The following is a 115,343-nucleotide window of genomic DNA, read 5'->3' as shown; positions in this document are numbered from 1 at the left end:
CGGGCAGCGCGAGGCGAATTTGCCCCGGTTTTAGCGTCTCTCGGTCGATCAGGACGGTGAGGCCATAGCCCAGCGATTCCGCGTGCCGCACCCATGTTTCGGCATCGAAGATACCCTCCGGCTCTTGGCGCGCCTGCATTGCCGTCTTTAGCCTGACCGATATTTGTTCAGCGTGACCCCCAAGATATTCGGCCTCCGGCGGCGGCGCAATCGGAACCGTGATTTCTTGGGCAGATTTCCTCTGCCACGGTCTACTCGTGACGGAAGGGCCAGCGACCTGGTGCCGGTAGTTGGCGAATTTATGTTGGATTGGGCATCCCAGGCAGGGCCATCAGTCAGCCGGCGTGACCCGCAATATACGGCCATCGCCCGAATCCGTGAGCAGGTAGATATACCCATCGGGGCCCTGTCGGACGTCGCGTATTCGTTCCTGCAATCCGCCGAGGATGCGCTCCTCCGCGACCACGGTATCGCCATCGAGGACTAGCCGGGAAACGAGACGGAACTTCAATGCACCGATGAACAGATTTCCCTTCCAGGCCGGGAACTTATCGCCAGTGTAGAACATCATGCCCGACGGCGCGATCGAAGGGTCCCAGTAGTGAACCGGTTGCTCCATGCCGTCCTTGTGGGTGCCGACGCCGATCTTCTGGCCGGAATAATGGCGGCCGTAGGAGATGACCGGCCAGCCATAGTTTCGACCGGCCTCGGGTATGTTTATCTCATCGCCGCCCTGGGCGCCGTGCTCGACCTCCCAGAACTCGCCGGTGTCCGGATGGAGCGCCGCGCCCTGCGGATTACGGTGACCGTAGGACCACACCTCGGGCCGATAGCCTTCCCTGCCGACGAAGGGGTTGTCTTCGGGGATGGAGCCGTCACGGTTGATGCGGATCACTTGGCCGCGGTTGATGGTGAAATCCTGCGCCCGATCCCGCTCGCCCCGTTCGCCGATTGTGATGAACAACTTGCCGGCGCGGTCGAAGACGAGCCGCGATCCAAAATGGATCCCGGTATTGGTCTTGGGTGCTTGGCGGAAGATGACCTCGACGTCGGATATACGATTCCCTTCGCGGTCGAGAACCGCGCGCGCAACCGCCGTTCCGGCCCCACCTGGACCCGGCTCGGCGTAGGACAAATAGATAACCGCGTTCTGCTCGACTTCGGGATCGAGAATGACGTCGAGCAAGCCGCCTTGACCCGATGCGAAAATCGGGGGCAAGCCATCCAACGGCGGTGACAGCCGGCCATCATCCTCGACGATGCGGAGCCGTCCCGGGCGCTCGCTCACCAGCATTCTGCCATCTGGGAGAAACGCGAGCCCCCATGGATTGGTCAGGCCCTCGGCGACAGTCTCGACCTTCAGGTCATAGTCCTCGCTCTGGTAGGTTTCGGCATCGCTATTGCAGGACGCCAGGATCAAGATCAACCCACCGTAAAGGGCGGCGGTGACTCGAGTGGACGGTCCCCTCAAGACAGGTAACATCGACATCTGGTTCTCCGCGGTGCGATCGCCATTTAACGGTTCTGACGAAGATTTAGGCTGTCCAACGCGCCCTGAAGGATATAGGCCGCGGCGAGCTTGTCGACGACTTTACCGCGGCGCTTCCGCGAGATGTCGGCGTCGAGCATGGTCCGCGTTACCGCCACCGTCGACAGCCTCTCGTCCCAGAATGTCGCCGGCATGTCGCGGCGTTCGATCAGGTTTGCGACGAATTGCCGGACGGACTGACATCGCGGCCCCTCGCTGCCGTTCATATTGACCGGAAGCCCGATGACAAGGCCGCCGACATTGCGATCGACAACCGTCTCAAACAACCTTTCCGCATCGGCGCGGAATTTAGTCCTGCGCAGGATCTCAACCGGTGTCGCGATCCTAAAATCGCTATCGGATACGGCGATTCCGACAGTCTTGCTGCCAACATCGAGGCCCATCAGGCGTTGGCCCGATTCCAGGAGTGCGGGGAGGTTTTCGAGGTCGACGACGGGCATGCGCCGATTGAATACAGGGCGCGGCACCCCTGCACAAGCGGCGACGGGCCGTCCCGTCGCCTTGCGACAGCTTGGACCCGGTGATAAGGTCCGCGCCGTTTTCTGTACCACCAAAATTTCCCGCCTATTCGAGGAGCGGAGCATCATGGCGCTAGACAAGGCCACGGTTGCGCGTATCGCACACTTGGCTCGTATTCGAGTTCCGGACCGAGAACTCGCGGCCTTGACCGGCGAACTCACCAACATTCTGAGTTGGGTGGAGCAGCTCGACGAGATCGACACGTCCGATGTGCCTCCGCTGACCAGCGTGACCAGCCAGGAACTGCCGCGCCGTCCCGATGCGGTCACCGACGGTGGCTATCCGGACCAGGTGTTGGCAAATGCGCCGGCACCGACCAAAGGATTCTTCACCGTGCCCAAGGTGGTTGAGTGATGGCGGTGTTGACTGACCTGACCCTGGCGCAGGCCCGAGCCGGATTGGATTCGGGTGAATTCACCGCGGCGGAACTGACCGAGGCTCATGTCCGCGCCGTCGAGGCGGTGCGTCCCTTGAATGCCTTCATCACCGAGACGCCGGAGCAGGCGCTGGCGGAGGCCGCCTTGTCCGACCAAAGGCGGCGGTCCGGCGAGACGGGGGCCATGGACGGCATACCGATTGCCATCAAGGACTTGTTCTGCACCGAGGGGGTGCTGACAACGGCGGGTTCGCACATCCTCGACGGATTTCGGCCGACTTACGAATCGACGGTGACCGTCAATCTCAAGGCCGCCGGTGCCGTCTTTCTTGGCAAGGCCAACCTCGACGAGTTCGCCATGGGCTCGTCCAATGTCACCAGCTACTACGGCCCGGTCGAGAACCCATGGCGGCGCGAGGGCGACAACCGGCCGCTCGTGCCGGGGGGGTCCTCCGGGGGCTCGGCGTCGGCGGTCGCGGCGCGCGCCGCCATCGCCGCCACCGGCACCGACACCGGGGGCTCGATCCGCCAACCGGCCTCGTTCTGTGGCATTGTCGGCATGAAGCCGACCTATGGCCGATGCTCGCGATGGGGGATCGTCGCCTTCGCCTCGTCGCTGGATCAGGCCGGGCCTTTGGCCCGGACTGTGCACGACGCCGCCATCATGCTTGGCGCGATGGCCGGTCACGACGCGAAGGATTCCACATCGGCGCCGTTGCCGGTACCCGATTTCGAGGCCGCGCTCAGCGGCGACGTCCACGGCCTGAAAATCGGAATTCCGGCCGAGTATCGCATGGACGGCATACCCGCAGACATCGACAAGCTTTGGCGCCGGGGCATCGACTGGCTGACCGCGGCCGGCGCCGAAATGGTCGATATTTCCCTGCCCCATACCAAATATGCCCTGCCGACTTACTACATCATTGGCCCTGCCGAGGCGTCGTCGAATCTCGCCCGTTACGACGGGGTCCGCTATGGGCTTCGGGTCAACGCCGACGCGCTGGTCGACATGTATGAGGAGACCCGGGGCGCCGGTTTTGGCGCCGAGGTCCGGCGACGCGTGCTGATAGGCACCTATGTCCTGTCCGCCGGCTACTATGACGCCTATTACCTCAAGGCACAGCGCGTGCGGGCGCTAATCGTCCGGGATTTTGCCGAAGCCTTCGAGAAAGTCGATGCCATCCTGACACCGACCGCGCCGAGCGCGGCATTCGCGATCGGTGAAAAGAACGACGACCCAATCGCCATGTATCTCAATGACGTCTTTACCGTGCCGTCGAGCTTAGCCGGGCTTCCGGCGATCTCCGTGCCGGCGGGACTGTCCAGCGACGGGCTTCCGCTTGGGCTACAGCTGATCGGGCGCGCGTTCGACGAGGCGACGGTATTGCGCGTGGGCGGCGTGCTTGAGGAGGCTGCCGACTTCTCGGCGCGGCCGGCCTTCGATGCCGGAGCGGCCTGATGGACAGGGCCGCCTCGGTTCGCCGTGCTACCCTTGGCGACCATGCGGGGATGACGCCGTTGTTCGAGCGATTCTATCGCGAAGAAGGATTCAACGATGCCGTTGACGGCGTCGCGGCGAATTTGCGGAGCCTGCTGCAGCGCCCTGATACCGCGGCGTTCCTCGCCGAAGCGAGGGGAGGAAACGTTGGTGTTGCTGCGATGAGCACGTCGTTTGGGCTCGAGGTCGGCCTCTATGCCGAACTCGAGGACCTCTATGTGGTTCCCGAATGGCGCGGCAACGGTGTCGCGACGCAATTGATCGAGGCGGCGATGGAGTGGGCGCGGAAAGAGGGTTGCCACGACGTCGAGATCGTCCTGACACCGCATGCGCAGACCACGACCAAGCTCAGGGATTGGTATGCCGCCCGCGGCTTTGTCGACACCGGGCGGTGCACCCTCGAACGGCGGGTGGATTGAAGCGATGGCGGAAATGATCAAGGGCGAGGGTGGCGATTGGGAAATGGTGATCGGGCTCGAAATTCATGCCCAAGTCGTCTCCCAGGCCAAGCTCTTTTCGGGTGCCGCGACCGACTTTGGTGCGGACCCGAATACACAGGTATCGCTGGTTGATGCCGCCATGCCCGGTATGCTGCCGGTGATCAACGAGCATTGCGTCGTCCAGGCGGTGCGAACGGGTCTCGGGCTCAAGGCCGAGATCAATCGCTATTCGGTGTTTGATCGTAAGAACTATTTCTATCCCGACCTGCCGCCGGGCTATCAGATCTCGCAATATTTACAACCGGTTGTCGGCCGCGGCGAGGTCCATGTTGACCTGCCGGGGGGCGAGACGCGGGTGGTCGGTATTACCCGCCTGCATCTCGAGCAGGACGCCGGTAAGAGTCTCCACGACCAGGATCGGACCAAGACCTTCGTCGACCTCAACCGGGCCGGCGTGGCATTGATGGAAATCGTTTCCGAGCCCGACCTCCGAGGCGGCGACGAAGCGGCGGCATACCTCACCAAGGTACGCTCCATCCTGCGTTATCTCGGTACCTGCGACGGCAATATGGAAGAGGGCTCGATGCGGGCCGATGTCAACGTGTCGGTGCGCCGGGCCGGGTCGACCGAACTCGGCACCCGGTGCGAGATCAAGAACGTCAATTCGATTCGCTTCGTGCGCGAGGCAATCGACTATGAGGCACGCCGCCAGATCGAAATCCTCGAGGACGGTGGGACGATCGACCAGGAGACGCGGTTGTTCGATTCCGGAGAAGGCGTCACCCGTTCGATGCGAAGCAAGGAAGAGGCCCACGATTATCGTTATTTCCCCGACCCCGATCTTCTGCCATTGGAGCTCGACGAGGAATGGATCGACGAGATCCGCCGCACGCTGCCGGAGCTGCCCGACGAGAAGCGGTCGCGGTTGATCGAAACCTACGGCGTTAGCGCGGAAGACGCCGGAATTCTCGTCCAGGAGCGGTCGCGTGCCGACTATTTCGAAACCGTCGCCGCCGGCCGGGATGGCAAGGTCGCCGCCAATTGGGTAATTCACGAATTGCTCGGCCGGCTCAACAAGGCCGGCCATGATATCGACGAATCACCGGTCGCCGCGACAAACCTTGGCGGATTGATCGACCTTTTGGCGGCTAAAACGATCTCGGGTCGTATCGCCAAGGACGTGTTCGACGAGATGTACAAGACCGGCGGCAACGCGGCGGACATCGTCGCGACGCGGGGTCTCGAGCAGATTACCGACCGCGGCGAGATCGAGGCAGAGGTCGATCGGATCATCGCGGACAATCCGGGCCAGGCCGACCAATTCCGCGCCGGCAACGATAAAGTTCTCGGCTGGTTCGTCGGTCAGGTGATGAAGGCGACCAAGGGCAAAGCCAATCCCGCCTTGGTCAACCAGTTGCTGCGGGAGAAGCTCAGCGGGTAGGGATGGCGTTCCCGACCGGTGTGGTTGCTATTTTACCCGCGCGCGTATCTGCGCCGCTTCGTCGGGCCGGCCCACGCGGTCGAGCAATAGCGCGTACATGTTGATGGTCTTGATGGTGTCGGGATGGGTCGGTCCGAGGGTCCGCTCGCGTATGTCGAGCGCTTTCCGATAGAGGGCTTCGGCAGAATCATACTGCGATTGTCCGTGCCGGAGTTGGCCAAGGTTGAAGGCCACCGTCGCGACGGTCGCATCGCCGGCCCCCAATCTTTGCTCGTAAATCGCCAATGCCCGTTCCCACAGCCGGTCCGCCTCGGCGATCTGACCGCTGTCCCAAAGGATCAAGGCCATGTTGGAATAGGCGTAAGCGGTTTCGACCTCGTTCGGTCCGAGGCGGGTTTCACCGATCTGGATGGCCTCGCGGTAATAGTCCGCGGCGCGCGTGGTTTCACCGCGCTGGCGGGCCAAATCGCCGAGCTTGACCAGGCTGCGCACCTTTTGGGCGTCGCTGACGCCGAGCGAATTCTGACGAGTCGCCAGCGCTTTCTTATAGAAGGCCTCGGCGTCGTCCGGCTGCTCGTAGGTGTCGAACAACCCGGCAATTTTTTCCATCGTCGTTGCCACCCGTTCCGAGCTGGGGCCGAGGGCGACAAGCATCTTGTCGGTGCCGTTGTCGAACGTGCCGCGAGCGTCCGCGCCGAGGCCGCGGTCGAGTTGGGAGGTGCCGAGCGCGAGCATGGTCTGCTCGAAATAGGGATGGTCGACGGCATAGTGGCGTTCGTAAAGGTTCATCGCCTGGCGCATCACCCGGACGGCGTCGTCGGTGAGCCCCATTCTTTGGTAGCGTTCGGCGACGGAGCGCAGGTCGGGCAGATGTTCGCGAACCACGCGATCGTCCTGAATTCCGAGGATCGATAGCGACCGCAACAACGATTTGTCGGCGGATTCGATTCGGCCCTGCTCCATTTCGTTCAGCGCCAGCCCGTAATAGGCGTCGGCGAGCAAGACATCGGTTGGGCCTAAGGCAGACGTGATCGCATCGATTGAATCGCGATAGAGGCGTTCGGCCTGATCGTAGTCGCCGCGTTGGCGCATGAGATCGGCAAAGCGCAGCGCCGCACGGCCGAGATCGGGGTGATTCGACGGCTGAGTCGCCCTTCGGATGGCGAGTGCCTCGTTCATCATATGCTGGGCACGGGCCATATCGTCCAGTTTTGCCTGAACTTCGGCCATCGCCTCGTAACTTTCGGCGAGCGCGAGGTTGTTGGCCGGTGCCGGCCCGAGGTTCTTGGCCTCGTGTATGGCTTGGCGGACGAAATTCTCGGCGACGACGAGATTGCCGCTGTCCAGCGCCGAGCGGCCGGTCTCGAGGGTGCGGCGCCAATGCGCCTCGGCATCGGTACCCTCGGCCAAGGCGGCGGGGGGCATCGACCAGGTACCGGCTGCCACGGCCATGACAAGTAGGACTTGCCGCAGGGCCGACGGGAATCGGATACGAAGGTGTGCAATCGTCGTGATCAATTCCCCGCCTTTCCGGTGAAAAAATTCATCGCCCTTGCCGAACAGGCCCGCTCAATCTAATTCAAGGGGCCGGCTACAGCATGTCACGCCGACTTACAACCTATGAAGGGCAAAAAAATGATCGATGTCTACACTTGGGCGACGCCCAATGGGCACAAGGTTCATATCATGCTCGAAGAAATCGGCGTGCCCTACACCGTCCACCCAATCGACATCGGCGCCGGGGACCAGTTCAAACCCGAGTTCCTCGCCATCAGCCCGAACAATCGCATCCCGGCGATCGTCGATTCGGAGGGGCCGGACGGCCAGCCGATTTCTCTATTCGAAAGTGGCGCAATCCTGATCTATCTCGCGGAGAAAAGCGGAAAATTCCTACCGGACCACGAGCGCAGCCGCTACGAAGTGTTGCAGTGGCTGATGTTTCAGATGGGCGGCGTCGGTCCGATGCTGGGTCAGGCGCACCACTTTCGCAATTACGCACCGGATCCGATCACTTACGCCATCGATCGTTACACGAGTGAGGCCGCCCGTCTCTACCGCGTGATCGACAAGCGACTCGCCGACCGCGATTATCTGGCCGGCGATTATTCGATCGCGGATATCGCGACATTTCCCTGGCTGCGAAACCCCGACCGGCAGGGCCAGACGCTCGCCGACTATCCCAATCTCGAGCGCTGGCACCGGGCTATCGCGGCACGCCCGGCGGTGGAGCGCGGCGTCGCCGTTTTGTCCGACAAACGCAGGGAGGGGTTTTCGGACGAGGAGAAGGAAGTGCTGTTCGGCGCAACACAGTTCGCGCGCCGATAGCCGCCATTATCGCGTAAGGGGATACCATGATCGATCTTTACACGTGGTCTACGCCCAACGGGCGTAAAGCCTCCATCATGTTGGAGGAAATCGAGGCACCCTACCGAGTCCATCCGATCGATATTACGAAGGGCGATCAGTATGAGCCGGATTTCCTTCGGATCAGCCCCAACAATAAGATCCCGGCGATTGTCGATCCCGAGGGTCCGGATGGCGCGCCGATCGCCCTTTTCGAATCCGCGGCGATCGTAATCTATCTGGCGGAAAAGTCGGGCCGGCTGCTGCCGGCCGAACCGCGTGCCCGGTACGAGGTTATGGAGTGGCTCATGTTCCAGATGGGCGGAGTCGGGCCGATGTTCGGTCAGGCCCATCATTTCCGGCGCTTCGCCAACGAGGAGATTCCCTACGCCATCGATCGCTATACCAATGAGACCAGGCGGCTTTACGGTGTGCTGGACAAGCGGCTGAGCGATCATGAGCACCTCGCCGATGACTACTCGATCGCCGACATCGTCACCTATCCGTGGTGTGCGCGGCACGAATGGCAGGGTATCGATTTGGCTGAATTTCCCGATGTCAAACGCTGGTACGATTCGGTGAGCGCGCGCCCGGCCGTCGCGCGGGGTATGGCGGTGCCTTAATTTGGCCGGTCCCGGAATTGCCGAATATGCCAGCCAATGATTCAGCTTTGTCGCGGCGATTATGGGCGGAGCAATTATTGGCCAATTGTTCCAATTTTCTGACCCCTCGGCGCGCGCCGTATCTGCCCTGAACTCGGTCGAGTGGGAGAATGCCGTTGTGTCGGCGACGCACCGTTATTGACCGATCGTTCCAAAACGGGTAGTCAGGTGTCAGCAAGACTGTGAGGACTACATGCCACGGGAGCGGCAATTCGACGTCGATTCGGCATTGGGTCGCGCCATGGATGCCTTTTGGTGTCAGGGCTATACCAACACGTCGGCGCAAGATTTGATCGACTGTATGGGTATCAACAGGGGCAGCCTGTACAATACATTCGGCAGCAAACACGCGCTCTTCGTTGCCGCCCTCAAGCGCTATCAAGCGGAATACCAGAATCCTCGGATCGAAAGCGTGGCCCGTGGCCGGACGCCGCGCGAGGCAATCGACCGGTTGTTCGATACGTTGATCGAGGATGCCAGATCCGATAGGGGCGGGGACGGATGTTTTCTCGTCAACACCGCCTTGGAACTGGCGCCCCACGATACGGAAATCGGGGTAATCGTGGCCGACGGCCTGCGCAAGATCGAGACCTTCTTCAAGACGTCGATCGAAGCGGCCCAAGAGAGCGGGGAGGTCGGCCACGAGATTGATCCGGTCGCGGTGGCGCGCGCGCTGCTGGGGTTGGTGCTCGGCATTCGCGTTCTGGCGCGAAGCCGGCCCGAGCGGCGGTTGCTGCAATCCATCGCGGATCAAGCGAAGTCACTGTTGGGGTAAATTTTTTTGGTTCAATTGGAACGATCGGTACAAAAGGAGGAAAACAATGTCGGTGTCATACGTCGAACGGGAGCAGGCGAGTGCGGAGACCCTCGCCTTTTACGACAAGGCCGAGGCGCGCTTCGAAATGCTCCTCAATATATTCAAGGTGTTCGGCCATACGCCGGAACTTGGCACCGTGTTCACCGAAATGATCATGGCGATCCTGAAGGACGGCGAGCTCGACTGGGTGACCAAGGAGCTGATTATCCTCAAGGCGACCCATCGCAACGATTGCCAGTATTGCGTGGTCCAGCATGAGACTCTTTCCAAACGACTCGGCATTTCGGAGGACAAGATCGCGGATATCGGCGGCGATCGATACACGGACAGCCCGCATTTCACGGATGCGGAAAAGGCGCTGATGGACCTAACCGTGCGGATTGGCATCGATGCCAACCATGTCTCAAGTGAGTTGTGGGAAAGATTGCACCGGCATTTCAGCGAGCCACAGATTGTCGAGGCGGTGTTTACGATCACCATATATATCGCGGTGAGCAAGTTCGGCGACGCGCTGGGCGTGGAACTCGAACCGGTGTTTTCGGGTATCGAGCCGGTGCTCCACGTCAAGCACTGAGTCGATCGCCACGTCCTTTCCGTTCTTGGATTGGTGATCGCGATAGAGTGGTTCGCGTCGCCGCCAACATTGAGTATGACGGCTACCGACGCCCAGCCATGTGGTTTGCGGGCGCCGTTGTTCAGGACTTGCCGTGGAGCCGTTTAATACCGGCGACGAACCGCGACAGGGTATTCGACATTTCGCCGCGCTGAAGCATTGCTTCGATCAGGTAAAAGCCATCTGTCGCGTGGGCCGCGCGATCGAGAGCAGCGGCCAATTCCCGGCGCGTTCGAACCCGTTCGCCATGACCGCCGAGCAGTGGCGCCAACTCGGCGAAGCGCCAATCGTCGAGGTCATTGAAGGTGGATTCCGGCTGAAACACGCGCAGCATTTCCCAGCTTGCGTTATTGAAAACGATGACAATCGGGTTCCATCCATAACGCCGGCAATTGCCGAGTTCCCATCCGGTCATTTGGAAGGCACCATCGCCAACCAGGATCAGCGGACGCTCGCCCGTGGTCGCCTGGATGCCGAGGCCGGCGGGAACACCGTAGCCCATGCCGGCATAGTAGCCCGGCGCCGTCAGCCGTGTGTGGGCGATGTCCATGGCCGTAAACAAGCAATCGCCCATGTCGGCCGCGATCGGCATCGCTCCGTGACGGTCCATCATGTCGTTGACCGCACAGGCGATGTCGGTCGGTGAAATCGGCGTTTCATCGGCGGCGAGGCCGCGCGGATAGGCGGCTTGAATGTCGGGCAGCGGCCGCGCTCGGGACGTACCGGCGCGGTCGAGGAGGGCGTCGACCAAGGCGTCGAGAGGAATATCGGAATAGGTGTGGAAACCGAGCGAGACCTGGCGGTCGAGGGCTTGAATCGTCCGGCGCAGGTCGATCTGCTGCCGGGAGACACCGAGGTTGGTGTCCGAAAGGATGACGCCGAGTAGTAGCAATCCGTCGGAGTCCTCGACCAGCGACGTGATCTCGGGATCACCGGCGACGCCGAGATAGGTGCCGACCACGGGGACGTCGAAATTGACCAGCAATCCGCGGCCCATGAAACTGGTCACCACCGGCAGGCCCAGTTTGCGGGCCAGTTCGGCAACCTCTCTTTCGATGCCATGGCGGCGGATCTCGACGCCGACCATCAACACCGGCGCCTCGGCGGCGGCGATCCGCTCGAGGATCTCATCGGCGCAGGCTGCCAGCGCGTCGGGGTCGGCCGGTTCGGGCACGGGATCGGCAACCGGCGCGCATTCGGCGTTGACCATATCGCGCGGAATTTCGAGATAGACCGGCTCGGTATGCGCGCGGCAACTGGCCAGGACGCGCGCGATGATCGCCGGAGCCTCGTGGGCATTGTCGAGCAAAGCCTGATCGCAGGTCACTTCCTGGAACACCCGGTACTGAGATTCGATGGTCTTGGCCTGATGGTGGAGCAACAGACCGCGTTGCCGCTCGCCGGCGCCGGGACCGCCGGAAATCACAACCAGCGGCGATTTTTCCGCGAATGCCGCCGCGGTCGCGTTGACCATGTTGAAAGCGCCCGCGCCGTAGGTGATCGCAGCGACGCCGAGCCCGCGGTTGAAGCGGCCTGCGGCATCGGCGGCGAAACCGACACCCGGCTCGTGGCTCAGGGTGTAGCAGGGCAAGATGCCGGAGTCCTCGACCACCTTGAAGAACGGCAGTGCGAAGTCGCCCGGAATGCCGAAAATCTCGCGCGCGCCGCGGACCTTCAGCGCATGCAGCAACGACTCGGCTAGGTTCATCCAGCTGTTCCCGGGGTCGTGGTGGCCAAGCCACCACCATATATCACCCGGGGCGCCCCGTCAGCGGGCGTATCGTTCCAAACTCGGTATCGGGATGGTCCGTAGGCGGTGCCGAGGTCAGCAGGCGACGGCGCTGACCCGCTTGCCGCTATCCATGGACAAGACTTCGCCGCCGCGCCCTGAGATGGCGAGCAATTCCTGGCGGGCGGTTTGAAGCAGCGCGACCTCGCGCTTGTCTTCTCGGTCGTAAATTTCGATACAGCTGAGCTTGACCTCGACCAGATCCAGCAACGTTTCGGCACAGCGTCTTGACATAGTCATTTCTGAAACCCTCATCTCGTCAACATGTTCACCACTGTGTCAATTTTGGGGCGTTAACATTAACGAGGCGTAAAGTGCGCGGTGGTCGAATTAAGGAATTCGTTAACCATATTGGATATCCGGATTTCGGTCTCGATGCCGCTCTGGGACGATCGGGTCCGAACCGCCGGACGCCGATCCAACGGCGACGGTCCATGGCTGTGCCACCCCTGCGTTTTGCACTCGCGTTGACAGCGCGCGGGTGCGTTTGTAGAACGCGTGTCTCTTTCGGCCGTGGACGTCCTGCGGAGGGTTGGCAGAGTGGTCGAATGCAGCGGATTGCTAATCCGTCTACCCGAAAGGGTAGCGTGGGTTCGAATCCCACACCCTCCGCCACTTTTATGTCTGTGCTTCAACTAGATTTCCTGGTGGCATTGGTCTGACAACGCCCGCCCGTGTCTATGAGATAATGCCCATCGGATGAAACTCGCCGGAGAGGGAATTGATGGCCAAAACTCATGACTTGAAGTTCTACGCGATGACGCTTCCAAACGTCCCTTGGGATGAGCTTCTGGCGCGTTACAAGAGCTTCGAGGACCTCGGTTTTGATATTGCCGGGGTCGCGGATCATTTTGTTGATTGGAGCAATCCGCCGTCTCCCTGGTTCGAGGCCTGGACCCTCGCCGCCGCAATCGCGCGCGAAACAACGCACATCAGGATCTCGACCTGCGTCAGCCAATTCCCGCTCCGCCACCCGGCAATGCTGGCTTTTCAAGCGCTAACGGTTGACCACATCTCCAATGGTCGATTGGATTTGGGGCTGGGCATCGGGCTGACCAGCGATCCCTCGTACGAGATGATGGGGCTTCCCAACTGGGGCAACAAAGAGCGCGTCGCCCGCTTCAAGGAATATGTACCGATCGTCGATCAGCTGCTGTCCAACGAGGTCTCGACTTACAAGGGGCAGTTCTACGAGGTCAACGGCGCGGTGATGTGCCCACGGCCCGTGCAGAGCCCACGTCCGCCCATCATGATCGCTGCCATGGGCCCGGTAATGTTGAAGATTGCGGCACGCCACGCCGACATCTGGAACAGCCTCAGTTTCGCCGAGTCATTCGAATCCCAGATGGAGGAGATATCCGAGCGGGTCGCATTGATCGATCAGCACTGCGCGTCGCTAGCTCGAGACCCGGCGACGCTTCGCCGCTCCTACCACATGTTTGACGCCGACGCCCGCAAGAGCGGCGGCCTGATCAGCTACTACGAATCCGAGGACCTCTTTGTCGAGATGGTGGAGCGCGTGATAGCGCTGGGTTTCACCGAGATCGGCCTCTACTACCCGACGATCGAAAGCCAACTACCCAAGTTCGAGAAGATAGCGACCCAGACCATCCCCCAATTGCGGGCGAACTATGCGACATAGGCAGCGCAATGATCGCGACGGCGTGGACTATCGAGATGGGGGCTTAGGGGGTAGCCTGTGACAGGTCGACGGAAACTGGATTCCCCTCAGGCGGTAGCCGAAGCGGCCGCGCACTGGATCGTTGAGCAGCTGGCACAGCGCGACGGCCGACTCTCGGTTTGCCTGTCCGGCGGTACCACACCGCGCCGGGCCTACAAAGTACTTCGGTCACCCGAGCTGCAGGACCGTGTGTCCTGGGACCGCATACACTGGTTCTGGGGGGACGAGCGCGTAGTGCCATCTGACGATCCGCGAAGCAACGCCGGCACGGCGTGCCGGGATTTTCTCGACCACATACCGGCCCCGCCCGAAAACCTTCATGTCGTCCCTACACACCTGCCGAGCCGCGATGCCGTCGCTGCCGCCTACGAGGAAGACCTGAAGAATTTTCATGGCGGGGCGTCGCTCGAGGGCAAACCGCTGTTCGATCTCATTCTGCTCGGGGTCGGGACCGATGGCCATACAGCGTCCTTGTTCCCCGGCTCTGCGGTGCTCGATGAGCAGGAAAAATGGGTGGCGGCGACCGACGCGCCGGATGGGCAGTCGCGTGTTACCCTGACGGTTCCCGCCCTTAGGAGCCGCCGTGCCGCCGCGGTCCTCGCCACCGGACAGGAAAAGCGGGAGATATTGGCGAGAATCTTTGCCGGCGAAGAGCTGCCGGTGACGCAGGTTGCTGCCGGTGGCGAGGTGCAGTGGTTCATCGATGACGCGGCCTGGCCTGAGGATTGACCCGTCGGACGGGGTGCGTCACGAAATGCGATAGTTATCGTCGGCCAAGCATCCGGAGCCTTACCGCTCGACATGACCGCCAAACGCGGCGCGCATGGCCGAGAGCAGCTTGTTGCCGAAGTGCTCCCGACGCCGCGACTCGATCCGTGCATAGAGCGCCGCGGTTAGGGCGCTGGCAGGCACATTGCGCTCTATGGCGGTGGCGACGGTCCAGCGGCCCTCGCCGGAATCCTGGACGTGGCCCTGATAGTCCGCCAATTGCGGATCGGCCGCGAGCGCCTCCGCGGTCAGGTCGAGGAGCCAAGACGAGACCACGCTGCCGTGGCGCCAAAGCTCTGCGATGGCGGCGAGATCGAAACCAAAACGCTCCTCTTCGGGCACATTCTCTTCGGCGGCGTTGGCCAGAATGTCGAAACCTTCGGCATAGGCCTGCATCATGCCGTATTCGATCCCGTTGTGGATCATCTTGACGAAGTGGCCCGCCCCCACCGGCCCGCAATGGAGATAGCCTGGCGGCCGGCCATCTTGCTTCGTCGCCACTGGCGGCGCGTGCTCGCCACTAAAAGCCAAGGCGCGAAAGGCTGGATCGAGGCGCGCGACCTCTTCCTTGTCGCCGCCGATCATCAGGCAATAGCCGCGTTGTTCGCCCCAGATGCCGCCGCTGGTGCCGACATCGACGAAACCCACGCCAGCCTCGGCGAGCCTGCGACCGCGCGCGACGGTATCCTTGAAGAAGCTGTTGCCGCCGTCGATGACCGCGTCGCCCTCGTCGAGCCTTGCCGTGAGAGCCGTTATGACTTGCTCGGTTGGGGCACCCGCCGGGACCATGACCCAAACGACGCGTGGCGGCGTGAGATGGGCGACCAGGTCGTCGAGACTGGATGCCACGGTGATGCCCGTTCCTTCGAGCGCGTCCCCGGCGTTGGTTATTGGATCAAAGGCAACCGACGAGATGCCGTGTTGGAGTAGGCGCCGCGTGATGCCGCTCCCCATTCGGCCGAGACCAACAATTCCGATGTTCATAATCCCCACTCATATCCGTGCTGGGTTTCCACCCCATGGTGGGTGAGGGCGGGGCCAGAGTATGGGCTATACTCCGCGCCTTAGGCAAAAGATAGAGTGGCCACGGTTGCGTCGGCAAAACGTGGATGCCGTCGATGCGCGGAGCCGCCGGAGCTATCGTGACAACGTTGGGCTTCGTGTCATAAAGCCCCTTACGGCACGGTCGTCATGGCGATAGAAATGCAACCGCGATTTTGGGAGCACGGACATGGAACTCGGCTTGAACGGAAAGATCGCGATCGTTGCCGGTGGCAGCAAGGGGCTGGGTGCAGCGTCGGCGAACGGCCTGGCCGCGGAAGGGGCGAAGCTGTTCCTGACCTCAAGGAATGAAGACCAGCTCGCCGAGACCGCCCGACGGCTCAAGAACGATCACGGTGCCGATGCAGAAATCTTTCCCGCCGACCTGATCGACCCTGCCGCCGCAAACGCCATCGCCGAGGCGGCCATTGAGCGGTTCGGAAGAATCGATATCCTGATCAATTCGGCCGGTGCCTCGCAGGGCGGCGTATTTTGGGAGATTTCCGACGAAGTATGGGAGGAGAGTTTCGCACTCAAGGTGATGGGTACGATCCGCCTGATGCGGGCAGTCGTTCCGAAGATGCGCGAGCGGAAATATGGACGTATCGTCACCATCGCCGGCAGCTCGGGACATCAGCCGTCGCCTCGGATACTCCCCGCCGCCGCGGCGAATGCCGCGCTGCTCGCGGTCACGACCGGTCTCGCCCACGAGCTTGCCGCCGATGGAATCGTCATCGTGGCGGTCAATCCGGGCCCGACGCGAACTGGGCGATGGAATACGCTCATGAAGAATCTAGCCGATCAGGGAGGAGTCTCGGTCGAAGAGGTCGAAGCGGGATTTATCGACCAGGTCCCGATGGCCCGCCTCGCGGCGCCCGAGGAGATCGCGCGGATCGTGACTTTCCTGGCCTCCGACGCGGCCGCCAATATGACGGGCACATCGGTGACTGCCGATGGTGGCTGGACGAGGGCGCTGGCGTAATTCGGGAGGCCATAATGAGCAATCCGCGTATACCCTATGAACTGGCGCATAAGCGTCCGGCGCTGACCGGACCACACGGCAAGACGCTCATTGTGCATCTGGTCGTCAACGTCGAGAGCTGGCAGTTCGACCAGGCCATGCCGCGCAAAATCATTACGGCGCCTCATGGTGCCGAGCAGATTCCGGACATCCCCAATTTCTCCTGGGCCGAATACGGCATGCGGGTCGGGATGTCTCGCATGCTCCGTCTGTTCGACGAACGCGGCCTTCCAGCGAGCACCAGCATCAACGCCGGCGTGATCGACAACTATCCCGCCTGTGCCACGGCCATGCTCGAGGCCGGCTGGGAATTCATCGGCCATGGAATTCACCAGCGCAGCATGCAATCGGAAAGCGACGAGGCCGGACTGATCCAGGCCGCGCTCGACAAGCTCGAACGGTTCACCGGCATGAAGACCCGCGGGTGGTTGAGCCCGGGCCTCAAGGAGAGCTACGACACGCCGGATATTCTGAAGGCGGCGGGAATCGACTACGTCTGCGACTGGGTACTCGACGATCTGCCGACATGGATGGATACCAAGCACGGCCGCATGATCGCGATGCCCTACAACGTCGAGGTCAACGACAGCATCATCTTTGCCGTCGAGAAGCACGGCTCGCGCGAGATGTTCACGCGTCTCCGAGACACGATCGCATGCTTCGAGGAGGAGATGGGCGAGGGCGCGCCGCGGGTGCTCGCGCTCGGGCTCCATCCCCACCTTATTGGCGTACCTCATCGAATTGGCTACCTTAAGAAAATGCTCGACCTGCTGGTTGACCGCGGCGACACGGTCTTCATGACCGGGAGCCAGATAGCCGATTGGTTCGTTGCGGCATCGAGAGGAGACTAGCGAAATGGAACCGCCGATTCTGGAGAGCCTCGAAGAGCGCCTCGATCCGGCGCACACCGCGCTCATCATTATTGATATGCAGAAGGACTTCTGTGTCGACGGCTTCGCCACGAGCAAGGCGGGGCGGCCCCTAGAGGCCGCGCGGTCGATCATTCCGGCATTGCAGGACCTGCTGGCGGCGGCGCGCGAATGCGGCGTAGTGGTCTGCCATATCGGGTTCTGGACGTTGCCCGACCATATGAGCGATTCGGCGCCATGGCTCGCCCAACGGCGGCGCTCAACCTATGCGTCGGACAAAATTGCGATCGCGGGCAGCGAAGGCGCGGAGTTCATCGATGAGCTCAAGCCCGCCGCCGGCGAGATCAAGGTCCTCAAACACCGGTACAATGCCTTCAACGGCACGGATCTCGATATGATGCTGCGCGCACGTAATATCCGCACTGTCGTGCCGACCGGCGTCTCGACCAACGTCTGTGTCGAAAGCACGCTGCGCGAGGCGTTCGAGCACACCTACTATATCTGCGTGCCGGAAGACGGCTGCGCGTCCTGGGATATGTCGCTCCATGACGCGACATTGAAGAATGTGAAAGCTCGATTCGGAATGGTCACGCGGGTCGACGAAGTGATCTCGATATGGCGGTCGAAGGCCCGCCGAACAGCCGCTGCCGAATAGCGGCCGGAAGGGAGCCCTCATGACCGACCGCGGCCTGACGTGCGAGGCATCGGAATTCGCGACGTACCTCGAATATGGAGATATTCCGGACGCAGCCCTGCATATCGCCCGGCGGTGTATCGTCGACGGGCTCGGCGTCATGCTGGCGGGGACCGAGCAACCGGCGATTGAGGTCGCCGACCGCTATCTCCGCCTCAACGGCGGTAGTCAGCATTCCCGTGTCGTCGGCGACACATCGCTTCGCGTGCCCGCCCATCTGGCGGCTTTCTGGAACGGCCTGGCCGGCCATGCAATGGACTGGGACGATAGCCAGCTGGCAGAAGGACCGGCTCGACCGTATGGGTTGCTGACGCACCCGACGATCCCACCGCTTTCGGCGGCCCTTGCCATCTCGGATATGTTGGGCGGCGTCGACGGCCGCATCTTCATGACTGCCTTCGTCGCCGGATTCGAGGTCGAATGCAAGATCGCCGAAGCGATCAATCCGGATCACTACAATCTCGGATTTCATACCAGCGGTACGATCGGTACCTTCGGTTCGGCGGTGACGGCCGCCAAGCTGCTTGGCCTGGATGCGCGTGCGATGGCGCAGGCGATCGGCGGTGCGGCGTCAATGGCGGCGGGTATCCGCGCGAATTTCGGAACCATGGGTAAGCCCATGCATGTCGCCCGCTCGTCGGAAAACGGCGTGACCAGCGCGCTGCTGGTGAGGGAAGGGTTCACGTTCAACGAGGAGGCGCTCGACGGGAAATGGGGTTACTTGTCGGTCGCCGGCCGCGGCGGCGATCCGACCTTGGTGCTCGGCCGGTTCGGCAATCCTTTCTCTATCGTCAGTCCGGGCGTCAGCATCAAGCCCTATCCTTGCGGCGTGCTGACGCATCCGTCGATGGATGCCATGAAGCTCCTCATGGAAGAGAACGAGCTTGCCGCTGATGAGATAGAGAATGTCACTCTTTTTGCCGCCAACAACATCCTCGGTCCGATCCGATTCCGCGTCGCAAGATCGGAGCTCGAAGGAAAATTCTGCATGGCTTTCCTGCTATCGGCGATGATCCTCCGCGGCAAAGCGGGGAAGGCCGAGTTCAGCGATGAATTCGTACTCTCGGAATCGGTTCAACAGATGCAGCAGCGTGTCGAAACGCGTTTCGACCCCGAAATCGATGCGATGGGACACGACCGCATTCGTTCGCGCATCGAAGTTGTGACCAAAGACGGCCACAAATTAGGGCACTGGGCGGACGAGAACTATCGCGGCGGACCGCATAATCCGATGTCGGACAAGGAGGTCGAAGGAAAATTCCGCGATTGCGCGGCAGGCCTGCTCGATGAGGATCGCACATGCGCGTTCTTCGATGTGGCGTGGGGGCTGGATGGGCAAAGTGATGCCACCATCCTCTACGATCTGCTCGACTGGCGCTCCAAGCGCATTGAAGCCGCACAATAAGCCGTCGGCCGGGCGCACCTGATGGGTCCCCCGCGGGGCGTCATTCCTGTGTGCGGTCGTCGAACCGTTGCCGCAGCCGTGGCAACACCTCGTTCGCATAAAGGTGAAGAAAACGTGCCTGGTCGGGACCCGGCGCGTGAAACACCAGGTGGGTGAAGCCGAGCTCCACATAGGGCGCGATGCGGTCGATATGCTCGTCCGGGTCCGTCGAGGCAATCCAGCGGCTGGCTGCACGGTCGGTCGGCAATGCATCGGCAAGCCGTTCTAACTCGACCGGATCTTCGACACCGGTCTTTTCCTTCGAGGTCAACGCAAGGGCGGCCCAATGACGCGTATCCTCGCTGGCCCGGTCGAGGTCGGTGTCGAACGATACCTTCATTTCGATGAGTCGCTCGACGGCCTCCGCGGGGCGCCCCGCCTCGGCAAGACCCTCGTCGACCTTGGGCAGGAGTGTCTCGCGGTAAAGCTCGGGCGTCTTACCGCTGGTGCAAATGAATCCGTCTGCGACCTGTCCGGCGAGTTTGGCTGCGCTCGGCCCGGACGCGGCGACGTAAATGGGAACCGGCTCCGTTGGCCGATCGTAGATGGTCGCATTCGTGGTCCGGTAGTACTGCCCTTCAAATGTGACGCGCTCCTCCCTCCATAGCCTTCGTATCAAGTCGATGGATTCGCTCAAGCGTTCAAAGCGTTCCTTGAACTTCGGCCAAGGCCGTCCCGTCGCCGGCACTTCGTTCATCGATTCCCCCGTGCCCACGCCCAGCATGACGCGCCCCGGGTACAGCATTCCCAAGGTGCCGAACGCCTGGGCGATGATCGACGGATGATAGCGAAACGTCGGCGTCAATACGCTGGTACCAATGGTCACGGTCGATGTGCGTTCTCCGAGCGAGCCCAGCCAAGTGAGGGAATAGGGTGCGTGCCCGCCATGGTGTCGCCATGGCTGGAAGTGGTCGCTCACGAAAACGGAGTCGAATCCAAGCTCTTCGGCAAGCACCGCGAAATCCAGCAGCTCACGAGGTCCGAATTGCTCTGCGGACGCTTTGTATCCAACTTTCAACATGGTTCTCCCTTCGTGCCGTGTCCTGGCACGCTGCGGCCTCGATGCTACACCGCCGTCCCCTGATAGCGGGCCACCGCTTCCCTGAACGAGTCCGGCACCCGCGCCGGGCGGTCCGCTTCCGAATCGATGATGACCGCCGCGATGTGCCCGGTCGCCATCAGTTCGCCGTCGCTCGGGCGGACGATGGTCGCCTCGGCGCGCAGGCTCGAGTTCCCGATGCGCGCAATCTCGCAATGGGCGTCGAGCTCGTCCTCGAAACGTGCCTGAGCGAGAAGCTGACAGCCGACATCGACGTAGTACATGCGAAGCCCCATCTCCTCGAGCCGGTCCCAGCGGTGGTCGATCTCATGCAGGTAGGCCATGAACGACTCGTCCATGTAAACGAGGTAGTTGGCAAAGAAGACATGCCCGTTGAGGTCGGTGTCGGCAAAACGGACCCGGACGGGAAAACGAAACCTGGCGAGCGCTCTCTGTTCCGACGCTTGCGTCATACGCCGGCTCGCCGGCGGACTGTCGTCTGCGGAGTCAGGCATCGCGGTCCGATCCCGGCGGCCGCCCCGACACTGATTCCGATGTTGATTCACCGGAACCAGCGAGCGCGGCATACTCCTCGGCATAGAGGTCCGGCCGCGCATCCAGCGTTGAAGGATAGCGGGCGCGATATTCCCGGACCTGATCGAGATCGAGTTGCGCGACGATCACTTCTTCGCGCGATCCGGCCTCGGCCATGACCCGGCCCTGCGGGTGCACCACCAGGCTCATGCCGCCCATGCCGACGTCTCCTTCCTTGCCGCAGCGATTCGCCGAGGCAATGAAGCACCCGCTGGTGATCGCCTCGGCCTGCATGACGGTCCGCCATTGCTCGATGCGGAAGAAATCTGTCGCCCTCGGCGCGCACACAAGCTCGGCGCCCTTCAGCCCGAGGAGGCGAACGCCATCCGGGACCATGAGGTCGGAACAGATCTGCAGGCCGATCCGTCCGCACCCGACGTCGAAGACCGGAAAACCGAGCTGACTCGGGCCGTAATAGTGGCTTTCGTAAAATCCCTGTACATCGGGGATGTGGTTCTTCCGATAGGTTCCACGGACGGTGCCGTCTGAATCGACGAGAAGCGCTGTGTTGAAATAATTGTCGCCCGCCCGCTCGAAGAGCGAGACGACCAGCACCAAGTCGAGGCGCTTGGCAACCCGACGCATGCACTGCGCGGTCGGGCCATCGATGTCTTCGGCGTGCGCCCGTCCCGAATCCGACTTCTCCCATGGGAACCACGGCGACGAGAACAGCTCGGGAAAACACACGATGTTGGCGCCCTTTCGCTGTGCCTCTTCCGCCATCCGGGTGGCCTTGTCGAGGTTCTCCTCGCGAGTTCCGGCTCCGTTCATCTGCACCAGTCCGATGGATACGGCCCGGCTCGACATACCGGCTCCGGCGGCGTCCGCGCGACTTTCGTTCACCCCAGCCTCGTTCATCGTCCGGTGAACCTGGCTTCGCGTTTTTCCAGAAACGCGCGGACGCCCTCCTGGAAGTCTTCGCTCAGAATGCAAGCCACCGCCAATTCGTCGCCCCTCTCCATGTCGCTCAGCGAGGGATCGGCCATGCACGCTTCCACCGTGCGCTTTGCGCCCTGGACCGAAAGTGGCGCGTTAACGGCGATCGTCCGCGCCAGATCGTAGGTGTAGGCCTCAACCTTTTCGACCGGCATAACGTGATTCACGAGGCCCCATTGGAGCGCATCCTGCGCATTCATGCGCCGACCCGAATAGAGCACCTCCTTGGTTTTCGCGGGTCCGATCAGCCGAATTGTGCGGAGCGTATCCGGGTAGCTGATGGTGATGCCGATCCGCGCCGACGGGATCGCGAAGACGGCATCCTCCGCCGCGATCCGCAGGTCGCACGCGGTGATCAGGATCCAGGCCCCGCCCATGGCATAGCCGCGGATCATCGCGATGACCACCCTTGGTGATTGCTCGATCGACTCGAGCGCGCCCTGGATTATCGGGTACTCGCCGACGGCATCTTCCGGGGACTGCGCAAGCTCGAGGAACTCTGTGATGTCCCCACCGGCGGAAAACGCCTTGTCGCCGGCACCCCGGATAACGATTACCTTGACGTTCGGATCCTCGTTTAGCGTCCTCATCACCGACGGAATACTCCGCCACATACCGAGCGTCAGAGCGTTGCGCTGATCGGGCCGGTTGATGACGATCGTCCCGATTCCGTCTTCGATCCGGGTCACCAAATCGTCGTTTGTCGTCGCACTATCGCTGTCCATCGCCCTCAACCCTATCTCCTTACATCCGGTACCCGTTGGTCGGTCCTCAATCTCCGTGACGGTCCTTTCCGCCGTGCCGATGCCCACCAAATAGCGGGCACCGGTTTAGCGAAACGCGGGAATGATATGCTCGCCGAAGCTTCGAACGATCTGGTGCCGGTCCGGCCCCATGGTGAAAATTTCCAGTCGCCGCACGCCCTTCTCACCGATTCGGTGAACAAGGTCCTTGGCCTCGTCTGGTGTCCCGGCGAGCACGAATTGCTGCGCGAGCTCATCCGGGACGTTGGACGCGGCCTCTTGGGCCTGGTTCAAATGTCCGCCCCGATAGGCTTCTCGAACCGCCTGCATCGTTTCCTCTGGGACGCCCACGACCTCCGCGATCTTCGGGGCAGTCTGCAGATACCAAGCGGTATCCAGCCGGGCCTCCCGAAGGGCCCGGTCCCGGTCGTCGTAGATGCAGCAGTTGACCAGGAATCCGATGTCCTTATCGTCCATCTCACCGCCGGCCTCTGCCACCCCGGCGGCGAGATGTTCCAACGCGAACACAACACCTTCCGGCGCCATCCCGACACGCACGATGGCGCCGTCCCCCATCGCGCCGGCCAGCTTCAGCATTCGCGGTCCGGACGCCGCGACCTGGATGGGAATGTCGCGGCGCAACGCATAGCGCACCGTCGCGTCCTTCGCCTGCCAGTGTTCGCCAGAATAGGAGACGGGTTCTCCGGAAATGAGATTGCGCAAGAGCGGTATCCACTCCTGCATCTCCGCGACGCGGGCCGGCCGAATTCCGAGCTCCTGCTGCGGGCGGTCTCCGGTTCCGACTCCCAGGATCGCGCGTCCTTCCGAGATCTCGTCGATTGTCGCGATCGCGTTAGCGTTGATGGCCGGATGGCGGGTAAAAGGATGGGTGACACTGACACCGATTTTCGCCTGTTTCGTGTGCTGGGCGCAGAGAGTCAGGTACGCGTAAACGTCGCGTCCGTGGAGCGACGAGTCGCAGACCCAGATGTATTCGAACCCCAGGTCCTCGGCGGTTTCGACCAGTCGGATGAAATCTTGGGGAGGGTCGTTCGCGACAATGGCCAGGCCGAAACGCCACCTCCCGTTGCCCCCCTCGATCATCTGTTCATCTCCATTCGGCTCGCCACAGGGTCAGGACTCCGGGCAGCCGATGGCACCCGCGGCAGCCAATCCCGCGATTTCGTCGTCGGTGCGATTGAGTACATCCCGTAGGATCGAGGCAGTGTGCTCGCCGAGGTCCGGCGACGCTTCGGACGGTCCAACATTGGCGTCGGAGAAGCGCAGCGGCGTATTGACGACGCGCAACTTTCCGGCCCGATGGTGACCGACCTCGACGACCACGTCGCGAGCCTGAATTTGGGGATCGTCGACCACCCGGTCGACCGTGTTGACCGGACCAGCCGGAACCTGTCGGCTCTCCAGAAGCGACACCCACTCATCCGTATGCCGCGTGCGTGTGATCTCTAGGAGAATGCCCTCCAGCTCATCCCGTCTTTTGGTGCGGTCTGGGTTCGTTCGGAAGCGGGGATCATCTGCTAATTCCGGCCGCTCCACGGCGTCGCAGAAGTCCTTCCACTGCTGGTCCGATCCGACGGCGAGGCACATGTACCCATCCTTCGTCTCTATTACCTGCATCGGCGTCGCGACCGGATGCCGCCCACCCTCCGGCATCGGGATCTCGCCGGTATTCAAGTAACGGCTGAATGCGTTCTCGAGCAGCGCGACTTGAGCATCGAGCATCCCGACTTCGACCCACCCGCCTTCGCCGCTCCGGTCGCGTTTGTGCAGGGCCGACAGAATGCCATTTGCCAGGAAGAGCGCGGCGCCGATGTCCCCGATCGAGAAGCCGACACGGACGGGGGCTCGACCGGGTTCTCCAGTAATACTGATCGTGCCTGCCATGCCCTGGATCAGCATGTCGAAGGCCGGTTTCGAGGCGTAGGGGCCGGTTTGGCCGAATCCGGAGCACGACGCATAGATGATCGAACCGTTTCGTTTGCGCATGTCCTCGTAACCGAGGCCGAGGCGCGCGGCCGTGCCGGGCAGAAAGTTTTCGACGACGATGTCGACCCGCTCGGCGAGGTCGAGGACCAGCGCGCGCCCGTCGTCGTGCTTGAGGTTGACCGCGACGCTCTTCTTGCCGCGGTTGACGCTGAGGAAATAGGTGCTGACGTCTTCGACATATGGGCCGACCTGACGAGAGAAATCGCCGCCGTCGGGGTTTTCGACCTTGATGATCTCGGCGCCGAGATCGCCGAGGACCATGGTCGTATAAGCCCCCGCCAGATACCTGGTGAGATCGAGGACCCGTACACCGTTCAACGGGCCGGCCATCGACACCCTCTCGCCGTTTTTTTGGCCGTAGGCCACGAACTGTATCGCATGGGGATCATATTGAGCCCCGAATCGCGCCGCGCGCAAGCATTTGAACGCTTGCCGTGCCCCATACGGCCGTTAACGGGAATCGGCCATGTGTTCGCACGATTTCCGTAGATTTATCATAGAGGTGCATGCGACGCTAGTTTGGGAAAATCGATTGATTGACAACAAGAACGGGTTCCAACTCGGGCGATAGGCGGCGAAATTGCACGGAATTGGCGGGCTGGGATTTGACCGCCGTAATCCTGCCGTCCACTGCGCCCCAAAAACGACGAAGCATTGGACAGGACATGCCCCACGCGACGACTTCCGACGGAGTGAATCTCTACTACGAGGAAACCGGATCGGGGACACCGATTCTTTTCGTTCATGAGTACTCGGGCGACTACCGGTCGTGGGAGCCGCAGATGCGTTACTTCTGCCGCCGCTATCGGTGCATTGCGTTCAATGCGCGCGGATATCCGCCATCGGACGTTCCTGATGACGTCGAAATGTACAGCCAGCAGCGTGCTGTTGAGGACGCGAAAGAGCTCCTGGACCACCTGGAGATCGACAAGGCCCATATCGTCGGTCTTTCCATGGGCGGTTACACGACGATGCAGTTCGGAGTTCTCTGTCCGGAACGGGCGCTGTCGATCATGATCGGCGGCGTTGGATTTGGAGCCGAGCCCGATCAAGCTGAAAAGTTCCGCTCGGAATTGGAGCAAGTGGCGCAGCGATGGGAACAAGAGGGCGCGAAGAAGTTCGCACCGGTCTGGGGAATGACACCCGGCCGCGAACAGCTCGAGGCCAAGGACCCTCGGGCCTACAAGCAGTTTATCGAGCAGCTTTCGGAGCACTCCGAACGCGGCGCCGCGAACACGCTGCGGGGCGTGCAGATGCTTCGCCCCTCGCCGTTAGAAATGGAAGCGGAGTTGAGCGCAATGACGGTACCGGCTCTGATCACGCATGGCGACGAGGATCGGCCGGCGCTGGCGACCGGCGCCTTCCTCAAGCGTACCATTCCATCCGCCGGATTGTTCGTCCTTCCAAAGACGGGGCATACCGTCAACATCGAGGAACCCGCGTTGTTCAATCAGGTGCTGCAGGAGTTTTTCTCGACTGTGGAGAACGGGCGCTGGCGGCTGAGGGACAAGCGAACCGAGACTCCGATCACGTTGCTCGGCCCGAGTCCGGAAGACTTGACAGACTCACCGGCCGACAAGACAATGACCACATAAATATAATCCACGCGCGGGCGAGGGATTGATGACATGAACTCCTGCGCGGGCGGGAGGACAAACCATGAATCAGCAACAATTTGGCCGACGGCTGTTTCTCCAGGGCCTGGGCGGTATAGCTGCGGCTGCGTCGCTCGGTAGAATCCCCGATGCGATGGCCGCCGAGGAGGAGTTGAAGTTCTGGGCGCCCGGCGTCGCCAAGGTGGGGGGTAAGGACTTCAGCGTGATGGGTGCGCAGGCCGGCATCTCCATCAATCATACGGCAAAGAGCGCCCGGGCCGACGAAGCGATCCAAAAGATGGTGGTTGGCGACGGTCAGAAGCTATTCGATGCGATGACCGACAACGGCGGTGGCATGGAGGACGCGCTGGCCGAAAACGGCGCTATCGTAGCCCTCGATACAGATCGTATCTCGAATTGGGGCAATATGCTCCCAGTCTATCAGGACGGCGGGGCAGCGGCCGACACGATTCGCTATGAGGGCAAGGTCTATGCCGTGCCTTACCTGTCGAACGCCGATTCGATGGCCTACAACTATGACGAGCTCGGATTTCATCCCGATTCTTGGGGGGTGATGTTCGACCCGCAGTTCAAGGGGTACGTAGCGCTTCAGAACGACCGCGGACCGACCCTCACAAACACGGCGATCTATCTGCAGCAGAGTGGCAAAGTCGATATCGTAAATCCATCCGACATGACCCCCGACGAGGTCAAGGCGGTATGCCAGTTCCTTATCGATCACAAGAAAAAGGGCCAGTTCCGCACCTTTTGGGATGGTTTCATGAACGGCGTCGACCTGTTCACCAGCCGCGAGGTCGTCATGGCCTCGTGCTGGGAACCGATCCAGCTAGTCGCGCAGAAGAAGGGTGTCAACATACTATACGGCACGATGAAGGAGGGGCATCAGACCTGGAACAACGTTGTGATGCTGACCAAGGGAGGAGTGGAGCGCGGCGCCGACGGAGCCTTTTACAAGCTCGCCGATCTCTATCTGTCGCCGTGGTTCGGCGCACGCACCTTGAACACCTATGGCTTCGCGCCGCAGATGGTGAGCGTGGAAGCCTATCTCGATGCCAACCCGGACGATTTCGATGCCGACACCCGTGAACGGCTCAAGGATATCCTGGCGCGCAAGGCGAACCGCTACGCGGTAAAGGGCAACGCATGGCAGAACGTCTTTCCCACCAACATCCGCGCCTATCAGGATTGGTGGAGTAGGGTGCAAGCTGCCTGACCACGATGCGCGAGGGCGATAATCTACCCTCGCGCGCCGAGGGTCGTCGTTGGCGGCTGTTCGGCGAAGACGGGCCGTCACGCTACGTCTTCTACTTGCCGGCCGCCTTCATGGTGGTGTTTCTGGCGATTCCCATCGCCCTGACCCTGGTGTGGAGCTTTTTCGAGCGCACCGACTTCTGGATGAAGCCGGGCTTCACTCTATTCGCTTACGAGTTGTTCTTCACCTCGGCGCGGGCGGAGAACTTCGCCTTCGCGATGTACCACTCCGCCATCGCCGTGGTGATCTCGTTCATCATCGGATTCCCGGTTGCGGTCTTCGTCCGCCGGCGTGTGCCCGAGGTCGTCCAGCATCGGGTGATCCTGCTTTTCATCCTGCCGTTCATGATCTCCGAGATCATCCGGATCTTTGCGCTCCGACCCGTCCTCGGCCGGTACGGTCTGGTCAACAGCTTCCTCATGGACATCGGCATCATCAGCGAGCCGATCTCCGCCATGCTGTTCACGCCAGTCGGTGTGATCATTGGCGAGGTGATGTCCTTCCTGCCGTTCATGGTCTTCTCAGGCTTCCTCGCGATGGAGGCCGTACAGCGTTACATCTTCGAGGTCTGCGACGATCTCGGCGCGGGCACGGCCCGTACCTTCCGGCACATCATCCTCCCCCTCGCGGCGCCCGGCATTTTCGCCGGCAGCGTGTTCATCTTCGTCAACGGGCTCGGGGTCGGCTTCATTCCGAACATCCTCGGCGGCCCCGGCGCCGTCAACGCGGGTTCCATCGTGTTCGAGGCGATCGCGACGATCGATTTTCCACTCGCCATGGCGGTCAGCGCGATCATGATCGTGACGTTGGTGGCGCTGCTCTACATTGGCCACCGGATCTTCGACCTGACCCGGCTTCTCCAGCCGATTAGCTGAGCCGGGCAATGTACGACTACCGTAACTCGTTGAACTACTGGTCCATGTGGATCTACGTGATCGCCACGGTATTCGCGCTGCTCCTGCCGGTCTTCTACATCATCTACATCTCGTTCAACGAGCACGGCTTCGGGTCTCCCCTCTACGAGTTCACCTGGGATTGGTATCGGGTGATGTTCGACAACACTCAGATCAACGATTCGCTCAAGTGGACGGCGGCGCTCGGCGTGACAGCGGTCGTCACCGCGGTACCGATGGGACTGCTCGCGGCGAAGCTCTACAAGCGTACCCGGCGCAAGGTGGCGCTGGTCATGCTGATGCTTTCGCCCCTGTTCGTGCCGTCCGACATCCTCGGCTCTGCCTTGCTCGTCTACTTCAAGAACCTAAACCGCGCATCAGAGAGCCTGGGTGAGGCGCTGGGGGTCGACTGGTTCAATGGCTGGTTCGAGCTCGGATTCACGACCGCCCTGATTGGGCAGATCCTGTGGACCGTGCCTTATGCGTTCATCGTAATCCTTATCACCATGTCGCGCTATCGCGACGTGCAGACGGAGGCGGCGCGAACCTGCGGGGCTACGGCCTGGAAGGCCTTCTGGCTGGTCGAGTTCCCGCAGATCCGGGTCGGCGTGTTCGCCGCATGCGCTTTCGTCTTCATCCTTGCCTTCAACGAGTACACTCGGACCGCCCTGCTCAAAGGGGGCTTCGACACCTTTACGACGGTGTTGGTCTCGCACATGCTCAACACCGGTATGTCGGAGGACTCCTACGCTATGGCCAGCCTGGTTAGCGCGCTTTCAATGGTCATAATCGGGGCCGTGCTCGTCTACAGCCTGACCCGTGTCGAACGGCTCGAGCGCGAGGCCCGCGCCACTGTCGCGCCCGCGGGAGCAATCGTCGGGTCCAGCGGATGAGACAACATCTCGACGTGTGGCGGTGATGGGCGACGAGGTGGAATTTGCGGTTGAGGCCGTCGGTCTCACCAAGCACTATGGCAACGTCACCGCCTTGCGCGACGTGACCATGCGCATCGAGGCCGGTCACTACTTCGTGCTGCTCGGTCCGAGCGGCGGCGGCAAGACCACGTTGCTGCGGCTCATCAGCGGCCTCATTCGGCCGAGCGCGGGGCGCGTCGCCCTTCACGGTGTCGACGTGACGTCGATTCCGGCGAACGAGCGGCCGACGACGATGGTTTTCCAAAGTTTTGCCCTGTTTCCCCATATGAGCGTGGCAAACAACGTGGGCTTCGGGCTCAAGCTGCGCAAGATGCCGCAATCGGCCGTGCAGGAACGGGTCAAGCGGATGCTCGAACTGGTTGGCCTTGCGGGGTACGAGAAGCGCATGCCCCATGAGCTTTCCGGTGGGCAGCAGCAGCGGGTTCAACTCGCCCGGTCGCTGGTTCTCGACCGTGACGTGCTGTTGCTCGACGAGCCTTTGGCGTCACTCGACGAAAAGCTGCGCAAGGACATGTGCCTGGAGCTCAAACGTATTCAAGAGCAAGTGGGAATCACCTTCATCCACGTGACCCACAACCAGCATGAGGCGATGGCGGTAGCCGATCGCATCGCCATCATCGCCGACGGCCGTCTGGTAGAGGAAGGGAGTCCGCGAGACATCTACGAGCGACCGATCAAGCGCTTCACCGCCGATTTCGTAGGCGACGCCCAGGTCTTTGACGGCCGGGTGACGGCGGTCGACGGGGCCAGAGTGCGCGTCGACATCGGACTCTCCGAAGTGGACGCCGCGACCTCCGGAGAGACCCCGAATGCCAACGATCCGGTGTCGATTTCCGTGCACTCGGACCTCCTTCAAATCCTGTCCTCGGACGAGCCCGTGCCCGACGACGTTCAGACAGTGCCGGGCAATTACGTCACCAAAATCTACCTCGGACTCACCAGCTCGCATGTCGTCGCCCTTGCCGACGGGTCGGAAGTCAGCGTGTGTCGCGTCTCGCACGGCGATCATGTGCGAACGTTCGATCCCGGCGCCGAAGTCCTGCTCGGCTGGCGCCTCGATCACGCGCGGCTGCATACGAGCTAGGCAAGGTGTTGATTATCCTCGATCTCGTGATAGAGATTGCGGTCGTGGAGGCATTGACGCCCTCGTTCATCCTAATTGATCAGGGCCGAAAAGGCCGTGACGCACGGATGCGATAAATGGAAGGGCCGGATGAACAAGGTTCGCGATAGATTCCGACGGTCAGCGCGAACGGCCCACACGGCGGGGTTTTTCGCGATCGTGGGAATTCCACCGGTCAAACGCGACGACGACATTGCCGCACTTATCGGCGATGCGTTGATCGCGCAAGGCGAGACCTTGGTCGACGGCGACATCGTCGTCATCGCCCAAAAGATCGTCTCCAAGGCCGAAGGTCGATGCATCGATCTGGCGACGGTGACGCCGTCCCTATCAGCCCTCGACCTTGCCGGTGAGATCGACAAGGACCCCCGGCTCGTCGAATTGATCCTCGCCGAGTCAGGTGAGGTCCTGCGGACCCGTCCAGGCCTGATCGTCGTCGCCCATCGTCTCGGCTTCGTCCTGGCCAATGCGGGCATCGATCAGTCCAACATCGGTCCCGATGACGGACGCGCATGGGCCCTCCTCTTGCCCATCGACCCCGACGCCTCGTGCCGGCGCATCGGCCGCCGGCTGGGCCGGCGCTTCGGATGCAGGGTCGGCGTCATCATCAACGATAGCCTCGGCCGTGCCTGGCGCAACGGTACGATCGGCACCGCAATCGGTGTCGACGGTGTCCAATCGGTCTTGGAACTACGCGGCCACCCCGACCTTTTCGGGCGCCCGTTGCAGACCACCGCGGTTGGGGTCGCCGATGAGATCGCAGCGGCGGCGTCACTTATCCAGGGCCAGACCGATGAGGGCCATCCCGTCGTTATTGCCAGGGGGTTGTCTCGCTATTGTGGGCGCGGCAGCGGCGCCGACCTGGTTCGGGAACGCGAGCAGGATCTGTTCCGATGAACAGCGATCGAGAACCGATTGCACCTCGGGTGGTCGCCCTTTCCGGAGGCATCGGCGGCGCCAAGCTCGCGCTCGGCCTGGCACGATTACTGGGCGAGGACGACCTTCTCGTCATCGCCAATACGGGCGACGATTTCCATCACCTCGGGTTCCACATCTCTCCCGATGTCGACACGTTGATCTATACGCTTGCCGGTCTCAGCGACCCGGAACAGGGTTGGGGCCGACGGGACGAAACCTGGAGTTTCATGGAAGCGCTCGACGCGCTCGGCGGTGAGACCTGGTTTCGCTTGGGGGACCGCGACCTTGCCCTTCATGTCGAGCGGTCCGGCCGCCTGGCCAGGGGCGAGACATTGACGACGGTGATGGAACTTATCGCCCATCGTTTCGGCGTTCGGCACCGCATCGTGCCGATGAGCGACGATCCGGTGCCGACAATCGTCCTGACCGATCACGGCGATCTGGCCTTTCAGCACTACTTCGTACGCGAGCGATGCCGGCCACGCGTGCGCGGCTTTCGCTACCGCGGCGCGGAAACGGCGCGGCCGCAATCCTTGGCCCTCGAGGCACTGCGTGGCTCCCGGCTCGAAGCGGTCGTCCTTTGTCCGTCTAACCCGTTCATCAGCATTGATCCGATCCTCGCCATACCCGGCCTGCGAGCGGCCATCGAGTCGAGTGCTGCCCCCGTCATCGCGGTTTCGCCAATCATCGCCGGCGCAGCGCTCAAGGGTCCGACCGCCAAGATAATGGCGGAACTCGACCTGGAGGTTTCGGCGCTCGGTATCGCGCGGCACTATCGCCAACTCCTCAATGGGATCGTCATCGACGAAAAGGACCGGCATATTCTCGGCGCCATCGTGGATACCGGAATCGCCGGTGTGAAGGCGGAAACGGTCATGGTCACCGAGTCCGACAAAGTTGCCGTTGCCGAACAGGTCGTCGATTTCGCGCGTCATCTCGCCGCCGTGCCGACGGCGGCCGCGGGTTGAGGGAGGAGGGGCAGTGCAGGCCTCAACCGGACACGTTTGGGCGGTCATCCCGGTGAAGCCCTTCGCCGATGCCAAGCAACGGCTATCCGAGCTCCTCACGTCACAGGAACGGCGCGAACTCGCGCGCGCGATGTTCGAGGATGTGATGGTACATGTAATGGCCGCGCGCGGCCTTGCCGGCGTCGTCGTCGTCACCCGCGATCGACTGGCTGCGGCACGGGCGCGCAGGGCCGGCGCGACCGTCCTGATCGAAGCGTCGGCCGAAGGTCAGAGCGCCGCCGTCCAACGCGCCGCCGAAATGCTGCTTCGGCATCCGCGAGCGGTTCTACTGACAGTGCCTGGCGATCTCCCCGCGATCTCCACCGCCGACATCGAGGCCTTGATGAACGCGCATGGCAAGCGGAGCGGAGTCACCCTGGTACCTGCACGCGACAATTGCGGGACGAACGCGCTGGTCGCGTCGCCGCCCACGGCATTGCCCTTCCGGTTCGGCGCGGACAGTTTTCGACGGCACCTGAGGGAGGCGCACCGCGCTGGTCTTGAGGCGCAAGTCACCAACCTCAGTGGGCTCGAGCTTGATATCGATACGCCGGCCGATCTTTGGGAATTGATTGCGCGCGGCGCCACCGGCCGCACGGCGGAGGTGCTGGCATCGATCCCGCTCGCCACGAGGCGGCTTGGCGGCGCGTCGGCCGTACGGTCGGTCGAGGCTGCGACATGACTGTGATTGCGAGGCCGGAGTTCCGCAGCCGGACGCGGTCGTGCAAGATCATCGAGCGCGCACGAGCCGGTCTGCGCCTTGGGCGCGAAGAGGCATCCGCCCTGGTCGAGGCGGGCGACCTCAATCGGTTGCTCGAAACCGCTTCCGCGCTACGCGATGTCGGACACGGTCCGGTCGTAAGTTATTCGCGAAAGGTGTTCATTCCCCTCACGCGACTCTGCCGGGACGTCTGCCACTATTGTACGTTCGCGCGGTCGCCGAAACGCGGCGAGCCGGCCTATCTCTCGCTCGATGAGGTCCTTGCGGTGGCCCGGGCCGGGGCCGCCGCCGGTTGCCGCGAGGCGTTGTTCACGCTCGGCGATAAACCGGAACTGCGCTATCGCGCGGCGCGCGACGCCCTGCGCGAGCTCGGCCATGAAACGACGTTGTCCTACCTTGCGGAGGCCGCCGCGCTCGTGCTGAGGGAGACCGGTCTGTTTCCCCATCTCAATCCCGGCGTTCTCGACGAGGCCGACATCGCGATGCTGCGTCCGGTATCGGTCTCGATGGGGTCGATGCTGGAAAGCGTCTCGGATCGCCTATACGAGCCCGGCGGGCCCCACCATGGATCGCCGGACAAAGATCCCGCCGTGCGTCTCGCCACGCTCGAGGCTGCCGGTCGGTGCGACGTCCCATTCACCACCGGTATCCTGATCGGCATTGGCGAAAGCCGCGCCGAGCGCATCGAGGCGCTGCTCGCCATTCGTGACCTGCATGACCGTTACGGCCACATTCAGGAAACGATCATCCAGAACTTCTGCCCGAAGCCGGGCACCCGCATGGCGGCAACGCCGGCGGCCGGCGAAACCGAGCTGCTGTGGACGATCGCCACCGCACGACTGATTCTCGGCGCAGAGGCGAACATTCAGGCGCCGCCGAACCTGAGCCCCCGGCGGCTCGGAAGTCTGATCGCCGCCGGTGTCAACGACTGGGGCGGGGTGTCGCCGGTGACGCCGGATCACGTCAATCCGGAACAGGCATGGCCGCATCTCAACGACCTTGCGGCGCAGACCGCGGGCGCCGGTAAAGTGCTCACCGAGCGGCTGGCGATTTATCCGAGCTATGCGCGCGATGCGTCGCGCTGGCTTGATTCCGCCCTCTGCACGGGGGTCGAACGGGCCACCGATGCGCAGGGCTATGCGCGTTCGGACATATGGCGCGCCGGGATCACGAAGTCCGCACCGCCAGGTTGGCGCCCGCCCGTGCCTGTCGCCGTGGATAGGGCGCTAGAAAGCGCCCTCGATCGCGCAGTACGAGGCGACCGCCTCGACGAGGCGGACATCGATCGACTGTTCAGGGCGCGCGGACCGGTGATGGCGGCGATCTGCGACACCGCCGACGAACTGCGAAGGTCTGTCAATGGGGACACCGTGACCTACGTCGTGAACCGCAATATCAACTACACCAACATTTGTCTCTTCCGCTGCCAGTTCTGTGCGTTCTCCAAGGGACGAACGGCTGAGGCGCTCCGCGGCAAGCCCTATGTGTTGGATCTCGACGAGATCGCCCGTCGTACCGCGGAAGCGTGGCAGCGCGGCGCGACGGAGGTCTGTCTGCAGGGCGGCATCCACCCGAGCTATACCGCCGAGACCTATATCGACATTTGTCGCGCGGTGAAGGCGGCCGCACCCGCGATCCACGTCCATGCCTTTTCGCCGCTCGAGATATGGCACGGCGCGCAAACCTCGCACCTGAGCGTCGAGACGCTGTTGGCGCGCCTCGTCGAGGCCGGGCTCGGCTCGCTTCCGGGGACCGCCGCCGAGATCCTCGATGACGAGGTCCGCCAGATCATATGCCCCGACAAGATCGACACCGCGACCTGGCTCGACGTCGTCGAAGCCGCCCATCGGCTCGGCCTCCATACCACCTCCACGATCATGTTCGGTCATGTCGAAGAGCCGCAGCATTGGGCGCGCCATCTATTGCGACTCCGCGATCTACAGGAGCGCACCCACGGTCTCACCGAGTTCGTCCCGCTGCCTTTCGTGGCGGCCGAAGCGCCGATTTACCTCAAAGGTCGGTCGCGCCCAGGACCGACCTTCCGCGAGGCCATCCTAATGCACGCGATAGCGCGGCTGGTCCTTTATCCGCTGGTTCCCAATATCCAGACATCGTGGGTCAAGATGGGTCCGCAAGGGGCGCTCGCGTGCTTGGCGGCGGGCGCCAACGATCTCGGCGGCACTCTGATGAACGAAAGTATTACCCGCGCCGCTGGGGCCTCGCACGGTCAGGAGCTGTCGCCGGCCGAAATGGAAGACCTGATGCGGGAGGCCGGCCGACATCCGAAGCAACGCACCACCCTATACGGCGACGTTGACGACGACCGCCGCCGCGCGGCCTTCGATGCGGAGACACTCCGACCCATTGCGATGGCGGCGCCGGTTTTCCGGAGCTCGGCATCGAGCGTAAGCGGCCGGCCCTGGCCATCAAGGAAGCGATCACCGTGATCCGCGGCCTGCTCGCCGGGGAAAGGGTCAATTTCCAGGGCGAGATTGTGCGTTTCGACGGCGGCCAGCTCATCGTCAGGGCGCGCGCTGACATCCCGATCATCGTCGGTAGTCGCGGCGACTTAGTGCTACAGGCGGCGGGCGAGGTGGCGGACGGTGTACTGATCGCCACCTACGCCGAACCGGTAGGTATTGGTCACGCCAAGGCGATGATCGCCGAAGGAGCGGCTAAGGCCGGGCGCAGTATGGACGATTTGACGCTGATTTCGCGTATCGACACCTGCATCAACGCCGACCGACGCATGGCCTACGAGGTCGTGAAGCCGAGTATCGGCATCATTCTGTGGGCTAGCTATCCCGATCGCAAGTTCGTCCATCGTGTCGGCCTCGAGGTGCCGGCGGCGCTCGAGGCGCTCATCGCCAAACGCGATTACAATTTGATGGAGGAGAATGCCCATCTCATCCCCGATGCTTTCGTTGACAAGTACTGCTGGGCGGGGACCGTCGAAGACGTCGCCCGTAAGATCGCCGCGGTCATGGGTGAAGGGGTCCGTGATCTCACCATCATGCCGCTGGCCGGACATGGCGATAGCCGAATTGATGTCGCCCGCGCCTTCGTCGAAGACGTCGTACCAATGGCCGGCGAAATAGCTGCCGGGCCGTAGATCGTCGGTTTGGGTGATGGACTCATAACTTCGCAACCAGACGCGTATTGATGCGAGGCACGGGTCTGCGTAGCATCGGCCGATGAAGAACCCCTACCGCTATTTCAACAGCTCGCCGGAGGTAATTCGCCTCACGGTGATGTTGTATATCCGCTATCCGCTGTGCCTGCGTCAGGTCGAGGACATCCTGTTCGAGCGCGGCATAGATATCTGTCACGAGACAGTACGGCTGTGGTGGAACCGGTTTGGTCCGATATTCGCGGCCGAGATCCGCAAACGCCGAGTAGAAAACGGTGCTATTCACCATGCCAATGGCACGTAAACGAGGATTTCGTCCGTATCAATGGCAAGATGCGTCACCTGTGGCGTGCTGTCGATAACGAAGGCGAGGTGCTTGAGGTTTTTGCCTCGGAGCGGCGGGATCGGGCGGCCGAGATTGCCATTCTGAAGCGAGCCATGAAGCGCTATGGCCGTCCGCAGGAAGTCGTGACGGATCGGCTTTGCTCATACCGGGCCGCAATGCTCGCGATCGGCAATGCCAGCGTGCAGACCTGCGGTCCATGGGCCAACAATAGAGCCGAAAATTCGCACCAACCGTTCCGACGATGCAAGGGCGCGACGGCCCGGTTCAGGGATATCAAAACCCTGCAGAAGTTTGCTTCGGCCCACGCATCGATCCACAACCACTTTAACCTCGAGCAACACCTTACGTCCCGCGACACCTTCAAAGAGAACCGGTCGGCCGCTTTGGCCGAGTGACGACAGCTGGCCGCCTAATGCTGCCCGGGGTCGCCAATATGGAGACTGGTTCGCATTAGACTGACACCACCATGTCATCGCCCAAACTGGCGGGCTTCGCCCCGTCAGGACACGTGTCTAGGGTGCCGATTCAGGTCCGTGGATTGATATTTTCCGGGTCATAGAGTGGCTCGTAACCAACTCCGGCGACCTCGACCGCGTAGGTGTCGCCGAAGTACTCCACCTGCAACCTCTTGCCCTTGACGGCGTACGCGTGAGGCAAATAGCCGAGAGCGATGTTCTTGCCGATTGTTGGGCCGTAGGCGATGGACGTGGTGAACGAATGTCGGCCCTCCAAATCGACCAGGGTCTTGCCTGTATCTGGGTCCATAATCGGCAAGATTCCGACGGGGTATCGTGACACTCCTGTCGAATCTCGATTGTCGATCATCACCATCGTGCAGAGCGTGGCCGGCTGGTGGTCCCGTGCACGGTGCTCGAGATAGGCGGCCTTACCGATAAAGTCCGCATCTTTGACCTTTGGGCGCGCGAGGTCGGCTTCCAAGAGATTGTATTCGGTCAAGAGGTCCGCGTTCTGGAGGCGCAAGCTCTTTTCCATCCTACGGGAGTTGGCATAGGTCTCGACACCGAACGGCATGACGTCCAGCGCGCGGATCGCATCCCAAACCGCAAGGCCATCATCGTATCTCATGTGCAATTCCCAGCCCTGCTCGCCCACATAGGAAATGCGGAAGGCGGTAACGTCCTTCCCCGCGATTCTGATCGGTTTGATCGAGGCGAAGGGGAATTTCTCCTGCGTGAGGCCCTCCGGGTCCTCCACCACCGCCTGGAGGGTGGTCCGGGCATTCGGCCCCCAAATTCCAATGGTGGTGAACTCGGTTGACACATCGGTGATCTCGACGTCGTAGCCCAAGTCCTCCGCCATACGCTTCATGTAGACGAAGTCGCGGTTTCCCGCGTCCGCCCCATCGACGAAGCGAAAGCGGCCCTCCATACGAAAGACCGTAAAGTCGGCCTTGACCATCCCAATCTCGTCAAGAAAGTGCGTGTAGATACCCGTGCCGACCTGATTGTCGCGGCCGACCTTGGCGACGCAGAGATACTCCATGAAATCAACATGGTCCGGACCGACAACATCGTACATGGCAAAGTGGGAAAGATTGACCATGCCGACGTTGGCGCTCATTTCGAGATGTTCGGCGTTCGAGACGCGCCAGAAATGGCGATTGTCCCATTCATTTTCCCGCACCGGGACCCGATTGCCGTACTTTTCCAACAAGTGCTCATTGCTCGCGTAGCCATGGGCGCGTTCCCATCCACCGAGTTCCATGAAGTAGCCGCCAAGCTCTGTCTCGCGCTCGTAGAACGGGCTGCGGCGCACATCTCTGCCGCCCGCAAACGGCTCCCGCGGATGTACCGCCGGGTTGTAGATTTTCATCGCGGTTTCGGTACAGCGGGCCTGGATGAAATCTTCGTCGGTTTGGAAGGGGTAGAAGCGCGAGTAGTCGATCGAGTGATGATCGATTTCCGTGCGCCCATCCGTGATCCAATCGGCAATCAGCTTGCCCATACCCGGGCCGTCCTTCACCCAGATCGCCTCGGCGTACCAAAGACCGCGCACCGTTTGACTTTCGCCGATCGAAGGTCCGCCATCCGTCGTGACCTGGAGAAGCCCGTTGAAGGAGCGTTTTTCGTCATAGCCCAGTTCCGAGAGAATTGGCGTCAATTCCATTGCCCGTTCCAACGGTTCCATGACCTGTTCGATTTCCAAGTCCCGCTGCGAAGGGGAGAGGCGCGCCTCCGTTTTCTCCACGATGTCCTTCGGATGGCAGAGGCGCGGATTCGATTCCTCGTAGTAACCCCATTCGATCATGCCGCCTTCGGCGGTTTTGGGGTCACCCGTGTCGCGCATGTAGGCGGAGTTACCCTGGTCGCGGAGAAGCGGCCAGCCGATGTCCTTGCCGGTGCCGGCAAAATTCTCGTATGGGCCAAACCAAAGAAGCGGATGGTCGACCGGCATGATGGGCAGGTCTTCGCCGGCCATCCCGGCGACAAGACGCCCCCAAAGTCCTGCGCAGACAATGACATGATCTGCCAAGATCTTGCCACGCGGCGTTTCGACACCCCTTATGTGTCCGTCCTCGATTATCAGGTCGGTAGCAGGCGTGTTGGCGAATGCCTTCAGCTTTCCGGTCTTCTCGGCATTGTCGACCAAAATGCCGGATACAACCTGTGAACGAGGAATGACGAGCCCCGCATCCGGATCCCACATGCCCCCCTGCACGAGGTCTTCGTCGATCAAGGGAAACTTTTCCTTGATCTCGCCGGGGGTCACGAGCCGCGCACCGGTACCAAACGCCTTTGCAGAAGCCACTTTGCGCTTGATCTCGTCCATGCGGGCATCGTCGCCGACCCGGGCTATCTCGAGCCCGCCGACTTTGGCGTAGTGCCCCATCCTTTCAAAGAAGTCGATCGAGTAAAGGGTCGTCCAACAGGACAGGAAATCATGGCTCGTGGCGTAGCAAAAATCGGAAGCATGAGAGGTCGAACCGATATCCGTCGGGATCGCCGATTTGTCGATGCCGACAATGTCGTCCCAGCCGCGCTCGATCAGGTGGTGGGCGACCGACGCGCCGACGATACCACCCAAGCCGATGATGACGACGTTCGCGCGTTCTGGAAATCCTGCCATTTTCACCTCCGTAAATTGGGTCAGTCAACGGCGCCCCAATTGGATCCTATCTCTTCTAGACGACGGTCCTAGTGCCAAAACGCCTGCATAGCAGACCGTTTACCCGCGAAAGGGTCCAGGTCCGTCTACCTATGGCCAGAATCAGCCTCGATCCTGTCCCGGACCTGATTACACAGGGCCAAAGCATGGTAGAGTGCGGGACCATGGATCGGCGAATACGGTCGTTACAGTTCAGGTACTCCAGCTCACGCTTGTCTTCAACATCCGGAATCGGGACGGCCTCGTGGAGAGTTTTCGTCATGCCGTCGATCTGGGCCTGGCAAATTTTTTGGGGGCCGGTCGTCGTGATGCTGTCGTTCCTCGTCTATGAAAGGGAGATGTCTGCGGAGCCGGCCGGGCAGATCATGCCATTGACCGATGAATTCACAGGTGGCGGAACATCCTCCAGGGAACCCAGAATCTCCGGGCTTGCCGAGCGCGACGGCGGTTGCTCGAGCCCAGATTTCACGCAATTCCGTCTATTTTCCCTGCCAAATAGGAAGGTCGGACCGGAGACGGGTTCGCACCAGACTGCAAGCACTGCCGCAATGCCTCCGTATCGAACGCGTCAGACAGCTCAGCCTAGACGTCGAAGCGAGCATCCCGCCAGGCGAGAGCGGCTCTGAGCCCGCCTTCGCGGAGTTTGGCGAGAAACTGGCGCTTGTCGTCGCTGCCCTTGCCTTCGAGGTCGACGTCGGCGGCCAGCGCCGCTTCGAGCGCCTGATCCATACCCATGATCCGCATCGTGTCGTTGATCGCCGCCTTGGTCCGGCGGACGACCGCGGGGTCGATCACCGCCATTTGGCGGGCGATGTGCAAGGCTGTCGGAAGCTCCTCGCCGACCGGGACGACGCGGTTGATCATACCGAGCGCCAGCGCCTCCTCGGCCGAGATATCGTCGAGACCGAGCAGCAGTACTTCCTTGGCTTTCTTCGGCCCGACCAGCCACGGCATCAACATGACCACGATGCCGGCGCCGAACTTCAGTTCCGGCTCGCCAAAGCGGGCATCGGCGGCGGCCACCGTGACGTCGCATGCCAGAGCCAGCTCACACCCGCCGGCCAGCGCCGGGCCCCGGACCGCCGCAATCGTCGGCTTGGCCAGGTGCCAGAAGCGCATCACCGCGTCGAAATCCTTTCGCAGCACCGGGCCCCATTGGTCTCGGCCCTGGGGCGGGTCGGCGGCTTGGTCTTGCAGATCGAAGCCGGCCGAAAATGCCTTGCCCTCCCCGGTCAGGACCAGGGCCCGCACCGCGTCGTCATCCTCGACCCTGTCGCAGGCTGCCAGCATTTCGCCAAGCATTTGCTTGTTCATGGCGTTCAGCCGCTCGGGCCGGCGCAGGGTCAGGACCGCGACGCCGCGGTCGACCTCCAGCGAAATCGTTTCGGACGTCATCTCGCTTCACCCGTCGAATTTTCAGTCGTCACCTTATGGTCGCGCCGACACACGGAGCAAGCGCCCTTTGATATTGCCGACCGCGGATCGCACGCCTAGCTTCTGCCAATGAACAATCTTGGTGACGCCCTGATCCGGGCATTCAAGGCACGGCCGACGGAGGTTGCGCTGGCAGACGAAGCTGGGGCCCTGACCGGCGCCGATCTGGTCGCGTGCGCCGAGGATGTCGCGCGATCGCTGGCGGCCGAGGGCGTACGAACCGACGAACCGGTCATTGTTGCCTGTTCCAATCGCGCGGCGGACGTTGCCGCCTTTGTCGGCGTGTGGGTGGCCGGCGCGGTCGCCGTGCCGGTTCACCGCCAGGCCCCGCGGACGATCGTCGACCGGACGTTGGCGCAGTGCGGCGCGCGCGTGATCGTCGACGACGCGACGGCCACGATGCCGACGGACAGGCTTACCATACGCCCGGTTGCCGTGCCGGTGCGGCCGCTATTGGACAGCGCCGCCACCATCGTCTTTACTTCGGGCTCGACCGGGGACCCCAAGGGCGTGGTCATTGCCCATGACCGTCTGATGGCGAAGATCGCCTCGATCGACGAAGAGCTAGAATTCGCTGCCGGTGGCCACACCTATACGAGTCTCCAGCTCATCTTCATTTTCGGCCAGTGGGTGACATTTCTGACTTTGTTGAAAGGCGGGCACGTCACCCTTGGCAATCGCTTTCCGGCGGCCGAGGCCGCGTCGATGTTCGCCGACCGTCGTATTGACTGTTTTGCCGCCGTACCAACCATGCTGCGCGCGATGGTGCCTCATCTCGCGGGCGCGCCGCCTTTTGCCGGACAGGTTATGTCGGGGGGAGAAATTCTTCCCGCCGGCCTGTCCGAACAGATTCGGGTAGCATGGCCGGAAGTGCGCCTGTGGGACCTCTATGGACTGACAGAGACCTGCGGCTGCGACTTCATTGTGCGGCCTGGGGAGCAAGACGCTGCCGACGGGACCATCGGAAATCCGTGGCCAGGGATCGATTGCCGAATTCATCCCGAAACGCACGAACTGCAGATCCGCACGCCCTATCGGATGCTCGGCTATCTCGATCGGCCGGACCTGGCGGCTGAAGCTTTCGACGGCGACTGGTTTCGCACCGGCGACATGGGCGCACGGCGCTCCGACGGGCGCATAACGCTGACCGGGCGGATCAAGGACTTGATCATTCGGGCCGGCAACAAGATCGCGCCGGTCGAAGTCGAACGCGCGGTCGAAAGCCACCCAGACGTCGCCGGTGCGCTCGCGGTTGGCCTCCCGGACGCGCGGACGGGCGAAGCGATCCATCTCTATGTCGTGCTCCGCCCGGGTGCGGTACTGACCGCCGAGGCGATCCGTGATTGGGCCGGCGAGCGGCTCGAGCGCTACAAGGTCCCCGACCAAATCCATTTCGGGGCCTCGCTTCCGGTCGGAGCGACCGGGAAGACCGATCGCCGCGCTCTTCGTAAGCTTTTGCAAGGCTGAGCTCGGCCGACCGTGGCGGTTGATGGGTTCGACGCGGTTCAGGCTCCGTTTGCTACGGAGGCCAGGTCGACGACCTGGTTACGAAGCACGCCTATCTTGTCGATCTCGCTTTCGATTACGTCTCCCGGCAAACAATATCGCGTGGCCGGGGTGAGCCCAGGCAGGCCCTGCCAGGACCCTCCTAGTTCGGCATCCGTTGACCAAGCGGTGCCGGCGGGTGTTCCGGTGATGATGACCATCCCGGGCTTTAGAGTGAAACTGACGGAGAAGAAATGAACGAGTTCGGCACAGGTCCAAATCATATTGGCGGTCGTACTCGATTGTCGTAGCTCGCCGTTTATGCGGGTTCGCAATTGGAGCGACTGAGGATCGCCGATCTCGTCGGCGGTAACGATCGCCGGGCCCAGTGGGGCGCTGCTGTCAAACGCTTTGCCACGCCCGGTTTCATACCAAGTCAGTGATCCCTTTGTCCGCACTTGGAGGTCCCTGGCCGTAACATCGTTCACAATCGTATAGCCGAAGACGTGTCGAAGCGCTTCGTCGACCGGAATATGGCGCCCTGGCTTGCCTATGACGATGGCGAGTTCGGTCTCGCAGTCGAGCTTCTTGGTAAGAACGGGGTCGTGGATTATGGACTCGTCCGGGCCGACTACGCAGTCGGACGTTTTGACAAAAAATTCCGGTTCTTTCCCACTGATCGGGGTATTCGATTTCTCTGCGTTATGGTCGCTGTAGTTGCTGCCGCTGCACAAAATTGTCGTCGGGCGGATCGGCGCCGTCAGCTTGACATCCGCCAGCCGCATCTGGGTGCCGCGCGGCGGATCGGCGACAAGGCGCTCGGCCGCGGCGAGACCTTCCTCGCCGGCGCGAATGAACGCGATCGTATCGGAGAACCAGCCGGCGACGGAGCCGAGACCGGCCCCGACACTGGCGGACGGATCGATAACGGACTCACCCTGGAGAAAGCCAAGACGAGTCTTTCCCTCAACCAGCATATTCACGATTTTCATTAGCGCCCTCCATTAGCGGGGAGACGCCTATCGGGCGGCGTCACCTTAATGGAATCATTGTCAAACCATTCGACAAATGTTCATTCATTCATAGCACCAATTCATTGGCGCGGATGGGGGAAAACCGAGCTTGAGGCGCGATCTCAGGTGCCGTCGGTCTTATCCCTCGCCGGGGTCTCTCCGACTGTCGACCGCCTGATATTGTGCAAGGCTCCGGCGCATCTCGTCGATTGGCGGAAATTCGACACTGCGAACGCCGCTTGCCGAACGTGCCGAAGAAATAACCTATCCCAACCGTCAACCGCGGGTCGTGCCACAATACGTGATCGTACGAATCGTCCGGCCTCATCCCAGCTTCGCCACCGCGGCGACACCGTCGACCTCAACGAACATGCCGGGGTGGGGGAGGGCGCCGACCTGGAGGATGGTCCGCGCCGGCGGGTTGTCGGCGCCGAAATAGCGTTCCGAAATTTCGTTGAAGACGTATTGCTGAGATATGTCGGTGACGTAGATCGTCAGCTTCATAATGTCGGCGAACGTGGCGCCGGCGGCGTCGAGCACGAGCTTGATGTGCTCGAAAGTACGCTCGGTCTGTTCGCGAAAATCGCCGGCCAGCCATTGCGCCTCTTCTGCCGGATCGTGAGGGTGCTTGTGGTAGATCGGCACCGTGCAGCAGCCGGAGAAGAACACGATTCGGGCATCCTCGACCGCATAGGCGGCGCTGTAGGGGCTCTGGTATTCCGGCTTCATCGGCAGGTGGTGGATCGGCGTAATGCCCATTCTATTTCTCCTTGAGGCGGGTGGCCGCGGTCAGCGGCGGGTCAGGGGATGCAGGAAGGTCACCAATTCGGGAAACAGGATCAGGATCGCCATCACGATCAGGTTGCAGACAAGGAACGGTATCGCGGCGACATAGATCTGCTTCATCGTCACATCGGGCGGCGTAATGCCCTTCATGATGAAAAGCAGCAATCCGAAGGGCGGCGTCATCAGAGCCATCTCCAGGTTGATCAGCATGAGGACGCCGAACCAGATGGTGTCGAGGTCGAGCGCCTTGACGATCGGTATGAAGATGGGAAGCGTGATCAACATGATCGCGATCTGCTCCATGAAGCTGCCGAGTACGAGGACGACAAGCTGCATGCCGACGACAAGCAGGATCGGCGTCACGTCGAGGCCGAGAACGGAATCGAGAAGGCCGCGGGTGGCGCCAGAATAGGCCAGCAGCTGGCTGAACCCGATCGCGGCCGCCATGATCGCGAACATCATCGCGGTGATGCGCAGGGACCCCAGGACCGATGCTCGGATCATGGCCCAGTTGAGGCGCCCGTAGGCGGCGGCCAGGGCGAACGAGCCGAGCGCACCGAGTGCCGCCGACTCGGTCGGCGTCGCGACACCGAGCACGATCAGCCCGGTAACCAGGAAGACGATGAAGCCGAGCGGCAGCAGGTGCTTGATGACGGCCTCGATGCGCTCTGGCCAGGTGACGCTGTCGACCGTGTAGCTCGGCGAATCATCGGGGTTGAGGGCGCAGCGAATGACGATATAGGCAAAGTAGAGGGCGGCCATCATCAGCCCCGGCACGATGGCCGAGATCAAAATCTTGGCGATCGAAAGCTGGCCGATGGCAGCGAGGATCACCGCCAGCGCGCTCGGCGGGATCATCATCGCCAGCCCTCCGCCGGCCATGATCGGGCCGATCGAAAGCGTACGGTGATAGCCGCGGCGTTCAAGGTCGGGATAGAGGAACGTGCCGAGCATGGCGGTGTTGGCCATGGTCGAGCCGCTGAGCGACGAGAACACGGTGCCGGCGGCGATGGTCAACACGCTGAGCCGGCCGGGCAGTCGGCCAAGGCATTTATCGAGCGCGTCGAGCGCGTCCTTGCCAAGCTGCGACCGCCACAGGATTTCGCCCATCAGCACGAAAAGCGGTACCGGCGTCAGGGTGAATGAGCTGACCGAGCTGTAGATGCTGAGGACGAATTGATGGAACGCCCCGCTGCCGCCCTGGAGAAATAGGATACCGAGCAGGTTGACGAGCAGGAATGCGAAGGCGACCGGCACGCCGAGGCCCATCACGAACAGCAGTCCGCCGACGATGATCATGAGCGTTTCCCACCACGGCATCTGCGGTCAGCCTTCGGCTGCGTCCGGTGCGTCGTCGGACGGTGCCCGCCGCCCGCCGGTCATCTCCTCGCGCGCGTTGATGACGAATGCGATGGCCGATAGCAGGAAGCCGATCGCGATGATTGCGAGGAAGGGGAATTTTTCCACCGGGTAGATCCCGACCGTGGTCACGCCGCGCACGAAATTGTCCCATGCGGCGAGGAACGCCCAGAACGACCCGACGGCGCAGGTGCCGGCGGCGACGATCGCGGCGAGTGCGCGCATCATCGGCCGGCGATGTTCGGGGGCGGCATTTTACGGCTTTTATTTACTTGGAAAATGTTGATATTTACTTCAGTGAATTAAAATAAAATATGAAATACTTACGGGTGTTTAAATTTGAATAAATAATATTCAAAAACACATTGAATACGCTATTGAAAAATATTTTCCCGATCACCATATATATTTTGGCGGCAAATAAATGCCGGCCAAATCAAGGGTATTTCGCATGTCATTTAAGGAATTTTCCTCGGCACAAGGTGCTCCGAGCAAAGGCAACCCCGACGACAAGGCCAAGGTGACGCCAACGCCCGATCAGCCGGCTGAAAAGACCGACAAATCACCAACCGAAGCTGTGCCTGCGGCCAAGTCGTAGTTTTCGGAACGCGGGCGCAAGCGTTTTTCTCGACACCTCTCGATATGGCGATAGGACTGCCGACAAGGTGGGCCTGATGACGGTGCGTACAAGCAAGAAAACGGCAGCGTTCGGGAAGCCTTTCGTCCTTGACGGTCTCGATGAGATACTAGCGGCCGGCGCCTTTGGCGTCGGAACCGATGAGGAACTTCTCGAAGGCATTTCTTTTCCCGCCGACCGGCGGATAATGACCCTGAATCATTTACACCCAAGGTCTGATCGTCCGGGTATTACTCATACGATGACAATAGATCCAATTGAACTCGAGGCGGCTTTGGAACGCGATCGGGTGCTTGCAGAGACTTCGGTGGGCGAGTGCTTGCAGTCCAGTGAGGCTGAAAGGCAGAACTGGGTCGCGACGGGAATAGGTCGACCGTCAATCCACAGTGGGAAGTGAAAACGGGGTGATGGTATTTCGGCCAACCGAGCATCCTCGGTCAGAACCGTCGAACACCGCTTTTCAAGGATTTGAAGTGTGACCGCTGATTGAGGCCGAGATGGAAATGGGTAGTTCGATCGGGACCAGAGCGGTCGCCACAGGAATGGACAGCCGGCTACCCAGACGCCAATGCGGTGTCCATGCAAAGGGCGCGCATTCACGATCGATGCGAGGCCCGCGTTTATGTTGATTATGGGACCGGTTCGTTTGCCTGGGTCAGAACTGTCGGCGGCAAATTCGGTGGCGTGCTTGGAACCGTTTAGAAGGATTGACCGATGCGTACGATGCGACGACCACGTTTGGTAGTCATTCACCCCCTAGTCTTTCTCGTGCTTCTGTCCGCGGCGCCCGGCGCCGTGTTCGCTCAGAGCGATTCCGTCGGGACGCCCGAGAATGCGAGCGCGAAGAGCTATGGGACCGTATGGGAGTGTGACCGGGACTATCGAGAGGACGACGGTGCCTGTGTTGCCGTCAAGGTGCCGGCATATGCATACCCAACAAATACATCCTACGGTCGCGGTTGGGAGTGTGCCCGCGGTTATCGAGCGGTCAAAGAGACCTGCACCGAAATCAAGGTGCCTCAGAATGCCTATCTCAATCCTTCAGGCGAGAGATGGGAGTGCGACCGAGGGTATCGGAAAGCCGACGAGGAGACCTGCGTTGCCATCAAAGTGCCTTCGAACGGGTACTTGGTGGACTCCTCATACGGGTCGGGTTGGGAGTGCGATCGCGGGTATCGCCCAATCGACGAGAATTGCGTCGCCATTGAGGTTCCAGCCAACGCATAATTCGTGGATTCATCCCACGGACTTGGATGGAATTGCGATCGCGGCTATCGCGCAGTCGACTGGGCTTGCACTGCCATGAAGATACCGGCGAATGCCCACCTCGATTATTCTGGAGATGACTGGGACTGAGATCGGCCATATCGAAAGCAAGAGGGTAGCTGTATTCTGCCTTGAGGTGATTTTGAATAGTGTGCAGCCATACGATAATACGAACACGCGAAGAAACATTCATGACCTCTACCCCGCGATCAAATGTGCCGACCGATCGGCCCGAAATGGACCAGCCGAAACTTCGCCTCTGCCATCGATGCCGAACCTCGTTCCGCAGCGACTGGGCCGGTGAGCGGATATGCGCCCGGTGCAAAAACACGGCCGCGTGGCGGACAGGCGCACCGTTGCGGTCCCAGGCCGTGAGCAGGCGTGGATAGTGGCCCGCTACGGGCCCAGATCATACCGGTCCGGGTCCAATCGCATTTCCAGACCTGCCGGACAGTGCCCCAAGGCGGGGCATATTCCGGGAACAAGCCGTTTCCATGGTTCCGTGTGCCGCGTCCGACAATCGAAATGCAAACATCAATCGAGGAGTCCTGATACATGCAGATATCCGCCCGTGGTTTGAAGCACATCTGCCCGGATTGTGCGACCAAGTACTATGACCTCAGAAAAAAGACCGCCACCTGTCCGAAATGTGGCGCCAAGCCGCCTGCGCCGAAGCCGCCGAGGGCCGCGCGGCCGCCGGTCAGGAAAACCGGCCGCACGAATTTCGGGAGGTACCCCTAACGGAACTAGGTGCAGCCCATCAGTTACCCGCAGGGGCGTGGATTGCAGTGACCAACTGCCGCGGGCCCGACTCGCAGGCTCACCTTGCGCCCAGCATTCGTGGCTGTGCGGTACAGAAACAGGTCGAGCGGCCGGATTGGCACTCGCCAGCTTCGGCGCTTCCCGCCCAAGCGCCGAAACGTCGATCACTTCATCGGTGGGAAATGATCAACCGGTCGCACGGCCACTGTGCCACAGCGATTGGGATAACCAGCTATGACACTGAACTTCCCGCATCGTAGCTGGAGCTACGATGCGAGCAGGAGCCTTATCCACTTTTGGGGGTATGACAGTACGTTAGAAATTTCGTTCTTTGTGGAAATTGGCGCTCTCCGCCGCTCAATGCTCGGTATTCTGCGACTGTTAAACACGAAGAATAGATATCGGCACCGCTCTGTCGGCGGTCGAGATCATTCCAAATTCCGTGGTGACCCGCACGCTGCCGGCGCCAAGATGAATACGGCGCCGCCGTCACCAGGCTGCACGCAAATCCGACAAGGTCGTTTGCACGGCGCGAACGGAAGAATGAGAGATGTCCGCAATCATGCTGGATAATGAAGATGCGCACCAGAAAGCCCGCGGCCAGCGGCATGAGAGCGAGCGCTATCCAATAGGATACGTCGATGACGACGTGCATCGCAGCGCAAGAGACGAATAACCGCCGAACGAGGTCGCAATCTGGGATCGGCTCTTGCGTCGTATTGGTGCCTGAAATTTGGCCACCCCGTGACGGAGGCGCGGCTGACCGGTCAGGGTCGCACTCTCGAGTTGAGGGCCGACCATTGATGCTCACTTTGAACTGGATTCAGATACCGGGTCGATATCCGGCGATGATCGAGTGGTCGCACTCGTTGCGACCGACAGGCCGCGATCGGTTGAGCCATGCGACGCCATTTATGGATATCGCAGCCATTATCCCCGAGGCTCGGAGGGCCGCTCGGCGCACGTTGCCCGCGACCCTCCGCCGAGATCCCACTGACACATTGCGCCGGGCCACATTTCGCGATCGTATCGCGGGAGACCAACCGCTGGAACTTCCTAGGCCGCTTTGAGGTTTGCAGCGGAAACGCGCCCTTTCTTCGGTTCGCGTTGCAGGTCGTAACTGAGCTTCTGGCCTTCGGTGGGATGCCCGATCCCGGCCTGGTCCACGGCACTGACATGGACAAAAATGTCCCGACCGCCGTCGTCAGGCCGGATGAATCCATAGCCCTTCGCAGGGTTGAACCATTTCACCGTCCCAGTCGGCGTCTCGGGTGCTCTTTTCGATCGGCCATTGTGCTTGCCGGTCTGGCCGTTCGACGGAACACCAATCGGCCGACGCCCCGGCGCATGGCGTGGACCCTTATCAGTCGGTGTACGCCGCGCGTCGGCGGCGGAACTGCCGCGTCTCCGTTGCGGCCGCGCGTCGGACTGTTCTTGAACGTCCGGACTCGGACCCGCCAAGAATTGCCGGCCGTCGATGACCGAAAGGCGGCGGCGGATCAGTTTTTCGATCCGGCGAAGGTCTTCGGCTTCACTCGCATCGCAGAATGAGATTGCAATTCCGCCTGCACCGGCGCGTGCCGTGCGCCCGATGCGATGCACATAGCTCTCAGGCACATTGGGGATGTCGAGATTGAATACGTGGGTCACGCCATGTACATCGATACCGCGGGCCGCGATATCGGTCGCGACGAGAACCCTGGCCCGTCCGCGGCGGAATTTCTCAAGCGCACGTTGCCGGGCGCTTTGGGACTTGTTGCCGTGCAGGGCATCGGCGGCAATGCCGGCCTTGTCCAGATCTTCGGAGACCTTATTAGCACCGTGCTTGGTTCGCGTGAAAACGAGGACCCGTGAAAACGTCGGATCGGAGAGCATGCTGGTTAGCAGGGCACGTTTGTTCTTGGCGCCGACGTGCACAACATGCTGATCGACCTGGTCGACGGTCACGGTTTGTGACGCCGCCTCGACCTTGACCGGGTCTGACAGCATCTGGTGGGTGAGGCGCTCGACCTCGGCCGGCATGGTCGCCGAGAACAATAGACTCTGTCTCTGGCGGGGCAGGGCCGCGACGATCTTTTTGACGTCGCGAATGAAACCCATGTCGAGCATGCGGTCGGCTTCGTCGAGGACGAAGTGCGAGACCATGTCGAGCCCGACATGGCCCTGACTGATAAGGTCGAGAAGCCTTCCCGGCGTGGCGACGAGCATATCGACGCCGCGGGCCATTGCTTTTCGCTGCGGCCCTTGTGCGACGCCGCCGACGATAACGGCCCGGCTAAGATCGAGATAGCGGCCGTAGGTTGCCAGGCTATCCGCGATCTGAATGGCGAGTTCGCGTGTCGGCGCGAGGATCAAGGCACGTACTTTTCCCGGACGCGCCCGTTCGCGGCTCGCGGCAAGAGTCTGCAGTAGTGGGAGGGCAAAGGCCGCGGTCTTGCCGGTGCCGGTCTGTGCGATGCCCAGCAAATCCTTGCCGGCAAGCAGAGGTGGAATTGCACGCCCTTGGATGGGCGTGGGGACGACATATTGCGTAGCCTCGAGGGCACGCACGATCGGCTCGGCGAGACCGAGCTCCTTAAACGAATTATTTGTCACTGACTTTAGGTATCCTTTTTGCGCCAGAGCGGTACGCATCCCGATGGATGCGTCAACGGCTAAGCGCGCTTTACCGTCTTCCACGCGCACCTGGAGCAAACGGACGTTATTAGGGAAATCACTTCGAGAACAAGAGCCATCGGTTAGCCGAGAGCCCCTCGCGCGGTCGCGAGTAATCTGGACAGCAAATGGGCGTGTTTTGCCGAAATGTCAAGCTGTATCGGCTCGAGGCCATCGCGATGAACGGCGTGGATGCCGCAGGCGCAAAGTACGGAGGCCGCGGGAGTGATCCGAATATTGGGATCGCGCCGACCCGCCGCGGCGAGGATATCGGTCCGTGTGCCGCGCTAATAACCCTTGAAGACCGGTGGACGCTTCTCGGCGAAAGCACGACGGCCCTCGGCATAGTCGTGGCTCTCGTTGCAGCGCCGAATGGCGGCGAGACAGGCATCGATATCACGCGCCGTCGGGTCCTTCGCCATCTCTGTCATGCAAAGCTTCATCGCTCTCATTGTCAGTGGGGCGTTGCGGCAAATGTCGTCGACTAGCGCCGCGACCGTGCTTTCCAATATATCGGCGTCGACGATGTCATGAGTAAGGCCGATCGACTGGGCACGGTCCGAGTCGATCCGTCCAGCGGTAAAAAGAATGCGCTTGGTCTGCGGCAGGCCGACGACCCTAATCAGCCGCTCGATGCCGTGGCGCGTGTAGCCGAGACCGAGGCGGGCCGCGGGGAGGGCAAAAATCGCCGACGGGTCACAGAAACGCAGATCGCAGCAACTCGCGATCGAGAGCCCGGCACCCATGCAAAATCCGTGGATCATGGCCACGGACGGCACGGGAAATTCATCGAGAAGACGGCAGGTATCCTCGACCAGCGTGTCGTAGGCAGGGGCAGCGTCCCCGGAACGCTTGTCGTCAAAATCGCGGATGTCGGCGCCGGCGCAGAACGCTCTCCGGCCGGCCCCACGCAGGACAACGACCCGCAGGTCAGGCATCGGCGTCAGCCGCTCAAGGATCTCCTTCAATTGGCCCCACATGGCGATACTGAGGGCGTTGTTCCGAGCTTGATTTCGGAACTCGATCAATGCTCGCCGACCGTCGCCCGCGACGTCGACAATCACCTCGCCCGGCATCTCGGCATCTGTATCCGTCATCATACGTTGGCTCGTCCCTCGATTGACGCCGTCACGGCGGTGCGAAATGGTGTGCGGCGGTTGAATTTGAAATGCAAACGAGAGTTTCGCATATTGAAATCATTCACGCGCAGTCAGGTTTTGCCACGCCGCGATCCAAAGCACAAACCGGGAGGAAACGCTATGTCGGCCCGTTACGATAACTACAAGGCGCTGAAGTTCAACAAGCCAGCCCCGCGCATTCTCGAAGTGATCCTGTCGGCACCGGGAAAGCTGAACGCACTCGATGCGGACGGCCATCGCGAGCTCGCCGAGGTGTGGCGAGACATCGACAAGGATCCCGAAATTTCGTGCGTGCTCTTACGTGGCGACGGGGGCGTCTATTCCGCGGGCGGCGATCTTGCCCTCGTTGAGGATATGGCGAACGATTGGGATACGCGGCTTCGTGCCTGGCAGGAGGCGCGCGACATCGTCTACAACGTGATCAATTGCAGCAAACCGGTGGTGTCGGCGATCGAGGGTCCGGCGGTCGGCGCCGGTCTGGCGGCGGCGATGATGGCCGATATCAGCGTCGCCGGGCGCACGGCACGGATTATCGATGGCCATACGCGGCTCGGCGTCGCGGCGGGCGACCATGCGGCGATTATCTGGCCGTTGCTCTGCGGCATGGCCAAGGCCAAATACTACCTGCTGCTCTGCGAAACGGTGACCGGCGAGGAAGCCGAACGAATCGGGCTGGTTTCGCTGTGCGCCGACGACGATAAAGTCATCGACACCGCCATGGCGGTCTGCGAGAAACTCGTCAAGGGTGCGCCGGTCGCCATCCGCTGGACGAAATACGCACTGAACAATTGGTTGCGCATGGCCGGGCCGAGTTTCGACGCCTCGCTGGCGTTGGAGTTCGTCGGCTTTTCCGGGCCGGAGGTGCGGGAGGGCTATACGGCCCTGCGTGAGAAGCGGGCGCCGAATTTCGATCCCAAGTAACGGCTTTGTAGAGGATTTTCGGTCGCAATTAGCCCGAGCCGGTCGGCGTGCGGTCTAGGCCACCCATGATTTACCATCGATCCAGGCCGGCGGCTCGAGACCCATAAGGGTAAGTATCGTCGGTGCGAGATCGACCGATTTGCCGCCCTCGAAATTGAGCTTGTCGCGTCTGCTTGGTGCCGTCAGCCATACTCCCGAGACCGGCCTATGGTCTCCGCTTCGCGGGTTTCGCGGTTTGTTGATCGGCGCGTCGACACGCCCGACACGTTCTGAAACGCAGCTTTCAATGGGTCCCAAGTCGGAGCGAAAGACCACCAGGAGGTCCGGCAAATCGGGATGAGCGTCTGCACCGACGACCTCGTTGATGGTCAGGGCATCGTCGATAATCGGCTCGGTGCTCGTAGGATCGCGCAGGGCCAATAGCGCCGCGCGCAGCTCATCCGTCATATCGTCGAGCTCGGAGCCGCGCTCGACAGATCCGGAGGGCTCGCGGCCGCGGACGTTGAAACGGATGGCGCCGACACGATTGTTAGGAATCGACGCTGCCTTTATACGCGGGTTCTCGAACGGATCGAGCGCGCATCCCGCGTTTGATTGAAGCTGCCGAATCAAGGGCAGCCGACCGACCTGTCGTGCCATAGCCGCGTAACGGCGCGGCACCCGGTACTTCAAGCTCGCCTGCAAACGCCGAATTGCTTGCTCGGGTGCGCCATCGCGCGTGCCCGCCAGTTGCAGCCGCGCAAGGATTTCAGGGAGCAACTGCGGTCCTCCCGAACTACGGCTCATGCCATGGCTTGCCATGACGATAACGTCGCATTCATCTCCTGCGGCGGCCACGACCTCGGCGAGCGCCTCGTCCAAGGATCGGTAGACTTCGAGAAGCCCGCGCGCGAGGTCATTGGCAGGCAGGGACGGGTCTCGGGCGCCGGTCAGCTCATGCAAGTGCCACAAATGGTGGCCGGCGCAGTGGCCCTCGGCAAATGCGCAGGCAAACAAGTCCCATGTTTCGCGACACAGCACGTCGAGTATGAGTTTCCTCTTCTTCTCGATCCCCGTTTTCAGATCCGCGATGAGCGTGCGATAACCGCTATCGTCATCGGCGTAAAGGTTGCAATCGTGCACCGGGTGACAGCCGTGGGACGAGAGTATTTCCCGCTCAAGCGCGTCAGGATGGACGCGCACGTCGTCGAGACGATCGTGGACGCCCCATTCGGCAATTTGAATACCGTTGATCCTGGGATCGAAGGGAGCGTGCGGCAGATCGACCACACCGACGCGGTTGCCCTCGTCACTCGCGGTGCGCCAGAAGGTCTCGTCCCGGCCGCATTCCTCGGCCGTCAGCCGGCGCATCCTGGCCTCGCCGGTTCGGATCGCGTGTGATTCGAAGAAGCACCCCGTGCGGCCGACCGATCTTCCGGTTGCCAACTCGAACCAGACGGCGCCGGGCAAGTGCCCGACGCAGGTTGCGATGCGCCCGTAATGTCCGTGCCGTGCCATCCGGCCAAGCGTTGGCAGGCGGCCCGCGGAACTCCATTCCTCGACCAACCCGGCGTCGACGGCATCGAGGCCGACGAACAGCACGCGTGCAGACATTTTTACACCCAAGTAGCGAGTCATTCGCCCCGATGACCCTTGTGTCGCAGTCTTGCCTTTAGTCGGCGCTTCTTCAACACCACTTTAAGATCAGGGAAAGGCGCCTGAAGCGGCGGCTGGCCCGACCGCGGCTATCGCCGCGGGAGTTGGCGCCGCTCGCGTGGCAACAATGCGTTGACTGCGCCGGCGGCAGATTGCACCAAATCGGAACTGAACCAAGGGCCACACTCGGTGCTCTTTCTTTGCCGTCGACGACGTGGCCGACGGGGAATTCTACAGCCCGGACGTGATCCACTATTTTGACGATTATTGGTCGGCGGTGGCACGGCGACGGGTCACTGGAGGAGGGGCGACCCGATGCGAGATCGTTGCCAGAATGCTGCTTTTGGACGTTCAAGATGACGGCTTGTAGGCCACCACCTCGATCTCGATCCGGACATCGACCAGCAAGGCGCTGACGACCGCCGACCGTGCCGGAGGATCGTCGGGAAAATACTCTGCGTAGACTTCGTTGAATCCCGCGAAGTCTTCCTTGTCCCTGAGCCAGACCATCGCCTTGACGACATCGGACAATGCGCAACCGGCATCATCCAATGTGGCCTTGATGAGGTCTAGGGTGACCCGGGTCTGATCCTCGATCGTGCCTATCGTCATCGGCGCGCCGTCGCTGATCGGGATCTGGCCGGTAAGATACACCATGTCGCCGGCGCGAATTGCTTTCGACAACGATAGCTTGCGGCCGTCAATGACAAGAGGCCCGCCGATAACTTTCTTTTGGCTGTCCGCCATCGTCCTGCTCTCCAAATTTGGCCCGCCTACGCAATAGGCTCTTTTGCCGGTCTTGCCGGCGTCGGTCAAGCATGCCCATCGGCCACAAGATCAGATATCTCTGTTGCGCCGCAGGCGGTGTCGGTATTGTCTCAGGTCCGAAGCCCGAGCGACGAAGCGCAATCATGAACGGGGAAGGTGATATGTCGGACGTTCAACAGCACCAGATGCTTATCGACGGCCAATGGGTCGACGCCGAGGGCGGAAAGACCTTCGACAGCATCAACCCGGCGACCGGAGCGACATGGACGGTAATTCCCGAAGCCAGCGCGGCCGATGTCGATCGCGCGGTTGCCGCTGCCCACCGCGCCTTCACAGAGGGCCCATGGTCGAAGATGACGCCCACCGAGCGTGGGAAGCTGTTGCGCAGGCTTGCCGATCTGTTGGCCGATCGATCGGAGGATCTCGGCAAGACGGAGACCATCGATACCGGCAAGTTGCTCAAGGAGACGCGGTGGCAGGCGAAATACATTGCCGATTTCTTCCACTATTACGCCGGCCTTGCCGACAAGATCCACGGCGACACAATGCCGATCGACAAACCGGATCTCTGCGTCTTCACCCTGCGTGAACCACTTGGCGTGGTGGCGGCGATCGTTCCGTGGAACTCGCAGCTGTTTCTTGTCGCGGTAAAGCTTGGACCCGCGCTGGCTGCCGGCAATACGGTCGTGCTCAAAGCCTCCGAGCACGCCTCGGCGGCGATGCTGGAATTTGGTAAGTTGATTGTTGAAGCGGGATTTCCCGACGGCGTGGTCAATATCGTGACCGGGTTCGGCGACCCCTGCGGTCGGACGCTCACCTCGCATCCGCTGGTCTCGCGCGTCAGCTTTACCGGCGGACCCGAGACGGCGCGCCATATCGTACGCAATACCGCTGAGAACTTCGCCGACGTTTCGCTCGAGCTGGGCGGAAAGTCGCCGGTGATGGTGTTCGAAGACGCCGACCTCGAAAGCGCGGTCAATGGCAGCGTCGCCGGCATCTTCGGGGCGAGCGGCCAGAGTTGCGTCGCCGGCTCACGGATCTATCTCCACGAGAGCATCGCCGACGAATTCTTGTCGATGCTCGCTGACCGTGCGGGGCAGATCACTATCGGCGACCCGCTCGCCGACGAGACCCAAATGGGACCCTTGGCAACAGAAGGGCAACTGATGCGCATCGAAGCCGAGGTCGAAGGCGCGCGCGGTGAGGGAGCCACGATTATTCACGGTGGCCGAAAGCCGTCGCACCTCACATCCGGCTGGTTTTATGAGCCGACCATCGTCGACTGCCCCGACCAACACCTTCGGATCGTGGACACCGAACTGTTCGGGCCCGTGTTGAGCGCGCTGCGGTTCAAGACCGAAGAGGAAGTCGTCGGCTTGGCCAACGACACCAAATACGGCCTTGCCTGCGGTGTCTTCACCCGCGACGTCGGGCGTGCGCTGCGGGTCGCCAAGGCGACGCGCGCCGGCATCGTATGGATCAACACCTACCGGGTCGTGTCGCCGATCGCCGAGTTTGGCGGCTTCAAGGACAGCGGCTATGGCCGGGAAAGCGGGTTCCAGGCAATCTACGATTATACGCGGCCGAAAACGGTTTGGATCAACACCTCGCCGGACCCGATCGCCAATCCCTTCGTCATGCGCTAGGCGCGGTTTTTGGCGCGTGCGGTTGGTCGCCGAGCCCAAGGTGGTTTCGCACGGTCATGGTGTTCTAGATCGACCAGGAGGCGGGATTTTGTTGTATCTCGCCATGTCCTGATCGTACTCTGCGGGTCAAGAGGCAACCGACGTCTCTGCCCGGTCGGAGTCGCCAAGTCAACGATCGCTTGCGGAATCTCTGGTTGCTAAATACTGGACCATCGCATGACGAAAATGGAAGCATCGGAGCTCTTTGCAGCGGCATCGCTTTACGATCCGACCGTGAAGGCATCGCAGCGCCAGATTTCCGACTTATTGTGCCGTCGAGTTGTTCCCACCAAGTACTCTCGGCACAAACTCTTTACCAGCATGGCGAGAGCTCAACCGATAATCTGTAGAGGTTATCCCTGTCCCATGAGAAAGAACCGAATTGCGGCGCCACAAGTCGATCGAATAGAGGAACTGAAAGCGGCGCTGATTTCGGTTTCAACTCGGGCGAAGTACCGCGTATTTACCGGCCGGACCGGAAGGGCCCATCGCGCGACGTTGGCGAACATAATCGAACGTTGGGATAGAGGGCGGTCGATATTCGGAGTGACCGATCTCCACATTCGTGACAGCAAAATGGAAACGGTAATTGACCCGGATATTCTCAGTTATTTTAACCTCCTCCGCCTAAGTACCGTAGAAGCCTATGAGCAAGAAATGTTCAGCTTCGTGATCAGCACGCGCGGGCACGTCACGGATTCGCATTCGGACGATCCCGATAGCAGCAACTATTGCTTTACCGGCCGGAAACTCTGGCTGATGTGGGACACGTTCGAGGGGCTAGATGCGGGTCTCGAGGACGTCGAAAGATGCCCGGTCTATGGCACGGCCAAGTTTGATATGCGAAGTTTTGTCGCGCTCGAAAGTTCTCGGTGGGGCGTCGTGGAAAGCGGACAGACCCTATTCCTGCCGGGCCACTACACCCACAAGGTCATAACCTTGGAAAAGTACCTTGGTGTTGGCGGATTTTATGTTTCGTTGCCGAATTGCCTTCGTTCCCTGGCACGCTGGCACATTCACTCCCCGCTCTGGTTATCACCGGCGACGAGGCATCGAAATAGAAATGTGCTTGCGGATATTTCTACCACCGCATGCGATAGGGTAAGGCGCCTCCGCCGCTCTAGCGATCGGGCACGCGAGAACTGGGGTGTGGAATATCTTCCTATATCAGACAATTCCTTCCGTCGTGAATACGGGAAAGACCAGATCGAGAAACTATTCCAGATCGAATCCTTTAGGAAATTCGCTAATACCCTGGAAACCTGATCTCGATTCTTGCCGGTCCAATTGAAATCTTGAATCCTGCCGACGCTCCCGGAGACCTGTCCGACGCGAAGATATGGGCAGCCAAGAAGCCAGTATCATCGAGTGCGATATATAGCTTGTTTTGCGGGTGTTTCTACAAACGAACATGCAAGGATTGGCGGGCGCGTTATCGACTTGTTGGTGAATTCATTATAACATATGAAAAAATTACGGCATTTGTCCGCCCGTCGAATCACTCGGTCGGGGCGTGGTTCGTGGCGATGGAGAAATGCGTTTGGTCGATCGGAGTTTGCGCGGTCAAAACAGATCAATTGGTGAATATTTCCGAGGAATGCATCGTTTTGCGTTTCTATGATTTGTGAATATTCCGGCATCGTATGGACGTATTGCTGATTTCGCCGGGATAGTCGCGAGCCGCGCCGACACATTGTGGGAGCATTTCACTATCGTGCCACCGCTCGGGCCCCTGAGCTGCAAGAATTCGGCGACGGCTTAGACCATGCCTGCTGAGCAACGCCTGCTGAGCATTTTTGTTTGCGATATTGTCGGGTCGACGGCGTATGCCGAGACTCTCGATCCCGAGGATTTTGAACTGTTGCTTCAGAATTTCTTCGATTCATCTTCCGATCTTGTCACTCGAAATAACGGCTCGATCGCGAATCATATCGGAGACGGCTTTGTCGCCTATTTTGGTTTTCCCCGTGCCGATGGAATTGATGTCCAGCATGCAATCGATTGCGGGCTCGAAATTGTTGGGTGGCTCGAATCGCTCGAGCCTGATGATCCAAGGCGACTTCGCGTTCGAATAGGAATCGCAACCGGCCACGTCATACTTAGCAACATAAAAGGCCAGAGTGGCGATGGGCAAGCGGTGGCTTTTGGAAAGACCGCTCACCTTGCAGCCCGACTGCAATCTATTGCCGATCCCAACAGTGTCTTTGTCGACGATAGTTCTCATGCTCTCGCGATGCAGAATTTTGTGTTTTCCGATGTGGGAGAGCATTCGCTGAAAGGCTTCGAGAAGCCGAGTAGGGTTTGGCGGGTCGAGGGTCGGCGTGATTTGCAGCTCCGATTCGAGGAACGGCTTACGCGGCTGTCGCCTTTGGTCGGCCGGGGTAACGAATTGAATCTGGTGTTCGAACGCTGGCACTGGTCGAAAGCCGGCGATGGCCAGGCCGTCGTACTTCAAGGCGAACCGGGGATTGGCAAGTCGCGGGTGGTTTTCGAGGCCGGCCGGCATTTGGAAGAATCTGGCGCTCGAATCGTTGTATTCCAATGTCAGGAGACATTCGAGAACACGCCATTTCACCCCTTGCTTCAGCAATTGGAACGAATGTCCGGAATCGGATCGAGAGATGCGATTTCGGTTCGCCGGGAAAAGATGAACGCGATCCTCGGTTCCTATATGGCACTGACTGAGGATCTTCGAACGGTCGTGCTTTCCCTTATGGCCTATCCCGTCGAAGATGGTGTCCTCGATGACGACTCGACGCCAGAAAGGAAACTTCAGGCGCTCTACGACGCGATCATTGAATTGGCCATCCAGATTGCAATGGATCGGCCACTTGTTGTCATCGTCGAGGATGCACAGTGGATCGATCCGACATCGAAGACGCTGTTGGACCTTCTCATTGAACGGATCGAGGGAGCACGAATTCTCGTTCTAATCACGGTTCGATCGGGGGAATTCGTTGCCCGCGATTGTCAAAATTTGACGCAAGTGTCCCTCGACCGCCTGACCAAGGGCGAGGTCAGGACATTGGCGAAGACCGTCATGAAAGGGAGCGATATTTCGAATGGGCTCGTTGACGAAATTGTCACCCGCTCAGATGGCATCCCTCTTTACGTGGAGGAAATTGCGCAAAGTGTTGCGGACAACATAGGCAACCAGACCGGCCAGGATTCAATCGAACCGGCGGATGCCAAGTCACGGCCTCATTCGCTGCCGATTCCCGATTCTCTCCAAGGCTCCTTGTTGTCGCGCCTCGATCAGCTCGGCGATACGCGCGAGCTCGCGCAGATCGCCGCCGTCATCGGACGGGAATTCGATTGTGAGGTTCTTGCGAAACTGGCAGATCGAGATGACCGATCGGTTGATCGCGACTTGGATACGTTGACCGAAAGCGGCGTATTCTACCGGCGCTATGATTCAACGCGTAGGATGTTGTCGTTCAAGCATACTCTGATCCGCGAGGCAGCCTATCAGAGCTTGCTTAGACGAGACGCGATTGTCTTTCACAAACGACTTGCTCGAATTTATGAGGATGATTTTCCGGATATGAAAGATATGCATCCGGAAATACTAGCCTATCACTATACGATGTCGGAGCTATGGGCGGCCGCCGCCAAGTTTTGGCTTCGTGCCGGACTGGCCGCGAGAGATGTCGGATCGAACGTAGAGGCGAAGAACCGCTTGGAGCAGGGACTCGCTGCCCTCGATCGGCTAAAGCAGAGCCGTGCCACACGCGCCCTGAGAATGAAGCTCCAGCTCGCCCGGGGCGAGGTGATCAATGCACAATACGGTCCGGCGATGGCCGGCGCCCATGAAGCGTTACGCGAGTCGGCTCGCATTGGTGAAGAGATCGGCGATACGGAATCGACGGTCGCCGCCCAGACCTCATTGTTTACGTTGGAGTATGTGCTAGGCGCATTACCGGATGCCGAGGCCGTCGCGACGAAGTTGGTTGAACGAGGGCGCAGCAGTGATGACGATCGAACGACAGCAATCGGTCTTTTGGGGTCGGGTATGTGCCGCTTCGCGATGGGTAATTTTGTCGAGGCACAGCAGCGACTCGAAGCTTCGCTTGGCTATCTGGAAAGCGACCTGAAGACCGCCACCGGCTATCCAAGCAAAGCGTTTATCTACCTGTCACTCATTCGGCACATTTTCGGTAGCCCGGAAGAGGCGGTGGCATTATGTGGTCAAGGGGTCGATGCGGCACGTGAGCAGCGTGCGATCGACCTGTCCGCCGCGCTCGGCAATTCGTTATATTTGCATCGCATGCAAAACCGTGTCGATCGTGCCACGGCGGTGTGCCAGGAATTGATGGACCTCACCGAGCGTAAGGGGTTCAAGATGTGGTATTATCAAGGGCGGTTCTTTCTTGGGTGGGTGCGGGCCAAGGAAGGGGATGAAAGCGGCCTCGCGATGATGGAAGAGGCAATGGCGAGATTCCGGCGGGCCGAGGAATTGATCGAACAAAGTTTTTTCTTTGGAATCATGGCGGAGAGGTATCTTGCTTTGGGCCATGCCGAGCAAGGGCTTCGTATGGTCGAGCTTGGCTTCGACATCGTGAAGCGGTGCGATGAGCGATTTTTTGAGGCTCCGCTCTGCGTTCTAAAGGCCCGTTGCCTGGAACGATTGGCGTGCCCGGCGGATAAGACGGAAGTCGATCGTCTCATAGGATTGGCGACCTCCATCGCGGACAGGCAAGGCGCGGTGGCGTGGCGCCCCACGGAGACGCTTTAGCCACCGGGAACGGCACATCAGTAGTTTCATAACTGCGAGAGCGATTCTCCGGTCGGCTTGGGGAGTGCCGTAGCCGGCGCGCATCGACGCAACGTTGCGAAATGCAATTGTGGGGATAGTCACAGTGACAATGGTTGAGCCCAGGTTATGCTCCATCGCCAAGGAGACCTACTGATGTCTGATCTCTTATATGCGCCCCCGCCCTTCGACGGCAGCGAGGGAACACGAATTATCTTCGTGGATTTTCTCAGCGCTCACTACGACATCACATTCCACACATCCACCAAGACGGCCGCGGTACGCTCGGAAATTGTATTTAGATCCGAAGACACCGGTTGGCCGGCTTTCGAGCTAAATATTCGTCCACACAAAGTGTCGGCGCACCTCAATGGCGAGAAAGTCACTTGCGATTCCGATTGGGCCCCCGGAACCAAGGCGCCGCTAATGGTGCTCAAGCAGGAAATATCACCTGGCCTCCATCGCCTGACCGTTCGGCACCAACTTGAGGACGTTGAAACGAAGCCCCATCCCATCCGCTGGGACGAAAAATCGGTCGGCTGCATATTTCATATGTCGGATATCTTCGAGGAAGAGGCGACGAACCGATTCCTCGGGTCATACCTGCCGTCCAATTTCGAGTTCGATCACTTCAAGATTTCGATGCATGTAGAGGTGTTCGGTGGATCGCGTGAACACACATTAATATCGAACACGGGCAAGGTATCGGCGTCTTCACCAGATGTCTGGGATTTCGAATATCCCGCCCATTTTACGACCTCTTTCCCCTGGTTCCATCTGTTGCCGGCGGAACCTTACAAGTTTCTGAACGGCTTGTATGAAACCGAGGGGGGGCGCCAGTTCCCCATTTACATATACGGGGAAAAGGGATCGTTCGGTGATCGCCTGGAGGATTTCTTCGATGGAGCGAAGAGAAGCCTGAAGGAGTTGGAAGTTAGATTTGGGCCTTTTCCATACCCGGCGGTCACGATATTGACCATGCCAGACGGATGGGGCGGAATGGAGCATGCCGGAGCGACGGCAACCGACTTTGCCTCGATACGACACGAACTCGATCACTGCTATTTTGCCAGGTGTATTGCGCCCGCATCGGGCAGCGCGGGCTGGATCGATGAAGCGATCGCGAGTTGGGGCGACGAAGGTTATTCGCGTTCAGCCGATGAACCGAAACCCGCACTCTCGGGATTAGCATTCGATTCGCCCTATGCGCGCATTACAAAAGTGGCAGCGTATAGTAGTGGCCGTGAATTCTTGACGTTTCTCGACAATCGAACCACCAACGAGGGCGGCCTTGAAGCCTTTTTACGCATGTATTTCGAACGAAAGAGATACCAGTCGATCAGCGTGAACGAGTTCAAGGCGATGCTTGAGGGTTTTTTTGGAAATCGCTTGGATGCAGAATTTGACAAATATGTCTTTGGCCGCGGCGTCTATCATGAAATCGTGACGGAGCCAATTTCGGACGAGGCTACGTTAACAACAACGACCGCCAAATGTCCCCATCGCCCATTTCATAGCGCGGAACAACTTCGCCAGCAGCTGTTTCCATATTGATGAGGTTGCGAATCGACGATTTCGCGCATTCACCATGGGGTCATGCGACACACGCGGGCAATCACCAGGTCGACCGCCCTATTTCCAATCCTCGCCGTAGTGAATCGTGATTTCCGTGCCAGCAGGAATGCTGCGAATAGCATAGAGCCTGTCATCCTCAAATCTGGCGTTCGGCCTCGACCGGTGGTTCAGGTATCGAAGCTCGTTGGTGCCGCGGACGCCCCTGTAGCTGCCGTCGTCGCCTTCGACCCACAAGACATAACGCCCGCTGCGGCGTGTCGGCTTCCCTTCATAGGCTCCGATCAACTCGCCCTTCGTGATGCGCCGGGTGGCGAATAAACCTTTCCCGTGAATGGGGCTGGATTCGACTGTGACAAGCTGGGGCTTGGATGGTGCACGATTTCGGCTCAAGTCGACTAATCTCTTGATATGGGGACACACAGCCCAAGCAAGGTAGTGAATGCCCCCAAGGCGGTCAACATCGAGCCGGCCGCGCTCAGTGAGGCCGCCTAGGTAGCCGACTTCAAATTTCGCCGCTTTTCAGACCAATAATACTCGGGCCGCCTGTCCATTCGGAGCGTGCGGATCCGGTCGAAGCAGATTACGCCCATAAGCTAGAAATCGCTGCGCTCACGAGGACCAATGCCGCATAGAAAGCCCAGGCGGAGATCACATCTCTATGTCTTCTTCTGCTCGCGGTGTCCAAATCTGCCAACTGCATTGCCCTTCACCCACTACCGAACATGATATCCATGGTCAGAGTGGCCTAATGGTAGGGCCAGCGCTGTGGGATTCACCACAAAGTATTAGCCTGTTTTCGTGTCGCTCAATGTCGTTCGGAACCATCCGAGGCGCGTGCCACAAGAATTGATCGAACTGATGAGAGGTCTGCGGGCTTCACGTTGGCGCATTTTCATCATGATTCGCTTTCCGAACGCGTTGCCTTACATTTTCGCCGGAATGCGTATTTCGATCACGTTGGCCGTGATCGGCGCCGTTGTCGGCGAGTTCGTCGCCGCCAATGAAGGCCTGGGCTATATGGTTTTCAGCGGTACGGCCAATAACGATACCGCGCTTACCTTTGGTGCCATCATCGTCCTTGCGGCCATCGGCATTAGCTTGTTCTGGATCGTGGGCGCGTTGCGGTGGCTCCTCGTTCCTTGGGCCCGAGAAAGCGACGAGGGCGAAGCCTAGCCATGGTGGCGGCCGACGTCGGATCGACGGTGCATGTTGCGGTCGCGGAACTGAGCAAAACCTATGAGACGAGAACCGGATCGGTTGTTGCGCTCGAGGGTATTGAATTGGAGGCGAACCGCGGCGAATTCGTCACCATTATTGGCCCCAGCGGGTGCGGCAAGAGCACGCTTTTGAAGATCATACTGGGCGTTGTGCAGCCCACGAGCGGAAATATCTCGATTGATGGAAGGCCACATCTCGATCAGGAAACGAAGACCGGTATGGTCTTTCAAACGCCAGCTCTGCCGCCTTGGCGGACGATCATTCGCAATGTCCTTCTCCCGATCGAGGCCCTCGGATATCGCCGTGACGCCTACATCGAGCGCGCCCGCGAGTTGATTTCCATGGTCGGGCTCGAGGGGTTCGAGCAACGCTATCCGGCGGAGCTTTCCGGTGGGATGCAGCAGCGGGTCGCGATCTGCCGTGCCTTGATCCACGAACCGGAAATCCTGCTCATGGACGAGCCGTTTGGCGCCCTCGATGCCATCACCCGCGAGGTCATGCAGAAGGAGTTGCTGAAAATCTGGCAGCGGACCAGAAAGACCATTCTCTTTGTCACCCACAGCATTGATGAGGCGGTGCTGCTCTCGGACCGGGTGCTGGTCATGTCGCAGCGTCCAGGCCGCGTCATTGAAGAGGTGAGCGTTCCTTTCGGTGTCGACCGCAGCGACAAGGATATCCGCTCGGATTCATCGTATCAGGCAATCGCCCACCACCTCCGCGAAAGACTTGGCCTGGATAGTTCCGGTGCAGTGGCCTGATTCGATGAACCGTTGGCGAACTACCGGCAAGTGGCGACTTGTGCTTGCAACCGATTTTAACCTGTTCTATGTTTTATATGGTAATCAATTTTTTATATATGAGACAATTTGAAGATATTGATGTTTGTTGGCTCCAACATTCCGGGCCGAACGACCAGAATTCGATAACTGGCGATCTTAGGGCGTTGTCGCATTCGATGAGGAAGCTATGGACCACAATCCATTCTTGAAGAGCCGCGATGGAACGCAGGGCGATGGTATTGGCCGGAGCGAACGCGTCGAGGCTCCGGGTCGGAGCGAGAATATCGTATGGCAGACCAGACCGGCGCCGCCGACAGAGTACGAGAATCGGCTCGGCGATGCCTTGGAGGCATGTTTCGAGGCCGGCATTACCGAGCTTGAGCCCCTGGTCGCACGACTCAACGATATTGGTGTACCGGCGCCCGATGGGAGCCCCTGGACCGCCGCGTCGTTCGAGGCGGAAATGAAGCGCCTCGGTGGGTAGCGCCTCACCAAGCGTCCGCATCGAATTCCGGGGCGTCACCAAACGCTTCGGCAAGCGTGGGCGCGGTGCTCCAAACGATGAAGTGATAACTGCCGTGGAGGACGTCACACTATCGGTTTGGGATGGCGAGGTGGTGTCGTTGATTGGGCCGAGCGGCTGCGGCAAGAGTACCTTGTTGAATATGGGTTCCGGTCTCTATCAGCCGACCGAAGGCAGGGTCGTGATCGACGGTACCACGGTCGACCGACCCAACTCCCATGTCGCCTTCATGCTTCAGAAGGATCTTCTACTGCCATGGCGTACCATTCGCCAGAATGTCGAGATTGGACTTGAGATCATGAAAACTCCGGCCCGGGACCGCCGCCCCCGGGCTCTCGGACTGCTCGAGAAATGCCGCCTCGACCAATTTGTAGACCACTACCCCCATCAGCTCTCCGGTGGCATGCGGCAACGGGCGGCGCTCGCGAGAACGCTCGCCGTCGATCCGTCGGTTTTGTTGCTCGACGAACCTTTCTCAGCGCTCGACGCACAGACCAAAATGGTGCTGCAACAGGACCTCGCGCGAACGGTGGCCGATGCACAAAAGACAACGATTTTCATAACCCACGATCTCGCGGAGTCGGTGGCGCTCTCAGACCGCATCCTGGCCATGAGCCGGCGCCCCGGAAAGATCATTCAAGAAATCGTCGTCGATCTGCCCGATCGCGACAACCCGATGTCGCGCCGCCAGCATAGGCGCGTCGGCGAGTTCGTCACCGAACTCATGAGTCTGCTTCACATCGAGGAACACGCTTGTGATGAGGAAATATGAGAACATTCGGGGAAATCTTCTCATTGAGAAAAACCAGGGAGATTAACGGGATGATGCGAATCTCAACGGCTCTTATTGTTGGAATCTTTGCGTTCGTCGGCTCATGGACGGACTTTGCAATGGAATCCTCAAGCGGTCATGCCCAGGAGCCGCAGAAGGTGAACTATCTTCTGCCGGCGCCACCGTTTCTGCCCGCCTTCGGCCCCTGGATGCTGGCGCAAGCACGCGGCTACTACGCCGACGAGGGTCTCGAGGTCGAGTTTCTGGCCGCCAAGGGTGGTGTCGACGTGGCGAAGCAGGTCGGTGCCGGGAATGCCGTCGTCGGAGGCGCCATTGGGGACACGCCGATTATCGTGCGTGCCAACGGCATTCCGGTGAAGTCTGTCGCACTCCTCGGCGGTCGGTCGCTGACCCAGCTCGTCGCGCGGGAAGGAAGCGGTATCACGGGTCCGGCGGCATTGAAGGATCGAATCGTAACCACGATGTCCTATCAGGACACCACCTATTATGCGCTGCTCGGCGCGCTCGCCAGCGTCGGTCTGACTAAGGACAATGTTGATATTCAAGGCGCCGGGCCGGCAGGCGTATGGAAATTGTTCATCGCCGGCGAATCGGATGCGATGTCGGCGGTGCCCGATTGGATTGGGATTGCCCAGGGCCAAGGCGTGAAAGTCAAGATCATGCCGGTCGAGGACTACTTCAAGAGCATGGCCCAGGCCATTCTGGCCTCTGACGAGACGATCCAAAACCAGCCTGAACTGATCGGCAAACTAGTTCGCGCGACATTGCATGGAATGAAGGACATCATGGACGATCCGGCCGGGGCCGCCGTGGGCTATGTGAAGGCGATGCCGCAACACGCGGGCAAGGAGAAGGCGATGGAAGCGGTTTTCCGTCTTTACAACGAATACGTTTATCCCGGTCAGGAGAAGCTGGGTGCCATGGATCCCGAACGTCTGGCATCCGTTCAGGACTTCTATTTCGACCAGGGCATCGTCCGCTCAAAGTCGGAAATCGGTGATCTGTATACGAACGAGTTTATTGAGTGAGTTGTTGGCATACGGCATCGGGGCATATATGCGATGAACGGTACGGGTACATTTGTTGGATTGCGTGAGGTGTCGGCCAGTGTGGCCGTACTGATCCTGTTCCTCGCGATCTGGGAATGGCTGATCCCGGCCACCGGCGTCCCCCCCTATATCGTGCCGCCGGCCTCCGCGTTCTTCGACGAATTCGTCCGTATGATTGCCGGCGAACGGTTGGTTTACCACAGCGCGATAACGGCACTCACCGTGGTTGTCGGATTTGTCCTAGGCTCGGTGTTGGGCGTGGTGATCGGATACGTTCTGGGCGTGTCGCCATCGACCGAAGTCGTGCTCTCACCCTATATCCTGGCACTTCAGATCGCGCCCAAAGTCGCGTTTGCCCCGCTGTTCGTGCTGTGGTTCGGATACACGATCTATCCCAAAATCCTGGTCGCTGTGTTGATTGTTTTTTTCCCCGTGATGATCAATGTCTTGTCCGCGATACGGGCGGTTGACCCGGACCTCATAAACCTTGCCCGTGCGTTCAACGCGACCCGGTGGCAGATTTTCCAAAAAATGGAGTTCCATGCCGCCATGCCGCCGTTGTTTTCGGGCCTGCGAATAGGCGCGACCCTCGCCGTCATCGGAGTCGTCGTCGGCGAATTGGTCGGCGGCAATACCGGCCTCGGTTACCTGCTTGTATTCGGCGAGGGGTCCGGCAACACCGCCATGGTTTTCGTCTCGATCATCATGTTGACGGTCATTGGTATTGCCGCCTACCTGGCCGTCATTCTTACCGAGCGGAGAGTGCTCCACTACCGCCCCAGTTCTTCTCTGCGTCAGGCCTAGCTGCGCTTGGCAGGAAGGAGGTATTCAATGACTGACGAATATCGCGAAAACTTGATCGAGGCCCGTCTCAACTCCGGATTGTTGGACTATTGGCATCCGGTTTTGCCAAGCTGGGCATTGCAGGATTCACCGGTCGGTATTACCCGGCTTTCGCAGAATATCGTTCTTTGGCGTGACAAGGATGGACGGGCTTACGCGCTCGAGGATCGCTGCCCCCACCGTGGCGCCCGATTGTCTCTTGGCTGGAATCTCGGCGATCGAATTACCTGTTGGTATCACGGTGTCGAAGTCGCCGGCGACGGTCTGGTCGTCGATGTGCCAGCGACCGACCATTGCGCGATCAAGGGTAAGCACTGCGTACGCAGCTACCCGGTCGAGGAAAAGGCTGATGCGATTTTTGTCTACTTCGGCAGCAGCGAAACTGCGAAGCCGAGCCCGCCGGAACTCCCCGAGGAATTGTGGTCGGCCGAGTTTAGCCATCGTCTCTGCGTCGCCCATTGGAAATGCAATTACCGCTATGCCATCGATAATGTGATGGACCCGATGCATGGCGCCTATCTTCATGCGGCATCCCATTCGATGGCTTGTGGGGACAGGTCGGCGGAAATGAAGGTCCGAAAGACGGATAAGGGACTGTTCTTTGAGAAAACGACGCAGCAAGGCGTCAATTTCGATTGGGTCGAGTTCGGCGAATCGGGCTGTCTATGGTTGCGCCTCGCCATACCATACCAAGAACGATTCGGTCCGGGCGGGCCATTCGGCATCGTCGGCTTTGCGACGCCGGTCGATGAGAACAACACGATGGTCTTTTTTTGGCGCAATCGAAAGGTTTCCGGGTGGCAACGATCGGTCTGGCGCTTCCTCTATCGCAACCGGTTGGAAGGTTTGCACTGGGCGGTGCTCGAACAGGATCGTGTGATCCTCGAAGATATGGCGCCCCACGCCCGCGACCGTGAGTCACTCTATCAGCACGATGTCGGTCTCGCGCGCGTTCGCCAATTTCTGAGGAAAAGGGCCGCCGCTCAGGTTGACGGTGCGGAGGCCGCTGCGGAATGACCGAAGTCACGGCCCGAGGTTGCCAAAGCGATCGATTTGTCTGGCAAACGCGTCCTGATCACCGGTGCCGCCAGAGGTCTCGGCGCGGCATTCGCCGAGGCGGCCGTCGCCGCCGGGGCCCGGGTTGCGATTGCCGATATTCTTGATGAGGTTGGTCGAGAGACGACTGCGAGGCTCGAAAAAAGCGGCGGTCGGGTCGAATTCGTCCCGCTTGACCTCGCCGATCCGGAATCGGTCGTCCGTTGCGCCGCCGGGTCTGCCGAAGCGCTGGGTGGTATCGATGGCCTAGTCAATAACGGCGCGATTGTCACCGGTATTGGCGGCAAAAAGATGGAGGACATCGACATCGAGACCTGGGACCGTGTGATGACCGTCAATATTCGCGGAACTTGGCTGATGACCCGTGCGGTGCTTCCCCATCTGAAGCAGAGCGGGAATGGCAAGGTCGTGAACATTGCGTCGGATACCGCGCTGTGGGGCGCGCCGCTGTTGATGCACTACGTCGCCAGCAAAGGGGCGGTCATCGCGATGGGTCGCGCCATGGCGCGAGAACTAGGCGAGTATGGGATTTCGGCGAACACGGTCGCCCCTGGGTTGACGCGTGGCGAGGCGACCGAATATGTGCCGCCTGAGCGCCACCAAGTCTACGAGACTGGTCGTGCGATGCCGCGCGCGCAGCACCCGGAGGATGCGGTGGGTACGGTCTTGTATCTGTTGTCGGGGGCCGCCGATTTCGTTACCGGACAGCTGATCGCCGTCAATGGCGGTTTTGTTTTCAATTGACACGAAACGGGAACCAAAGGGAATTCGACGATGGCAGACGACATCCGTGATACCGGAGAGGACTTGCCAAGCTGGCACAAGCCCGACGGCATGGCCCTAGGTGCTTGGTTCGAACAAACTCGAATTGCGCGGTTCGAAAACCGTACCTATGACTGGAACGCACTCAAGTTCCAGGCCGATTACGATCCAAAGTACCGGCGAGCTCAGATGCGTTACATCGGGCTCGGGGCTGCGGGTGCGAAATCCGACGCCGCGGTCATTCCGTCCGAACATTTCACATTCTCGACCATGGCCCTGCCGGCGGGCTGCGAGGGGCCGATGCACGTCCACGACGACGTGGAAGAAGTATTCTTCATGTTGCGCGGGAAAATCCGCCTCTTTCTCGAGCAAGACGGGGAGCAAGCCGAGACGGTTCTCAATGAACGCGATGTCGTATCGGTGCCGCCGCGGATCTATCGCGGGCTTCTCAATATCGGTCAGGAGGAAGCGCTGATGTGCGTCATGTTGGGGACGCCCCGTCCCGTATTGCCGACTTATCCGCCGAACCACCCCCTCGCCAAGTTGAAGCGGGACTGAGAATCGTGCTGGCCGGTGACCAAATATCGTCGAACTGGTCGGCGATTCTCGACCGGATCCCCGATCGTATGTGCAAGACGCCTTCGGGGTCGCTGGCCTTTCGATGCTCCGGGCGGGGCCCCGATATCGTTTTGCTCCACGGAATTGGGTCGGGTTCCGCCTCATGGGTCTATTTGCTGGATTCGCTGTCGGGTTCGTTCTCGGTCACGGCATGGGACGCGCCAGGTTATGGCGCCAGTTCGCCGATCAGCGCCGATTGGCCAACGGTCGAAGATTATGCGCGATCACTCGCCGATCTCGTCGAATGTCGTGCGATCGAAAACTGCATATTGATCGGGCACTCACTGGGTGCGCTGGTCGCCACGCGTTTTGCCGCAAAATGGCCTGCCCTCGTTCGTGCCCTAATCCTAGCCGATCCGGCGAGCGGCCATGGTCGCCTGCCGGCGGCAGAAAGCGCAAAGAGGCTCAAGGATCGTATCGATCGGTTCGAGCATCTCGGGAACGAGGCCTACGCCATTGACCGAACACCGGCCCTTTTGTCTGCAAATCCATGCGCCGCACACAGTGCCCTGGTCCGTTTCAATCTCTCGCGACTAGACTCTGGGGGCTATTTGAAGGCGGCGCGCATGCTGTCTCAGGCAGATATCTACGATGACTTGCCGCACCTCAAATCGCGCTGCCTCGTTGTCTGCGGAGAGTCCGACCGAATCACGCCGCCCGCGGACTGCCGTCGTATCGCCGACGCGATCGGCGACAAATGCGGCTTAGTCGAGATCGAAGGAGCGGGCCATGCCAGCTACATCGAGGCACCCGAGCGTTTCGACCGCATTGTTCGCGAATTCTCTGGAGTCGTTCGATGACCGCGGGGGAAAATGTGCAAAGTGGGCGCTACGTCATACCAGCGGTGGTTCGGGCGGTTGAGATCTTACGGTTGTTTTCGGCCGATCGGCGCCTTGTCACCGCGCCCGAGATGGCGCAGGAGCTCGATATCCCGCGGTCTACCGTGTTCCGACTCGCCCAGACCCTTGAGTCGCTCGGTATTCTTGAGCGCGAAAAAGGCGGGCATGCTTATCGACTCGGCATTGGCGTTCTTCGCATTGGTTTCGAGTATTTGGCGTCCCTCGATCTGACGGAAATCGCGCGCCCATTTCTCGAGAGTTTACGAGACGCAACCGGATTGTCGGCGCACCTTGTGGTACGCGATGGTGATGAAGTCGTGGTCGTCCTGAAAGCGGTAGGAATGTCCGCGTTTTCCGGAAGTCTCAATGTCGGCGCCCGGCTGCCCGCCCATGCCACCGTGCTCGGGAGGGTTCTGCTCGCCGATCTCGAACCGGAGGACCTCCGTGTCTTGTATGGGGATCGTGTCGAGAGGCTCCCGGTCTACACCAAGCAGACGCCACACACCGTAGAGGAGCTCGAGGCAGTTCTGGCTGAGGACCGGACGCGAGGCTATGCCGTTAGCGAGTCGTTCTTCGAATCCGGGATCTCCGCCGTCGCCGCGCCGGTGCGCGATGAAAGGGGAGGGGTTGTCGCGGCGATCAACCTCACCGTCCCGTCGGCCGCGAGTATTACCGACGATTTGGTCGCAAGGGTTCGCGAGACGGCGGATGAAATTTCGGGCGCCTTGAATTACCGGCCGCATGGAGATCTCGCTGTAAATTTTTGAGGCGCGTCAAGAATGCAACTTGAATTGGATGGTTTTGCCAGCGTGGTCACCGGAGGGTCTTCTGGGATCGGCCTCGAGACGGCGCGGCTCTTTCTGTCCGCCGGGGCGTCGGTCGCGATTTGCGGCCGTGATGGAGATCGTCTTGGCGCCGCGGAAGACGAACTTCGCGGTGTAGCCGACAACGATCGTATCGTCGCCGAACGATGCGATGTGCGGGATCCGGCGCAAGTGTCCGCATTCGCCGCGGCGGTCGAGGCTCGGTTCGAACGGCTGGATATTCTCGTGAACAATGCGGGCCATGGCCGCGTGTCGACCTTCGAAGATACGGACGATGATGCGTGGCGCGCCGAACTCGACCTCAAGTTCTTTTCGATCATCCATCCGACTCGCGCATTCCTACCGCTGCTCGAAAGATCGTCGAATGCGGCGATTGTGTGCGTAAGCTCGTTGCTTGCTCGCCAGCCCGAGCCGCATATGGTGGCGACTTCGGCGGCACGGGCAGGCGCTCTCAACATGGTCTACTCGATGGCCCAGGAATTCGCGCCGAAGGGAATTAGGGTCAATTCGGTTCTTGTCGGTGTTGTCGATTCGGGTCAATGGCGCCGACGATTTGCCGAGTCGGGCGGCGACCAGAGTTGGGATTCGTGGGCGGCCGACCTCGCCGCACGCCGCGGCATCCCGGCCGGACGCCTCGGCAATCCACAGGAGGTAGCGCGCGCGATCGCTTATCTCGCGTCTCCCTGGGCCTCCTATTCGACCGGGACCGCGATCGATGTTTCAGGGGGGCTGTCGCGCCATGTCTAAGGGCGTATCGGTTGGCACGGTCGTCGCGTCGTTTTTGGAGGCGTGTGACGTCAGGACTGCGTTTGGCGTCATCTCGATTCACAACATGCCGATCCTCGATGCGATCGGCTCTCGTAATCGGCTGCGATTTGTTCCGACCCGGGGAGAGGCGGGTGCCGTCAATATGGCCGATGCCTATGCCCGAGTTTCCGGCCGGCTGGGGGTCGCCATTACCAGTACCGGGACCGCGGCTGGGAACGCGGCCGGCGCGTTGGTCGAGGCGCAGACGGCCGGGACACCTCTGCTTCACATCACCGGTCAGATCGATTCGCCCCACCTCGATCGCGGGAAGGGATTCATCCATGAGGCGCGCGACCAATTGACGATGTTGAAGGCAGTTTCCAAGGCTGCGTTTCGGATTTCGAGCGCCGAGGCCGCATGTTCGACGCTTAGGCGCGCCGCGAAAATCGCGCTGACCGCACCGACCGGTCCGGTCAGCATCGAGATCCCGATTGATATCCAGGGGGCATTGGCGGTGGGTTCTGTCGATCTCGTGCCGGACCTCGTCGACATTCAGGAACCGGCGGAGGGTGCCCTGGATCGCCTTGCCGAGGAATTAGGCGGGGCCAGGCGACCTTTACTCTGGCTAGGTGGTGGAGCACGCGGCGCAGCGGCGGCGGTCGCTCGCCTCGTCGAAATCGGTTTCGGGGTCGTCACGAGCACACAGGGTAGGGGCATTCTGCCGGAGACCGATCCGATGTCGCTTGGCGCTTTCACCATGCATCGACCGGTCGAGGATTTCTATCAAACCTGCGATGCCGTGCTCGTCGTTGGATCTCATCTTCGCAGCAACGAGACGCTCAAATACGGCCTCAAACTGCCACGGCCGCTCTATCAGGTGGATGTGGAACCCGGGGCAAAGGACCGAGCCTATCCCTGCGATGCATTTCTCCAGGGCGACGCGCACCTGGTGCTATCCGGCTTGGCCGATAGGCTCGAGGGCCGCATCAACGTCGATCCAGGATTTGCCGCCGATCTCAGTGCGGCGCGTGGAGCCGCCGAGAACATGGTCGAGGCCGGATTGGGGCCGTACGTCCGCATTGCCGACGGAATCCGGGCGGCGGCCGGCCACGATACGATTTGGGTACGCGACGTCACCATTTTGAACAGTTCCTGGGGAAATCGCGCGCCGTCGTTGACCGACCCGCGCCATGGCGTCCACGCCGTCGGCGGCGGCATCGGGCAAGGTTTGCCGATGGCGATTGGCGCGTCTTTGGCCGCGGAAGGCCAGCCGACATTGGCTCTGCTTGGGGATGGCGGATTGCAACTCTGTCTTGGTGAGTTGGCGACTGCGGTCCAAGAACAGATCGATCTTGTAATCGTTGTCATGAACAGCCGCGGTTATGGAGTCATCAAGAACATTCAGGATGCCCATTTTGGCGGGCGCCACTACTACACCGATCTCTTGACGCCGGATTTCTCCCAAATCTGCCACGCAATCGGCATGAAACATGATCGCCTGGAAAGTCTGGAAAGGGTGGAGGAGTCCTTAGGCGGGGCCTTGAATTCGAAAGGGCCCCGGATGGTGGAAATCGACATGGCGGCGATTGGTGATTTCGCCCAGCCATTCGCGGGCCCAGCGGTGCGGATTGCTGAAAGAGTAGGGGTCTGAGCTTTGGCGCTGTCGATATTGATGATTGGCTATGGCGCGATCGCCGATTACGTCACCGGTTCGATCGCCAAAGATCCGAACCTTGATGTGTCATGGATCATGGCGCGCCCAGGCCGTGAGGCGGCGGCGCAAGCCTGCGCCGGTCGCGGGTCGAATGTCATAACCTCGGTCGAGCAACTCGAGGGCAATCCCGATTTGGCGATCGAATGCGCCGGACATGCCGCAGTGGCCGCACATGGACCGGCGGTTCTAGAACGCGGCATTCCGCTCGGCATCGTGTCGGTTGGCGCTCTGGCGGATTCCGCCCTAAATCGAGATCTAGAATCCGCGGCGGCGCAAGGCGGCGGAAAACTCGATCTGCTTTCCGGCGCCGTGGCCGCTATCGATGCGTTGGCGGCGGCGCGTGAAGGCGGCTTAGACCGGGTTGCCTACACCGCGCGCAAGCCACCGCTGAGCTGGCTTGGTACTCCGGCGGAGAACGCCTGCGATCTTCACGCGCTAACCGAAGAATTTGCGTTTTATCAGGGATCCGCGCGGGATGCGGCGCAACGCTATCCCAAGAATGCGAACGTGGCGGCGACAGTTGCCTTGGCAGGACTCGGCTTCGACGCGACCGATGTGAGGCTGGTCGCCGACCCCGCGATGAATGGCAATACGCACAATCTGATCGCTGAAGGCGCTTTTGGTCTGCTGGACGTTACCGTCGCGGGGCGACCGCTTCCCGATAATCCGAAATCCTCGGCGCTGACCGCAATGAGCGTCGTTCGCTATTTACGTAACAAGGTTCGGCAAGTCCGCATTTGACGCATTCCTGGATGGCCTAGATCGGGAAGTCATGAAATCGCAAAGCAAATCAATCGGTGGGTTCCATTCGAAGGGAGGTTTTCCGCGATGATCACCGGAATCGACAAGGTGGTATATGGCGTCGAGGATCTAGATAAATGCGTAAAGTTCTTCGATGACTGGGGGCTCGCCCTTGTCGAGCGCGATGCCGCTGGCGCTCGCTTCGAGACCCGCGACGGTGCCGAGGTGGTTCTGCGCCCCACCAACGACCCCGCGCTGCCGCCCGCCTTCGAACATGGGTCCACCTTGCGCCGCGTGGTGTGGGGGGTCGAGGACGGGCGCGCTCTCGACGATGTAGTCGGGCGCCTATCCGAAAATTTCAAAGTTGCCGAAGGTGAGGACGGACCGGCCTGTTCGGATATCGATGGCTTGAGTCTGAGCTTTCGTGTGTCGCGTCGGCGCGCATTTGACAACGGCGAACCCGGCATGAACATGGCCGGCAGCGTTCTTCGGATCGACCAACGGGCACCTGTATATGAGCGGGCAAATCCGCTGAATATCGGACATGTGGTCCTGTTCACGCCGGACGTCATGGCCGCGGTGCGGTTTTATCAGGATTCCTTAGGCTTCGTTCTGTCGGACTATTACCCCGAAGCGGGCTTTTTCCTGCGCTGCACCGCAGACGGCGGGCACCACAATCTCTTCCTGCTTCAGACGCCGGACCGCAAGCGGGGGCTCAATCATGTGGCGTTTACAGTGCGCGACGTCCATGAGGTGTTTGGCGGTGGCATGCACGTCAATCGGTGCGGCTGGAAGACCCAGATCGGACCGGGTCGTCATCCCGTCTCTTCGGCCTATTTCTGGTATGTGCATAATCCCGCCGGAGGATTAGCCGAGTATTATGCCGATGAGGATTACTGCACGGCAGCGTGGCGGGCCGAGGCTTGGGAACGCACGCCGGAGAATTTCGCCGAGTGGGCGATCGTCGGCGGGCTTGATGGCACGACACGAAGACAGGTCAGCGGACCGGGCGACTAGCCGCAAGAGCCTCGACGGCTTGACTGAGGCGATACTTGTTGGGCTAGATCGTCGATCGGGATTTAGCAATCGAATCTGGCGGGTTCAGCCCGCTGACTGGACAAGGAGATACGGATGCAGTTGGCGCGGGATGAACTGCTTGCGGCCTATCGTCTGATGAAGACGATCCGGGTTTTTGAAGAACGTGTGAACCTGGAAATGGCGACCGGAGACATCCCGGGCGCCGTTCATCTCTATGCCGGGCAAGAGGCATCGGCTGTCGGAATTTGCCTGCACCTCGACGACCAGGACCGCATCGCATCGACCCATCGCGGCCATGGTCATAGCATCGCAAAGGGATGCGATCCCGAAGGCATGATGGCGGAAATTTTTGGACGCGCGACGGGCACCTGCCGCGGCAAAGGCGGCTCGATGCACATTGCCGACCTCGACAAGGGCATGCTTGGCGCCAATGGGATTGTCGGCGGTGCGCCGCCGATTGCCTGTGGCGCCGCATTGGCCGCCAAATGCCGCAAGACCCACGGCGTGGCGGTTGCATTTACCGGTGACGGCGGCATCAACCAAGGGACCACGGCCGAGTCTCTAAATTTGGCGCGCGTATGGGACCTGCCGGTTATTTTTGTGGTTGAAGACAACGGTTTTGCCGAAGCGACCAGCAGTTCGTGGGCGGTCGCCGGCGACATTCTCAAAAGAGCCGAGGGTTATGGAATTCCTGCCGAGCGTGTCGACGGCCTGGATTTTTTCGCGGTCCACGAAGCCGGCCGGCGTGCGATTTCCCGTGCGCGCGATGGCGCGGGACCCACTTTGCTTCAGATTGTGTTGCCGCGTTATTACGGACACTTCAGCGGCGATGCGGATACCTATCGCACCGCCGAGGAAAAAGAGGCGATGCGCAAGGAACAGGATTGCTTGACGGTGTTCCGCGCGCGCGTGATCGATGCCGCACTGCTCGAACCCGCTCAGCTCGATGAAATCGACGCCACGGTCGACCGTCTCATCGATGAGGCGGTTCAGGCGGCTCGTGCCGCCCCGCGACCTGTGCCCGAGCAAGTGGCGACCGATGTATACGTTCGTTATATCTGACGGCGCGGTCGTTCGGTAATCTGAGGAGGCTCCCATTCCCCAAAAGTCGACACGTCAGGCCTTGAACGAAGCGTTGCGTCACGAGATGCAGCGTGACGCCAACGTCATTGTCCTTGGCGAGGACGTTGCCGGCGGGAAGGGCGCACAGGGCGAGCAGGATGCCTGGGGCGGCGCGTTCGGAGTCACCAAGGGCCTGCTCGGTGAGTTCGGATCGGAACGGGTCATGGACACCCCGATCACCGAGAGCGCCTTCGTCGGTGCGGCGGCGGGCGCCGCCATGACTGGTCTACGGCCGGTGGTCGAGATCATGTTCGTCGATTTTCTCGGCGTTTGTTTCGACCAAATCTTCAATCAGGCAGCTAAGTTCCGCTATATGTTTGGCGGCAAGGCGGTGACCCCGATGGTTATCCGGACTACCTTCGGAGCCGGCAGCGGGTCTGCCAGCCAGCACAGCCAAACCCTCTACCCGATATTCACGCACATACCGGGGCTCAAGGTGGTGGTGCCGTCCAACCCGTATGACGCAAAGGGTTTGCTCATCGAGGCAATCCGCGACGACGACCCTGTAATCTTTCTCGAGAACAAGATCATCTACGACGACTTGGGAGAGGTGCCGGACAACGCCTATATCGTACCGTTCGGCGAAGCGAACATCTTGCGAGAGGGCACAGACGTGACGATCATTGCGCTGGGCAGGATGACCAAACTGGCAGCGCAGGCGGCAGCCACGCTGGCCGATCAGGGTATCGAGTGCAGCCTCCTCGATCCGCGCACCACCTCACCGTTGGACGAGGATACGATCCTCGAGTTTGCCGAGGAAACGGGCCGGGTGGTTGTGGTCGATGAGGCCTATCCGCGATGTGGGATGGCCGCCGATATTGCGGCGCTGATTGCAGAAAAGGCATTTGATGCATTGCAGGCGCCGATCATCAAGGTCACGCCGCCGCACGCACCGGTCCCCTACGCGCCGGAGTTGGAAGCCGCGTTTCTGCCCAGTGTCGAGCGCATCGAGGACGCAGTCCGGAAGGTCTACGGGCACGGGCGATGACCACCGCGTTGCATGCAATAACCATGCCGCGCTGGGGTATGACGATGACCGAAGGTCAGATCGTGACATGGCTGATCGAGGAAGGTGGTACAGTATCGGCCGGCGATGAGGTCGTCGAAATCGAGACCACCAAGATCACGAACGTGGTTGAAACTTCGGAGGCGGGAGTGTTGCGACGCGTGATCGTCGGGGCCGGACAGACGGCGCCGGTCGGCGCGCTGATTGCGGTCGTCGCCCCGGCGGACGTCGACGACGACGCGATCGACCAGTTCGTCGCCTCCTATCAGACGCGCGCGGCCGAATCTGAGGCGATGGCGGAATCCGCCCGGGCCCCACATGTGGTCGAGGCGGGAAACAGCCGCATCAACGTTTTGACTATGGGCGAAAACGATAACACGCCGATGGTTCTGGTCCACGGCTTTGGTGGTGATTTGTCGAGTTGGATGTTCAATCAGGAAGCCCTTGCCGGTGACCGACCCGTCCATGCGCTCGATCTGCCCGCCCATGGCGGATCGGAATTCAGAGGCGAATCGACACTGGCCGCGCTCGTCGCCGCGGTGACCGCAGCGATGAATGCGTTGGAGGTCGCTAGCGCCCATTTGGTCGGGCACTCCCTCGGCGGTGCCGTCGGGTTGTCCTTGGCGCTCGATTCACCGTCCCGAGTTGCGTCGCTGAGCTTGATCTCGCCCGCCGCGTTGGGGCCCGATATCAATAGAGATTATATTGAGGGGTTCATTGCCGCGGAGCGACGTCCGCAGATGAAGGAAGTCCTAAGTCTGTTGTTCGCCGATCCGGGTGCGGTGCGGCGCGATATGGTGCAGGACGTGCTTCGCTTTAAGCGTATGGATGGGGTTCCCGCGGCATTGCGAGCCATCGCCGACGACAATTTTCCAGACGGCCGCCAGAGCCACGTCTTGCGCGGTCGCATCGGCGATATCGAATGCCCGGTACAATTGATTTGGGGCCGCCGTGACGGAATCATACCCGCATCCCAGGCAGATGGTTTGCCTGCCCAAATCAGGGTCCACATGATCGACGATGCCGGGCATATGGCGCATATGGAGCAGGCAGCCATGGTCAACAGGATCATCGCGGAGTTCACGACATGAGAGGTCAGTCGCGATGACCACGAACTATTGCGGATTACCGGGTTTGCAGGGCGGCGACCATGTCGGTCTTACCGTGCCGGATCTCGAGCAGGCAGTCGAATTTTTCGCGCAGGTGATCGGGTGTATTTATGTCTTCGATGGCGGGAGATTTGGCGAAGATCCCGAGTTCATGTCGTCGCGTCTCAACGTCCATCCGAACTCGTCGCTGCGCTATTGTTTCATGCGCTGCCGAAATGGGTTGAATCTCGAATTGTTCGAATACGAGGCTCCGGATCAAAACGCGGCTCCACCGCGAAACAGCGATATCGGCGGCCATCACCTCGCGTTCTACGTCGACGACATCGACGCCGCCGTCGATCATCTGCTATCCCATGGCGTAAAGGTGCTCGGCGATCCCATTCATATCAAAGAGGGCCCGGCGGCCGGTGGGGCCTGGGTCTATTTCATGAGCCCTTGGGGATTGCAGCTCGAACTCGTCAGCTACCCAAACGGCAAAGCCTACGAGGAAACCGCGGACCTACTACTGTGGCACCCTAAATACCCGACACGCTGATTGGGACACCAAGTGCCCGAAAAATGATTCGGGATTCGGGCTAACCGATCTGCCACCCGCCATCGACAACAATCGCCTGACCGGTAACGTAGCGGCTGAGATCGGACGCGAGATAGACGTAGGTGCCGGCGAGGTGATCCAAGGGGCCGAGATGGCCGAGCGGAATACGGCCTTCCAACGCGCCGCGCACTTCTTCCTCGGTGGTTCCCCTCAATTGCGCGCGGTCGCGGAACAGCTGCCTGATCATATCGGTGTCCATCTGGCCGGGGCAGACCGAATTGACCAGGATATCGTGTGGAGCCAACTCTGCCGCGAGGCTCTGTGCCAGTCCGATCATGCCGAATTTCGACGCCGAATAGGCCGCATTCTCGACCCCGCCGCGAAGACCGAAAAGGGACGACGTCAGGATAATCCGTCCGCCTTCGTCCTGTTCAATCATCTGTTTCGCCACCACCTTCGTCGTGATGAAGGCGCCTGTGAGATTAACGTCGACGACCCTGCGCCAGTCGTCGGTGTCAAACTGGACGGCATGCTTCAGCATTAGGATCCCCGCATTGGCGACGACGCAATCGATCCGCCCGAAACGCTTCATCGCGGATTCGACTGCGCGTTCGGTCGATGCCTCATCGGTAACGTCGAGCGAGACGGCCATGGCTTGGTCATCGCCAAGTGAGGACGCCGACTGCCGCGCTTCGTCGGTGGCGATATCGGCAATTACCACCGAGGCGCCATGGTCGGTAAAGGCGCGAGCGACGGCCAATCCTATCCCCCTTGCGGCGCCGGTTATAAAACCGACCTTTCCTTTCAGCAGGGCGCCAGGCGCGTCCTCGGTCATCGCGATCTCCCATTCCGATGGTCAGCCACTATTGGCTGCCGCTATCGCGTGGTCAAGCCGAGGCGATGACGCCCAAGGCGCGTGCAGCGATTATTGCTGGATCGACGGTGAGTAGGCTAGGTTTTCAAATCCAAGCGACCGGTGCATAGGATTGGAGCGAGCGGCCATGACAGCGTGGTTCGAAGGGTCTTCGTTCGTTGAGGGGCGAGCGCGCATCGATCGGTTTGTCGACGAGTCGGCCGATGACCTCGTTGCCCTATGCCACCGGTTGGTTGCTGCCCGTAGCCCCAACCCACCGGGGGACACCACCGGCCCGGCATCGGTTATCGGCGACTTTCTCTCGGCCCATGACATGACATCGGAGATTGTGGCTAGGGTCGATTCCAAACCGAATTTGGTTTCCACCTGCCACAGCGGCGAAGATGGTAACCATCTCGTATTCAATGGTCACCTCGACACGCTGCAGCCTGGCGATGAGGCCGCCTGGCAGGTCCCGGTTTACGAGCTCTCGTGTCGGGACGGCAGGCTGTATGGCTTGGGTATCGGTAACATGAAGGCTGCCGTCGCCGCGCTGTCATCGGCGTTCGTCTTCTTGTCCCAAAATCGCGATCTCTGGCATGGCCAGCTGTCCATGACGGCGGTTGCGGACGAAACCGTCTTTGGTCCCGATGGGGCTGGTTACCTGCTCGAAATGCGGCCGGACCTGTATAGCGATGCGCTAATTTGCGGCGAGGGTCCGGGACAGATGAACCTGGCGATCGCGGAGAAAGGCGTATGCTGGATCGAAGTCAAAGCCAAAGCAGAGCCGGGGCAGGGGATGCTGTCCCACCGCGGCACCTCCGCGATCGCCCGGCTCGCGGAGGCCATCACGGAAGTCGACGCTTTGAACGACGAGACCGCGACGCCGCCAGAGGGGCTCGAATGCCTCGTCGATCACGCCGGCGAACACGGTCTGCGATTATCGGCGAATGTCGGCACCATCGGCGGTGGGCATTTTGTAAGTCAGGTCGCAAGTCGGGCCGTTTGCGAAATCGATTTTCGTATTCCTCCAGGCATGACGGTGGCTGATGTTGAGGCGCACGTGGCGGCCATCGCGAAGCGACACTCGGACGTGAGTTGGCGGCGGATCAAGGCGTGGGATCCGAATTGGACCGCACCGGCCAGCCCGATCGCCGCGTCCGTCGCGAAAGCTTCGGAGGCCGTTCGTAGTCGGCCGTCGAATCCGGTTGTGCGGTTGCCGGCAAGCGATGCAAGCCGCTGGCGCGCCCGCGGCGTCCCCGCCGTTTGCTATGGGCCCCAGCCGACATTGGCGTCGGGTGTGAACGACTATGTGGAGGTCCAGGATCTCTTGGATTGCGTGAAGGTGTACGCCTTGGCCGCGCTTGCGTTTTTTGATACTCACGCATGATGGTGAAGGGGCCTTCATACATGCGCGAGCATGAATGGACGGACGCCGAGCGCGAGACCTACCGCCGTGACGGATTCGTGACCGTTGAAGACCTCATGGATGCCGATTTCAGCCGGCACCTTGCCGAACGGTTCGAATATCTCTTCGCCGGGAACTTCGAGACCGGAATCGAGCCCGAAATGTGCCCGGTCTTCATTGACGGAAACACCACCCCTAGCTCGGGGCTGATCATGGTCAATCCCTGGCGCTGCGATCACACGGTCGCCAACGTTACTCTCGATGCGGGACTTGCGCGAATGATCGCCGATCTCAACGAGTGGCCGGGGACACGCCTGTTGCAGGACAATCTTCATTGGAAGCCGCCGGGTGCGCCGGGCGGCCATTTTCATCGGGATTTCAGTTATCACCGCTGGGCGGTTCCGAATCGTCTCGCCTCGGCGTGGGTGGCACTTGGCGATACGACGGCTGAAGGGGGCACGCTCTGCCTCGCCCGTGGCAGTCACAAATGGCCGGTCGTCAGCAGCACGGAATATGAAAACAAGATCGCCGCGCGCGGCCTCGAAGGCTTCCTAAATCCGGACGGATACAGAGCGGATGTCGAACGCGCTGGCGCCGCGGCGGACCAGGTGCCGGACTTTGCCCATATCGAGGTGCCGGTCGGGGGCGGTGTCTTCTTCAACGATCATATCTGGCACGGGGCCGATCCCAACGACAGTCGTCGCCACCGCAAGGCGATCAGCGTCCATGGTCTCCGACCCGAGACCGTGTTCCATCCCACGATCACGGACCATATCCAATGCCGCTACCGAAAATTCGGCGATCCCAACCTCGATGAGGCGTTTTTCCCCATTCTGTGGCGCCAGGATGGCTATCGGACAGAATGGCTTAACGACTACATGAGCCAGGGCTCGGCGGCGTCCCTGTCCTTGATCGCTTAGCCATGGCGCGGAGCGAGTTTCGCTCCGACCGACCGCGCCCGATCGTACGCGGTCGGCGCGGCGCGATATCGACGGCCCATCCGTTGGCGACCACCGCCGCCCAAGAAATCCTTGGGTTCGAGGGCAATGCGATTGACGCGACCGTCGCCGCTCAGGCGGTCCTGTCTGTTGTCACGCCGGAAGCTTGCGGCTTGGGTGGCGACGGCTTGTTCCTGATCCGCGATCCAGAGGGGGATAGTTACGGCCGTGAACGGCGCGGGTGCTGCCGCTGCGTCCAAACAGGCGACGGCCGTTCGAGCCGACGGCAGCAGCGTCACGGTTCCGGGTGTCGTCGCCGCATGGGCATTGCTGAACGAGCGGTGGGGGAATTTGTCCCTTGGTGCCGTGCTCGCCCCGGCCATAGAGCTGGCGCGCGGTGGCTTTCAGTTGGGGAACAACGTTGCCAAATCGGTGGCTGCCCAGCGTGAGCGCTTGATCTCCGGCGGGGCCGAAAAATGGTCGATGGTGACAACGGATTTGGGCCAAACCATCGTGCAACCCGTCCTCGCCGATCTGCTAAATCGCATCGGAGACAACGGAACTTCCGCCTTCTATGAGGGCGCTATCGCGGCGGCAATTTCACACCGTTGCCGAGAGGCCGGGGGTTTTCTTACGGACGAGGATTTCGCCCGCCACGAAAGTGTGGTGACCGCATCCATCGGTGTCGATTGGCGAGGCGGTCGCGTCTTGGTGCAGCCGCCGATGTCGACGGGGGTGCTCTTGGCGATGATGCTGCAGGGGTTCGAAACTCAAGCCGAGATACCCCAGTCCCTCCTGGACCACGCCTGCATTGAGTTGACGGAGGCGGCGTTCGAATTTCGCGATCGCGTCGGTGATGGCACAGGGCTTCTTGGCAAAAAGCTTGACATAAATCTAGACCGCGCATCGCGACGCGGCGGACCACGATCATACCTTCATACTGCCGGCGTAGCGGTTGCGGATGCCGACGGGCTCGTGGTCTCTTCTTTGGCCAGCGTTTTCGACGACTTCGGATCGGCGATTTACGTCCCCGAAGGGGGTTTCGTCCTCAACAACAGAGCTGAGGGCTTTACGAACCCGCCGAATGATCCGGCGCCAGGCAAGCGGCCGGTTCATACCCTCGCGCCGGCCCTTGTCGAGAGTGACCATGGTGTCATGGCATTGGCGACACCGGGCGCGGACGGTCAGGTCCAGACCCTGCTCCAGATTCTGGTCGGTCTTGCGCGCGAAGGGCTCGAGTTGGATGCGGTCATCGATCGACCAAGGTGGCGGAGCGAACAGGGCAGGCTGCTGATCGACCGGTCCCACGAGCAGGCCGAAACATTGCGGGAACTTGGTCACGATCTTGTCTTGTTGGACGATGGAGACAAGAGATTTGGCGGCGTTGTCTGCGCGGGGCGCTCGGATACGGGGCCTTTCGCCGTTTCCGATTGGCGTCGTCAGGTGTGCTCCGGCGTTATTTGACGATCGCAAACCTGTCGGTGCACGATCAGGTGACGAGATGGCGGGAAGGAAAGCGGAATGACACCCAATGCCGACTATTATATCGCGATCGACCGATCGAAGCGCCTCGCTGAAGATCCCGGGACCGGCCACAACCGTTGGCATCCAGCTATTCCGCCAATCTTGACCGTCGATGAAGGTGAAGTCGTCGCCCTGGAAGCTCGAGACGCTTTCGACGGCCAAATCAAGCCCGGCATGCATGCCCGCGATGCTGCCGGTTTCAATGTCAATCGTATCCACCCGATGACCGGCCCGGTGTGGGTCAACGGCGCTGAACCCGGTGATATTCTCGAGGTCCATGTTACGGCGGTCGAGCCGGGGTCGAGCGGATTTACGATCCAGGGGCCGAAATTCGGCTTCTTGCGCGATATCTATTCCGATGACTTTGTCGTGCATTGGAAGATCAATGACGGCGTCGCCACTTCCGAAGATCTTCCCGGCATCCGAATCCCCGGGGCGCCCTTCATGGGGGTGATGGGGGTCGCACCATCCCATGACCTTATGAATATCATTCACCGCCGTGAAGCTGAGCTAAAGCGCTGCGGCGGATCGGTTTCGTTGCCCAATGCGGACGCCGCCGTGCCGGGCGCCGGCGATATCGCGCGTGATGGTTTGATCTCGATGCCGCCACGAGAATTCGCCGGTAACATGGACATCAAACAGCTGTCTGCCGGCGCTAGGGTAAGAATTCCGGTCTACGTTCCGGGCGCGCTTTTTTCCACCGGCGACGGACATTTTGCACAAGGAGACAATGAATGTTGCACCGCGGTGGAGATGGCGGCGACACTTTTCTGCTCATTCCGGGTCATTAAGGGCGAGGCCCGACGGCGCGGTATCGACCATGTTGAATTCACGCGCGAGGACTACCACACCACCGCGGAGCTGGCGGCACCGCGCCGCTTCTATGCAACGACGGGATTGCCGATTTCACGCGACGGCGAGAACCGGTCCGAAGATCTTAATCTCTCGGCCCGAAACGCGCTGATCCACATGATCGACTATCTCATCGATGCCTATGGCATGACCCGCCAGCAGGCGCTTGTAATATGCAGCGTGGCCGTCGATCTGCGCATCAGCCAAGCGGTGAACATGCCGAACTATTTGGTTTCGGCTTTTTTGCCGACCGACATTTTTTCCGATCGATGAGTGCGTATTTCGCGCCAAGCGTCGCCTCGGGTGTGAAGGAACCTGCGAATGAAGAAATTGGACGGGAAGGTCGCTGTCATAACGGGGGGCGCGTCGGGAATTGGCCGCGCCATAGCACTTGGATATGCCGACGAAGGCGCCCGCATCTGCATCTTGGATCGCGACATCGAAGGTGCGAACAAGGTGTGCGATGAGATCGCCGAACGGGACGGAAGCGCGCGCGGTTTCGGTGTCGAACTCGGCTCGGTCGAAGAGATCGACAAGGCTTTCGAGCGCATCGTGGCGCACGAAGACGGCATCGATATCTTGGTCAATAGCGCCGGAATATTTCTTCTGGCGCCGATCGAGGAGACCGACGAGGCGCTTTGGGACGCCCAGGTTGACGTCAACCTGAAGGCGACATTCTTCTGCACTCGAGCCGTGGTTCCGACGATGAAGCAAAAGGGCAGCGGCCGCATCATCAACATCAGTTCGGTGGCGGGATTGCTCGCTTTTCCAAACTCCGCCGCATACTGCGCATCGAAGGGCGGTGTGGTTAACCTCACCCGTGCCCTGGCCTGTGAGCTCGCCTCGTTTGGGATCAATGTCAACGGGATCGCGCCCGGCAATGTGCGTTCACCAATGAATGCCCATCTTCGTGCCGGTCAAGCCGGCGAGGCCTGGACGGCACGCATGGCGTCGCTGACGCCGACCGGGGTCGGGTTCTATGAACCCGAAGACATTGTCGGCACGGCCGTGTTTCTTGCCACCGCCGATTCGGAACCCTTGCATGGCACGACAGTCACCGTCGACGGCGGCTTCCACGCTTGGTGATATGCCGGTCTGAAACCTCAGGGTCAGCTAAGCGATCGACGCCGCGGAGCGGGAAGCGAATTCCGATTGGATGTCGTCGAGTGTCAGCGTAACCCGATCGAACAGCGCGTCGATTTCCTCACGTGTGATTACGAACGGCGGAGCGAAGATAACCGCCTGGGCGAGCGGCCGGATAATGAGGCCGTGCTCGAGCGCACGCCGCGCGATCCGCTCGGTGATGTCGAGTTCGGCCGGGAAAGGTGTCTTTCGGATCTTGTCCGCGACGATTTCAAGCGCACCCATCAGGCCAATGCCACGGGCTTCGCCGATCATTGGGTGGTCGGACAACGCGCGAAGGCGTGATTGGAAATGCGGCGCGACTTTGACGACGTTGTCGAAAAGCCCGCCCTCTGTGATCAGCTCGACAGCCTTGAGCGCGATGGCGCATCCGACCGGATGCGCTCCGGTGGTGAAGCCGTGGGGAAACTCCTCGACCTCCGTCGCCGCCTCTATGAGCCCGGCCTCTATTTCCTGCGATATGATCACCGCCGAGAGCGGGAAATAACCGGCCGTCAGGCATTTCGAGGTGACGATGATGTCGGGCTTGATGCCATAGGTGGTGCTTCCCCAGAGCTGTCCGGTACGGCCCAAACCGCAGACGACCTCATCGGCGATCAACGGTATATCGTACTTTCGAAGTACCGACTGGATCGCCGCGAAGTAACCGGCAGGTGGCGGGATGACGCCGCCGGCACCCATAACCGGCTCGGCGATGAATCCGGCGATCGTCGACGGGTCCTCGATCTGAACAAGCCGCTCGAGATTGCCGGCCAGGCGACGGGAGTAATCTTCTTCGGATTCGCCGGCCTCGGCGTCACGCCAGTGATGGGGGCAGTCAGTGAACAGGATATCCGCGATCGGCAACCCGAATACCCTGTTGTAGTCCTTTCCGGTCAGGCTCGCAGTTAGCGTCGTTACGCCGTGATAGGCGAGTTCGCGAGAGATGATCTTGCGGCGCTCCGGTCTACCCCGACCATGATTGATCATCCAAAGAATCTTGACCGCGGTATCGTTTGCCTCGGATCCGGAATTCGCGAAGAAGACCTTGCTCATTGGAACCGGAGCGATTTCAAGCAATCTTTCGGCCAGCGCGACCGCCGGTTCGGAATTGCGACCGAAGAAGGCATGATAGGCGCCCAAGCGGCGCAACTGATCGCAGCCGGCTTCGATCAGGTCCTTGTTGTCAAAGCCGGCAACGATATTCCACAGGCCCGAATTGCCTTCCAGAAATCGACGCCCGTGGATGTCCTCGACATAAATGCCTTCGCCTCGACTGATGATGTGTGGACCATCCTCCTCGAGAGTGCCGAGATGGGAGAATCCATGCAGGAAGCTCTTCATATCTCGAGCTTCCACCGAATTCGGAACGTGAGCCGTCATGGCATCCCTGTTGTGTCCTGGCAGCGCCTTCGATCCTCGGTTGCTCCGGCCTAAGCGTGATCGGTCAATCGGCCGATCACATCATCGGTCGACATGACATCACCATAGGCCGCAATGAATACCGAATAAGTTTCAATGTCCTCTTCGTTCGAACGGCCGCCGATAGCATCGGAAACCATGATCGTCTTGAAATCGCGCGTTGCGGCCTCGCGGGCCGTATCCTCGCAGCATACGTTGGTCACGGTGCCGACGACGAGAACGGTGTCGGCACCGAGATCGCGAAGTGTCTGTTCGAGGACGCCGCCGCTGCCGGTAAATCCGCCGAACCTATTCTTGCTGATAATAGGGTCCGCGGCCAAAACGTCGAGGTCCGGCCAAATCGCATGGCCATCCGACCCTTCACTGAGTTCACGGCGGAAATGCTCCCCGGTCTCCGGACCAGCGACATTATCGAAAAAGTTCGACCACCGGTCTTTCGGATCGGGGCCATAGGTCGAAATAACCCAGACCACGTGGCTACCGCGTGCCCGTAACTCGGCCGCCAGCCGATTCACGTTGGGGACGACCGCGCGGGCCGCGGCGATTTCCGCAGCGCTACCCTCGCGCATGAAGTGGATTTGCAGGTCGACCGCGAGAAGTACGGTTTTGCGCGGGTCGACTGCTTCGTATGCGTGCAGCCTTCCGCGGCGGCGCATCACACGTTCGACGACATCCCTGGGGTAACGACTTGCTTCCATCGAGCTTTTCCGAATTGCCGGACCCATGCTATCGCTAATCCGGTAGTGGACGAAACATGAAAAGCGGCAGGGGAAGCCATGATCCGTACTGGCGACGAGTACCTCGAAAGTCTGCGCGACGGCCGGGTCGTATATATCGGCGGTGAGGCGGTCAGAGACGTAACTACCCACCCGGCGTTCCGGAATGCCGCCAAATCCTATGCCCGCATCTTCGATGCGCGGTTCGATGACACATATCGCGACATACTGAGCTTCGAAGAGGGCGGCGAGCGTTTTCCCATGTACTATCTGCGGCCCCGAAGCCGCGCCGATCTCGAACGCCGCACGCGGTCCTGCGAAGTCATCGCCGATTTGACCTACGGTATGATGGGCCGTTCACCCGATTTTATCGGAGGTTACGTTTCGGGGGCGGCCATGCAGCCCGAGGTCTTCGATCGGGGCGCCCACAAGTTTTCACAAAACGTTGTCGCCTACTATGACCGGTGTCTACGCGAGGACCTGTTCCTGTCCCATGCGGTGACTCCGCCGCAGGGCAGCAAGGACGAGAGTTTCGCCGGCCGAAAGGCGCAACGCGTACCGAGCTTGTCGGTCACCCGAGAAACCGATTCCGGCGCCGTGGTAAGCGGCTTGAAAATGCTGGCGACCAGCGCGGTGTTTAGCGACCACGTCTGGATCGGCAACATCCAGCCGCTCGCCCAAGGCCACGAAAAGGAATCGATCACCTGCGTCATGCCGATCAACACGCCGGGGCTGAGCCTTTGGTCGCGGAAGCCCTATGAACGGTACGCCGTCAGCGAATTCGACAATCCGGTCAGCTATCGCTTCGACGAAAGCGATTGTATCGTCGTTTGCGAGGATGTCGCCATTCCCTGGGAAAACGTCTTCACCCATGACGACATCGGGTTGTCGCGACAGATCTACTTCGACACACCAGCGCATACGCTATCGAACCACCAGGCGTGCGTCCGTTTCCGCGCCAAGCTTCGGCTTCTCGTCGGCCTTGCGCGCCGAATCACGGAATCGTCGGGGATCATCAAGGTTCCGGCGGTTGCGGACGAGATCGGCCATCTCGCCGCCCTCTACGGCATGATATCAGGGCTCATTCAAGGTCAAATCCAGGACCACGAAGACCTCGGCAATGGTTACGTCAATTACAACCGGCACATGATGTATGCGACGATCTATTGGTGCACGCAGAACTACGACCAGATCTGCATGAAAGTCAGAGAACTCTCCGGCGGCAGCGTACTCCAGATGCCGGCGGATATTTCGGTGATGGAAAATCCGGAGACACGGCGGCTCTTCGAGGAATACTGGCAAACATCCGAGCACTCCGCGCTCGATCGGTACAAACTCTACAAGCTGGCGTGGGACCTCGTCGGCAGCGATTTCGGCGGGCGTCACCTCCAGTACGAGCGATTCTACATGGGCCCAGCATTCGTGGTTCGCGGCCACAACAACCGGGAATGCGCCTGGCAAGAAGTACTCGACTACGTTGACGAGCTGCTCGGCAGTTACGAGCCGGGTCCCGTCCTTGACCGTGGACTCGCGAACTAAAAAACGAAGACTGGCCGAAGGCGCCAACCGATCAGATTTGCGCCGATCTTTCGCACTGCTCAGAGGTGCTCTTTAAGAAACGCGACGGTGCGATCCCAAGACGCAGCCGCTGATTCCGGATGATGGGCGTCGTCCTGCTCATTGGCAAACGCGTGCTCGGCATCGTAGCGGTGCAGCTCGACCGGATTGGATGAGCCGCCAAGGACTTTTTCCAAATCGTTGACCAGTTCCGGCGTGCACCACCAATCGGTATTGGCGAAGTGACCTTGAAACGGAACGGCGATCGCCGCCGGGTCGGCTTGCTCCTTGGGTGGAATGCCGTAATACGAGACGCCGGCGCTCACCTCGGGCAATTTCACACAGGCGATGATCGTCAGAGCACCGCCCATGCAGTAACCGACGACTCCAACCTTGTCGACCGACTCCTTCAATTTTTGACAGGCGCCGCGTACTTCAACCTCCGTCGCGCCGACCCAGTCGAGACCTTCCATCATGTGGTTGGCCTCATCCGGCACCTGGGTCACGCGGCCGTGGTATAGGTCCGGCGCCAATGCGGTGAAACCGGCCTCCGCGAAACGGTCCGCGACGCCCTTGATCTGCACGTTGAGGCCCCACCATTCCTGCAAGACAACAATGCCGGAGCGCGCATTTGGTGCGGCGGCAAGGTAGCCTTCGGCGGTACTCCCGTCCGGGCATGAGAACGTAATCATTTCGCCCATGGTTTCGTGGCCTCCCAACCTATTTGTGAACGCGGTCCGCTAGATTAACCATTTTACTACGAGGCATCATAGTCCCCGATTTGCTCAGGCTAGATCAAGAAAAACCGGCAGTGTTTGGCGCTTGCCGGACCCATAACGTGAGTCTTGGCGCGATCAAGTCCATTGAATAGGATTAAATGATGTGAAATCCTAAGAAATTGACTAGGCGTTCAAACTAATGCGGATTTGGTGCCTGCGATGCGAATGTCGGCAGATGTAGGTGGGACATTCACCGACTTGGTGGTTGAGAGTGGCGACGGTCGATTTCGCCTCTTCAAGTCGCCGACGACGCCTAATGATCCGGTTCAGGGCGTGCTCGATGTCCTTGAAGTCGCCGCCGCCGACATCGGCGAAACGCGAAGCGAGTTGTTGGGCGGGTGCGAGCTGTTCATGCATGCGACGACTCGGGCCACCAACGCGATGTTGACGGGGAAAGTGGCGCGTACGGCGTTCCTAACTACCGAGGGACACCCCGATATACTGCTCCTTCGCGAAGGTGGCAGAATCGATCCATTCGACAATACCGTGCCTTTCCCGGGACCGCTGGTGCCCCGGCACCTAACGTTTGAAGTCCCCGAGCGCATGCGTGCCGACGGCGTCGTTCACAAGCCCCTCGACGAGGTCGAAACACGGAAAGTCATCGACCGAGTTCGGGACGAGGGGGTCGAAGCCGTCGCCGTTTGCCTGTTGTGGTCGATTGTCAATCCTTCGCACGAGGAACGGGTCGGGGAACTGTTATCCGAGCATCTTCCATCGATTCCAGTAACATTGTCGCATCGCTTGAATCCGTCTATGCGCGAATACCGGCGCGCCTCGAGTGCCTGTATCGACGCGTCTCTCAAGCCAGTCATGTCGGAATATCTGGAGTCGCTCGAGAGTCGCCTGCGTGCCAACGGATTTGGCGGTCGGCTGCTGACGGTAACCTCTCAGGGTAGCGTCGTCGACGCGGCCGATCTCGCGGCCGCACCGGTTCACTCGTTGAATTCCGGTCCGTCTATGGCGCCGGTGGCCGGACAATACTTTGCCCGTGCGGAGATCGCTGCCGAAAACGCGATCGTCGCTGACACCGGGGGCACCAGCTACGATGTCAGTTTGGTGCGAAAAGGGCGCATTCCGTGGACACGGGAAACTTGGATCGGACAGCGAATCCGTGGCCACATCACAGGTTTCCCATCGGTTGACGTGCGCAGCATTGGCGCCGGTGGCGGCTCGATCGCGTGGGTTGACGCGGGTGGAATGCTTCATGTCGGCCCACAGAGCGCGGGTTCCGTGCCTGGCCCGGTCTGCTACGGCCAAGGCGGCACGGAGCCGACGGTGACCGACGCCGCCCTCGTGCTTGGATACATCGACCCCGAATTATTCCTTGGCGGCGCCATTCGCCTCGATGTCGAGCGTGCGCACGCTGCGATGAAGGAAAAAATCGGCGACCTCTTGGGCCTCGAGACGAGCGAGGCGGCAGCGGCGATACTCAATGTCGTCAGCGAGAACATGGTTCAGGCCATCGAGGATATAACGATCAATCAGGGGATCGATCCACGTAACGCGACTCTAATCGGTGGCGGTGGCGCTGCCGGGCTCAATTCAGTTCAAATCGCGCGGCGTCTCGGATGCAAACAAATAATATTCCCGGCGGCCGGTGCAACTCTGAGTGCGGCTGGTGCCCTGATGTCGGACCTGAGCACCGAGTTCAGCCGAACCACATTCACCACCAGCGATGCCTTCGATTTTGCCGGAGTGAATACGACCCTTGCCGATCTTGAGGAAAAATGTCGGGCATTTCTCGATGGCCGAGGCACGGGTACACTTGAACAAACAATCGGCTTTTCGGTCGAGGGCCGCTATCCACATCAGGTGTGGGAAATCGAGGTGCCGCTCGCCAAAGGAAGTTTCGACGGTCCCGCCGATGTCGATCGATTGGTCGCCGATTTTCACGATCTCCATGAGGAAATGTTTGCGGTCGCCGACCGCAAATCGCATGTCGAAGCGGTGACCTGGCGGGCCAAGGCGCGGGCTGCGCTGCCTCGTGCAAACGGTGCTACAGTTTTGGAACGCGAAGTCGAAGGCAAGGATCGCTGGTCCCGGATGGCCTATTTTTCCGACGTTGGGAGTGTCGATACATCCGTATTGAGATTGCAGGCCATGGTGCCGGGCGAACGTCTCGACGGACCGGCAATCGTCGAGTCGGATTTCACGACGGTGGTCATAGATCCAAGCACGTCCGCCTTGCGGTCCGCGGACGGGAACCTGGCGATCAGTTTGGATGGCTAAGTCGAGCCATATAGCTCACGACTGACGACGCGATCGTAAACGAGGCAGGCGCGATGGCAGAGCGAAGTTATGATGGGGTGAGGCTCGCAGTTCTCTCGAAGAGATTCGAAAGCGTTGCCTCAAAAATGGCGAACACGCTCCTGCGAACGGGGCGCTCCGGCGTGCTGAATATGGCGCGCGATTTTTCGTGCTGCGTTGTGACGGCGAAATGCGAACTCATAGGCGCTGCGGAATGCTACCCGATACATGTCTTGCGCGGTCCGGATATCATGACGAAGGCGATGAAGGAGTTCCATCCAGACCTCAAACGCGGCGACGCCTACCTTCACAACTCTCCATATCACGGCAACTCGCATGCTGCGGATCACGTCCTCCTGGTTCCGGTGATCGACGACGACGGCGTACATCGGTTCACGGTGTTCGCCAAGGCGCATCAAGCGGATTGCGGAAATTCGCTGGCGACGACCTACATGGGTGCCGCTCGCGACGTTTATGAGGAGGGCGCACTGATTTTCCCGGCGGTCAAGATACAGTCCGACTACCAGGATATCGATGACATCATCCGCATGTGTCAAATGCGTATCCGCGTTCCAGGGCAATGGTACGGCGATTATCTTGCGATGCTGGGCGCGGCCCGTATCGGGGAGCGCGCCATGCTCGAAATGGGCCGCGACGTGGGTTGGGATACCCTGGCCGCGTATACCGAGGAAATGTTCGACTATTCGGAAGATCTCATGATCCAGGCCGTCCGTGAGATGCCGAGCGGTAAGGCGAACGCCACCGCAACCCATGATCCCGTGCCGGGAACCCCACCCGACGGTATCACCGTCAAGGCGGAGGTCGAAGTCGACAGTGCGGCGGCCAGGATCACAGTCGATCTTACCGACAATCCGCAGGCCTATCCCTGCGGTCTCAACCTTTCTCAGGCCTGCGCGCTGTCGGCGTGCATGGTTGGAGTGTTCAATTCGGTTGGGCACAAAGTGCTGCCGAATGCCGGCAGTTACCGGCGTATTGACGTCAGACTGGGAGAGGGCACCGTTTGCGGTATTCCGCGCCACCCGACAAGCACATCCGTCGCGACAACAAATCTCGGCGATCGGGTGACTTGTGCGGTGCAACGAGCGCTCGCAGAAATCGGTGACGGTATCGGTATGGCCGATTGCGGCGCCGCGATTCCGGCGACCGGAGCGGTCATATCCGGTTTGGATCCTCGCCACGGCAACCAGCCATTCTGCAATGAGGTGATCCTCCTTGGCGGGAGCGGTCCCGGGACGCCGTACACCGATGGATGGCTAACAATGCTGACGATGGGGAATGCCGGAATGCCTCTGGTCGACAGCATAGAAGTAGACGAGATTCACCACCCGATGCTGATCCATGAGCGCCGCCTGATCCCGGACAGTGAAGGCGCTGGTCGATTCCGCGGCGGCCCCGGTTTCCGGGTGGAATATGGCCCGGTGAATTGCGACATGGAACTCGGCTACGTCTGTGACGGCAGTCTTAATCCGGCGCAGGGCGCCCGCGGCGGGCTCGGTGGCTGCCCAGCCCGGCACTATAGGCGGACGGTAGATGGCGAATTGATCGAGGTTCCGGACTCGAGCGCACAGTACGTGCTCGAAAGCGGAGAGTCGGTTATCGCCTATACACCGGGCGGCGGCGGATACGGCATGCCGGTGGAGCGCGATCCCGAACAAGTGCGCAAGGACGTCGAAGAGGGATGGATCTCGGTCGAGAGGGCGGGATCAGTGTACGGTGTCAAATTCGGCGATGATGGGCAGGTCGATGACGAGGCGACGGCCCGGCAGCGTGCCAGGCTCGTGGGAGACGGGCTTGCGGCATGATGGCGAAGGTTGGCGAGGAAAGTCTGGTTGCTTTGATCTGAAGTGGTAGGTGAACGGGTAAACTGACACAGGCCGGATCGTCCCATGGGCCACCCGGCGATACAGCTATTAGATGCGAGGAAAGAGGCCGTCGTAACGGTCTAGGTTAAATCTGGAACTGGGAGGAAATGGAATGACTACCATGAAATGGCTTAACATCACCGCGGGTGCCGCGATCTCTTTCGGCGTTGTTTTTGGAATGAGTATGTCGGCCCAAGCGCAGGACAAAAAGTGCGAGCCGGACAAGGTCGCCGAGAAGTACCCTGCCATTGCAGGTAAATTGCTGAAAATTGGCGCCGACCCGACAACGCCCCCGTATGTCTTTCGCGATGGCGACGATTTCAACAAGATCATCGGCTACGATGCCGATCTTGCCCGGGCCGTGTTCGAATGTGCGGGGGTTGAGGTCGAGTTCCAGCTCGGCGGCTGGTCCGGCCTGTTGCCGGCGTTAGTCGCCGGCCAGATCGACGTGATGTGGGATACCCTCTACTACACGGCTGAGCGCGCTGCGGAAGTCGACTACGTCGTCTACATGCAGGCCGGGACCGGGGCGATGACCCAAAAGGGCAACCCGAAAAACATCATGAGCCTGGAAGATGCCTGTGGGAGCGTTTTCAGCGTTGGTCTCGGTACGGTCGAAGAAGCTGCCATGCGCGACCAGAGCAAGGAATGCACGGACCTCAATAAAGACCCAGTCGAGATCATGACCTATCCTGATGTCGCGGCGGGCTTTCGTCAGGTTCAAAACGAACGCGCCGACATCATGTTGTCGGACCTTAGCCTGCTGACCAAGCATTCGCTGGACAATCCGGGCGTCTATGAGATCGCGTTCAAGATCCTGACCGGATTCAAGATCGGCGTCGCTGTTGTCAACGACGCCAACGATTTGCTCGCGGCGGTTAGTGACGGTCTCGAAATCATGGAAGCCAACGGCACCAAGCATGAGCTTTTCATCAAATACCAAATGGATCCGGATCTGACGTTGCCGACGGAAATACTGCGCGATTAGGCGGCGTGATAAATCATTGAACGCATGACACTGCGTTAACAGCGGATGGTTGTGCTCAAGCGAGTCGGCCGGACCCTGACCCTGTCGTTTGGGGTCGGGGTCCTACTGATCGTCTTCTATGGTCCCATAGAGAATGTTTGGGGCATCTCACTGGAGGAGCTTGCCAGCGGGGGAAAGCGCGTCGAAGCGGAAACCGGCACATTCCTCGCCTGGTTCAACGAATTCCTTTCCTACACGACATCGCAGTTCCTGATCGACGGTGCGATTTTGGCGGTTCAGATCACCGTCCTGTCGATGGCGATCGGCCTGTTTCTCGGCCTGATGCTGGCTCTGATGCGGCTGTCGAACATATGGCCGGTCAGCGCGCTCGCGTGGTTCTACATTTGGTTCATGCGCGGCACGCCACAGCTGTTGCAGCTTGTATTCATCTACGATGCGCTGCCGTTGGTTGGCCTTAAATTCGATACCTTCACGACGGCCATTATCGGATTCGCGCTCAACGAAGCCGCTTTCAGCGGAGAGATCATTCGCGGCGGTATAATCTCAGTCGACCGGAGCCAACGAATTGCCGCAGCGTCGCTGGGTATGGGCCCTGCGTTGACGCTACGCCGAATCATCATGCCGCAGGCGCTGCGCGCGATTCTCCCGGCGATTACCAACGACACGATTTCAATGCTCAAGCTGACGTCGATTGCCTCGGTCATCTTCGTCAATGAATTGACATTCCGTGCCCAACAGATTGTCGGCCAGAATTTCAAATTCTTTACCGTTTTCGCCGCCGCGGCTGTGATTTATCTCGTGATGACGAGCGCGATTTCGATCGCTCAAGCCTTGCTCGAGCACCATTTCAACGTGGAAAAGGAACCGACGGCGCCGGGCGAGGGTGCGTTGGGCCGGATGTTCGGATTCCGCGCGGCGACTCCGCCAATATCGGCGCAACCGCAGTCACTGCCAATTTCTTCGGCGACGGCGGCCAGGCCTTTGATTCCCGATCGGTCGGAATGGATGGACCTGTTGACCGCAACCGATGCGATTGACGAGTCGCGTTCCGGCGAACCGTTCGTGGTCTGCAGTAATGTGCACAAATCCTATGGCAAGAACCATGTGCTGCGCGGAATTGATATGACCGTGGGTCGCGGCGAAGTCGTCACGATCATGGGCCCCAGCGGTTCCGGCAAGAGTACCTTGCTTCGCCTCGTCAACCACCTCGAACATGTCGACGACGGTGAAATTACCGTCGACGGCAAATATGTCGGCTATGAGCGGGTGAAGGACAAGTTGCGCCCGATACGGCACCTTGCGAAGGCCCGAGCCGAGGCTCGCATTGGCATGGTGTTTCAGCACTTCAATCTGTTTAGTCACTTTACGGCGATGGCCAATGTTACAACGGCGCCGATCTATGTCTATGGCGAGCCGGCGGAAGAGGCGGAAAATTTGGCGAAACGTCTTCTCACCGATGTTGGTTTGGGCGACCATCAGAGCCACTTGCCGCACCGGCTTTCGGGAGGCCAGCAACAGCGTGTGGCGATCGCACGCGCGTTGGCGATCTCTCCACGCCTGATGTTGTTCGACGAGCCAACATCGGCACTCGATCCCGAATTGGTCTCCGAGGTGTTGTCCGTAATTCGGCATTTGGCAGAAGCCGGTATGACGATGATCGTGGTGACCCACGAAGTTCGATTCGCCCAAGAAGTCGCCGACCGCGTGATCTTCATGGACGAAGGTGTCATCGTCGAGGAAGGGCCGCCGGATCAGGTGCTGAGCGATCCCAAGGAGGAACGTACGCGGCGTTTCCTGCGGTTGGTCGAGCGTGACGCCGATACATTCTAAGGGAATCAAGGTCAGCCGATTGAGGTCGTGATGTCGACATCGAACCACTCGTACCCCAGGGATATGGTTGGCTACGGTGCCAACTTGCCCGACCCCCAATGGCCGGGTGGCGCGCGGATCGCGGTGAATTTTGCGCCAAATTATGAAGCCGGTGGGGAGCTCAATATTCTCCACGGCGATGACACATCCGAGTACTTGATGACCGATTTCGGTCTACCGGCTGTCCCGGGCGCGCGCAGCATGGTCACCGAATCGGCGTTCGAATATGGAAGCCGACGGGGTGTCTGGCGCCTCCTCGAGATGTTCGCCGCGCGCCAAGTCCGAATGAGCGTGTTTGCCGTAGTCATGGGGCTCGAGCGCAATCCGGAGGTTGCCACGGCGATGACCGAGGCGGGCCATGAAATGGTCAGCCACGGCTGGCGATGGATCGATTACCAGCACGTGCCGGAAGACGTCGAACGCGAGCATATTCGGCGAGCCGTCGAGGATCTTCGGGTGCTGACCGGCAATCGCCCGGTCGGGTGCATGACCGGACGGTGCAGCCCCAATACGCGACGGCTGTTGGTCGAAGAGGGGGGATTCATCTATGATCGTGACGCGTTTAACGACGAATTGCCGTATTGGGTGACGGTGACGGGCAAGCCGCATCTGGTCATCCCATATTCGTTGGAAACGAATGACAATCGGTTCGATGGGAACAGCGGGTTCAGCACGGCCGATGACTTCTTCATCTATATGAAGGACACCTTCGACCTGCTCTACGCGGAAGGCCAGACCGAGCCGAAGATGATGTCGGTGGGGCTTCACGACAGGTTGATCGGTCGACCCGGGCGCGCGGTAGGCCTCGCCCGATTCTTGGACTACGTACTCGACCACGATCTGGTGTGGATTTGCACGGGCGAGGAAATCGCCCGCCATTGGATGGCGGCGCATCCCTATGGTGGAACGCCCTAGGCGGGGAAATTTGGAAAGGCAAAGGAGCAGGAGATGGTGGCAGACGGAGCCAAGTACCCCCGCGATATGGTCGGCTACGGCCGCACGCTCCCGAACCCGAATTGGCCCAATCGTGCCAATATTTGCCTGACGATCGCGGTCAACTACGAGGTCGGCGGCGAATACAATATTCTGCACGGCGACACCCACTCAGAGAACATGCTGACGGACACAGGCTTTCCGGCCTATGACGGGCAGCGAAATATGATCGTCGAATCCGCCTTTGAATATGGCGGCCGGCGCGGCATCTGGCGGATCTTGCGCATTTTGGCAGAGCGCCAGATCAAAGCCAGTTTGTGGGCCGTTGTTATGGGATTGCAGCGCAATCCGGAGGTCGCCGAAGCGGCGGCCGAGGCGGGGCACGAAATTGTCAGCCACGGCTGGCGATGGATCGATTATCAAAGCGTTCCGGAGGAAGAAGAGCGCGCGCATGTCGATCTTGCCGTCGCAGGAATCACGGCACTGACCGGACAGCGGCCGGTGGGCTGGATGACCGGTAGGCCGAGCCCCAATACGCGACGGCTTCTGGTCGAGGAGGGCGGATTTCTGTACGACAGAGATTCCCTCGGCGACGAGCTCCCCTATTGGGTCACGGTGACCGGCAAGCCGCATTTGGTGATCCCCATCTCTTATGAGACCAACGACAACCGGTCTAATGAACACATGGGGTTCGTCACCGCCGATCACTTCTTCACTTACTTGAAAGACGCCTTCGACACATTGTATAGGGAAGGCGAGCAAGGCGAGCCCAAGATGATGATGCTCGCGGTGCATGATCGAATAGTCGGCAGGCCCGCGCGGGCGGCCGGACTCGAGCGGTTTCTCGACTATGTGCTCGGGCACGACAAGGTCTGGTTCGCCCGGGGCGTCGATATTGCCGAGCATTGGCGAAAACATCACCCCTATGAGTGAGGCGGCGCCCCTACAAGTTTTCGTGTTCGTTATTTCATGGCCGGTTTGCGAGGCGACAGAAATTGGTGCCGCCTTCAATTGGAGGCGACAGATGATCGATCGGTTCACGCGCCCTATTGCGCCAACCGGACAGGCGCTCGATATCACGAGGCCCCCGATCATGTCGCCGGATCGTGATTGCGATTGGCGTTCTCATTCCTGCCAGATGGCATAATGGCATGGAGCCGACCAACCCTATTGCGACTGTTGCTTGCTGGGATCGCCGCTCTTTTCCGGTCGACAGGGTGACAACCGCGTTGATGGTGATCGATATGCAGCGGGATTTCCTCGATCCCGGCGGTATGAGCGCAAACTCGGGCGAGAATATTGATGCACTTCGATCGATTGTCCCCATTCTGCGTCAGATACTCGAGGCGGCGCGACGCGTAGGATTGTTGGTTATCCACACGCGAGAGGGCTACGCGCCGGACCTCTCGGATGTCCATCGCGTGAAGGCGGAGCGGGACACGATTGGAAAGCTAGGCCCACTTGGGCGCTTCCTAATTCGCGGCGAACCCGGACACGGTTTCATCGACGAAATGTCACCGATCAAAGGTGAATGGGTGATCGACAAGCCTGGCTTCGGAGCGTTCTATCGTACAAACCTCGAGAAGGATTTGCACGACGCCGGAATCAGCCACCTCATCGTGACCGGCGTAACCACGCAATGCTGCGTTCTTTCGTCGATACGTGAGGCTGTCGATCGCGGATTCTATTGCCTCACAATCGCTGACGGCTGCGCCGCCTTCGATCGAAATCTCCATGACGCGGCCTTGGCGACCATTCGCGGAGAGAATTTCTTGTTTGGCTGGATTGCGGAGGGTCGAGCGATACTCGACGCGCTTGGCCCCACTGCGGCCGGGGAAAGCGCAGCTCAATCTGGCTGAGCGGGATTGGCGCGGTCGTAATACTGGTCCCGACTGACTTCAACATAGGTCGGCCGGTAGTAAACACAGTCGTCGCTGCCGGGACCGCTACGTCGGATATTGAAAGAGATCGCGACGCGCCGGCCGTCTCCCCGGAACGGGTAGACGTTGTGCAGCATATAAGAAGGCCATATGTACATGTCGCCCGGCGATGGAAGGATGACGAACGGATTGGTTTCGATCAACGTCAAGATGCCGTCAGGATATGTCGAGACTTCCATGCTCGGCGGGATTTGGAGGTAGACAATTCCCGACAATAGATTCGGTATATGGGCGTGCAGGATCTGATAATCGTTCTGGCGTTGGTCGATGGCCCAACACCGCTCCATTCTTATGTTCGTTACGTCCTCGTCTTGCGCCGCCCTTTGCCGTAGAATGTGTCCGATCGCCGAGCATTTCAGGTAGTCGCGGCAAGTCTGCAGTATGAATTCGTAGAGGCCGAGAACTCGGGTTTCGCAAGGGCGCTCCGGGAAAAACGCCATTTTCCCTGACTTGATGCTGTTCCGTTTAATGAGTTTGCCCAGTCCTGTCCGGTCTTCGATAACGCCCGATTGGTCCGGCCTGGCGTTGGCCAATGTCTCTTCGGCGAGGTCCAGGACTTGTTCGAATTCGTTTATGTGGATGCGAGCGACGTTCGGACTGAGCATTTCCAATGGCGCACCGCTTAGCCACCCGTCTTTCGCCGTGGTGGGGGTGAATTCCCCGGGTGATCTTGCCGGCACATGGATCTGTTCACTCACGGAAAATTGACCGATTTTCAAAGAAATTTACTTGGTGGCTGGTTATCATAGTCTACGCGATTCGGCAATTAGTAATGCATAGTATTCCTGAGATTTAGAGTCTGATATAAAGTGTAAGGATATAAATCTTTAAGTGAAAATAAGTAATATACATTCTACATTCTTATGCAGAGGCCCCTATTACATGCCCGCCCGGTGGAATCGATTCATGCCGCCAGATTTGGACACGCGTGCGGCTCGTCTGGCCGGCGGAGGCACGGGGCCTCAATCATTTCCGACCGAAACGGCGGAAATGCCTATCCCCTGATTCATCGGGAGACGACCGCTCCCATCGGTTACCGATCGCGCGTGGTTGCAGACTCGTCGTCGATGAGCGCGGCGGCGCCCTTTGTCATCGGCATTGCATGATCCGATTTGCGTGATAGACATAGCAACCAACCGGGTTCGGCGTGTGACCGTTGGACCGATTCGATCTGAAAGGAGACGAGGTGGCAGCGGTCTCTGCGATCAATGACATTGTCGCGGGCGCACTAAGATGGCGGTTGTGGAGTCGTCTTGGGTGGTATGATCTGCGCAGTCGGTATCGTAGATCCCACATGGGACTGATATGGATCGCGCTCACGACGGGGATATTCGTCGGCTCGTTGGGCACGCTCTATTCGATTCTTTTTGGCCGCGACCCGGCCGCATATATCCCCCACCTTGCGCTCGGCTTCATTACTTGGACCTTGCTGTCGAGTGTGGTTACCAGTGGATGCCGCGCGTTCATTCAATCTCAGCGGTTCATTCTTGAAATCTATATCCCGCTTTCGACGTTCATTCTCAAGACCGTCTGGCAGCATGTCATCATTTTCGGTTATCAGCTTTCGGTCTTCGTCGCCGTTGCGATCATTTTCGATCTCAGAGTCGGATTGACGGCGCTGCTTTTCATTCCGGGCTTTGCTCTTATCTTGCTCAACGCCGTTTGGGTTGCGCTGCTTATGGGCATCTTCGCGACCCGGTTCCGCGACCTCGCCGAGATTGCGACGAGCGTGCTGCGCATCGTTTTTTTCATGACACCAATCATATGGATGCCAGACATGATTGGTATTCGGGCCGAGTTTCTTGAACTGAATCCCTTTTATCATTTCATCGAATTGGTGCGTAGCCCGCTCCTGAATGTTGTTCCCAAGGCGACACACTGGCTTGTCGCCGTCGCCGCACTTGCTATCGGATGGCCGATTACGATCGCGGTCTTTAAGCGGCTTCGTAACCGAATCCCGTTCTGGCTATAGAGGGCCGAGTTGGCATCTATCGACCTGAAAAATGTGTGGATCGAATTCGATCATGTGCGTCCCGAGCGGCGATCCCTGCGCCACCAAATATTGGGCGGGCTTCCGATCGGGGGAAGGATTCATCAGGAGAAACGCCAGGGAACACGGGTTACCGCGCTGCGCGAAATTGACCTTCAGATTCGAGACGGCGAACGACTCGCGTTGATCGGTCGCAACGGCGCGGGCAAATCGACATTACTTCGTGTCTTGTCCGGGGTCTATGCGCCGGTCAAGGGCTCGGTGCAAATAGACGGTCGTATTTCCGCTGTGTTCAATGCCGGTCTCGGTTTCGATATGGACGCCAGCGGGATCGAGAATATCGCTCTTCGAGGCATCCTCCTTGGCATGCATCCAAGAGAGATCGATGAAAAAATCGAAGACATCGCCCAATTCAGCGAACTCGGCGAATACCTGTCTATGCCATTGCGAACCTATTCGAGCGGAATGGTCTTGCGCCTCGCGTTCGCGATTTCGACCTCGATCGAACCGGACGTCCTTCTGCTCGACGAATGGATTGGCGCCGGCGATGACAGTTTCATCGAGAAGGCCGAGCGGCGCATGATGAATCTGATCGATCGCACAAATATTCTCGTGCTCGCCAGCCATCGAATGGCTTTGGTGAAGGCGGTCTGTACGAAGGCACTTCTGTTGGAACGGGGGGAAATCAAAGCCATTGGCGATGTCGACGAGGTTGCCGACCAATATGCTGGCCAGTTCACGGGAAAGCCCAAGCTGCAAGATCGATAATCTCGACGGGCTGGATCGGAAGGTTGATGGCTCTCCCGTCCTACTCTCCCTAAGACTAGTTCTACTGGCGTTTGGCGGCTTGCTGTTGCATCGCGCTCAGGAAACGTGGCGGCCTCCGTGAGCAAAGAAAGGCCATACCCAGCCAAGACCAATAGATTATCGAGTTGCCGGGATAGACTTTGCGGAACCAGACACGGTTCCGCCCGTCATCGACCTCCCGATCGAAAAGCGCGGCGACCGACACCGGATCTTTGATCGGAAAGCCCTTTTCCATTGGTCGCAGGTAGGCCGACAGAGTCGGAAATTCGTCCCATGAGCCCGTGAGACCAAGAACGAGGGCGAATACATTGGTTACGAGAGGTTCAATGTTTTCGAGTTCGCGATCGGCAAAGAAACGGGACCACTCGATTTGACCTTCGGCCCTGCGAATCAGTAGGTAGAGGTCGAGCGCCGTTTTGACGGTACAGGCATTGCGTTCAAGGTCGTGCGCGATTTCCAAGGCCGTCGCCGCCAGTTCGTATTCAGGAGACAACAGGCCGACCTCGACACCGGCGACTTTGCGTTCTTGCCGCGTGGACCATATTTCTGCGTCATTGATCCGATAGGCCGGCCGCCTGCGCAATTGCCTATGCAGATCCACCTTGTAGCCATCACGAGAGAGTGTGATTGCATGCTCGAAATTTCGCAGCAAAGCATCCCAAGGGCGCGGCGCCTCGTCCGGCTTGAAACCGATTTCCGATAGCAGGGATTCGGCGCGGTTGTGGTCGTCCAGCCGGACTAGAATATCGATATCGTCGAAATGGCGCCCATCACGATCACCGTACAAATGCTCCGCGTAGGCCGGCCCCTTGAGGAGAATGTAATCGATTCGATGGGACCGCAGCATCGTATCGATTTCCAAAAGAATCCCGCACAGCACGTCATGCCTTGCCGCTTGCGATCGGCTGTAACGTTGCAGCGGGCCGATCACACTTTCGGGAAGCCGCGAAATGAGGTCCGTTTTCTCCAAGGCCCGGATTAGCGGCAGGCGTTGTTGATTGCGCAGCGCAAACTCGGCGAACTCGGCCAACTCGTCAGATTCGCCGGCGAAGCGTCGCAATTCGCCAGCCTCAAATCCGCCAACACAAAGCTTCTTGCAGAGTAGGACTTTGCTTTTGAAATCCATCGCAGGAATGATTTGGGATCCGCTGAAATTAGAACGATCTGACAACGCGCCGGCGCAGACTAACCTGCATAAGGCCGAATCGCGGTGTCGGAGAAATGACCGATTTACCCGCTAATCGGCAATTGGTGTCGCGTCCATGCTCAATACCGCACGGACGGCATTCTGTCGAAGCAATTTGATTTGGCGAAATCGTTGGATACAGTCGTTCACCCAGCGACGCCGGTGTAGTATGACCGGCGCACGCCAATGGCGGGGCCGGCGAGGTTATCGATATGACATTTGTTTGGGAAATCCTGTCGCGACCACGACGAATGACGTCGAGTGCCACTGTGTCGAAACGCGGAAGCGTTCACCGAAAGCCGATCACGGGACTTTGGCGGAACTCACAGGCGATATCGACGAGCTTTGTCGAACAGGCCAATTGGTAAGCCCGGTGCCTGTCCTCAGGATCATCTTTGACGTCGAAGAATCGGCTTGCCGCGGTTACGCGGCCGGGCTGTCGAAAAACGCGCCCGGCGATTTTGCCGTAGAATTGGCTCCGGCCATGATCGGAAAGGATAGGCTCCCGATCGCCGCCATCGTGGGAGACAATTGCCCCGATCTATTTTTCGTTCTGGACGCGGCGTCGGTCTGCGGCGTTCGGCACGAACTCGACGCTCGCGGTTGGGATGTTCCGCTTGTCGGGGCGGTCAATTCCGGATGGGCCGAAAGATCCCCTGATATTTTGCGCGTATATCGCTCATCCGATGCACTATTGATTTCGGACCGGGAATATTGGCGGAAGTTGGGCCCGATCCCCAACACGTTTACGATTCCCTACGGTGTGGATCACGAGCTTTTCCACGTCAGCGTTCCGCGAATGGAAAGGAACCAGAAAGTGATTTGGGTCGGCTCGCAAGACGGCCCGATTGCGGATGGGTATGACGGCTTCATAGCTCCGTTGCGGGAGCGGATGAATGCGCAGGGGATCGATTTCGAAGCGCGCTTTGTCGAATCATACGGTCACGGCGGCTTCATCTCTGAGCAAATGGCAGAGTGGTACAACAGTGCAACCGTCATCGTCTGCGCAAGCGAATCCGAGGGCGCACCCAATCCACCTTTGGAGGCGGCAGCCTGCGGTTGCACGATCGTGAGCACCGCCGTTAGCAATATGACGGAACTCATCGAAGATGATCTCAATGGCTATTTGGTGGACGGCACGCTCGACGCCATCGAACACGGCGTTGTCAAGGCGATCGAGAATTATGACCGTCTGTCGGAAAGACTGCTGGGGGATATGAAGCCCTGGCTTTGGGAGCGGCGCGCCCCTGAGTTCTTTGATATTTTTCGGAATGTGATCATCGACAAAGGCCGCTCCGTCGCTGAGCCCATAAATTCACGTCCGGTCGATCTTTCGAACGAGGTTACCGTTTTTGTGACGACTGTCGGCGCGCCCACCTATAGGGAGTGTATCGAGCGAGTCGCCGTCCAGGACAGCGTGTTCCGGCTCGTGATCATTGAAAATGTCGCGCCGCTGACCGATGCCCTCCAGCACATGTTGGACTCCTGCGAAACGCCGTACTTCGTTCAGCTCGACGAAGACATGCTGCTCTATCCGGATTCCATTCAAGAGTTGTACAAGAAAATTTCGGCGACCGACGAAAAGGTCGCGATTTATGTCGGCAATCTTTTTGACGTCCATCTCGGTCGAACCATCCAAGGCATTAAGATATGCCGCCGGGATATCGTTCGAAACTATCCATGGACCCGCGAAACAACGGTATTTTCTCGAAATCGAGCGATTCAGGATGACGGATATCGGATTGAATCGGGGCGGTATGACGCCGCAACTCCCGATGCCGAGGGAACATTCGGTCTACATGGTACCGAATGGACACCGCAGCTCGCCTACGAGCGCTATTTCACATTGCGAAAATGGCGCAACGTGTGGCAGCACCTGGACTGGATCGACGACCATGAGACGCAATTCCTGACGCGGTGCCTTGAAGATCAAAATGAAGACAACTTTTTCAGTTTGATGGGGCTGATTGCGGGCGCACTGGTAGGGGCGAAAAGCTCTGTTCGTCAGAAGGATTTTCGAAACTATGACAATCTGCCGGGCTATGCCCGGATTCGGCAACTCTACATCGATCTTCGCGCTGCTACAGCCGTCAGCGGCAGTGACAGTGCAAAGGCGAGAGACGAATCACCGGATATCGGGGCTCGCGCCCGTATGAGCGATGGGTTGTCCGGTCGCCCCATTGCCGCCACGAGCGATGAAGTTGACGATGCGCCACATCGAGCCTGACCTATTGGGCCCCGATCTTATCGCTCTGATAGATGAGGTCGCGACTCCGTTGATCGAGGCGGAGGTGATCACCGGGCTGCCGGCGGCCGGTTCGTCGCGCGCTTCGTTTCGTTTGGCATTCAAGGACGGCGTGACAGTGAAGGGGCGCCGGTTCGACAATGCCGACATCGCCGAGCGGGTACGAGCCTTGAGTGGACTTCTGGCGGCGGATGATTTTTCGCGGGTCCTGGCTTGGCGCGGCTGTGCCACGATCGAGGAATGGGTTGACGGGAAGGTCGACGACACGATTTGTCGTCAACCGCGTTTGCTTCGTTTCTTGGGGGCGAGACTCGGCAAAGTCCATGCGACAATCCTGCCGCCGCAGGTTGAACAGAGATATGGGCAAGGTCGGCAAACTGCGCGCGCCTTGAGAGACCCTCTAGAGCGGTTGAGTGCCGAATTGTTCGAAATGGGGAATTTGACCCAGGTCCAGCATGAATTCGTACGAAAAATTGCCCGAACAAAGTGCCCGACCTCGATTTCATGTGGTTTGCTTCACGGAGACTACGCGCCGGAGAATATCGTCATAAACGAAAACGGCTATCCTGTTGTGGTAGACAATGGTTCCATCCGGGTGGGTATGCTCGCCCTAGACTTGGCTCGTGTTTGGTATCGATGGCCGCTTGACGGTCAATCCGAAGCACATTTTCTTGACGGCTATGCAAGTGCCTCCGATTGCGCCGACTATGGGAACAATCGAGAGTTCTGGAGAGTGTTCGCTTTGGCTGAAGCAGCCCATTTCCGTGCCTATTGGCAAACTGAAAATAGCGAATTGCCGCTCACCAAATTGCACGCCATCCTAACGACGATGGAAGCCCGCGAAAATGGCGGGCAGCAGAGAATTCGAGCACAGCGGAGGGCTAATTGAGCCGCCGCATTGAATCGCACCGTCTGACGTTTGAGTATTTAGGGTTAAGGATTACCGTCTCCGCCGACGACGCCTCCGACCTTCTGTGGCTAGGCGAATTTCTTTCGCCTTGGTTCCAATCCGGCGGCAGGGCCGCGGCTCTGAAAGTCAGCGCGCGAATCGATATCGGTCGTTTCCAGCAGCTTCTTGATCAACGGAATTGGATGGGTGCTCCAGGTGCTCGGTGCTTCACGCTCGATAGCGCGAACGCCGCCGACTATCCGGTGCTGAAACGAGGCGCCGGTGAACTCATCGTCAGGGACGACCAATTGCGCGCGTTCTACGTTTTGGCCGGCAAGTCAGAAATTCAGATCATCGGTTCAGGTTCGCGCGGATGTGCGCGGGTGGCCGCGATGCGTGTCATCCGCGAGCTGGCCACGCTTCGTGGATGGCAAACGGGGGCCGTCCTGCATCATGCCGCAGCCGTCGAAATTTCCGGTCGTGTGGTTCTGTTTGTCGGACACAAGGGCGCGGGCAAAACGACGCTCTTGCTGAGCGCGCTTCGTCTGCCGCAATCCAGATTACTATCGAATGATAGGGTCTTCTTGTCGAGCAGGGCCGCCAACTTGCGCGCCACCGGCATGCCAACCGTCGTTTCCGTCAAGCCACGGACCGTGGAGATGAACGCGCATCTCGATAGGGCGGTCACAGAGCGGCGATTTGACCACACATTCACCATAGCGGAATGCCAAGAACGCCCGGGAGCCAATGGTGTCAGCGACGGCCGACACATCGACGTCAGCCCGGCGCAGTTCTGTGCCGCGCTTGGCCGCGAGGCGATTGCGGAAGGGGATGTAGCGGCGATTGTTTGGCCCCAGATCAGCGCCGCCCGCGACGACCGCCGGATAAATCGATTGTCCGCCGAGGATATTGATCGTCGAATTGTCGATGGCCTGTTTCCGGTTCAGGCTGAACAAGGGGTATTCGCGGATGTGATCGCGCCGCATGGTGTCGATCCTTGGCGAGGGGTGCCAGAGGTGACGAGGTGCCTTGCTCGTGTACCCAATTATGGCTGGCGAATCGATCAGGACGTGCCGCCGGACCCTTGGACCATGGATACCGTGAAATCAATTATGGACTGAAAAACCGTCGATGAAGAATGGCCGGCCTGCACCCGAGTTGACGGCCTTGGCGAATCGCGATCGCCGATCGACTATGCGATCTCAGCCAGGATTTCATCGGTGGTGCGCTGGCGACAATACCCCTTTATGGCCGTCAGCGAGCGGTCGTGCCGTTCCTGGGAGTAGGTCGCACAGGCATCGATAGGTAGGGTGACAAGGTAGCCCAAGTCGCAGGCATCACGTACGGCCGATTCGACGCATTGGTCCGTCACGACGCCGCATATGACCAGCTGCCGCATGCCGAGATTGCGGAGTATGTAGTCGATGTGAGTGGACACAAATACGCTGGACGAGGTTTTGGGCAACCAGATTTCGTCGTCAATCGGGGCGAGCTCATCGATGACTTTTCCATCCCAGGAGCCCTTGGGCACATTGTATCCTGTGATCTTGTAGTCGAGGCTTCGATCGCGGCCGTCTCTGGTTAAGCTTTCAATAGTCGTGAAAATAACTTCGATTCGGGCGTCCCGAAATCCATTCTGAAGGCGCTGCATGTTAGGGATGGCCAATTCCTTGAGGCGCAAGAAATAGTAACCAAACCGTTCTTCGATTTGGTCCTCGGACAGATCGGCGAATTCACCGCCATTTCGATGGGCGCAGAAATTTTGTACGTCGATGATCAACAGGGCGGACTGACTGGGTTCGAGTGCAACCTCGCGGCTAGATGGTTGAGACCCGTTCATCAATTCCTCCCCACCAGGCATTCCAATGTTCGCGCTTCGATTAGCCGATTTCGCTCGTCAATGAAAGTGCCGAACACAAGCGCTCTGCCCATGCTTGCTGGCCGCTCGTTGACCCCAAATGATCGTTGCGGACTTCAATAAGCAAGTGAGCGATACCTCTCCGTTCGCCGTGTATTGGTATCGTGTAATCGGAAATATCGGACACCGCATAGGGCTCATTGAAGGCGACGTGGACCGATTGGTCGAGCAGGTCGAGACTTCGCTTTGTTGCCTGAGCGAGTCGGTTGTCTCGGTTGTAGAGCAGGCCGAGGTCCCAGGGGCGGTCGAAACCATCGAACCGCGGCGTAAAGCTGTGGACGGACACCAGTAGGGGCAAATTCGGTTCCGCCGAGCGACGGTCCAAGATCCCAGAAATACAGTCGTGGTAAGGGTGGTGTATCTCCCTGTGGCGGTTCTGCCTGTCGAATTCGCTAAGGTCCGAATTTCTCGGAACGATCGTGCCGTCACTTGCCGCGGGAATGAATTCCGGCGAGTCGGGAGGGCGATTGCAATCAATGACAAGACGCGAGAAGTTTTGCAGCACCAAGACGGCGTCGAGCATTTCCGACATCAAGAGCGCCAAGCCGGCGGCGCCAATATCCCAGGCGATGTGACGCTCCATATTCTCTCTGCTCAAACCCAAGTCGCCCAGCGATCGCGGAATCGCCTGTCCCGCATGTTCACAAGTGAGTACGATTCGTGACGTGCCGTGCTGATTGAGAACATCGACCGGCACCATATCGTCGTCGCTCAATAACGGACGAAGGCTCGCCTGCGTATCACCACCAAACTGATCCATGGTTTCACACCAATCCTCGAGCGCGCCGCGATGATGGATTTAGCATCGGCAAGCGACTTTTTGCGGCCACGCCTGATATTGGCAAATTATGCGGCAAGTTCCAGCATTAGAATATTGATACAAAACATTCCAGCGTGCGATCTTGCCGGATGTCCAAACCAGGCGGCGCCGTTCTGGCCCAAGAATGACGATATTCCGCAGTGACCTAGAAACGGGAGGCGAGTTACGTGATCAGAGAGGAAATCGCGTTTATTTGTTGCAGCGATATTGCGGGGCAGGTGCGCGGCAAGGGGTTCCCGAGCACCGACATACTGGATCGAAGGATCCGCGGCGTGGGTTGGTGTCCAACCAACATGCAGATTACCGCCTTCGATGCCATAGCGGAGACCCCATTTGGTGCGCTGGGTGACCTATTGCTGGTTCCGGACAACAAGACCGAGGTCGTCGTCGATTTCGGCGACGGGTCACCAAGAGAAAATTTCATCCTTGGCGACATCACATACACCGACGGGCAGCCATGGGAGTGTTGCCTGAGAACCATGTTGGCGAATGCGCTGGAGTCGATGAATTCGGAGACCGGGCTGACATTATTGAGCGCGTTTGAGCACGAGTTTCAATTCGTCGATGACGAGGTCGAAACCGAAACTGCCTATTCGTTGGGCGGCTTCCGTGCAGGTCAGGCGTTCGGTGAAACATTGCTCAGTGCACTCCGTGCTGCGGGCGCCGAGCCGGATTCATTTTTGCGCGAATATGGCAAAGATCAATATGAGGTGACCGTCGCCCCGCAACCCGGCGTGAAGGCCGCCGATCAGGCGCTCATCGTCCGTGAGCTGGCCCGGGCGACGGCGCTCCGCAGCGGGCGGCGAGTAAGCTTTACGCCGGTACGCACGCCGTCCGGGGTGGGGAACGGGGTCCACATTCACATGAGTTTCAGCGACGCTGATGGCCGGCCGGCGACCCATGATCCCAATGGGCCTGGCGGTCTGGCGGCAACGCCCGGCGCATTCGTTGCAGGGGTGCTCAAGTATTTGCCGTCGATCGTTGCGTTCACTGCCCCAAGCGTTGTTTCCTACACGCGGCTGACCCCGCATCGATGGAGTGCACCGTTCAACAACCTAGGCTATCGTGACCGTGAAGCATCGATGCGAATCTGCCCGGTGGCGGAAATTCCCGGCTACGATGTAGCCTCGCAGTTCAACGTGGAGTTTCGCGCTGGTGACGCGGCGGCGAGTCCATATCTGCAGCTCGCAGCCATCGTGAAAGCGGGCCTGCAAGGGATTCGCGACGGTCTGGCGCCGCCACCGCCAACCGAGGAAGACCTTTCGCTCTTGAATGCCGAGACGTTGGCCGCGCGCGGATTCGAACGGCTGCCCCGATCGCTCGATGAGGCGCTGGCACGCTTGGAACAGGACGAAACAGTTCGATCTTGGTTCGATGAACTGTTCATCGACGTGTACCTCAAGCACAAGCGGGGGGAGATGAACTATTTAAAAGATTTGTCCGAAGAGGAAGTTTTCGCGGCTTATGAACGAGCGTACTAATCGAAGGGGTTGGCACTGGATCTAGCCGGTCGAGGAAGCTGCGGTGACATTCGGCCGGCTATGACCGGCAGGCGCCGGTTCGATTGAGGCGGGGCTTTCATAAGGTTGGAATGACCAAGGGCAATGTTGGACAGTCGCTTCGCTGGCCTTGATTGGAGACTGAGATGACGTCAGCCAAAGAAAAGAATTTCCTTGCCATCGAGGCCGAGCTCGGGGCCCACAACTACAAACCTCTTGACGTCATGCTGGCGCGCGGCGAGGGCGTCTGGGTATGGGACGTAGACGGTAATCGCTATCTCGATTGCCTATCCGCCTATTCCGCGGTCAACCAGGGCCACTGTCACCCCCGAATTCGGGAGGCTCTGATTGAGCAGGCAAGCAAATTATCGCTGACATCCCGAGCCTTTCGGAACGATCAACTGGCCCCCTTTTATGAGGAGATTTGCACTCTGACCAACTCCCACAAGGTGCTTCCGATGAATAGTGGCGCGGAAGCGGTGGAGACCGCAATCAAAGCCGTTCGAAAGTGGGGATACGAGGTCAAGGGGGTGCCGCATGATCGAGCCGAGATCGTGGTCTGTGCGAATGGTTTCCACGGACGCACGATCGCAATCGTCGGTTTCAGCACCGATCCCGTCGCCCGCGAAGGGTTTGGACCCTTTGCCCCCGGTTTCAAAATCGTGCCGTTCGGCGACGCCGCGGCGATCGATGCGGCAATCGGGGCGCATACGGTCGGCGTCTTGATCGAACCGATCCAGGGTGAGGCGGGTGTTATCATTCCGCCGGACGGCTATCTGTCGGAAGTCCGCGACCTCTGTTCGCGCCACAACGTCATGCTAGTTCTTGACGAAATCCAGACCGGGCTTGGGCGCACCGGTAAACTTCTGGCCGAAGAGCATGAGCGCGTCGAGGCCGATCTCACGCTGGTCGGAAAGGCGCTCTCCGGCGGTTATTATCCGGTCTCGGCGGTGCTGTCGAACGGCGAAGTTTTGGGAATTTTGAGACCCGGGGAGCACGGCAGCACATTCGGCGGAAATCCGCTTGCATGCGCAGTTGCCCGCGCTTCGCTTCGGGTGCTGGTCGAAGAGGGCATGATCGAGAATGCCGCCGAACAGGGGGAATATTTTCTCGGCGAGTTGGAGAATCTGCGGACCAACCTAATAAAGGACGTTCGCGGTCGCGGCCTCATGCTTGCGGTCGAATTTCACCCTGAGGCGGGTGGCGCCCGGGCCTATTGTGAAGCGCTGATGGCTGCCGGTCTGCTGTGCAAGGAAACACATGAAAACACGATACGTTTCGCGCCCCCATTGGTCATTACCCGGGACCAGGTCGACTGGGCGTTGGAGCGGATCGAGACAGCGCTTACCTCGATTCCGAACGAAGCCTGATTGGTGACCGACGCGGACGCGCGTACTGATTAGGGTGCCATGCTCGACCGAGCCGCAGCACAAAGAGAGCGTCATGCGGTCATCGCCCGGGCATACCAGAAAGCAAATTCGGCGACACTCGGCTCAAGCGAAGAAAATCGTCCCGGCCGAGCGTATGGCGAGTTCAGCCCTCGGTGTTGCCGTGCGAGCGCGGGAATGTCTTCCTCGATGGCGGTGTCAAGGCGCGCATAGTAATGGTGCGCGCGCTGTTCGAAATCCGGGCGGTCCATCGCTGCACGCGGAAAACACGCGGTCATTCCGACGCGTGTCGAGCTATAACCGAATCTTGGTGATGGCGTGATGTAGAGGCGGCGTATCCTGGCGATGTTGAGGTCGCCGATTTCCAAGAAGGAAGGATACGCCATGTACGAAGATAGAGTTGTTTCGTTTTCCCATCCAGGTGAGATTT

At 60.0% G+C, this 115,343-nt stretch carries 105 protein-coding genes, 1 tRNA gene and 3 pseudogenes (1 of these 109 running past the window's edge); 76 read left to right on the top strand and 33 right to left on the bottom strand.

Features of this window, described 5'->3' with window-relative positions; translation table 11 throughout:
- The 3 genes from GY791_06100 to ruvX all read right to left on the bottom strand — a co-directional run.
- Positions 1 to 139: the start of a hypothetical protein gene (locus GY791_06100; GenBank protein MCP4327993.1), read on the bottom strand. The gene continues 173 nt to the left of window position 1, outside the view; 139 of the gene's 312 nt are visible here — the first part of the coding sequence; it begins with the start codon at positions 137 to 139; the stop codon falls past the left edge of the window.
- Between the two features lie 192 nt (positions 140 to 331).
- A complete protein-coding gene (locus GY791_06095) occupies positions 332 to 1,483 on the bottom strand; it encodes a PQQ-dependent sugar dehydrogenase (protein MCP4327992.1) in 1,152 nt (383 codons plus the stop codon).
- 32 nt (positions 1,484 to 1,515) lie between these two features.
- Positions 1,516 to 1,989 (bottom strand): Holliday junction resolvase RuvX, encoded by a 474-nt coding sequence (ruvX, locus tag GY791_06090; GenBank protein MCP4327991.1) that lies wholly within the window; start codon positions 1,987 to 1,989, stop codon positions 1,516 to 1,518.
- Positions 1,990 to 2,134: 145 nt separating this feature from the next.
- Here ruvX and gatC point away from each other — a divergent pair, with 145 nt between their 5' ends.
- Genes gatC through gatB form a run of 4 tightly spaced genes read left to right on the top strand, consistent with a single transcriptional unit; the run spans position 2,135 to position 5,823 of the window.
- Positions 2,135 to 2,422: an Asp-tRNA(Asn)/Glu-tRNA(Gln) amidotransferase subunit GatC gene (gatC, locus tag GY791_06085; protein ID MCP4327990.1), complete on the top strand. Its 288-nt coding sequence runs from the start codon at positions 2,135 to 2,137 to the stop codon at positions 2,420 to 2,422.
- Positions 2,422 to 3,903 (top strand): Asp-tRNA(Asn)/Glu-tRNA(Gln) amidotransferase subunit GatA, encoded by a 1,482-nt coding sequence (gene gatA / locus GY791_06080; protein MCP4327989.1) that lies wholly within the window; start codon positions 2,422 to 2,424, stop codon positions 3,901 to 3,903. The genes gatC and gatA overlap by 1 nt, the downstream gene beginning before the upstream one ends.
- Complete coding sequence (locus GY791_06075) at positions 3,903 to 4,361, top strand: GNAT family N-acetyltransferase (GenBank protein ID MCP4327988.1); 459 nt, start codon at positions 3,903 to 3,905, stop codon at positions 4,359 to 4,361. Before gatA ends, GY791_06075 begins: the two co-directional genes overlap by 1 nt.
- Before the next feature lie 4 nt (positions 4,362 to 4,365).
- Complete coding sequence (gene gatB, locus GY791_06070) at positions 4,366 to 5,823, top strand: Asp-tRNA(Asn)/Glu-tRNA(Gln) amidotransferase subunit GatB (protein ID MCP4327987.1); 1,458 nt, start codon at positions 4,366 to 4,368, stop codon at positions 5,821 to 5,823.
- Positions 5,824 to 5,850: 27 nt separating this feature from the next.
- Here gatB and GY791_06065 read toward each other — a convergent pair whose 3' ends face one another.
- Positions 5,851 to 7,341, bottom strand: coding sequence for a tetratricopeptide repeat protein (locus GY791_06065; protein ID MCP4327986.1), 1,491 nt, complete (start codon positions 7,339 to 7,341; stop codon positions 5,851 to 5,853).
- Positions 7,342 to 7,458: 117 nt separating this feature from the next.
- Between GY791_06065 and GY791_06060 the strand changes: the two genes are divergently transcribed.
- The 4 genes from GY791_06060 (at position 7,459) to GY791_06045 (ending at position 10,219) form a co-directional block, all read left to right on the top strand.
- A complete protein-coding gene (locus tag GY791_06060; protein ID MCP4327985.1) occupies positions 7,459 to 8,148 on the top strand; it encodes a glutathione S-transferase family protein in 690 nt (229 codons plus the stop codon).
- A gap of 26 nt (positions 8,149 to 8,174) precedes the next feature.
- Entirely contained in the window at positions 8,175 to 8,789 is a 615-nt protein-coding gene (locus GY791_06055) for a glutathione S-transferase family protein (protein MCP4327984.1), read from the top strand.
- Positions 8,790 to 9,021: 232 nt separating this feature from the next.
- Entirely contained in the window at positions 9,022 to 9,603 is a 582-nt protein-coding gene (locus tag GY791_06050) for a TetR/AcrR family transcriptional regulator (protein ID MCP4327983.1), read from the top strand.
- A gap of 46 nt (positions 9,604 to 9,649) precedes the next feature.
- On the top strand, positions 9,650 to 10,219 hold the full coding sequence (locus GY791_06045; GenBank protein ID MCP4327982.1) for a carboxymuconolactone decarboxylase family protein: 570 nt from the start codon (positions 9,650 to 9,652) through the stop codon (positions 10,217 to 10,219).
- 121 nt (positions 10,220 to 10,340) lie between these two features.
- Here the strand turns inward: GY791_06045 and ipdC are convergent, their stop codons facing one another.
- Positions 10,341 to 11,966 carry an indolepyruvate/phenylpyruvate decarboxylase gene (ipdC, locus tag GY791_06040; GenBank protein MCP4327981.1) on the bottom strand — a complete coding sequence of 542 codons (1,626 nt, stop codon included), beginning with the start codon at positions 11,964 to 11,966 and terminating at the stop codon, positions 10,341 to 10,343.
- A gap of 607 nt (positions 11,967 to 12,573) precedes the next feature.
- On the opposite strand from ipdC, the gene GY791_06035 reads away from it, so the two are divergent.
- The 3 genes from GY791_06035 to pgl all read left to right on the top strand — a co-directional run bounded on the left by GY791_06035 (position 12,574) and on the right by pgl (position 14,457).
- Positions 12,574 to 12,662: transfer RNA gene (locus tag GY791_06035), tRNA-Ser, on the top strand.
- A 109-nt stretch (positions 12,663 to 12,771) separates the two neighbouring features.
- Positions 12,772 to 13,689: an LLM class flavin-dependent oxidoreductase gene (locus tag GY791_06030; GenBank protein MCP4327980.1), complete on the top strand. Its 918-nt coding sequence runs from the start codon at positions 12,772 to 12,774 to the stop codon at positions 13,687 to 13,689.
- A 57-nt stretch (positions 13,690 to 13,746) separates the two neighbouring features.
- On the top strand, positions 13,747 to 14,457 hold the full coding sequence (gene pgl / locus GY791_06025) for a 6-phosphogluconolactonase (protein ID MCP4327979.1): 711 nt from the start codon (positions 13,747 to 13,749) through the stop codon (positions 14,455 to 14,457).
- A gap of 60 nt (positions 14,458 to 14,517) precedes the next feature.
- On the opposite strand, the gene gnd is transcribed toward pgl, so the two are convergent.
- Positions 14,518 to 15,480 carry a decarboxylating 6-phosphogluconate dehydrogenase gene (gene gnd / locus GY791_06020; protein ID MCP4327978.1) on the bottom strand — a complete coding sequence of 321 codons (963 nt, stop codon included), beginning with the start codon at positions 15,478 to 15,480 and terminating at the stop codon, positions 14,518 to 14,520.
- A 247-nt stretch (positions 15,481 to 15,727) separates the two neighbouring features.
- Between gnd and GY791_06015 the strand changes: the two genes are divergently transcribed.
- Genes GY791_06015 through GY791_06000 form a run of 4 tightly spaced genes read left to right on the top strand, consistent with a single transcriptional unit; the run spans position 15,728 to position 19,526 of the window.
- Positions 15,728 to 16,519 (top strand): SDR family oxidoreductase, encoded by a 792-nt coding sequence (locus tag GY791_06015; GenBank protein MCP4327977.1) that lies wholly within the window; start codon positions 15,728 to 15,730, stop codon positions 16,517 to 16,519.
- Between the two features lie 14 nt (positions 16,520 to 16,533).
- Positions 16,534 to 17,409, top strand: coding sequence for a polysaccharide deacetylase family protein (locus GY791_06010; GenBank protein ID MCP4327976.1), 876 nt, complete (start codon positions 16,534 to 16,536; stop codon positions 17,407 to 17,409).
- Positions 17,410 to 17,413: 4 nt separating this feature from the next.
- Complete coding sequence (locus GY791_06005; protein MCP4327975.1) at positions 17,414 to 18,082, top strand: cysteine hydrolase; 669 nt, start codon at positions 17,414 to 17,416, stop codon at positions 18,080 to 18,082.
- A 19-nt stretch (positions 18,083 to 18,101) separates the two neighbouring features.
- Entirely contained in the window at positions 18,102 to 19,526 is a 1,425-nt protein-coding gene (locus GY791_06000; GenBank protein ID MCP4327974.1) for an MmgE/PrpD family protein, read from the top strand.
- Between the two features lie 40 nt (positions 19,527 to 19,566).
- Here GY791_06000 and fgd read toward each other — a convergent pair whose 3' ends face one another.
- From fgd to GY791_05970, 6 genes are all read right to left on the bottom strand, one after another.
- Positions 19,567 to 20,586 carry a glucose-6-phosphate dehydrogenase (coenzyme-F420) gene (gene fgd, locus GY791_05995; protein MCP4327973.1) on the bottom strand — a complete coding sequence of 340 codons (1,020 nt, stop codon included), beginning with the start codon at positions 20,584 to 20,586 and terminating at the stop codon, positions 19,567 to 19,569.
- Positions 20,587 to 20,630: 44 nt separating this feature from the next.
- Positions 20,631 to 21,077 (bottom strand): acyl-CoA thioesterase, encoded by a 447-nt coding sequence (locus tag GY791_05990; protein ID MCP4327972.1) that lies wholly within the window; start codon positions 21,075 to 21,077, stop codon positions 20,631 to 20,633.
- A 34-nt stretch (positions 21,078 to 21,111) separates the two neighbouring features.
- Positions 21,112 to 22,041, bottom strand: coding sequence for an acyltransferase (locus tag GY791_05985; protein ID MCP4327971.1), 930 nt, complete (start codon positions 22,039 to 22,041; stop codon positions 21,112 to 21,114).
- A gap of 11 nt (positions 22,042 to 22,052) precedes the next feature.
- Complete coding sequence (locus GY791_05980) at positions 22,053 to 22,859, bottom strand: enoyl-CoA hydratase (GenBank protein MCP4327970.1); 807 nt, start codon at positions 22,857 to 22,859, stop codon at positions 22,053 to 22,055.
- Positions 22,860 to 22,964: 105 nt separating this feature from the next.
- Entirely contained in the window at positions 22,965 to 23,981 is a 1,017-nt protein-coding gene (locus tag GY791_05975) for an LLM class flavin-dependent oxidoreductase (GenBank protein ID MCP4327969.1), read from the bottom strand.
- Positions 23,982 to 24,011: 30 nt separating this feature from the next.
- Entirely contained in the window at positions 24,012 to 25,214 is a 1,203-nt protein-coding gene (locus tag GY791_05970; GenBank protein MCP4327968.1) for a CoA transferase, read from the bottom strand.
- 335 nt (positions 25,215 to 25,549) lie between these two features.
- Between GY791_05970 and GY791_05965 the strand changes: the two genes are divergently transcribed.
- The 11 genes and pseudogenes from GY791_05965 to GY791_05915 all read left to right on the top strand — a co-directional run bounded on the left by GY791_05965 (position 25,550) and on the right by GY791_05915 (position 37,220).
- Positions 25,550 to 26,479, top strand: a complete 930-nt coding sequence (locus GY791_05965) for an alpha/beta hydrolase (protein ID MCP4327967.1) — start codon at positions 25,550 to 25,552, stop codon at positions 26,477 to 26,479.
- Positions 26,480 to 26,543: 64 nt separating this feature from the next.
- Positions 26,544 to 27,713 (top strand): extracellular solute-binding protein, encoded by a 1,170-nt coding sequence (locus GY791_05960; protein MCP4327966.1) that lies wholly within the window; start codon positions 26,544 to 26,546, stop codon positions 27,711 to 27,713.
- Positions 27,714 to 27,718: 5 nt separating this feature from the next.
- Positions 27,719 to 28,627: an ABC transporter permease gene (locus tag GY791_05955; GenBank protein MCP4327965.1), complete on the top strand. Its 909-nt coding sequence runs from the start codon at positions 27,719 to 27,721 to the stop codon at positions 28,625 to 28,627.
- An 8-nt stretch (positions 28,628 to 28,635) separates the two neighbouring features.
- Positions 28,636 to 29,538: an ABC transporter permease subunit gene (locus tag GY791_05950; protein ID MCP4327964.1), complete on the top strand. Its 903-nt coding sequence runs from the start codon at positions 28,636 to 28,638 to the stop codon at positions 29,536 to 29,538.
- Between the two features lie 25 nt (positions 29,539 to 29,563).
- The gene (locus tag GY791_05945) at positions 29,564 to 30,664 is read left to right on the top strand and encodes an ABC transporter ATP-binding protein (protein MCP4327963.1); all 1,101 of its coding nucleotides are present in this window, start codon (positions 29,564 to 29,566) and stop codon (positions 30,662 to 30,664) included.
- Between the two features lie 129 nt (positions 30,665 to 30,793).
- Positions 30,794 to 31,600 carry a coenzyme F420-0:L-glutamate ligase gene (gene cofE / locus GY791_05940; protein ID MCP4327962.1) on the top strand — a complete coding sequence of 269 codons (807 nt, stop codon included), beginning with the start codon at positions 30,794 to 30,796 and terminating at the stop codon, positions 31,598 to 31,600.
- 17 nt (positions 31,601 to 31,617) lie between these two features.
- Entirely contained in the window at positions 31,618 to 32,589 is a 972-nt protein-coding gene (locus tag GY791_05935; GenBank protein ID MCP4327961.1) for a 2-phospho-L-lactate transferase, read from the top strand.
- 13 nt (positions 32,590 to 32,602) lie between these two features.
- Positions 32,603 to 33,310 carry a 2-phospho-L-lactate guanylyltransferase gene (cofC, locus tag GY791_05930; GenBank protein ID MCP4327960.1) on the top strand — a complete coding sequence of 236 codons (708 nt, stop codon included), beginning with the start codon at positions 32,603 to 32,605 and terminating at the stop codon, positions 33,308 to 33,310.
- Positions 33,307 to 35,796: a 5-amino-6-(D-ribitylamino)uracil--L-tyrosine 4-hydroxyphenyl transferase CofH gene (gene cofH, locus GY791_05925; protein MCP4327959.1), complete on the top strand. Its 2,490-nt coding sequence runs from the start codon at positions 33,307 to 33,309 to the stop codon at positions 35,794 to 35,796. Before cofC ends, cofH begins: the two co-directional genes overlap by 4 nt.
- The gene (locus GY791_05920) at positions 35,748 to 36,461 is read left to right on the top strand and encodes an LLM class flavin-dependent oxidoreductase (protein MCP4327958.1); all 714 of its coding nucleotides are present in this window, start codon (positions 35,748 to 35,750) and stop codon (positions 36,459 to 36,461) included. The genes cofH and GY791_05920 overlap by 49 nt, the downstream gene beginning before the upstream one ends.
- Positions 36,462 to 36,543: 82 nt before the next feature.
- Positions 36,544 to 37,220, top strand: a pseudogene (locus GY791_05915) (IS6 family transposase).
- 130 nt (positions 37,221 to 37,350) lie between these two features.
- Here GY791_05915 and GY791_05910 read toward each other — a convergent pair.
- Positions 37,351 to 39,912, bottom strand: a complete 2,562-nt coding sequence (locus tag GY791_05910) for an FAD-dependent oxidoreductase (GenBank protein ID MCP4327957.1) — start codon at positions 39,910 to 39,912, stop codon at positions 37,351 to 37,353.
- 621 nt (positions 39,913 to 40,533) lie between these two features.
- The gene (locus tag GY791_05905; protein ID MCP4327956.1) at positions 40,534 to 41,346 is read right to left on the bottom strand and encodes an enoyl-CoA hydratase/isomerase family protein; all 813 of its coding nucleotides are present in this window, start codon (positions 41,344 to 41,346) and stop codon (positions 40,534 to 40,536) included.
- Positions 41,347 to 41,454: 108 nt separating this feature from the next.
- Between GY791_05905 and GY791_05900 the strand changes: the two genes are divergently transcribed.
- Complete coding sequence (locus GY791_05900) at positions 41,455 to 42,852, top strand: acyl--CoA ligase (GenBank protein MCP4327955.1); 1,398 nt, start codon at positions 41,455 to 41,457, stop codon at positions 42,850 to 42,852.
- Between the two features lie 38 nt (positions 42,853 to 42,890).
- On the opposite strand, the gene GY791_05895 is transcribed toward GY791_05900, so the two are convergent.
- The 4 genes from GY791_05895 to GY791_05880 all read right to left on the bottom strand — a co-directional run bounded on the left by GY791_05895 (position 42,891) and on the right by GY791_05880 (position 46,256).
- A complete protein-coding gene (locus GY791_05895; protein MCP4327954.1) occupies positions 42,891 to 43,862 on the bottom strand; it encodes a fumarylacetoacetate hydrolase family protein in 972 nt (323 codons plus the stop codon).
- A gap of 345 nt (positions 43,863 to 44,207) precedes the next feature.
- Positions 44,208 to 44,642 (bottom strand): RidA family protein, encoded by a 435-nt coding sequence (locus tag GY791_05890; GenBank protein ID MCP4327953.1) that lies wholly within the window; start codon positions 44,640 to 44,642, stop codon positions 44,208 to 44,210.
- Between the two features lie 30 nt (positions 44,643 to 44,672).
- Positions 44,673 to 45,989 (bottom strand): TRAP transporter large permease subunit, encoded by a 1,317-nt coding sequence (locus GY791_05885; GenBank protein MCP4327952.1) that lies wholly within the window; start codon positions 45,987 to 45,989, stop codon positions 44,673 to 44,675.
- A gap of 6 nt (positions 45,990 to 45,995) precedes the next feature.
- The gene (locus GY791_05880) at positions 45,996 to 46,256 is read right to left on the bottom strand and encodes a hypothetical protein (protein MCP4327951.1); all 261 of its coding nucleotides are present in this window, start codon (positions 46,254 to 46,256) and stop codon (positions 45,996 to 45,998) included.
- Positions 46,257 to 46,479: 223 nt separating this feature from the next.
- Here GY791_05880 and GY791_05875 point away from each other — a divergent pair, with 223 nt between their 5' ends.
- From GY791_05875 to GY791_05860, 4 genes and pseudogenes are all read left to right on the top strand, one after another.
- A complete protein-coding gene (locus GY791_05875) occupies positions 46,480 to 46,626 on the top strand; it encodes a hypothetical protein (protein MCP4327950.1) in 147 nt (48 codons plus the stop codon).
- Positions 46,627 to 46,702: 76 nt separating this feature from the next.
- Positions 46,703 to 47,062 carry a hypothetical protein gene (locus tag GY791_05870; protein MCP4327949.1) on the top strand — a complete coding sequence of 120 codons (360 nt, stop codon included), beginning with the start codon at positions 46,703 to 46,705 and terminating at the stop codon, positions 47,060 to 47,062.
- Between the two features lie 1,424 nt (positions 47,063 to 48,486).
- Positions 48,487 to 48,672 carry a hypothetical protein gene (locus GY791_05865; protein MCP4327948.1) on the top strand — a complete coding sequence of 62 codons (186 nt, stop codon included), beginning with the start codon at positions 48,487 to 48,489 and terminating at the stop codon, positions 48,670 to 48,672.
- Positions 48,673 to 48,927: 255 nt separating this feature from the next.
- Positions 48,928 to 49,032, top strand: a pseudogene (locus tag GY791_05860) (DUF1488 family protein).
- On the opposite strand, the pseudogene GY791_05855 reads toward GY791_05860, so the two are convergent.
- The 3 genes and pseudogenes from GY791_05855 to GY791_05845 all read right to left on the bottom strand — a co-directional run bounded on the left by GY791_05855 (position 48,980) and on the right by GY791_05845 (position 52,448).
- Positions 48,980 to 49,494 (bottom strand): annotated as a pseudogene (locus GY791_05855) (hypothetical protein). The pseudogenes GY791_05860 and GY791_05855 overlap by 53 nt on opposite strands.
- A 255-nt stretch (positions 49,495 to 49,749) precedes the next feature.
- Positions 49,750 to 51,327 carry a DEAD/DEAH box helicase gene (locus GY791_05850; GenBank protein ID MCP4327947.1) on the bottom strand — a complete coding sequence of 526 codons (1,578 nt, stop codon included), beginning with the start codon at positions 51,325 to 51,327 and terminating at the stop codon, positions 49,750 to 49,752.
- Positions 51,328 to 51,635: 308 nt separating this feature from the next.
- Positions 51,636 to 52,448 carry an enoyl-CoA hydratase gene (locus GY791_05845; GenBank protein ID MCP4327946.1) on the bottom strand — a complete coding sequence of 271 codons (813 nt, stop codon included), beginning with the start codon at positions 52,446 to 52,448 and terminating at the stop codon, positions 51,636 to 51,638.
- 159 nt (positions 52,449 to 52,607) lie between these two features.
- On the opposite strand from GY791_05845, the gene GY791_05840 reads away from it, so the two are divergent.
- On the top strand, positions 52,608 to 53,408 hold the full coding sequence (locus tag GY791_05840; GenBank protein ID MCP4327945.1) for an enoyl-CoA hydratase/isomerase family protein: 801 nt from the start codon (positions 52,608 to 52,610) through the stop codon (positions 53,406 to 53,408).
- A 54-nt stretch (positions 53,409 to 53,462) separates the two neighbouring features.
- Here GY791_05840 and GY791_05835 read toward each other — a convergent pair whose 3' ends face one another.
- Positions 53,463 to 55,001 carry a hypothetical protein gene (locus tag GY791_05835; protein MCP4327944.1) on the bottom strand — a complete coding sequence of 513 codons (1,539 nt, stop codon included), beginning with the start codon at positions 54,999 to 55,001 and terminating at the stop codon, positions 53,463 to 53,465.
- 393 nt (positions 55,002 to 55,394) lie between these two features.
- Entirely contained in the window at positions 55,395 to 55,790 is a 396-nt protein-coding gene (locus tag GY791_05830; protein ID MCP4327943.1) for a RidA family protein, read from the bottom strand.
- Between the two features lie 182 nt (positions 55,791 to 55,972).
- Here GY791_05830 and GY791_05825 point away from each other — a divergent pair, with 182 nt between their 5' ends.
- From GY791_05825 to GY791_05810, 4 genes are all read left to right on the top strand, one after another.
- A complete protein-coding gene (locus GY791_05825) occupies positions 55,973 to 57,457 on the top strand; it encodes an aldehyde dehydrogenase (GenBank protein ID MCP4327942.1) in 1,485 nt (494 codons plus the stop codon).
- A 216-nt stretch (positions 57,458 to 57,673) separates the two neighbouring features.
- Entirely contained in the window at positions 57,674 to 58,762 is a 1,089-nt protein-coding gene (locus GY791_05820) for a hypothetical protein (GenBank protein MCP4327941.1), read from the top strand.
- Between the two features lie 499 nt (positions 58,763 to 59,261).
- A complete protein-coding gene (locus GY791_05815; protein MCP4327940.1) occupies positions 59,262 to 62,231 on the top strand; it encodes an AAA family ATPase in 2,970 nt (989 codons plus the stop codon).
- A 174-nt stretch (positions 62,232 to 62,405) separates the two neighbouring features.
- Complete coding sequence (locus GY791_05810) at positions 62,406 to 63,803, top strand: M1 family metallopeptidase (protein MCP4327939.1); 1,398 nt, start codon at positions 62,406 to 62,408, stop codon at positions 63,801 to 63,803.
- A gap of 78 nt (positions 63,804 to 63,881) precedes the next feature.
- On the opposite strand, the gene GY791_05805 is transcribed toward GY791_05810, so the two are convergent.
- The gene (locus tag GY791_05805; GenBank protein MCP4327938.1) at positions 63,882 to 64,214 is read right to left on the bottom strand and encodes an SET domain-containing protein; all 333 of its coding nucleotides are present in this window, start codon (positions 64,212 to 64,214) and stop codon (positions 63,882 to 63,884) included.
- Between the two features lie 468 nt (positions 64,215 to 64,682).
- On the opposite strand from GY791_05805, the gene GY791_05800 reads away from it, so the two are divergent.
- The 19 genes from GY791_05800 to GY791_05710 all read left to right on the top strand — a co-directional run bounded on the left by GY791_05800 (position 64,683) and on the right by GY791_05710 (position 81,140).
- Positions 64,683 to 64,997 carry an ABC transporter permease subunit gene (locus tag GY791_05800; GenBank protein ID MCP4327937.1) on the top strand — a complete coding sequence of 105 codons (315 nt, stop codon included), beginning with the start codon at positions 64,683 to 64,685 and terminating at the stop codon, positions 64,995 to 64,997.
- A 2-nt stretch (positions 64,998 to 64,999) separates the two neighbouring features.
- Positions 65,000 to 65,800: an ABC transporter ATP-binding protein gene (locus GY791_05795; protein MCP4327936.1), complete on the top strand. Its 801-nt coding sequence runs from the start codon at positions 65,000 to 65,002 to the stop codon at positions 65,798 to 65,800.
- A 208-nt stretch (positions 65,801 to 66,008) separates the two neighbouring features.
- Positions 66,009 to 66,305 (top strand): hypothetical protein, encoded by a 297-nt coding sequence (locus GY791_05790; GenBank protein ID MCP4327935.1) that lies wholly within the window; start codon positions 66,009 to 66,011, stop codon positions 66,303 to 66,305.
- A complete protein-coding gene (locus tag GY791_05785; protein ID MCP4327934.1) occupies positions 66,298 to 67,116 on the top strand; it encodes an ABC transporter ATP-binding protein in 819 nt (272 codons plus the stop codon). The genes GY791_05790 and GY791_05785 overlap by 8 nt, the downstream gene beginning before the upstream one ends.
- 50 nt (positions 67,117 to 67,166) lie before the next feature.
- Positions 67,167 to 68,165 (top strand): ABC transporter substrate-binding protein, encoded by a 999-nt coding sequence (locus GY791_05780; GenBank protein ID MCP4327933.1) that lies wholly within the window; start codon positions 67,167 to 67,169, stop codon positions 68,163 to 68,165.
- Between the two features lie 33 nt (positions 68,166 to 68,198).
- Positions 68,199 to 68,990, top strand: a complete 792-nt coding sequence (locus GY791_05775) for an ABC transporter permease (protein MCP4327932.1) — start codon at positions 68,199 to 68,201, stop codon at positions 68,988 to 68,990.
- 27 nt (positions 68,991 to 69,017) lie between these two features.
- Positions 69,018 to 70,046, top strand: a complete 1,029-nt coding sequence (locus GY791_05770; protein ID MCP4327931.1) for an aromatic ring-hydroxylating dioxygenase subunit alpha — start codon at positions 69,018 to 69,020, stop codon at positions 70,044 to 70,046.
- Between the two features lie 30 nt (positions 70,047 to 70,076).
- Entirely contained in the window at positions 70,077 to 70,829 is a 753-nt protein-coding gene (locus GY791_05765; protein MCP4327930.1) for an SDR family oxidoreductase, read from the top strand.
- Between the two features lie 30 nt (positions 70,830 to 70,859).
- Positions 70,860 to 71,405 carry a cupin domain-containing protein gene (locus tag GY791_05760; protein MCP4327929.1) on the top strand — a complete coding sequence of 182 codons (546 nt, stop codon included), beginning with the start codon at positions 70,860 to 70,862 and terminating at the stop codon, positions 71,403 to 71,405.
- Between the two features lie 5 nt (positions 71,406 to 71,410).
- On the top strand, positions 71,411 to 72,265 hold the full coding sequence (locus GY791_05755; GenBank protein MCP4327928.1) for an alpha/beta hydrolase: 855 nt from the start codon (positions 71,411 to 71,413) through the stop codon (positions 72,263 to 72,265).
- Positions 72,262 to 73,071, top strand: coding sequence for an IclR family transcriptional regulator (locus GY791_05750; GenBank protein ID MCP4327927.1), 810 nt, complete (start codon positions 72,262 to 72,264; stop codon positions 73,069 to 73,071). The genes GY791_05755 and GY791_05750 overlap by 4 nt, the downstream gene beginning before the upstream one ends.
- Positions 73,072 to 73,083: 12 nt before the next feature.
- Positions 73,084 to 73,875, top strand: coding sequence for an SDR family oxidoreductase (locus GY791_05745; GenBank protein MCP4327926.1), 792 nt, complete (start codon positions 73,084 to 73,086; stop codon positions 73,873 to 73,875).
- A complete protein-coding gene (locus GY791_05740; protein MCP4327925.1) occupies positions 73,868 to 75,526 on the top strand; it encodes a thiamine pyrophosphate-binding protein in 1,659 nt (552 codons plus the stop codon). Before GY791_05745 ends, GY791_05740 begins: the two co-directional genes overlap by 8 nt.
- A gap of 21 nt (positions 75,527 to 75,547) precedes the next feature.
- Positions 75,548 to 76,330: an aspartate dehydrogenase gene (locus GY791_05735; GenBank protein ID MCP4327924.1), complete on the top strand. Its 783-nt coding sequence runs from the start codon at positions 75,548 to 75,550 to the stop codon at positions 76,328 to 76,330.
- An 87-nt stretch (positions 76,331 to 76,417) separates the two neighbouring features.
- A complete protein-coding gene (locus tag GY791_05730; protein MCP4327923.1) occupies positions 76,418 to 77,347 on the top strand; it encodes a glyoxalase in 930 nt (309 codons plus the stop codon).
- 108 nt (positions 77,348 to 77,455) lie between these two features.
- Positions 77,456 to 78,430 carry a thiamine pyrophosphate-dependent dehydrogenase E1 component subunit alpha gene (locus GY791_05725; protein MCP4327922.1) on the top strand — a complete coding sequence of 325 codons (975 nt, stop codon included), beginning with the start codon at positions 77,456 to 77,458 and terminating at the stop codon, positions 78,428 to 78,430.
- A gap of 34 nt (positions 78,431 to 78,464) precedes the next feature.
- Complete coding sequence (locus GY791_05720) at positions 78,465 to 79,478, top strand: alpha-ketoacid dehydrogenase subunit beta (GenBank protein ID MCP4327921.1); 1,014 nt, start codon at positions 78,465 to 78,467, stop codon at positions 79,476 to 79,478.
- Entirely contained in the window at positions 79,475 to 80,587 is a 1,113-nt protein-coding gene (locus GY791_05715; GenBank protein ID MCP4327920.1) for an acetoin dehydrogenase dihydrolipoyllysine-residue acetyltransferase subunit, read from the top strand. Before GY791_05720 ends, GY791_05715 begins: the two co-directional genes overlap by 4 nt.
- Before the next feature lie 13 nt (positions 80,588 to 80,600).
- On the top strand, positions 80,601 to 81,140 hold the full coding sequence (locus tag GY791_05710; GenBank protein MCP4327919.1) for a VOC family protein: 540 nt from the start codon (positions 80,601 to 80,603) through the stop codon (positions 81,138 to 81,140).
- A gap of 40 nt (positions 81,141 to 81,180) precedes the next feature.
- Here the strand turns inward: GY791_05710 and GY791_05705 are convergent, their stop codons facing one another.
- The gene (locus GY791_05705; GenBank protein ID MCP4327918.1) at positions 81,181 to 81,975 is read right to left on the bottom strand and encodes an SDR family oxidoreductase; all 795 of its coding nucleotides are present in this window, start codon (positions 81,973 to 81,975) and stop codon (positions 81,181 to 81,183) included.
- Positions 81,976 to 82,141: 166 nt separating this feature from the next.
- On the opposite strand from GY791_05705, the gene GY791_05700 reads away from it, so the two are divergent.
- The 6 genes from GY791_05700 (at position 82,142) to GY791_05675 (ending at position 87,801) form a co-directional block, all read left to right on the top strand.
- Complete coding sequence (locus tag GY791_05700) at positions 82,142 to 83,383, top strand: M20 family metallopeptidase (GenBank protein ID MCP4327917.1); 1,242 nt, start codon at positions 82,142 to 82,144, stop codon at positions 83,381 to 83,383.
- A 20-nt stretch (positions 83,384 to 83,403) separates the two neighbouring features.
- Entirely contained in the window at positions 83,404 to 84,321 is a 918-nt protein-coding gene (locus GY791_05695) for a phytanoyl-CoA dioxygenase family protein (protein MCP4327916.1), read from the top strand.
- Between the two features lie 83 nt (positions 84,322 to 84,404).
- A complete protein-coding gene (locus tag GY791_05690) occupies positions 84,405 to 84,788 on the top strand; it encodes a hypothetical protein (protein MCP4327915.1) in 384 nt (127 codons plus the stop codon).
- Between the two features lie 34 nt (positions 84,789 to 84,822).
- Positions 84,823 to 85,803, top strand: a complete 981-nt coding sequence (locus tag GY791_05685; protein MCP4327914.1) for a hypothetical protein — start codon at positions 84,823 to 84,825, stop codon at positions 85,801 to 85,803.
- Between the two features lie 57 nt (positions 85,804 to 85,860).
- On the top strand, positions 85,861 to 86,988 hold the full coding sequence (locus GY791_05680; GenBank protein ID MCP4327913.1) for an acetamidase/formamidase family protein: 1,128 nt from the start codon (positions 85,861 to 85,863) through the stop codon (positions 86,986 to 86,988).
- 48 nt (positions 86,989 to 87,036) lie between these two features.
- Positions 87,037 to 87,801, top strand: a complete 765-nt coding sequence (locus GY791_05675) for an SDR family oxidoreductase (protein MCP4327912.1) — start codon at positions 87,037 to 87,039, stop codon at positions 87,799 to 87,801.
- Positions 87,802 to 87,828: 27 nt separating this feature from the next.
- On the opposite strand, the gene GY791_05670 is transcribed toward GY791_05675, so the two are convergent.
- Both GY791_05670 and GY791_05665 read right to left on the bottom strand, forming a co-directional pair.
- On the bottom strand, positions 87,829 to 89,220 hold the full coding sequence (locus tag GY791_05670) for an aminotransferase class III-fold pyridoxal phosphate-dependent enzyme (protein ID MCP4327911.1): 1,392 nt from the start codon (positions 89,218 to 89,220) through the stop codon (positions 87,829 to 87,831).
- Positions 89,221 to 89,270: 50 nt separating this feature from the next.
- Positions 89,271 to 89,957 (bottom strand): cysteine hydrolase, encoded by a 687-nt coding sequence (locus GY791_05665; GenBank protein MCP4327910.1) that lies wholly within the window; start codon positions 89,955 to 89,957, stop codon positions 89,271 to 89,273.
- 78 nt (positions 89,958 to 90,035) lie between these two features.
- On the opposite strand from GY791_05665, the gene GY791_05660 reads away from it, so the two are divergent.
- Positions 90,036 to 91,514, top strand: coding sequence for a hypothetical protein (locus GY791_05660; protein MCP4327909.1), 1,479 nt, complete (start codon positions 90,036 to 90,038; stop codon positions 91,512 to 91,514).
- Between the two features lie 59 nt (positions 91,515 to 91,573).
- Here the strand turns inward: GY791_05660 and GY791_05655 are convergent, their stop codons facing one another.
- Positions 91,574 to 92,233: a dienelactone hydrolase family protein gene (locus GY791_05655; GenBank protein ID MCP4327908.1), complete on the bottom strand. Its 660-nt coding sequence runs from the start codon at positions 92,231 to 92,233 to the stop codon at positions 91,574 to 91,576.
- 237 nt (positions 92,234 to 92,470) lie between these two features.
- On the opposite strand from GY791_05655, the gene GY791_05650 reads away from it, so the two are divergent.
- From GY791_05650 to GY791_05620, 7 genes are all read left to right on the top strand, one after another.
- Positions 92,471 to 94,540: a hydantoinase/oxoprolinase family protein gene (locus tag GY791_05650; GenBank protein ID MCP4327907.1), complete on the top strand. Its 2,070-nt coding sequence runs from the start codon at positions 92,471 to 92,473 to the stop codon at positions 94,538 to 94,540.
- Between the two features lie 53 nt (positions 94,541 to 94,593).
- Positions 94,594 to 96,381 (top strand): hydantoinase B/oxoprolinase family protein, encoded by a 1,788-nt coding sequence (locus GY791_05645; GenBank protein ID MCP4327906.1) that lies wholly within the window; start codon positions 94,594 to 94,596, stop codon positions 96,379 to 96,381.
- A 181-nt stretch (positions 96,382 to 96,562) separates the two neighbouring features.
- Positions 96,563 to 97,429: an ABC transporter substrate-binding protein gene (locus GY791_05640; protein ID MCP4327905.1), complete on the top strand. Its 867-nt coding sequence runs from the start codon at positions 96,563 to 96,565 to the stop codon at positions 97,427 to 97,429.
- Between the two features lie 45 nt (positions 97,430 to 97,474).
- The gene (locus GY791_05635; GenBank protein MCP4327904.1) at positions 97,475 to 99,259 is read left to right on the top strand and encodes an amino acid ABC transporter permease/ATP-binding protein; all 1,785 of its coding nucleotides are present in this window, start codon (positions 97,475 to 97,477) and stop codon (positions 99,257 to 99,259) included.
- 30 nt (positions 99,260 to 99,289) lie between these two features.
- Entirely contained in the window at positions 99,290 to 100,213 is a 924-nt protein-coding gene (locus tag GY791_05630; protein ID MCP4327903.1) for a polysaccharide deacetylase family protein, read from the top strand.
- A gap of 33 nt (positions 100,214 to 100,246) precedes the next feature.
- Positions 100,247 to 101,164, top strand: coding sequence for a polysaccharide deacetylase family protein (locus GY791_05625; protein MCP4327902.1), 918 nt, complete (start codon positions 100,247 to 100,249; stop codon positions 101,162 to 101,164).
- A 218-nt stretch (positions 101,165 to 101,382) separates the two neighbouring features.
- Positions 101,383 to 102,090, top strand: coding sequence for a cysteine hydrolase (locus GY791_05620; GenBank protein ID MCP4327901.1), 708 nt, complete (start codon positions 101,383 to 101,385; stop codon positions 102,088 to 102,090).
- Here the strand turns inward: GY791_05620 and GY791_05615 are convergent.
- Positions 102,078 to 102,869, bottom strand: a complete 792-nt coding sequence (locus GY791_05615; protein MCP4327900.1) for a hypothetical protein — start codon at positions 102,867 to 102,869, stop codon at positions 102,078 to 102,080. The two genes, GY791_05620 and GY791_05615, sit on opposite strands and share 13 nt — an antisense overlap.
- Positions 102,870 to 103,357: 488 nt before the next feature.
- Here GY791_05615 and GY791_05610 point away from each other — a divergent pair, with 488 nt between their 5' ends.
- The gene (locus tag GY791_05610) at positions 103,358 to 104,143 is read left to right on the top strand and encodes an ABC transporter permease (protein ID MCP4327899.1); all 786 of its coding nucleotides are present in this window, start codon (positions 103,358 to 103,360) and stop codon (positions 104,141 to 104,143) included.
- Positions 104,144 to 104,152: 9 nt separating this feature from the next.
- Positions 104,153 to 104,929, top strand: coding sequence for an ABC transporter ATP-binding protein (locus GY791_05605; GenBank protein ID MCP4327898.1), 777 nt, complete (start codon positions 104,153 to 104,155; stop codon positions 104,927 to 104,929).
- A gap of 61 nt (positions 104,930 to 104,990) precedes the next feature.
- Here GY791_05605 and GY791_05600 read toward each other — a convergent pair whose 3' ends face one another.
- Entirely contained in the window at positions 104,991 to 106,028 is a 1,038-nt protein-coding gene (locus tag GY791_05600) for a nucleotidyltransferase family protein (protein MCP4327897.1), read from the bottom strand.
- A gap of 439 nt (positions 106,029 to 106,467) precedes the next feature.
- Here GY791_05600 and GY791_05595 point away from each other — a divergent pair, with 439 nt between their 5' ends.
- From GY791_05595 to GY791_05585, 3 genes are read left to right on the top strand one after another with little or no spacing between them, the layout of a single operon-like run.
- Entirely contained in the window at positions 106,468 to 108,381 is a 1,914-nt protein-coding gene (locus GY791_05595) for a glycosyltransferase family 4 protein (GenBank protein MCP4327896.1), read from the top strand.
- On the top strand, positions 108,362 to 109,288 hold the full coding sequence (locus GY791_05590) for an aminoglycoside phosphotransferase family protein (protein ID MCP4327895.1): 927 nt from the start codon (positions 108,362 to 108,364) through the stop codon (positions 109,286 to 109,288). The genes GY791_05595 and GY791_05590 overlap by 20 nt, the downstream gene beginning before the upstream one ends.
- A complete protein-coding gene (locus GY791_05585) occupies positions 109,285 to 110,409 on the top strand; it encodes a hypothetical protein (GenBank protein ID MCP4327894.1) in 1,125 nt (374 codons plus the stop codon). Before GY791_05590 ends, GY791_05585 begins: the two co-directional genes overlap by 4 nt.
- Positions 110,410 to 110,480: 71 nt before the next feature.
- On the opposite strand, the gene GY791_05580 is transcribed toward GY791_05585, so the two are convergent.
- Both GY791_05580 and GY791_05575 read right to left on the bottom strand, forming a co-directional pair.
- A complete protein-coding gene (locus GY791_05580; protein ID MCP4327893.1) occupies positions 110,481 to 111,128 on the bottom strand; it encodes a cysteine hydrolase in 648 nt (215 codons plus the stop codon).
- Between the two features lie 40 nt (positions 111,129 to 111,168).
- Positions 111,169 to 111,966 (bottom strand): N-formylglutamate amidohydrolase, encoded by a 798-nt coding sequence (locus GY791_05575; GenBank protein MCP4327892.1) that lies wholly within the window; start codon positions 111,964 to 111,966, stop codon positions 111,169 to 111,171.
- 227 nt (positions 111,967 to 112,193) lie between these two features.
- On the opposite strand from GY791_05575, the gene GY791_05570 reads away from it, so the two are divergent.
- Together GY791_05570 and GY791_05565 are read left to right on the top strand one after the other, a co-directional pair.
- Positions 112,194 to 113,507 (top strand): glutamine synthetase, encoded by a 1,314-nt coding sequence (locus GY791_05570; GenBank protein MCP4327891.1) that lies wholly within the window; start codon positions 112,194 to 112,196, stop codon positions 113,505 to 113,507.
- 164 nt (positions 113,508 to 113,671) lie between these two features.
- Positions 113,672 to 114,895, top strand: coding sequence for an ornithine--oxo-acid transaminase (locus GY791_05565; GenBank protein ID MCP4327890.1), 1,224 nt, complete (start codon positions 113,672 to 113,674; stop codon positions 114,893 to 114,895).
- A gap of 71 nt (positions 114,896 to 114,966) precedes the next feature.
- Here the strand turns inward: GY791_05565 and GY791_05560 are convergent.
- The coding region (locus GY791_05560; GenBank protein ID MCP4327889.1) for a hypothetical protein at positions 114,967 to 115,343 on the bottom strand (377 nt) is incomplete at its 5' end.

The sequence above is a fragment of the Alphaproteobacteria bacterium genome (genome assembly GCA_024244705.1).
Lineage (GTDB): Bacteria > Pseudomonadota > Alphaproteobacteria > JAAEOK01 > JAAEOK01 > JAAEOK01.
Note: the sequence above shows the minus strand (reverse complement) of the source record. Positions and strands in the feature narration are given on the sequence as shown.

Coding starts and splice junctions, on each gene's coding strand:
- GY791_06095 (MCP4327992.1), bottom strand. CDS start 1,483: ATGTTACCTGTCTTGAGGGGACCGTCCACTCGAGTCACCGCCGCCCTT.
- ruvX (MCP4327991.1), bottom strand. CDS start 1,989: ATGCCCGTCGTCGACCTCGAAAACCTCCCCGCACTCCTGGAATCGGGC.
- gatC (MCP4327990.1), top strand. CDS start 2,135: ATGGCGCTAGACAAGGCCACGGTTGCGCGTATCGCACACTTGGCTCGT.
- gatA (MCP4327989.1), top strand. CDS start 2,422: ATGGCGGTGTTGACTGACCTGACCCTGGCGCAGGCCCGAGCCGGATTG.
- GY791_06075 (MCP4327988.1), top strand. CDS start 3,903: ATGGACAGGGCCGCCTCGGTTCGCCGTGCTACCCTTGGCGACCATGCG.
- gatB (MCP4327987.1), top strand. CDS start 4,366: ATGGCGGAAATGATCAAGGGCGAGGGTGGCGATTGGGAAATGGTGATC.
- GY791_06060 (MCP4327985.1), top strand. CDS start 7,459: ATGATCGATGTCTACACTTGGGCGACGCCCAATGGGCACAAGGTTCAT.
- GY791_06055 (MCP4327984.1), top strand. CDS start 8,175: ATGATCGATCTTTACACGTGGTCTACGCCCAACGGGCGTAAAGCCTCC.
- GY791_06050 (MCP4327983.1), top strand. CDS start 9,022: ATGCCACGGGAGCGGCAATTCGACGTCGATTCGGCATTGGGTCGCGCC.
- GY791_06045 (MCP4327982.1), top strand. CDS start 9,650: ATGTCGGTGTCATACGTCGAACGGGAGCAGGCGAGTGCGGAGACCCTC.
- ipdC (MCP4327981.1), bottom strand. CDS start 11,966: ATGAACCTAGCCGAGTCGTTGCTGCATGCGCTGAAGGTCCGCGGCGCG.
- GY791_06030 (MCP4327980.1), top strand. CDS start 12,772: ATGGCCAAAACTCATGACTTGAAGTTCTACGCGATGACGCTTCCAAAC.
- gnd (MCP4327978.1), bottom strand. CDS start 15,480: ATGAACATCGGAATTGTTGGTCTCGGCCGAATGGGGAGCGGCATCACG.
- GY791_06015 (MCP4327977.1), top strand. CDS start 15,728: ATGGAACTCGGCTTGAACGGAAAGATCGCGATCGTTGCCGGTGGCAGC.
- GY791_06010 (MCP4327976.1), top strand. CDS start 16,534: ATGAGCAATCCGCGTATACCCTATGAACTGGCGCATAAGCGTCCGGCG.
- GY791_06005 (MCP4327975.1), top strand. CDS start 17,414: ATGGAACCGCCGATTCTGGAGAGCCTCGAAGAGCGCCTCGATCCGGCG.
- GY791_06000 (MCP4327974.1), top strand. CDS start 18,102: ATGACCGACCGCGGCCTGACGTGCGAGGCATCGGAATTCGCGACGTAC.
- fgd (MCP4327973.1), bottom strand. CDS start 20,586: ATGTTGAAAGTTGGATACAAAGCGTCCGCAGAGCAATTCGGACCTCGT.
- GY791_05990 (MCP4327972.1), bottom strand. CDS start 21,077: ATGACGCAAGCGTCGGAACAGAGAGCGCTCGCCAGGTTTCGTTTTCCC.
- GY791_05980 (MCP4327970.1), bottom strand. CDS start 22,859: ATGGACAGCGATAGTGCGACGACAAACGACGATTTGGTGACCCGGATC.
- GY791_05975 (MCP4327969.1), bottom strand. CDS start 23,981: ATGATCGAGGGGGGCAACGGGAGGTGGCGTTTCGGCCTGGCCATTGTC.
- GY791_05970 (MCP4327968.1), bottom strand. CDS start 25,214: ATGGCCGGCCCGTTGAACGGTGTACGGGTCCTCGATCTCACCAGGTAT.
- GY791_05965 (MCP4327967.1), top strand. CDS start 25,550: ATGCCCCACGCGACGACTTCCGACGGAGTGAATCTCTACTACGAGGAA.
- GY791_05960 (MCP4327966.1), top strand. CDS start 26,544: ATGAATCAGCAACAATTTGGCCGACGGCTGTTTCTCCAGGGCCTGGGC.
- GY791_05955 (MCP4327965.1), top strand. CDS start 27,719: ATGCGCGAGGGCGATAATCTACCCTCGCGCGCCGAGGGTCGTCGTTGG.
- GY791_05950 (MCP4327964.1), top strand. CDS start 28,636: ATGTACGACTACCGTAACTCGTTGAACTACTGGTCCATGTGGATCTAC.
- GY791_05945 (MCP4327963.1), top strand. CDS start 29,564: ATGGGCGACGAGGTGGAATTTGCGGTTGAGGCCGTCGGTCTCACCAAG.
- cofE (MCP4327962.1), top strand. CDS start 30,794: ATGAACAAGGTTCGCGATAGATTCCGACGGTCAGCGCGAACGGCCCAC.
- cofH (MCP4327959.1), top strand. CDS start 33,307: ATGACTGTGATTGCGAGGCCGGAGTTCCGCAGCCGGACGCGGTCGTGC.
- GY791_05910 (MCP4327957.1), bottom strand. CDS start 39,912: ATGGCAGGATTTCCAGAACGCGCGAACGTCGTCATCATCGGCTTGGGT.
- GY791_05905 (MCP4327956.1), bottom strand. CDS start 41,346: ATGACGTCCGAAACGATTTCGCTGGAGGTCGACCGCGGCGTCGCGGTC.
- GY791_05900 (MCP4327955.1), top strand. CDS start 41,455: ATGAACAATCTTGGTGACGCCCTGATCCGGGCATTCAAGGCACGGCCG.
- GY791_05895 (MCP4327954.1), bottom strand. CDS start 43,862: ATGAAAATCGTGAATATGCTGGTTGAGGGAAAGACTCGTCTTGGCTTT.
- GY791_05890 (MCP4327953.1), bottom strand. CDS start 44,642: ATGGGCATTACGCCGATCCACCACCTGCCGATGAAGCCGGAATACCAG.
- GY791_05885 (MCP4327952.1), bottom strand. CDS start 45,989: ATGCCGTGGTGGGAAACGCTCATGATCATCGTCGGCGGACTGCTGTTC.
- GY791_05880 (MCP4327951.1), bottom strand. CDS start 46,256: ATGATGCGCGCACTCGCCGCGATCGTCGCCGCCGGCACCTGCGCCGTC.
- GY791_05875 (MCP4327950.1), top strand. CDS start 46,480: ATGTCATTTAAGGAATTTTCCTCGGCACAAGGTGCTCCGAGCAAAGGC.
- GY791_05870 (MCP4327949.1), top strand. CDS start 46,703: ATGACGGTGCGTACAAGCAAGAAAACGGCAGCGTTCGGGAAGCCTTTC.
- GY791_05865 (MCP4327948.1), top strand. CDS start 48,487: ATGCAGATATCCGCCCGTGGTTTGAAGCACATCTGCCCGGATTGTGCG.
- GY791_05850 (MCP4327947.1), bottom strand. CDS start 51,327: ATGCGTACCGCTCTGGCGCAAAAAGGATACCTAAAGTCAGTGACAAAT.
- GY791_05845 (MCP4327946.1), bottom strand. CDS start 52,448: ATGATGACGGATACAGATGCCGAGATGCCGGGCGAGGTGATTGTCGAC.
- GY791_05840 (MCP4327945.1), top strand. CDS start 52,608: ATGTCGGCCCGTTACGATAACTACAAGGCGCTGAAGTTCAACAAGCCA.
- GY791_05835 (MCP4327944.1), bottom strand. CDS start 55,001: ATGTCTGCACGCGTGCTGTTCGTCGGCCTCGATGCCGTCGACGCCGGG.
- GY791_05830 (MCP4327943.1), bottom strand. CDS start 55,790: ATGGCGGACAGCCAAAAGAAAGTTATCGGCGGGCCTCTTGTCATTGAC.
- GY791_05825 (MCP4327942.1), top strand. CDS start 55,973: ATGTCGGACGTTCAACAGCACCAGATGCTTATCGACGGCCAATGGGTC.
- GY791_05820 (MCP4327941.1), top strand. CDS start 57,674: ATGACGAAAATGGAAGCATCGGAGCTCTTTGCAGCGGCATCGCTTTAC.
- GY791_05815 (MCP4327940.1), top strand. CDS start 59,262: ATGCCTGCTGAGCAACGCCTGCTGAGCATTTTTGTTTGCGATATTGTC.
- GY791_05810 (MCP4327939.1), top strand. CDS start 62,406: ATGTCTGATCTCTTATATGCGCCCCCGCCCTTCGACGGCAGCGAGGGA.
- GY791_05800 (MCP4327937.1), top strand. CDS start 64,683: ATGAGAGGTCTGCGGGCTTCACGTTGGCGCATTTTCATCATGATTCGC.
- GY791_05795 (MCP4327936.1), top strand. CDS start 65,000: ATGGTGGCGGCCGACGTCGGATCGACGGTGCATGTTGCGGTCGCGGAA.
- GY791_05790 (MCP4327935.1), top strand. CDS start 66,009: ATGGACCACAATCCATTCTTGAAGAGCCGCGATGGAACGCAGGGCGAT.
- GY791_05780 (MCP4327933.1), top strand. CDS start 67,167: ATGATGCGAATCTCAACGGCTCTTATTGTTGGAATCTTTGCGTTCGTC.
- GY791_05775 (MCP4327932.1), top strand. CDS start 68,199: ATGAACGGTACGGGTACATTTGTTGGATTGCGTGAGGTGTCGGCCAGT.
- GY791_05770 (MCP4327931.1), top strand. CDS start 69,018: ATGACTGACGAATATCGCGAAAACTTGATCGAGGCCCGTCTCAACTCC.
- GY791_05760 (MCP4327929.1), top strand. CDS start 70,860: ATGGCAGACGACATCCGTGATACCGGAGAGGACTTGCCAAGCTGGCAC.
- GY791_05750 (MCP4327927.1), top strand. CDS start 72,262: ATGACCGCGGGGGAAAATGTGCAAAGTGGGCGCTACGTCATACCAGCG.
- GY791_05745 (MCP4327926.1), top strand. CDS start 73,084: ATGCAACTTGAATTGGATGGTTTTGCCAGCGTGGTCACCGGAGGGTCT.
- GY791_05740 (MCP4327925.1), top strand. CDS start 73,868: ATGTCTAAGGGCGTATCGGTTGGCACGGTCGTCGCGTCGTTTTTGGAG.
- GY791_05735 (MCP4327924.1), top strand. CDS start 75,548: ATGATTGGCTATGGCGCGATCGCCGATTACGTCACCGGTTCGATCGCC.
- GY791_05730 (MCP4327923.1), top strand. CDS start 76,418: ATGATCACCGGAATCGACAAGGTGGTATATGGCGTCGAGGATCTAGAT.
- GY791_05715 (MCP4327920.1), top strand. CDS start 79,475: ATGACCACCGCGTTGCATGCAATAACCATGCCGCGCTGGGGTATGACG.
- GY791_05710 (MCP4327919.1), top strand. CDS start 80,601: ATGACCACGAACTATTGCGGATTACCGGGTTTGCAGGGCGGCGACCAT.
- GY791_05705 (MCP4327918.1), bottom strand. CDS start 81,975: ATGACCGAGGACGCGCCTGGCGCCCTGCTGAAAGGAAAGGTCGGTTTT.
- GY791_05700 (MCP4327917.1), top strand. CDS start 82,142: ATGACAGCGTGGTTCGAAGGGTCTTCGTTCGTTGAGGGGCGAGCGCGC.
- GY791_05695 (MCP4327916.1), top strand. CDS start 83,404: ATGCGCGAGCATGAATGGACGGACGCCGAGCGCGAGACCTACCGCCGT.
- GY791_05685 (MCP4327914.1), top strand. CDS start 84,823: ATGGTGACAACGGATTTGGGCCAAACCATCGTGCAACCCGTCCTCGCC.
- GY791_05680 (MCP4327913.1), top strand. CDS start 85,861: ATGACACCCAATGCCGACTATTATATCGCGATCGACCGATCGAAGCGC.
- GY791_05675 (MCP4327912.1), top strand. CDS start 87,037: ATGAAGAAATTGGACGGGAAGGTCGCTGTCATAACGGGGGGCGCGTCG.
- GY791_05670 (MCP4327911.1), bottom strand. CDS start 89,220: ATGACGGCTCACGTTCCGAATTCGGTGGAAGCTCGAGATATGAAGAGC.
- GY791_05665 (MCP4327910.1), bottom strand. CDS start 89,957: ATGGAAGCAAGTCGTTACCCCAGGGATGTCGTCGAACGTGTGATGCGC.
- GY791_05660 (MCP4327909.1), top strand. CDS start 90,036: ATGATCCGTACTGGCGACGAGTACCTCGAAAGTCTGCGCGACGGCCGG.
- GY791_05655 (MCP4327908.1), bottom strand. CDS start 92,233: ATGGGCGAAATGATTACGTTCTCATGCCCGGACGGGAGTACCGCCGAA.
- GY791_05650 (MCP4327907.1), top strand. CDS start 92,471: ATGCGAATGTCGGCAGATGTAGGTGGGACATTCACCGACTTGGTGGTT.
- GY791_05645 (MCP4327906.1), top strand. CDS start 94,594: ATGGCAGAGCGAAGTTATGATGGGGTGAGGCTCGCAGTTCTCTCGAAG.
- GY791_05640 (MCP4327905.1), top strand. CDS start 96,563: ATGAAATGGCTTAACATCACCGCGGGTGCCGCGATCTCTTTCGGCGTT.
- GY791_05635 (MCP4327904.1), top strand. CDS start 97,475: ATGGTTGTGCTCAAGCGAGTCGGCCGGACCCTGACCCTGTCGTTTGGG.
- GY791_05630 (MCP4327903.1), top strand. CDS start 99,290: ATGTCGACATCGAACCACTCGTACCCCAGGGATATGGTTGGCTACGGT.
- GY791_05625 (MCP4327902.1), top strand. CDS start 100,247: ATGGTGGCAGACGGAGCCAAGTACCCCCGCGATATGGTCGGCTACGGC.
- GY791_05620 (MCP4327901.1), top strand. CDS start 101,383: ATGGAGCCGACCAACCCTATTGCGACTGTTGCTTGCTGGGATCGCCGC.
- GY791_05590 (MCP4327895.1), top strand. CDS start 108,362: ATGCGCCACATCGAGCCTGACCTATTGGGCCCCGATCTTATCGCTCTG.
- GY791_05580 (MCP4327893.1), bottom strand. CDS start 111,128: ATGAACGGGTCTCAACCATCTAGCCGCGAGGTTGCACTCGAACCCAGT.
- GY791_05575 (MCP4327892.1), bottom strand. CDS start 111,966: ATGGATCAGTTTGGTGGTGATACGCAGGCGAGCCTTCGTCCGTTATTG.
- GY791_05565 (MCP4327890.1), top strand. CDS start 113,672: ATGACGTCAGCCAAAGAAAAGAATTTCCTTGCCATCGAGGCCGAGCTC.